This window comes from Candidatus Pantoea communis (assembly GCF_011752685.1).
Taxonomy (GTDB): Bacteria; Pseudomonadota; Gammaproteobacteria; order Enterobacterales; family Enterobacteriaceae; genus Pantoea; species Pantoea communis.
In genome coordinates this window covers 1-94,830 of the sequence record NZ_VWXC01000023.1, presented here as the reverse complement: position 1 = coordinate 94,830, position 94,830 = coordinate 1, and the positions used below count along the sequence as shown (strand labels likewise).

The window sequence follows — 94,830 nt, the reverse complement described above, 5'->3', positions numbered from 1 at the left end:
TCGTAACGAGAGACGATATCAAGGGCCTGACTGAGCTGCATAAAAAAATCCGGAAACGAAGCGTTTCCGGATTCTTACACAGCCACTGGATCGTTCAACTGATCCTTAACTGATCGGCATTAGGCCACCCTGGCCGCCATTTTCATGTGCATCCGCGAATCAGAAATTAATGTTCGCCGCGATGCCGCCAACAAACGCATCTTTCACTTCACTCACTGCACCCGGCGCCACCACATATTGCAGGTTCGGACGCAGCTGCAGCCATTTGGTCAGCTGAGCGTTGTAATAGATCTCGTAGTTGTATTCCGAGCCATCCTGAATCGGCAGATAGGTCGGGCTGTTGAAGTCAGTTTCGCCGTTAGCGTTGTTCTGCTCACGCAGCGAACGGGTATAGGCGCTGTTAACGTGGATGCGCGCCGCACCGACACCGATTTCATCCTGTGGACGCGCATCAAACGGCCCTTTCCAGGTGAAGCTGATGGACTGATAGTTGTCGGTTTTCGAGGTTTTGTGGTCGTTCATCACTGCCTGTACCGTCACGCCCAGACCACGGCTGGCGTCCCCGCCCTGCGCTGTCAGTTGCTGTTGCAACAGCACATAACCACCGTAGGCGTGATCCTGGCTTTGATAGGCCCCATCGCGCCAGCTGCCGTAATTATCGCTGTTGGCTGACGAGTAGTAATACCCGATACGGTAGTTACCCGGCAGTTTGTCGGCACCGAAAGTCGGTTTCCAGCCCAGTTCCACCGGCACCATATTGCCTTCAGAGTTGCTAGTGTCGAGACGGAAGCCATCACCGCGATCGTAGTTGGAACTGTTCTGGTTATAGAAGCCAACCTGGAAGAACACTTCCGGCGTGATGTTGAACTTCACACGGCCGCCCCACTGGGAAACCGGCCAGTTAAACCAGCGATCGCCACGCCAGTTACCCGCCTGACCACTACCAAAGGCCAGGTTCTGGAACTTACTGTCGAAGTTATCGAAGTCTTCACCGACAGTGACACGACCGGCTTTCAGGTTAACCGCGTCATCAAACAAACCTTTGCTCAGCCAGAACTGCGTCAGGCGCCAGGTTTGTCCACGGCCATACACTTCCTGCGTTGAAGAGAGCATGCCCGTGCGACGATCGGCGACCTGATCGGAGATGTTTTGCCCATTACGGTCAGTGATGGTCATCTGGAATTGCGCATCCTGCCAGTTCAGCAGTTTTTCCAGGTCAAAGTTGGCGCCAAACGCCCACTGATCGCTGTAACGCATGGAAGTGTTGGTATCCGCGCCGCCGCCGAGGTTAGAAGCGCTCTCCATGGTGTAGTTGACGTCGAATTTAATGCCGTCTTTTTCCAGCTGCGTTCGGGAACCACCCCAATCGCCGAACATGTAAGGTGAGTCATAGCTGAATGCATCAGCCGCCATTGCTGATGTACTCAACATCGCAAACATCAGGGTGCCCGCTGCCAGACGGGGCATATGCTGCACTGCTTTTTTTCTGTTCATGATCATTATTCTTTTGTGATGTAACGGGAAAGGATCGAACAGAGGATAGTGCTGGCGTTATGTCAATTTTTGCAAATATGTGCGCAGTGTTTGGCAGGGTGATAGTTAATTAACGCAATTGTGACAAGGGTCTATGAATGAATATATTTTTACAGAAATGGCATTTTTTGCATGGCAAAAAAATAAAATAAAGCGGGACGCCGTCGCGTCCCGTGAAGGTTACGCCTTACTGGCGCTCGCCAGTTCCTCGATCTCTTGCTTACTCAACTCTAACTCAGTGGCTTTCACCAGTTCGTTAATCTGCTCCAGCGAGGTGGCACTGACGATCGGTGCGGTGATGCTCGGGCGCGCAATCTGCCACGCCAGCGCGACCTGAGTCGCTGATGCATCGTGCGAAGCCGCCACATCCTCCAGCGCTTCGACAATGCGCTTGCCGCGCTCGTTAAGATACTTTTCGACGATGCCCTGCCCGCGTTTACTCTTGCTGGCATCTTCCGGCTTTTTGTATTTGCCGCTCAGGAAGCCACTGGCAAGTGAGTAGTAGTTAATCACGCCGAGGCCATTCTTAACCGCCACCTGCTCCAGGCCGCCTTCATACTCCTGGCGGTCATACAGGTTGTATTCTGGCTGTAGCGTTTCATAGCGCGCCAGCCCCTCTTTTTTACTGATATCCAGCGCTTCCTGCAGGCGTTTAGCATTGTAGTTGGAGGCGCCGATAGCACGCACTTTGCCTTCTTTAATCAGCGAATCAAAGGCTTTCAGTGTATCGACCAGCGGCGTATCCTGGTCGTCGCGGTGCGCCTGATAGAGATCGATCACATCGGTTTGCAAACGACGCAGCGAATCTTCCACCGCCTGACGGATGTAAACCGGTTTTAGCCCGGTTTTCTCCGGAGACAGCTCCATTCCCACTTTCGTCGCCAGCACAATACTGTCGCGCTTGCCGCTCTTTTTCAGCCATTTACCGATGATGGTTTCAGACTCGCCCCCTTCATTACCGGGAGCCCAGCGCGAATAAACGTCCGCGGTATCGATAAAGAACAGCCCTTTTTCCACCAGCGCGTCGAGCAGTGAGAACGAGGTTTTCTCGTCGACTGTCCAGCCGAAAACGTTGCCGCCAAAAGTGAGAAGCGGAACCTGAATACCACTGTCGCCAAGCTGACGGGTTTTCTGTTGACTCATTTTGTTCTCCTTATTGAAACGAGACATGACTGCCTTTGAGCTTAGCAAAGGAAATCGCTGCGCTTATGCGTTTTCCTGCCAAAATGTTTACGTAATATGAATACTTAGCGCCTCAGGGGCGATATTCTTAATTCCTTCAATTTTTGCCCGGCCCGGGCGTCTACAATCATTTCGTTTGCGAAACGGCCATTTTGCTTTCGCATTTGGGGAATACGAAACCGCTGGAGAGCACGCAAGCAGATGAACAGTCGACTGAAAACAAGCCTGATAACACTTGTCGCGATCGCCGCAGTCGCGGGCGGATATTACTGGTGGCAGCATCCTGCGGAACCGAGTAAGCAGCCGCAAGCCGAGGGCCAGCAGCATCATGGTCGCGGCGCAGGCGGCGCAAATCGCCGTCCTTTAGCACCGGTGCAGGCCGCTGCCGCAACAACCCAGAGCGTGCCCTACTATCTCAGCGGGCTTGGCACCGTCACCGCCGCCAATACCGTGACGGTTCGCAGTCGCGTTGATGGCCAGCTGATGGCATTGCATTTCCAGGAAGGTCAGCAGGTGGCAGCGGGTGCACTGCTTGCCGAAATCGATCCCCGCCCGTATCAGGTTGCGTTAATTCAGGCCCAGGGCCAGCTGGCAAAAGATCAGGCCACGCTCGCCAATGCACGTCGCGATCTTAGTCGCTATGAAAAACTGGCGAAAACCTCACTGGTGTCGCAGCAGGAACTGGACACGCAACGCTCGCTGGTGAGTGAAACGCTCGGCACAATTAAAGCCGATGAAGGTAACGTCGCCAGCGCGCAACTCAATCTCACTTACAGCCGCATTACCGCACCGATCGCCGGTCGGGTCGGTTTGAAGCAGGTCGATGTCGGTAACTACATTACTTCCGGCGATACAACCGGCCTGGTGGTGATCACCGAAACCCATCCGATTGACGTGGTGTTCAGCGTTGCCGAGAACAACATTAGCCAGATCCTCAAGGCACAGAAAAGTGGCCAGCCGTTGATTGTCGAAGCCTGGGATCGCAGTAACAAAACCCTGCTCACCAGCGGCACGCTGCTCAGCCTCGATAACCAGATTGATGCCACCACCGGCACCATCAAACTCAAAGCGCGCTTCGATAATCAGGATGATGCACTGTTCCCCAATCAATTCGTCAACGCGCGTCTGAAAGTAGATACGCTGCAGGATGCGGTGGTGATCCCAACGGCTGCGCTACAAATGAGCAACGACGGTCACTTTGTCTGGGTGGTCAACAGCGATAACAAAGTGAGCAAGAAGCGCGTAACGGCGGGCTTGCAGGACAGTCAGAAAGTGGTAATCAGCGCCGGGCTCGACGCCGGTGAGCGCGTGGTCACTGACGGATTGGATCGTCTGACCGAAGGTGCCACCGTTGAAGTGGTATCACCGCAAAGTACCGCCACACACAGCACGCGCGCCGCCCAGCCTGCCCGTGGAGAGCGTCAATAATGCAGGTGATGCCTCCTGACAGCAGCGGCGGTCCGTCACGCCTGTTTATTCTGCGCCCGGTGGCGACCACGCTGCTGATGATTGCCATTCTGCTGGCGGGCGTGCTCGGTTACCGCTTTCTGCCGGTATCGGCGCTGCCCGAAGTGGATTACCCGACGATTCAAGTGGTCACGCTCTATCCCGGCGCCAGCCCGGATGTGGTGACCTCCTCGATTACCGCCCCGCTTGAACGTCAGTTCGGCCAGATGTCAGGGCTGAAGCAGATGGCATCGCAGAGTTCCGGTGGTGCCTCGGTGGTGACCTTGCAATTCCAGCTTTCACTCTCTTTGGATGTCGCCGAGCAGGAAGTACAGGCGGCGATCAACTCCGCCACCAATCTGCTGCCCAGCGATCTGCCCAACCCGCCGGTCTACAGCAAGGTTAATCCTGCCGATCCACCGATCATGACGCTCGCCGTCACCACCACCAGCATGCCGCTGACGCAGGTGCAGGATATGGTGGAGACGCGCGTGGCGCAGAAAATTTCGCAGGTCACCGGCGTCGGTCTGGTGACGCTGTCCGGCGGGCAACGCCCAGCCGTACGCGTGAAAATGAACACCCAGGCACTGGCCGCGTTAGGCTTGACCAGCGAGACGGTGCGCACCGCGATTACCAACGCCAACGTCAACTCCGCCAAAGGTAGCCTGGATGGCCCAACGCGATCGATTACGCTGGCCGCCAACGATCAGATGACCTCCGCCGAGGATTACCGCAAGCTGATCATCAGCTATAACAACGGTGCGCCAGTGCGTCTTGGTGATGTCGCCTCCATTGAACAAGGTGCGGAAAACAGCTGGCTCGGGGCCTGGGCTAACCGTCAGCAGGCGATTGTGCTCAACGTACAGCGCCAGCCTGGTGCCAATATCATCGCCACTGCAGACAGCATCCGTGCGTTGCTGCCCTCCCTTACCGCCACACTGCCCAAATCGGTAGACGTGAAACTGCTCACCGATCGCACCACCAATATCCGTGCATCGGTGGCGGATACGCAGCACGAGCTGATGCTGGCGATTGGTCTGGTGGTGATGATCATCTATCTGTTTCTGCGTAACGTGCCTGCCACCATCATCCCGGCCGTGGCAGTACCGCTGTCGCTGGTCGGGACGTTTGCGGCCATGTATTTCCTCGGCTTCTCAATCAATAACCTGACGCTGATGGCGCTCACCATTGCCACCGGCTTTGTGGTCGACGATGCCATCGTGGTGATCGAGAACATCTCGCGCTATATCGAAAAAGGCGAGAAGCCGATGACGGCAGCGCTGAAGGGCGCGGGTGAAATCGGCTTTACCATTATCTCCCTCACCTTCTCGCTGATTGCGGTGCTGATCCCGCTGCTGTTTATGGGCGATGTGATTGGCCGCCTGTTCCGTGAGTTTGCTGTAACGCTGGCGGTGGCGATTCTGATCTCAGCCGTGGTGTCGCTCACGCTCACGCCGATGATGTGTGCACGCATGCTTAGCGCCGAATCGCTGCGCAAACAGAACCGCTTCTCGCGAGCCAGTGAAGCGATGTTTGATCGGGTGATTGCCGGGTACGGACGCTGGTTAACGCGCGTATTGCAGCATCCGTGGATCACATTGTCGGTGGCGCTCGGCACGCTGCTGCTGACGGTGGTGATGTGGATTGCTATACCGAAAGGCTTCTTCCCGCAGCAGGACAACGGCATTATTCAGGGCACCTTACAGGCGCCGCAGTCGGTGTCGTACAGCAGCATGGCGGAACGCACGCGCGATGTGGCGTCGATCATCATGAAAGATCCGGCGGTGCAGAGCATGACGTCGTTTGTCGGCGTTGATGGCACTAATGCGGCACTGAACAGCGCGCGTTTGCAGATCAACCTGAAACCGCTCAGCGAGCGTGATGACCGCATTCCCGCGGTGCAGAAACGCCTGCAGCAAGAGATTGATAAAGTGCCTGGCGTCTCACTGTGGCTGCAGCCGGTGCAGGATTTGACCATTGAAACCCAGGCCAGCCGCACGCCGTACCAGTTCACGCTGCAATCCGGCTCGCTGGAATCACTCAGCACCTGGGTACCGAAGCTGCTGGCACAACTCAATAGCTTGCCGCAGCTGCGTGACGTCAGCAGCGACTGGCAGGATCAGGGGCTGGAAGCCTTTATCCGCGTCGATCGCGACAGCGCCAGCCGTCTCGGTATCACCATGGCGGATGTCGATAACGCCCTGTACAACGCCTTCGGTCAACGATTGATCTCCACCATTTATACTCAGGCCAATCAGTATCGCGTGGTGCTGGAGCAGAACAATGAGCAAACGCCGGGCCTGGCCAGTCTCGACGGTATTCGACTGACCAGCACCGAGGGCGGCAGCGTACCGCTCAGTGCCATCGCGCAGATCGAAGAGCGTCATGCGGCGTTGAGCATTAACCACCTCGATCAATTCCCGTCAGCCACCTTCTCGTTTGATGTCGCCGAAGGCTATTCACTGGGCGAAGCGGTGAAAGCCATCAGCGCAGCCGAAGATCAGGTCGGCATGCCCGCCGAAATGATGACGCAGTTCCAGGGCAGCACGCTAGCGTTTGAAGCGGCGCTCACCAGTACCGTGTGGCTGATTATTGCGGCGGTGGTGGCAATGTATATCGTGCTCGGTGTGCTGTATGAGAGCTTTATCCATCCGATCACCATTCTCTCCACGCTGCCAACAGCGGGGGTGGGCGCGCTGCTGGCGCTGATGCTGAGCGGCAACGAGCTGGATATTATCGCCATCATCGGCATTATCTTGCTGATCGGTATCGTGAAGAAAAACGCCATCATGATGATCGATTTCGCGCTGGCCGCCGAGCGTGAGCAAGGTATGGCGCCACGTGAAGCGATCTATCAGGCCTGTTTACTGCGTTTCCGTCCGATTCTGATGACCACGATGGCGGCACTGCTCGGTGCCTTGCCATTGATGTTGAGCACCGGTGTTGGCGCAGAGCTGCGTCATCCGTTAGGTATTGCCATGGTCGGCGGCTTGATCCTCAGCCAAATCCTGACGTTATTTACCACGCCAGTGATCTATCTGCTGTTTGACCGACTGGCCCACGCCACGCGCCGTCGCTTCAAGCGTTCCGAGGCGCAGCCGTGAAGTTCTTCGCGCTGTTTATCCATCGGCCAGTGGCGACCACGCTGCTGACGCTGGCGATTGCGCTGGCCGGTATTCTCGGTTTCCGTCTGCTGCCGGTCGCCCCGCTGCCGCAGCTGGATTTCCCGGTAATCGTGATTACCGCTTCGCTGCCCGGTGCGTCGCCGGAAACCATGGCTGCTTCGGTGGCCACGCCGCTGGAACGTTCGCTGGGGCGCATTGCCGGTGTCAGTGAGATGACCTCCACCAGTTCACTCGGCAGCACGCGCGTGATTCTGGTGTTCGATTTTGACCGCGATATCAACGGTGCCGCGCGTGACGTGCAGGCCGCCATCAACGCCGCCCAAAGCCTGCTGCCGACCGGCATGCCAAGCCGTCCGACCTATCGCAAAGCCAACCCATCGGATGCACCGATCATGATCCTGACGCTGACCTCGGACATTTATAATCCCGGTCAGCTGTATGATTACGCCTCAACCCAACTGGCGCAGAAGCTTTCGCAAATTCAGGGCGTTGGTGATGTGACCGTGGGCGGCAGTTCGTTACCTGCGGTGCGCGTCGATCTCAACCCGCAGGCTTTATTCAATCAGGGCGTGTCGCTGGATGCGGTGCGCACCGCCATCAGCAATGCCAACCAGCGCCGTCCGCAAGGGGCGATTGATGATGTGCAGCAGCGCTGGCAGGTACGCACCAACGATGAGCTGCAAACCGCCAGCGAATATCAGCCGCTGGTGGTGCATTACAGCAACGGCGCGGCGGTCCGCCTGAGCGATGTGGCTAACGTGCAGGACTCGGTGCAGGACGTGCGTAACGCCGGGATGACCAATGGCAAACCGGCGGTGCTGCTGGTGGTGCGCAAATCGCCGGATGCCAATATTATTGAAACCGTGGATCGCATCCGCAGCGAGATGCCGCTGCTGCATGAGGTGATCCCCGCCGCCATCGATTTACAGATCGCTCAGGACCGCTCCCCCACCATTCGCGCCTCGCTGCAGGAAGTCGAGCAGTCATTGATGATTGCGGTGGCGCTGGTAATTCTGGTGGTGTTTGTCTTCCTGCGCGACGGCCGAGCCACCCTGATCCCGGCCGCCGCCGTACCGGTTTCGCTGATTGGCACCTTTGCCGCCATGTATCTGTGCGGATTCAGCCTCAACAACCTGTCGCTGATGGCGCTGACCATCGCCACCGGGTTCGTGGTCGATGATGCGATTGTGGTGCTGGAAAATATCGCGCGTCACGTTGAAGCGGGGATGAAACCGCTACAAGCGGCGCTAACCGGCGTGCGCGAAGTGGGCTTTACCGTGCTGTCGATGAGTCTGTCGCTGATTGCCGTGTTCCTGCCACTGCTGATGCTGGGCGGCATTATCGGGCGCTTCTTCTCGGAATTTGCCATCACGCTGTCGGTGGCGATCCTCATCTCGCTGTTTATCTCCATCACCCTGACGCCGATGATGTGCGCCTACCTGCTGAAGCCGCAGGAAAAGCGCAGCCAGCCGCGCACACGTGGTTTCGCCAAGGTAATGCTGAAGGTGCAAAACGGCTATGCGCGCTCGCTGGGTTGGGTACTCAATCACGCAATTTGGGTGCTGATGCTGCTGCTCGCCACCGTCGGGCTGACGGTGTATCTGTTTATCTCGATCCCGAAAACCTTTATGCCGGAACAAGACACCGGGCGCTTAAACGGTTTTATCTCGGCGGATCAAAGCATTTCTTTCCAGGCGATGCGCGGCAAGCTGCAGGATTTCATGAACATCATCAAGGCCGATCCGGCGGTGGATAACGTCACCGGCTTTACCGGCGGTTCGCGCACCAACAGCGGATCGATGTTCGTGTCACTTAAGCCGCTGTCGGAACGCAGTGAAAACGCGCAGGAGGTGATTGCCCGCCTGCGCACCAAGCTGGCGAAAGAGCCGGGCGCTAACCTGTACCTCAACGCAGTGCAGGATATTCGTATCGGCGGACGTGAATCTAACGCCAGCTACCAATACAGCCTGCTGTCGGATAATCTCGCCGACCTGCGCGAGTGGGAGCCCAAAATTCGTCAGGCGTTTGCCGCGTTGCCAGAACTGGTGGACGTGAACTCCGATCAGCAGGACAAAGGCAGCGAAATGGATCTGACCTACGATCGCGAAAGCATGGCGCGGCTGGGTATTGAAGTCTCGGCCGCCAATGCGCTGCTGAACAACGCCTTTGGTCAACGGCAAATCTCCACCATTTACCAGCCGCTGAATCAGTACAAAGTGGTGATGGAAGTCGATCCGCGCTACACCCAGGATATCAGCGCCCTCGATCAGATGTTCGTGATCAACAGCGATGGCAAAGCCATTCCGCTGAGCTGGTTCGCCAAATGGCAACCAGCTAACGCGCCGCTGTCGGTCAACCATGAAGGTCTGTCAGCCGCCTCAACGATTTCGTTCAACCTGCCGGAAGGCGTGTCGTTATCTCAGGCTTCGGCGGCGGTTGAACGCACCATGACGGCGCTCGGTGTGCCCTCCAGCGTACGCGGCAGCTTTGCCGGTACGGCGCAGGTGTTTGAGCAGTCACAATCCAACCAGCTGTATCTGATGCTGGCGGCGATTGCGGCGGTGTATATCGTGCTGGGGATTTTGTATGAGAGCTACGTGCATCCGCTGACCATTCTCTCCACCCTGCCCTCGGCCGGCGTGGGCGCGCTGCTGGCGCTGGAACTGTTTAATACGCCGTTCAGTTTAATTGCGCTGATAGGGATATTGCTGCTGATTGGCATCGTGAAAAAGAACGCCATCATGATGGTGGATTTCGCGCTGGAGGCCCAGCGCAATGGCAATCTCAGCGCGCGTGACGCCATTTTCCAGGCCTGCCAGATGCGTTTCCGCCCGATTCTGATGACCACGCTGGCAGCGCTGTTTGGCGCACTACCGCTGGTGCTGACCAGCGGCGACGGCGCAGAGCTGCGTCAACCGCTGGGGATCACCATTGCCGGCGGCCTGGTGATGAGTCAGCTACTCACGCTTTATACCACGCCGGTGGTGTTTCTGATGATGGATAAGCTGAGTCGGCGTAAAAAAGCGGCATTGATTACCGAATGACCATGCTATACACCTTTGCTACATAGCATAAAGCGAGTAAACTTTATCCAGTCACTATGAAGGAGGTTTATATGTCTCAAGGTACAGTGTTTACCAATAATCGTACGCAAAACGTGCGTATTCCTGCTGACGTGCGCTTTCCCGACAACGTGAAAAATGTCACGGTGCGTGCGATTGGCAAAGAGCGCATTCTCACACCAATAGAAAACGCCTGGGATAGCTTTTTCCTCGATGGCCCCAGCGTAAGCGATGATTTTATGAATGAGCGTGCGTCACAGGAGCAATCTGACAGGGAAGATTTTTAATGCATCGCTATATGCTGGATACCAACATCGTTATCTATGTCATCAAACGCCGCCCGATTGAGGTTTTGGAACGCTTTAATGCCAATGTCGGGCGCATGGTCATCTCATCGATTACGCTTGCTGAACTCGTTCATGGTGCGGAGAAAAGTGCTTTTCCTGAAAGGAATTTACGCACTGTTGAAGACTTTGTTTCCCGTCTGGACGTACTCAGTTACGACCAAAGGGCAGCATTTCAATACGGCTCGATTCGCGCTGACCTGGAAAAGAAAGGCACACCCATCGGTCTGAATGATTTACACATTGCTGCACACGCGCGGAGTGAAGCGCTAACACTCATTACCAACAACCTGCGCGAATTTTCACGGGTGAACGGGTTAATCAGCGAAAACTGGCTTTAATATAACGGTAATCTTCATGAACTCGCAAAACGCCACCGTGCGCTGGCAGCTGTGGATCGTCGCCTTCGGCTTTTTTATGCAGGCGCTGGATACCACTATCGTCAACACCGCCATCCCTTCAATGGCGCGTGACCTCAATGCCAGCCCACTCAACATGCACTCGGTGATCGTGTCGTATGTGCTGACGGTGGCCGTGACGTTGCCGATCAGCGGCTGGCTGGCGGATCGCTTTGGCGTGCGTAACATCTTCTTCTGCGCCATTGTGCTGTTCAGCATCGGTTCGCTGCTGTGCGCCTTCTCTACTTCGCTCGATCAGCTGGTGATGGCGCGTGTGGTGCAAGGCGTCGGCGGGGCGATGATGGTGCCGGTCGGGCGTTTGACGGTGATGAAAATTGTGCCACGCGAGCAGTACATGTCGGCGATGACCTTTGTGACCACGCCGGGGCAAATCGGTCCGCTGCTGGGTCCGGCGCTGGGCGGGATTTTAGTGCAGTACGCCAGCTGGCACTGGATCTTCCTGATTAATATTCCGGTCGGCATCATCGGCGCGATTGCTACGCTGATGCTGATGCCGAATTACACCATGCAAACCAAACGTTTTGATTTTCTCGGCTTCGTGCTGCTGGCAGTGGGCATGGCGACCCTGACGCTGGCGCTCGACGGCCAGCGCAGCACCGGCGGCTCCCCGCTGCTGCTCGGTGCACTGATTCTGGTCGGCGTGTTCTCCCTGCTGTTTTACCTGATGCACGGCCGCAACAACGACAACGCGCTGTTTAGCCTGAAGCTGTTCGACAGCCGCATCTACTCGATTGGCCTGCTCGGCAGCTTCACCGGACGCATCGGTAGCGGCATGCTGCCCTTTATGACACCGATCTTTTTGCAGGTGGGCCTCGGCTACAGCCCGTTCCACGCCGGTTTAATGATGATTCCGATGGTGCTGGGCAATATGGGCACCAAACGCGTGGTGGTGCGCATCGTTAACCTGTTTGGCTATCGCAATGCGCTGGTCGGAGCGACTATCGCACTGGCGCTGGTGGTGTTGCTGTTTCCGGCAGTGGCGCTGCTCGGATGGGTGTGGATGCTGCCGGTGGTTCTGCTGCTGCAAGGCATGGTGAATGCCATCCGCTTCTCCTCAATGAACACCTTAACCCTGAAAGAGTTGCCGGATGATCTGGCTTCGAGCGGCAATAGCCTGCTCTCAATGATCATGCAGCTGTCGATGAGTATTGGCGTCACGGTGGCAGGCTTGCTGCTGGGTGCGTTCGCCCACGGTGCCGTGAGCAACAGCGCCGCCGCACATCAAACCTTTATTTATACCTACCTGTGCATGGCGCTGGTGATTGTGTTGCCAGCACTGGTGTTTTGGCGCGTACCCAAAGATGTGAGTAAGAACGTGGATCTCAGAGGCAGGAGAAAAGCATGAAGCAGCCGTTGAAACTCGGCATTGGTGCCAAGTTGTTTGTGGCGATTTTTTCCACCTGCATGCTGGTGATCATCACCATGCACTGGGGCGTGCGCCTCAGCTTTGAGCACGGCTTTGTTGATTACATCAAGAAAGGCAATGAACAGCGTTTAACCCTGCTGAGCGATGCGCTGGCGGATCAGTACGAGCAGCACGGCAACTGGGATTTCCTGCGGAACAACGACCGCCTGATTTTCACCATTCTGCGGTCGATGGAGCAAAATCCCGGCAGCAGTACGCAGTTGCCGCCACACGGCTGGCGTACCCAATTCTGGATTATCGATCAGCAGTATAAGGTCTTGTCCGGGCCACACTCGCCGGTGCCGCCGGAAGGCACGCGGCGCAACATCACCACCAGCACCGGCAAAGTGGTAGGTTGGGTGATCGCCTCGCCCGCTGAACGACTGACGCGCAGCACCGATATCAACTTTGATCTGCAGCAGCGCCGCACCAGCTGGATGATCGTCACCCTCACCACGCTGCTGGCGGCACTGGTCACCTGGCTGCTGGCGCGCGGCTTATTGGCCCCGGTGAAGCGGCTGGTGGATGGCACCCATGAACTGGCGGCAGGCAAATTTTCCACACGCGTGGAAGTGGGCAGCAGTGATGAAATCGGTCAGCTGGCGCGTGACTTTAACCAGCTCGCCAGTTCGCTGGAGAAGAACGAAAGTAACCGCCGCGCCTTTATGGCCGATATCTCCCACGAGCTGCGCACACCGCTGGCAATCATGCGCGGTGAGCTGGAGGCGATGCAGGATGGTGTGCGCAAGCTGACGCCGGAAGCCATCACCTCACTGCAGAGTGAAGTGGTGGTGCTGACTAAACTGGTGGATGATTTGCATCAGCTGTCGCTGTCTGACGCGGGCGCCCTCGCCTATCGCAAACAGCCGGTGGATGTGGTGAATCTGCTGGAAGTGGTGGCAGGCAGCTTTGGCGAACGCTATCGCAGCCGGGATTTGACGCTCACCCTTGCGCTGCCGACCAAAGCGGAAAGTTTTGGCGATCCGGATCGTTTGATGCAGTTGTTCACCAATCTGCTGGAGAATAGCCTGCGTTATACCGATGCCGGTGGCGAAGTGCGGGTCAGCCTGCAACAACACGGCGACTACTGGCAATTACGCTTTGCCGACAGCGCGCCCGGCGTGGATGCTGAACATCAGGCACATCTTTTTGAGCGTTTTTTCCGGGCTGAAAGTTCACGCAATCGCGCCAGCGGCGGCTCTGGGTTGGGCCTGGCGATCTGTAAAAACATTGTTGAAGCACATAGCGGCAGCATTTCTGCGGAGCACTCTGATTTAGGTGGACTGCAAATCGCGCTAAACTTGCCGTATGTTCCTCACCAGAAATAGCTTATGAGCCCGGATAATCACGATCCCCTGATTCTTATTGTTGAAGACGAACCGAAACTGGCGCAGCTGATGATCGATTATCTGCAGGCGTCCAACTATCGCACCCACCATATTGCCGATGGCAATGAAGTGCTGAACTACGTGCAGCACTCACCGCCGGATTTGATGCTGCTGGATTTGATGCTACCAGGTCGCGATGGCTTAACGCTGTGTCGTGAAATCCGCCGTTTCTCTGAGCTGCCGATCATTATGGTGACAGCACGCACCGAGGAGATCGACCGCCTGCTGGGGCTGGAGATTGGAGCGGATGATTACATCTGCAAACCGTTCAGCCCGCGTGAGGTGGTGGCGCGCGTGAAAACCATTTTGCGCCGTGTAAAACGTTCGCCGGAAGAAGCGCAGCTCGCCTCGCATCTGCTGATTGATGAAGGACGTTTTCAGGCCAGCTGGCGCGAACAGCAGCTGGAACTGACGCCTGCTGAATTCCGCTTGCTGAAAACCCTGGCGCTGGAGCCGGGTAAAGTGTTCTCGCGTGAACAGTTACTGAATCATCTTTATGACGATTATCGCGTGGTCACTGACCGTACTATCGACAGCCATATCAAGAACCTGCGACGCAAGCTGGAAAACCTCGATGCGGAGCAGCCGTTTATTCGCGCGGTGTACGGCATGGGCTATCGCTGGGAAGCGGACGTCTGTCGCCTGATGTAGCGCTCGCTTGATGTAGATCAATTTACTTCAGCGGCGGCCCTGCCTACAATTCCCCACCTTTTGCAGGGCCGTTTGATGCGGCTCATGCACCTGCCATCGTCGATGGCATGCTGACCTGACATCAGTGAGAATTCCCTCCATGTTTAAACCCGAACTCCTTTCTCCAGCGGGATCGCTGAAGAATATGCGCTATGCCTTTGCCTATGGCGCAGACGCGGTGTATGCCGGTCAACCGCGCTACAGCCTGCGCGTGCGTAATAATGAATTCACCCACGAAGTGCTGGCTAAAGGCATTGAAGAAGCGCACCAGCTGGGCAAGAAATTTTACGTGGTGGTGAACATCGCGCCGCATAACGCCAAGCTGAAAACCTTTATCCGCGACCTGACGCCGGTGGTGGAGATGCAGCCCGATGCGCTGATTATGTCCGACCCCGGCCTGATTATGCTGGTGCGTGAAGCTTTTCCGGAGATGCCAATTCATCTGTCGGTGCAGGCCAATGCGGTGAACTGGGCGACGGTGAAGTTCTGGCAGCAGATGGGGCTGACCCGCGTGATTCTGTCGCGCGAGCTGTCGCTGGACGAGATTGCTGAGATTCGCCAGCAGGTGCCAGAAATGGAGATTGAGATCTTCGTGCACGGTGCACTGTGCATGGCCTACTCGGGGCGCTGTTTGCTTTCCGGTTATCTCAATAAGCGCGATCCAAATCAGGGAACCTGCACTAACGCCTGCCGCTGGGAATACAAAGTGGAAGAAGGCAAACAGGATGAGGTGGGCAATATTGTCGGCTTCCACCAGCCGGTTGAGGTGCAGGAGCCCACGCTGGGCGTTGGCGCGACGACCGACCGTGTATTCTTGTTAGAAGAGAAGATGAAGCCCGGTGAAGTGATGAGTGCCTTTGAAGATGAACACGGCACTTACATCATGAACTCAAAGGATTTACGCGCGGTGGCCCACGTCGAGCGCCTGAGCCAGATGGGCGTGCATTCACTGAAAATTGAAGGCCGTACCAAATCTTTCTATTACTGTGCTCGCACCGCGCAGGTGTATCGTCGTGCTATTGATGATGCGGCAGCGGGCAAGCCGTTCGATCCGGCGCTGCTGGAGACGCTGGAAGGTTTGGCGCATCGTGGCTATACCGAAGGTTTCCTGCGTCGTCATACGCATGACAGTTATCAGAACTATGAACAGGGTTTCTCGGTATCCGAGCGCCAGCAGTTTGTGGGAGAGTTTACCGGTGAACGTCGCGGCGACTGGGCGCAAATTGCCGTGAAGAATAAGTTTTTGCTCGGCGATTCTGTGGAGATCATGACGCCGCAGGGCAATCTGAACTGTACGCTGGAATCGATGCAGAATGATAAAGGTGCAGCGGTAAATGTCGCGCCAGGAGATGGACATAAGGTGTGGATCCCGGTACCGGAATCGGTGGATCTGGCCTTTGCTTTGCTAATGCGTAATTTCACTGACGGCAACAGCACCTACGATCCGCACGGAAAAAAGCGCACATAATGAAAAGAAAGGCGCGAAGTTAGAACAGGATCACAGACCGCCGCTGCGCCTCGCTTTAGAATCCCGCCTGCTGCTAACGAGTAACAATAAACAGCAGGTAGTACCAGGAACCACCTCATTCACCCGCCCGGCTCCCCCGTGCGGGTTTTCTTTTTTCATCGCCCGCCGATAAAGTTCCTCGCCCAGCTATGCTATAACCTCTGCATCGTATTTCGCCTCAAGGAACTGATTATGCAAAATAAACCACTGACGCTGCTGATCCTCAATGGGAAAGGCGCGGGCAATGAAGATTTGCGTGCGGCGGTGAATACGCTGCGCGATGAAGGTTTTAATCTGGCGGTACGCGTGACCTGGGAAAAGGGCGACGGTGACCGTTACGTGCAGGAAGCGGTGGAATTGCAGGCTGAAACCGTGGTAGCGGGCGGCGGCGATGGCACCATCAATGAAATCGCCACAGCGCTGGCGGCAGTGCCTGCAGAGCAGCGTCCAGCACTGGGTATTCTGCCGCTTGGCACGGCCAATGATTTCGCCACCAGCGTGGGGATTCCAGAGGAGATGGAACCGGCACTGCGTCTGGCGGTGTTGGGTAAAGCCAGCGCGATTGATTTGGCGCGCGTGAATGGCGATCGCTACTTTATCAATATGGCGACCGGCGGCTTTGGCACGCGTATTACCACGGAGACGCCGGAGAAATTGAAATCGGCTTTAGGCGGCGTGTCCTATTTTATTCATGGTTTGATGCGAGTGGATGCGCTGAAGCCGGATAGCTGTGAGATCAGCGGTCCGGGCTTTGAGTGGCAAGGTGATGCACTGGTGATCGGCATTGGTAATGGTCGTCAGGCAGGTGGCGGACAGAAGCTGTGTCCGGATGCGTTGATCAATGATGGGCAGCTGAATCTGAGCATCGTCACCGCGCAGGAGTTGTTGCCGACGTTGCTGCATTCGCTGACGCGTAATGATGAGAATCCGAATATTGTCTCGGCGCAGCTGCAGTCGCTGAGCATTCGCTCACCGCACGAGATGACGTTTAACCTGGACGGCGAACCGCTGACCGGCAGCGAATTTGAAATTGAGGTGATGCCAGGCGCGCTGAGCTGCCGCCTGCCGCCGCAGTGCCCGCTGCTGGCGTGATGTTTGTTGGTTAGAGGCGGGTGAAATGCAGTCTGGATTGCTGGTGGTGATGCAGCCTGGGTTGCTGGTGGTAACGCAGTCTGGGTTGCTGGTGATAACGCAGCCTGGGTTGCTGGTGATAACGCAGCCTGGGTTGCTGGTGATAACGCAGTCTGGGTTGCTGGTGATAACGCAGTCTGGGTTGCTGGTGATAACGCAGTCTGGGTTGCTGGTGATAACGCAGTCTGGGGTCGCTTTGGGGCTGGCGGTCCTCGCGCCGCTGACGCGGTGCCTTCACTTCACTCGTCAGCCGGACGGACCGGCGCAGACGGAACATCCCTGTTCCGGCTGCGCCTTTCGCCAGCATCCATGCTGGCTCTCCTGGCTTCCTCATTCCGTTCAGCGCTGCGAAATGCCATCCCCAAACCGACCCCAGCCTGCTCATTAACTTGAGTGCATGCCGTCAGAGGTGCTGCCTGTTAGACATTGCGCTCATTGGCTAACTTTGGCTGCCGCCAGAATCACTCTTTAGCAATATTCACTACCGGCTCAGAAGCTGCCCTAGCCTGCCCAACAGCTTGAATGCGTACTGTAAGAAGGGCGTTACACCTTCATCCAGCGACGCTCGACGGCGGACACCGCCACCGCTTCCAGTACTTTCTGTACCTGCAAGCCTTCGGCAAAATCTGGCCACATACGATCGCCGGCTGCGATACCGTTGATCAAGTCACGGATCTCCACGGTTTTCTGATCGTTAAAACCAATACCGTGACCCGCTGATACGCAGAAGTTAGCGTAATCCGGATGGGCCGGGCCAGTCAAAATGGTTTTGAAGCCCTGACGTCCGGCAGGTTCATCATGGATATACAGCTCCAGCTCGGCCATGCGCTCCTGGGTGTAGCGCAGCGTGCCTTTGGTGCCGGTGACCACGTAGGTGAGGCCCATTTTGCTGCCACAGGCGATGCGTGAAGTCTCGAACACACCGTGTGCACCGTTTTTAAAGCGCAGCAGCGCGCTGGCCTGATCTTCGTTCTCTACCGGCAGCAGACGTGAAGGGTCTTTCGGATCGGGACGCTGTTTAATCACCGTCATCATATCGCCGCTGACTTCTTCGATGTCGCCCACCAGATAGTGCGCCATATTGACGATATGCGCCGCCAGATCGCCCAGCGCACCTAAACCGGCCAGCGCTTTCTGACAGTGCCAGTCGAGCGGGGTTTCCGGATGTGCCAGATAATCTTCGTTGTGGGTGCCGTAAAAATGAATCACTTCACCAATTTCACCACGCGCAATGATTTCACGCGCCAGTTGGCTGGTCGGGTTTTTCATGTAGTTGAAGCCAACCAGCGTTTTCACGCCTGCCTGCTGTGCGGCCTGCACCATCTCTTCTGCATCGGCTACAGACAACGAGAGCGGCTTCTCGGAATAAACGTGTTTGCCGTTGCGGATCGCTTCCAGCGCCATCTCTTTGTGCAGGAAGTTCGGGGCGCAGATGTCGACCACATCAATATTGGGATCGCGCACCAGCTCGTGCCAGTCGCCGGTTGATCGGGCAAAGCCAAAGGTTGCCGCCTGTTTCGCGGCCAGTTCAGGATTCACCTCTGCCAGCATTTCACGCACGATTTCGCCTTTCAGCGCAAAAACAGTGGGAGCCTGCGCGTAAGCTATGGCGTGACAACGACCAATGTAACCACTGCCGATCATTCCGATTCTGACTTTGTTCATGCTGCACCTGGAGTTGTGGGTGGGAATTGATCTGGAATATATGTTTCGCTTTTGGCCGCCACAACGGCGAAATGAAATATCTGTGATCATACATGCGAGGTATCTGACAAAATCGACAAATCAGAATGTAATTTTGCATAACATTAGTGACTTGCATCACAAACCATCCCGTTATGGAGGGTGATTCAGCGCGCTAAGGCGGAGAAAATCGCAAAATTGACGCTTTATTCAGCAGTCAGTAAAAAATGTAGAAAAGGCCTTTGACAACCCAGAGCCTGCTCGTTACTATGCGCCCCGTTCCAAACGATTCCTCTGTAGTTCAGTCGGTAGAACGGCGGACTGTTAATCCGTATGTCACTGGTTCGAGTCCAGTCAGAGGAGCCAAATTTGAAAAGCCTGCTTTTGAAGCAGGCTTTTTGCTTTTCTGGGTCCTGCCGTTAACTCAAAATAGCATCCAGCCTGGCAAGCACTTCATTCACCACAGCGTCTGGTATGCGTTCCAGCCGCTTGCCGTTCCGGGCAGCCATATCAATGGTTCTGGGCTGGTCGCAGCGAATAACGCCCATCGTTTTTGTTCCTGCCCATTCCAGTGAAACAGTGAAACCTGCCGTGCGAGCAAAGTTTCCGCCGCTGGTAATGGGAACAACAACGGGTAACCGGGTCAGCTTGTTAAACGATGCCTTCGATACGATAAGCACCGGACGTTTTCCGCTTTGCTCGTGGCCTGCAATCGGGTCCAGTGAAACGAGCCAGATTTCCCCTCTGTCCATCTACAGGATCTCCTTGCCCACCGCAGGAGTATCAATCCATTCCCGATCTTCTTCGCTGATTTCGGCGTGCGGATCGCACTGCGCCAGCAGCTCCTCAAGAGAATAATGAGGCCGTTTCTGGGGTTCAATAATCAGGCAGCCATTATTAATGGTCATGCCGACTTCACTGTCCGTCGACAGCTCCAGCGTTTTGAGCACGGCGGGAGGAACCGCCAACATGATGGATCCGCCGACCTTTTTCAGGCGAGTGGTATACATAGAGCACCTCCTAATATTATATTTTAATATAACATCCATGACAGGCTGTGCACAATTATTCATCAGATTCATGGTGATTTCCTTTTCATCATAAAGCGTGAAAAAAGCGGTAATCCATCAAAGGACAGACCCAGCAGTTTTCAAAGGCGGCATTGCCGGTAAAACGGCGACCGTCCTGATACATCAGGCGCTTCTTTCAGGTCATGAAGCATTTCGCACAGGTGGGAACTCAGCGCGTAACAAAGAAGGCCGATAATAGAAAACTGTTTTTGCGGTTTAAAGGATTCTGGCGGTTCAGGTAAACGAAATGCGAGGCGGCTTCCGGATCGGAGCTGTTTCGCAGGAGCATCAGCGGCAGCGTGAAGGCCAGATTTTCCAGGCTCGAAGTCGAACGCTTCAGCAATCAATCGTTCGCATTTGGGCAGCTGAAACAGATGTCTTGCTGAAAATCTCAAATCTTTGCATGCGTTGAAGATTTAAGAACCACACCAAATTCCCCTGTCCATCTCCCAAACTGCCACTGTTCTTCGCTCCCTCTCCCTGCACTCTGTGACTCTCTTCACAACTCTTTAACGCCGACTTGTATGGTAGTATTGGCAAGCGTATTTTTCATTCATTGCATTCCCGTTGCTGCCAAATCCACCAATTGAGTGTGTATCTGGCAAGGAGTAGATGATGAAAAGTGTCGTAATTGAACAACCGGGTGAATTGGTAGTGGCAGAACGCGCATTGCCTGAACCAGCCGCAGGCGAAGTGCGCGTCAAAGTGCAGTTTGCCAGTATCTGCGGTTCAGATGTGCACATCTGGCACGGCCACAACCCATTCGCCAAATACCCGCGCGTGATTGGCCACGAATTCTTTGGCTTGATCGATGCGGTGGGTGAAGGCGTGGATGCCGCGCGTATCGGCGAGCGTGTGGCGGTGGATCCGGTCGTCAGCTGCGGACACTGCTACCCCTGCTCCATCGGTCGCCCAAACGTCTGTAAAGAACTGCAGGTAATCGGTGTGCACCGTGACGGTGGTTTCAGCGAATTTGCGGTGGCACCGGCGAAAAACGCTTTTACTCTGCCCGCTTCTATTCCGGACAAACTCGCCAGCCTGGTGGAACCCTTCACCATCGCGGCGAACATCACCGCCTTCCTCAAACCGCAGGCCAATGACGTGGCGCTGATTTACGGCGCAGGCCCGATGGGCTTAACCGCCATTCAGGTGCTGAAAGGCGTCTACGGCGTGGAAAAAGTGCTGGTGGTGGATCGTCTGCCGGAACGTCTGGCGCTGGCGCAGGAAAATGGCGCTGATCAGGTGTTCAACAACAGTGAGATTCCGCTGGCCGCACAGCTGGAAGGCGTGCAGCCAACCTTGATCATCGATGCCGCCTGCCATCCGACCATTCTGGCAGAAGCCGCTGCTCTCGCCTCTCCGGCGGCGCGTATTGGCCTGCTCGGCTTCTCCGGTGAGCCTTGCAGCATCACGCAGCAGGCGTTAACCAGCAAAGAGTTATCACTGTTTACCTCGCGCCTGAACAGCAATCGCTTCCCGCAGGTGATTGAGTGGATGGAGAAAGGTCAGATTCAGCCAGAGAAATTAGTCACCCACTATTTCCCGCTGGCCGAGATTGAAAAAGCGATGACGCTGTTCGAAAAAGATCCGCGCACCTGCTGCAAAGTGATTCTGCACATGGGTTAAGTTAATCTTCACACCAGGTGTCCTTAATCCGGTGCGTACCCGCCGGCCAATATAATAATCCTCTCAATGCTTCAGGCTGTATCCAGCGGCAAGTGATTAAATCCTCGAAGGGGATGCGATTAAACAGGCCAAACAGAAACAGATTGAAGCATGACGAGGAAACGGAGTTTCTATGTTAAAGAATCTACGCTGGACCCTCGTACTGCTGTTGTTCCTGGTTTATATGATCAACTACCTCGATCGTATTGCCCTTTCTCTGACTGTACCGCTGGTAGAAAAAGACCTGATGATCAACGCCGAACAGTTCGGCATGATTTTCGGTAGCTTCTTCTTTGGCTACGCGCTGTTTAACTTTATCGGTGGCCTGGCGACCGATAAATTTGGCCCGACTATCGTGCTCGGCACCGCCGTCGGTATGTGGTCGCTGTTCTGCGGCATGACCGCACTGGCGACCGGGTTCTGGTCGATGATGATTCTGCGCGTGCTGTTTGGCATGGCGGAAGGCCCAATCTGCGCCTCGGCAAACAAGGCCATCAACGGCTGGTTCCCGAAAAAACAAGCCGCTACCGCAATGGGCTTGCTGAGTGCCGGTTCGCCGCTGGGTGGGGCCGTCGCTGGTCCGATTGTGGGCTATCTGGCGTTATCATTTGGCTGGCGTCCGGCGTTCGTGGTGATCTGCGTGATTGGCCTGGTGTGGATGGGTCTGTGGTTCTTCTTCGCCGCTGATAACCCGGCGCGCAGCAAAAAAGTCTCTGCAGAAGAGCGCGCGCTGGTCGAGAAACTGAAAGCGGAAGAACCGGCTGATGTCATCGATTTATCAGGCAAAGCACACGGCATGGGTTACTACCTGCGTCAGCCGATTATCCTGGTCACCGCTTTCGCCTTCTTCTGCTACAACTATATTCTGTTCTTCTTCCTGAGCTGGTTCCCGGCTTATCTGGTGCAGGCGCACGGCCTGGATATTAAATCCATGAGTATCACCACCATGATCCCGTGGATTGTCGGCTTCGTCGGCCTGGCATTGGGCGGCTGGATTTCGGATAAGATTTTCAACATCACCGGCAAGCTGCTGCTGTCGCGCAAAATTGTCCTGGTGGTCTCGCTGCTGGCTGCCGCCATCTGTGTAGCACTGGCGGGAACGATTAAAGAGGTGAATTCGGCGGTGATCATGATGTCGATCTCCATCTTCTTCCTCTACATCACCGGTGCGATTTACTGGGCGATTATTCAGGATGTGGTGCACAAAAGCCGTGTCGGCAGCATCAGTGGCTTTATCCATCTGATTGGTAGCCTGTCCGGGATTGTTGGACCGATTGTCACGGGCTATATCGTGCAGCACACCGGTAAATTCGACAGCGCCTTTATTCTGGCGGGCTGTGTCGCCGGGATTGGTGCGATGCTGGTGCTGTTTGTGATTCGCAGCCCAAAGACCATCGATAAACCGGTGTCCGCATAACAGATTGACCATAATGGGGCGCTCAGCGCCCCGTTTGCTAAAAGGAAAACGCATGTTAGAGCTTGATCGCCTCCCCGCCGACGTCCAACGTCCCGCTTATGACCGCAGCCAGTTAAAAACCCGCATGGTACATATCGGCTTTGGTGCTTTTCACCGCGCCCATCAGGCGCTCGCGACCGATAAACTGGCTACGGAAGGCAGCGACTGGGGCTACTGCGAAGTGAACCTCAACAGCGGCGCACTGATTCAGGCGCTGCGTCAGCAAGACCTGCTTTATACCCTCACCGAGATGGCCGATAGCAGCCTTAACACCCGCGTGATTGGCGTGGTGACGCAAGCGCTGCATGGCAAAGGCGACGGCATTGATGCGGTGATTGAGGCGATGAGCCAGCCAGATGTGGCGATTGTCTCGATGACGGTGACCGAGAAAGGCTATTGCTACATGCCTTCCAGCGGCAAGCTCAATCCGGATCATCCTGATATCGTGCATGACCTGGAAAACCCCACGCAGCCGCGTTCGCTGCCGGGCCTGATTCTGGCGGCGATTATCCGTCGTCGCGAGCGGAGATTAACACCATTCAGCGTGATGTCCTGCGACAACATGCCGGAGAACGGTCACGTCACGCGCAACGTCGTCACCCAACTGGCAGAACGCCATAGCCACGAACTGGCAGAGTACATTCAAACGCACATCACCTTCCCTTCCACCATGGTGGATCGCATCGTTCCCGCCATGACCGATGCGGCATTTGATGCGCTGGAAGCGCGCTTAGGCAGCAGCGATCCGGTGGCGGTAGAAGCCGAGCCTTTCTTCCAATGGGTCATCGAAGATAACTTCGTTAACGGTCGCCCGGTGTGGGAAAATGCCGGTGCTGAGCTGGTCAGTGATGTATTGCCGTTTGAAGAGATGAAGTTGCGCATGCTGAACGGCAGCCACTCGTTCCTCGCCTATCTCGGCTTCCTCGCCGGATACGAACACATCAGCGATTGCATGGCTGATAACCACTTCCGCACGGCGGCACGCGCGCTGATGTTACAGGATCAGGCCCCGACGCTGCGTACTCAGGGCGTGGATCTCACCGCCTATGCCGACTCGCTGATCGCTCGCTACGAAAACCGCGCCATCAAGCATCGCACTTATCAAATTGCCACCGATGGTACCCAGAAGCTGCCGCAGCGTTTGCTGGACAGCGTGCGCTGGCATCTGCGTAACGGCACATCTTGTGACTATCTGCTGCTGGGTGTGGCGGGCTGGATGCGTTACGTGAGCGGTGTCGATGAGCAAGGTCATGCGATTGAGATTCGCGACCCAATGAAAGAACAATTGGCGAGCATCGTTGCGCACAGTGATGAGGGTGCACAGCGCGTCGAAGCCTTACTGCGGATACAAGCGGTATTTGGCGATGATTTACGTTATCAGACCGCCTTTGTCTCGCGCGTCACCGAGTTGTATAACCAGCTTAATACCCAAGGTGCACGCGCCACGGTACAAGCCCTTGTGACACAGGCATAAGTGCCTTCACAAATGTGTAGCGCAGATGCAGCGTGCTGATTAGACTGAACCTTTCTCATCGGGCTGGCGTAGGCCAGCCGTAATACGGATATTGCTGCATGTCGATTGCCTATACCATTACCACCAGCGAACCCGTAAATCAGCAGATCTATCGTTATCTGCGCAAAGATATCGTGACCTGCGCCATTCATCCCGGCTCGTTGCTGTCGGAAAAAGAAGTGTCCGCGCGCTTTAATGTGTCGCGCCAGCCAGTCCGCGAAGCCTTTATCAAACTGGCGGAAGCGGGCCTGGTGCAGGTGCTGCCGCAGCGCGGCACTTTCGTGCGTAAAATTTCCGCCCAGCGTGTGGCCGACGGCCGTTTTATCCGTGAAGCGGTGGAGATCGCCGTGGTGCGACGTGCTGCACAGGAGATCACTCCCGAAGGCTTGATGGCGCTGGAGCACAATCTTCAGTTGCAGCGTCTGGCGGCAGAACGTCACGACAGCCAGGCATTCTTAGCGCTGGACGATGAGTTTCACCGCCTGATTGCCGAAGGGATTAACTGCCTGCTGGCATGGGAAACGGTGGAGAACATTAAAGCCACCATGGACCGCGTGCGCTTCCTGACCCTGAGTGAAGTGTCGCCACCGGAAAGCCTGATTCAGCAGCATGAAAACATCTACCAGGCGTTAAAAGCGCAAGATGTTGAAGCGGCAGAAGCGGCGATGCGACGTCATCTGCAGGAAATGATTTTGACCATTACGCCGATTGCTGAGCGTAATAGCGAATGGTTTGAAGCGCCTTAGATGATTGACACCCAGCGGATTGATCCGTTGGCGGCGGAGGCAGTGCGCGGACGGCCAGCGCACAGGCCCTGGGAGCATACATTTGTATGTGACCAGGGACGCGCACTGCCCGCCCGCGAAATGGCAAGTCAGCCAGGTTTAATCAGGCAATCGTGACATCTTTCGCCAGATAAACATCCTGCACCGCATTAATCAGCTGTACGCCCTCTTTCAGCGACTTCTTAAACGCCTTACGGCCCAGTATCAGCCCCATCCCGCCCGCGCGTTTGTTGATCACCGCAGTACGCACCGATTCGGCAATGTCAGTGTCTCCGGCTGATGCGCCACCGGAGTTGATCAAGCCCGCACGGCCCATATAGCAGTTCGCCAGCTGGTATCGCACCAGATCGATCGGGTTCTCTGTGGTCAGCTTGCTGTAAACGCGCTCGTCGGTATGGCCGAATTTCACCGCCTTGTAGCCGCCGTTGTTCTCGGCCATTTTCTGCTTGACGATATCTGCGCCAATGGTCGCCGCCAGATGGTTGGCCTGGCCGGTCAAATCGGCGCTGGCATGGTAATCCACGCCGTCTTTCTTGAAGCCATCATTACGCAGATAGGCCCACAGTACGGTCACCATACCCAGCTCATGCGCGCGCTCAAAGGCGGCCGAGATCTCTTCAATCTGACGGCGTGACTGCTCAGAACCAAAATAGATGGTCGCGCCTACCGCGATAGCACCCAAATTGAATGCCTGCTCAACGCTGGCGTACAACGTTTGATCGTACTGGGTGGGATAGCTCAGGGTTTCGTTGTGGTTCAGTTTCACCATAAACGGAATGCGGTGTGCATAGCGGCGTGATACCGAGGCCAGCACACCATAGGTAGAGGCGACACAGTTACAGCCGGCTTCAATCGCCAGCTCAACAATGTTCTTCGGATCGAAGTAAGCCGGGTTGGCGGCAAAAGAGGCACCCGCTGAGTGCTCAACGCCCTGATCGACCGGCAAAATCGACAGATAGCCGGTGCCCGCCAGGCGACCAGTGTTATACAGGCTTTGCATATTGCGTAATACGGCAGGAGAACGATTGTTGTCGATCATCACACGATCGACGAAATCCGCGCCCGGTAAATAAAGGCTGTCCGCTGGAATGGTCATGCAGCGATGTTGAAGAAGTGAATCCGCTTCTTTGCCCAATAACTGTACGATGTCCGTCATGTTGGCTCCTGAAATAAATGGCTGGAATGGAACCGGCAATGGCCGATTCGCCCCCAACAGCCTGGACCGAAAAGCGCCAGGCTGGCAAATTGCTGACTCCATTTTTCAGACGGATACGCAGTAAAAAAAATTCTGCCACCTTGCGATGGGCGGCCTTCAGATTGAATCCTGCAACGCAGAGGCACGCCTTAATCGCCGTTCTGCTGCCCTACCACCACTGATGGAAATGGTGCACCGGACCAATGCCCTTGCCGACTTCCAGCGAGTCCGCTTGCAGCAAGGCCCGCTGCAGCCAGGCTTTGGCTTCGGTGACTGTATCCGCCCAGTTATCGTGACGTGGACGCAGTGCCGCTAAAGCGGCGGACAGCGAACAACCGGTGCCGTGGGTATGGCGCGTATTGACGCGCGGTGCGGTAAAGCGCTGACGCCCTGCGCGGGTGATCAGCCAATCCGGGCTTTCGGCATCACTGAGATGTCCGCCTTTCATCAGTACCGCTTCACAACCGAGATCCAGCAGCGCATCGCCCTGCATTAGCATGGTTTTCTCATCCTGCGCCATATCACGTCCCAGTAGCGCAGCCGCTTCCGGCAAATTGGGCGTGATCAACGACACCTGCGGCAGCAGCAGTTCACGCACGCTGGCCACTGCATCGGGCGACAGCAGCGGATCGCCGCTTTTGGCAATCATCACCGTATCCAGCACCACAAACGGCAGGCTGGCGCGTTTCAGCCGCTCGGCCACCACTTCAACAATCGCGGTTTCCGACAGCATGCCGATTTTGGCGGCATCGATACGCACATCGTCCAGCACCGAATCCAATTGCGCCCCAACGAAATCGGGTTCAATGCGATACACCGACTGCACGCCGCAGGTGTTCTGCGCCACCAGCGCGGTAATCACACTGGTGCCATACGCACCCAGCGCGGAGAAGGCTTTGAGATCGGCCTGAATGCCCGCGCCGCCGCTCGGGTCAGTGCCTGCAATGGTTAACGCGTTGATGCGTTTCATACAGCAACCTCCAGCGTCCAGAGGTTATCGAGGAAAGCCGCGACAAAGCTGCCTGGCCCCTGAACAGCACGCGCCGCCTGCTCGCCCGCCAGCGACATCACGCGACATGCCGCCGCCACATGCTGCAAGCGGTCGCCTGGTAAGCTGCTGAAGGCCGCGACCACGGCGGAAAGCGCGCAGCCGGTGCCGACCACGCGCGTCATCAGCGGGCTGCCGCCTGGAATCGCCAGCGTGCGTTTGCCATCAGTGACGTAATCGACTTCGCCGGTGACCGCCACCAGCGTGTGGTAATCCTGTGCCAACTGTTGTGCCGCGCTCAGTGCGGCATCTGCCTGATGCACGCTGTCCACGCCGCTCCCGCCCGCAGCCTGGTGAGCCAGCGCGAGGATTTCCGAGGCGTTGCCACGAATTGCGGCGGGATGCAGGCTCAGCAGCTGCTGGCAGAATTCGGTGCGGAATGAGAGTGCGCCAGCGGCAACCGGATCGAGCGTCCAGGGCGTACCGACTTTAGAAGCGGACTGCACCGCCGCCAGCATCGCATCGCGACGGTCGCGGGTTAAGGTCCCGACGTTGATCAGCAGCGCATCGGCAAAACTCACGAACTGCGCGGCTTCTTCGGCATCGATCACCATCGCGGGAGAGGCTTGCAAAGCCAGCAGCACATTGGCGGTAAAGGTTTGCACCACATCATTGGTCATGCAGTGCACCAGCGGTGCCTGCTGACGTAGCAGCTGCAGGGACTGCGCGAGTTGCGCGGAGGTAAGAAGGTCAGGCTGTGTCATAAAACTCCCAACCGGCGATCAAGAAGGCGAATGCAGTCAGGCATCTGACTTCCCTACGCTGGCATTATCCAGATCAGGTCAGCGGGTGTATCTCAGCCCTGTTGAACAGGGGCACCCCGAGTCATGGCATGGTAAACATGCCGCACACAGGATAAGGGCTGTCCGGGAGGTTGTAAATCGTGGGAAGTGCGACTGGTGAAGAGAATGTGGAAAAATGACATAGCCGCACTTTTCTCATCACGTTCTGCATTGGCAGAAAACCGTGCAGATCAATTTTATTAAGACACTAAATTTGATGAATAAAGCACTTATTAATCTAAACAGGCAAAATCGCGTTAATTAACTCATGCGTTGTAGTTGTTTGATTAATATCAATCTAATGACGTACAGAAAAAGGCCTAATCCCCTTCCGGACATGCACCGCACGATATTCACCCATTTCCGGACGCGAGAATGAAATTCGACTTTTTCAGCTTTATCCCGCACGCACACAAATGGCATAACATTATCGTCAGCCGCAAAGGGGCGGTCGCGCCAACAGGACGCGCGCACTATTCCACGCATATTCAGGCACAGTGCCAACGCTGCGGAGAGCGCATTCATAAAGTTTATTATCGCGATATCAGCGATAAACAGGCGCGCCGCTGGCTGGGTTAAATCTCACTTAAATTTAACTGGAAGATTTCCCGGTTCTGCGTAATACCCAATTTGCGCATCGCAGTACGTTTCTGCGTGCTGACGGTTTTTACGCTGCGATTAACCCGTTGGGCCACCTGAGACACGGTTAAACCGGCGTGAAGGTATTCGATAATAAATTTTTCGCGCGCGGATAGGGGTGAGCCAGCACTAAATTTGGTCACACCTTCAGGCTCATTAGGGATGCTATGCTCTGTACCATTGAACTGCTGAACATGACGTAATCCTGACAAAATATTTTCTGCAGACAGACTTTTACAGAAATAGCTTTTAATTCTCGGTCTTAAGGCCATGCTTAACAGCTGATGACGCCGACTTTCCCCCAACGCCACTAGCGACATCTGAGGATAATCCTGATGTAACTGTTCAACCACCTCTTTAATATCACTTTCGCCCTCAGGCTGGGAGAAATCAAGGATGGCAATATCCGCCTTGACGATGCTGAGCGAAAGCATCAGTTCTGCGGAATTACGACAGCAGTCCAGCACGCTGAATGCCGGGTTATCGTTAATAATGTGCTTCAGCCCATGCAGGTAGAGCGGGTGATCATCCATAATGATGATCTTCTTTTCACTCATGTTTTTCATCTGGTGTGTTGATAAATTTTGTAGTGGCGGTCTGTTATTTTTATATGAACGCCGGTTAAAATTATAAATAGACTTACACATCCCAATTTCAAATTATCGTAACCGTTTAAGGCAGGCATATATAACCAGACCACTCTCAATTCAGCGGTTAGCGGGCACACTGACCCGCCATGTTTATTCCACTTCACTATCAAATATCAGGGTCACCGCCCCTTTCCAGTTTGAACCGGGTGCTTTCACCATTTTCTCGACTTCAGGTCGGTTGACAACGAAATCAAGCTTCGAACGTAAATCCACCACAAACTGGCCGGGCAGATCGATGGTGTGTCCGGCTGCGTCAGTGTTGAGCAGCATATTACGCACGGGCTGACGATTGGAGGTAAAACCTGGGATCGTCATTTTAACATCCAGCGGCACAGTTTCAGCTGTCGCCTGGTTTTTAAGTCCACAACCAGCACCTGCATTATGTTCACATTGCATCCAGATTTTAAATCCGCTGGAGCTGCTGAGGGTAAAGAGTACCTCTTTTGAAAGCTTTTGCGGAATCATTCCGCCGTTAATCCAGGAGCTCCACCCGTTAGGCGGTGAAAGCTGAACGTTTTCACTACCGGATGGGAATTGGTAGAAAAATGCATGTTCCACTGTTGCTTCGATAGTGATTCTAACTTCGTTATCATTATAACTTAACGCATGAAAGTCTATATCCATCTCATCGCCAACAGTGTATACAACCACACCAACATATTTTCCAGCAGGCAAAGATAGGGGTTTAGGAGTAGTTAATATATAAGCAAAACTCAGCTCAAAGATGGTCCCAACTCCAGAGAAATCGCTTCCGTTCTTTAGCCGCTGATAGCAATTTATTTTTGAATCAGGTAATGACCACGCGAAGCTAAACTGAGATCCATTGCCAGAACCAGCTATCCCAGTACATCCCCCAGAGGGAGAATATCCAGTTTGAACATTTCCTGGTACTCCGGCCGTTCTAACAGAGAAAACGCTTAACCGAAAACTTGCCTCAGTTTCAAATCCTGTTTTAGTGTTAATAAGTTTTACTATTCTGGTTGAACCATCAACATCAAAATTCTGGTGATTATTTACTATATTATCTGATAAATTATCAAAATGCTTTTGAGCGCTTAAACCTGGTACTGCAACTGCAAAAATATCGCCCCGACAATTACCAGGGAAGCGCGTACAATACCCCCCTTTTATGGTTGTGTTAGTAAAAGAATTATTTTCAGGTTTAGTTATATCAGGTTCAAACACCGCAGTTATTTTTACATCTGCAGATTGGGATGAGAATACAAAAGCATTTAGCAAAACAAACACCACTATATTGAACCTTCCCATCAGAAATGAAGGAATGTTATTTATTCTTTTGCAGATCATAATTTAAACATCTCAACTTAATTCTTTAGTAATCGTTGCTTTATTTCTAACCAACGTCGTTGCTGAACAAGTAACATTGCCCGCAAATATCAATTCATCGCGTTTTTCAGTTTCCGGGTTAAGGCGAATCTCGCACTGCATACCGGAATGATGTTCAATACTCACCACCGGATTCTTCTCATGAAGCTCCAGGGTAAACATGCCGTCAGATTCGGTGACGGTGCGTCCTGCATGGTTAATCACTTTGGCACCACCCAGCGGCGTACCCTGGTTATCCACCAGGCGTCCCATCACGGTGACAGTCTTCATCACCCGCACTTCATGGCTGCTGACGCCGCCGCGCACATGGTGATAATCGAGATACTGCGGCCAGGCTTTCAGCGCTGGCGCATCCTTACCCGGGAAATCGATCTGCACCGTACCCGGTTTCCAGGCTTTGACCGGAATAAAGTTACGCCCGGCTTTCAACGGCGTAGTACCCGCTTCGTGGTAGGCCATCAAATCCACGCTTTCATCATCGGACACCACATCGACGATCATGCCGCCGCCCTGATGTTGCTGCGCGTCACGGCTGATCACCGCTTTGCCCTGCCCCAGGGCCAGCGTACTACCGACGTTGAGGCCACCGTTTAACTGGCGATCGGCGCTGGAGCGCTGGCCCCAGAAACTGCCATTAGCCAGTGGCGCATCAAACTGGTTGTAACTGCTCAGTCCCGCGCCGTAACGGTCGGCGGTGGCCGTCACGCTGCTCTGTTTCATAAAACTGTTTTCCCACTCCTGATTCAGGGTAGCGGAAGCATACAAATCACGACCGCCCTGGGCATCGGTACGGCTACCAATACTGGCACTGGCGCTGCGCCCCTGGCTACCGAGCGAGAAGCTGGCGGTTAACGCCATCCCCCGGTTACGCGTGTTGCCGTTGTCGCGGTAAGGCCTATCAAACGCCGAAAGCTGTAAGTTCACCGGCGTGCTGCCGATAGCAACACGGGTGTTGTAGCCGGCATCAATACCGACACCATTGTTACTGCTGCGATGCGTCAGACGGGCGTTCACGCCATGGTTGCTGTTCAAACGATAGCTGGATGACAGCGAAGTGCTCTGCTCGGTGCGTGGACGTGAGGAATAACTCAAGCGTCCCAGTGCATCTTCCGGCGTGTACCAGCTGCGGCTGTGGTTCAGCGCCACGTTGCCTTTTTCATGCATCCACATCGCCTGTGAGTCAAAACCGTAACCGGTAACGCTGCTGTGCCACAGGTTGCTATACAGCTGCACCTGCTGGCTGGCCTGCCAGTCCAGAGAAACACCTGCCTGCTTCTCTTTACCCACCTTTTGTACCGCCACCCCGCCCGTCATATTGGGCTTGATCAGATAGTTAAGGCTGGTGCCTGCCGCCATCTCGCCATGCTGCTGGTTACGCTTATTGCTCATCAGCGCCGTTTGTTGACCGGCAAACAGGTTGTAACGCAGACGTTGCTCAGGATTACGCCAGCCTGCGGGTTTATTAACAGTTTCAACGTTACGGCTGGTCTCCTGACCATCCTCCAGAATGCGCACTTCCACTTCATAAATACCGCCCGGTAACGGAGCGGTATCCAGTGCCTGTAAGCCAGGCTGCACCGGCTGCGAGTTAATCAACACGCCATTGCGATAAATCTCGGCAATCCCTTCACGGTTCGCCGTGACCCAAATCGGGTAAAGCGCAGGCGTGTTGCCGTCTTTCATCAGGGTATCGCTGCTGCCCATCATCACACCCGCCAGCGTGGTCACACCGCTGCCGCGCGAATAGGGTTGGCGTAATACGCCCTGACTGTCGGGTGAAAAAAGTCCACCGCGATAAAAAGTGTGCTGGCTCTCGCGCATCAAATAGAGCGAGGTCACCGCATGCTGGGTTTCTGCATCTTTCGCGCCGCTGCGATCCAGCTGATATTGACCAATGGCGCTCCAGTTGCCGATGGCGGCTTCAAGCCCACCCAGCCAACCCATTGCTGCGCTTTGTTGCTGCCCACCGGAAAGATTGAGCTGGTTGGATAACAGCATGCCCGCACTGCTCTGTTCCGGCAGTGCATGCCACAACTGCTGCCCCGCGCTTTCCGGCAATGCGGAAGTGATCAGCGTTAACTGCGCATTGGCAAGGTTGTAATCCGCCGCCACTAAATTCGCCGGGCAACTGCTGTTGCATTGTCCAAGAGCCAGGGGCTGAGAAAACGCCGTTAACCAACGCTGACGCTCAGTTTCCGTCCATTCACTACTGCTGACATCGGTAAAATTCACGATCTGTACGCGCTCATCTTCACTCAACACAATGCTGGCATCACCCAGCAGTTTGCCATCCAGCATCACGCGCGCTGAGATCGGCGCATTGAAAAAATGCGAACGAAAATCCGCTGGCATCGCCGCCGCCTGCTGCGCCAGTGATGGTGCGCGCTGTGGCGCGACGGCATCGGCCTGCGCCGCTCCAGCAGAGCACAGCAACAGAGTGATACCGGTGAGTGAACGGGACAGAGTCATGGCTAAAGTCCAAAATCTAAGTAAAAAAAGGAGGAAGTCGCCCTCCTCCTTTTGGTCAGTGTTAAAAATCTCTGACGCTTAATCCATGCGTAGAAAGAGCTGGTAATCAGCGGCTGCCTTCGTCGTCTGGTACGCTGTCAAACATCATGGTGATAGCACCGCTGTATTCGCCTGCCGCTGGGCGGTTAGCTGAAGTGAACGCTGTGGTCTGTGCAACGCTCATCACACGCGTTTTTTCCGTGCTGGCTTCGGTCGCATTCACAACTTCAACACCCTGAGCTGCGCCGACTGGCAATACCTGGTTGTAGACCTTCACAGTCAACGGAATCGGATCCGGGTTGCTGGAAGAGGTCAGCACCGCTGCATCCTGCAGATAGGCCTTGATGCCGCCATTGGCGTTCTTCATCTTCAAATCCTTGTTAAAAGCATTCAAAGACAGGTTGTTTTCATTCCAGGCCATACGCTGAGTTTCTGCTTCCCAACCGGTGCCAATCACGTAGAAGGTGTTGTCTGGAATTGAAGCTGCCACGTTGAACTGAACCTGTGCGGCCTGTGCAGCAAAGGAGGAAGCCATAATGATCGCCGCAGCGCTGATGATTTTTACTGACATGTTTAATTCTCCAAAAAATCGTTGATTAATAAGTGCTACCTGAAGACAGGGATTTCTTTTGCGTACCCTCATATAAGGTGTACTGCCAAACTTTTCCGGTATTAACCGGTTTTTCGAGCTTCATGCCCGGACGTAACTGATGGTTAGTTACGCTACTGCAATTTTTTAAACCTTTATCGCACTCTTTAAGCGAGTGGATAACAATACTGGCATTGCCATTATTACTGATTTGTAAACTGCGGTTGTTTTCCGTTATTTGGGTATCGAATCGCGCAGAGGCGGGCAGCACCGTAACAATGGTGCCAAACCCGGTTAATACCGTGACGCCTGCGCTGATTTCATTCTGATATTTCTTTGCTTCGTCTTTACTTAAACCAAATTCCTGCGCATCCTCTGGAATCACCGGAATATAACGCACGCGGTAATAGCGTTCTTTATCACGGCTACCGGTAAATACTAAACGGTTGCTCTGCATGCCCTTCGCCGGAATGATCAGGCGTGCCGGGCTGGAGATCAATCCTGTGCCGCTGCCTTTAATCAGCGCATTGGCATCGAGCTTATTTTCTGTATAACCGCTGCCGGTAAAAATCATTTCATCGACACTCACGCGCACAAATGCGGTGGCATCACCGGTATTATTAATTCTTTTCGCCAATGTGTTTTGCTTTGGCTGAATATATTCATTTAACTCACCGACGTTAATCATCGGTCCGGCAATCGCAGGCATCACCGCTAATGAAATAGCGGCAGCAAGAATAGCTTTTAACATGTGAACCTCATAAGCTTTAATTAAAAATCTCATGCTGCGCATCTGAATAAAGCATTCAGCCCTGGAGCGCCTGACTCAATCGGGATATGAACCTTAGTCATACTAAGTTGGTGGACTCCGCCACAGCGAGTAGGTGTACTTTACGGTTATGACGTCTTTTGATCCGCAAGAGCACTCTCAAAAAGGTTTTCCAAAAATATTCCTATCCGAGCTGATAACTGGCTCACAAAAAATGCAGTACACTCTTATTCATCCCGTTTATTAACATGAGTGTTAACGATGACAACCTTCTCCCGACATCACACTTCTATTGCGTTGCTGGACGATCATGCGCTGGTATTACGCGGCCTGAGTCTGGTCTTGGGTGAAAACCCGGACTTTCGTGTGGTAGGCAGTTTCACGCAGAGTAAAGATTTGCTGCAGTGCCTGAAGAGTGAAGAGGTCGATGTGGTGATCGTTGATTACGAACTGGAACCTTCTGACACCGATGGCCTAAACCTGATTAAAACCCTGACCCGCCTGCATCCGAAAACCGCGATTCTGGTGATTTCAGCACACTACAACCCCGCTACAGTGGCGCTGGCGATCCGCGGTGGTGCCAAAGGGTTTATCGGTAAAAATCGTCCGTTTGAGGAGATTCAAACCGCCGCGCTGGAAGTGAGCCGTGGCCGTACCTTCCTCGAACCGCAAATGGCACAGGAGCTGGCGCAACAGCAGCGTCACGGCGAAGTGTTACTCAGCGGCAATTACAGTGAAGAGAATATGCAGCGTGCCGTCAGCCTCAGCGCCCTTTCCCCGAAAGAGCAGGAAGTGATTCGCTGTTTTCTCACTGGCATGACGGTCACCGATATTGCAGAGAAATTCAATCGCAGTCTGAAGACCATCAGCGGGCAGAAGCAGAGTGCCATGCGCAAGCTGGGTCTCAAGGCCGACCATGAGCTGTTTATTATCAAAGATGAGCTTCTGAAGTCACTGCAGTTTTAAGTTCGGATAACCAGATCTCAGCCTGCAGCGGCGTCACAGGCTGCGCCGCTCGTAAATGGTTTTCAATCTGTTCCGCTGCGCTGGCCAATTGCAATAATTGATACATCTGCGCCGCACCGCGTAAACGATGCGCGTGATGCTGCATCTGCTGGTGCTCAAGGTGCTGGCAAGCATGAGCAAATTGCTCAACATCCTCAATCAGCCACTGTTTCACCTGCTCATCCAGAACTGGCATCGTGGGCGCTTGCGTTGCCACGCTATCGCGTGAACACCAGCGAGCCAGGCAATCCGCCAGCGCGGACAACACAATAGGTTTACTCAACACGCCATCAATACCGCTTAACTGGCACTGCTGATGATGCGCGGCATCATTCATCGCTGAAATCGCCACCAGCGGCATCGGCGGATTGCCGCGCTGTTTCTCTGTCATGCGCCAGCGGCGAGCCACATCGTAGCCGCTGATATCGGGCAAATTGATATCCAGCAACATCAGATCGTAATAGTTCTCCTCTTCCAGCAGGTTAAGCGCCTGCTGACCGTTCTCCGCCCAATCCACGTCACAGCCCAGAGTCTGAAGTTGTGCACTGAGCATGCGCTGTGCTGCTGGGTGATCTTCCACCAGCAAAATTGAGGTTCCCACGCTGAACTGCGGCAGTGGCGGCTCCGCTGGCTGGGTCTGTGCCTGGCAGATAAGGAGCGGTAATTTCAAGGTAAAGGTGCTACCTGCACCGGGTGCACTGTGGCACAGCAGGCTACCCCGCATCAGTTGGGTCAGTTGCCAGCAGATCCACAGCCCAAGGCCACTGCCATCATAGTGGCGTTCTGCGCCGGTATCGGCCTGGGTCCAGGCGTCAAACACGCTGCATTGATCCTCAGGTGCAATACCGATGCCGGTGTCCGTCACCGCCAGTGAGATCATGCAGGTTTGGTCCGAAAAATCTTCGGCTTCCAGCGTTAAGGTGACGTGGCCTTTTTCCGTGAATTTGATGGCATTGGACAGTAAGTTATTGATGATTTGTCGCAGTCGATGCGCATCGCCCTGCACCCAGCGCGATTGCAAATGCGGTTCGATAATGGTGTTCAGCATCAGCTTTTTTTGCTGTGCCAGCGGCCGATAGCTGTCACACACCGCATCAATCATTTCGCTTAGAGCAAAGGGATAGTGCTCCAGCACAATGCTTTTGTGCGACAGTTTGCTGTGATCGAGAATGTCATTCAGCAAGCCCAGCAAACTCTTAGCCGAGGAATTCGCCAGCGCCAGATATTGCGCATGTTGCATCGCCGTCACCGGACGATTGAGCAACTCCAGTGAAGCAATCATAGCATTCATCGGCGTGCGAATTTCATGGCTCATCATGGCGAGAAATTGCGTTTTGCGCTGCTCACTGGCCGTGGCCTGACGCTGAAGATAAAGCGCACGACGCAGCAAGAAGCCCAGCAAAAGCAGCAAAACCACGAAGGCCATTATCTCCCATTGATAGAGCGAGAAGATCACCCCCACTGTGGGATAACCCAGCTTTAAGTCACCCGCCCAGCGCTCATAAAGTGTATTCGCCTTCTCAGCCGGTATCGCCGCCAGGGCTTTGTTGATGATGCTGAGCAACTGTGGATCCTGCGCTCTCACACCCATGCTGATGCCGGCCATCAGCTCCGGAATCTGTCCGGCAATCGCCAGTTTATGCGAGAAGAAGCGATACAGCAGTGGACGCATCACCAGGTCTGAACCGAGTCCGAACTCCGCTCGATCATCATACACCGCTTCAAATACTTCACGGGTGTGATCGAGCGGCAGCAACAGGATGTCGGGACGATGATGACGTAGCCAGCTTTCATAGAAGGTATCGCGCCGCACCGCCACACGTTTACCGCTGAGCTGATCGAGCGATTGCACCGCGCCCGCACTGTTATGGCTGATCACCAGCGCTCCGGTGGAGAGCCAGCGCTGGCTGAAGCGCCAATCCGTAAGCTGGTCTTGTTCCAGTAACGCCGGGGCAAGCGCGGAGATCAGGCGAGGTTCAAACGAGTTCCGCGTAGCGAGTACAAAGCGCAGCCCGGTCAGGCGACTGATTTCATCGAGATAATCCCGGCTCAGGCCAATGTGTTCCCCATCCTGCGCATAATCCAACGGCCAGCTGGCAATGAAGCTGTAAGGGATCTCAGGGTTATCCGCGATCCAACGCTGCTCGTCCACGCTGAGCGGCAGCTTATTCGCCAGCAATAGTGAGGAATAACAGAGCCCTGCGAATAACAGCTGCAGGCTGAACAGACGAGCAAACATGATAGATAACCTGGCCGTTAGGGCGTTGGATGGCCGAAGCCACGCGCGAAAAAGTCCGGGTATTTGATGAAAATATCGTCTAATTCACTACAAGAGCACTCTCAATACGTTTCGCTGAGCGGGCTATGCTGTTGAAGTTGCTGGCGCCAGTGCGCCATGAGTTCGACATCAATCGCGCATTGCTGCCGCAGGTGGGTTTCGATCTCATCGCTGATGTTTGCCAATGTATCAAGTTGATACATTAGCGCCACACCCCTGACACGATGAATAAAGTAGATCATGTTTTGCTGATTTTGCTCGTCGCAGGCTTGGGCGAAATGGTCAAGATCCTGTTTCAGCCACATCTGCATTTCGCTGTTAACCGCCGGTGCCGTTGCCTTGCCTGGATAAAAGACTCCCAGCTTGCTGGCAAGATCGTTAAGTCGAATCGGTTTCACCAGCACATCATCCATGCCGCTCTGCTGACAACGCTGGAGATGCTCTGCGCCACTGATTGCTGAGATGGCGATTAATGGGGTGCGATCGCGCTGCTGTGCGCGTTCAAACTGCCGGATTTGTGTGGCGAGCCAGTAACCGTCTTTGCCGGGCAGGTTGCAGTCCAGCAGCATCAGATCGTAATAGTTTTCTTCTTTCAGCAAGCGCATCGCTTGCTCGGCGCTTTCTGCCAACTCGTAATGGCAGCCCAGCTGTATGAGCTGGGCGGCGAGCACCTGCTGGTTAGCCGGATGATCTTCCACCACCAGCACGGAAATATCGGCGGCAATCGCCGTTAAAGCATTGGCTGAGGAATCGGGAGCGCCTGCTTCGCAGGGTAATAACGGCAGCTCACAGCGAAAGGTACTGCCCACGCCAGGCTCGCTATTCAGGGTTAATTCCCCGCCCATTTGACGTGTTAGCTGACGGCACAGATACAAGCCGAGACCGCTGCCGCCGCGCAGACGCGCACCGCTGTTCTCTGCCTGTTGCCAGACTTGAAACAGACGCTGCTGATCGCCGGGTGCGATACCAATGCCGGTATCGCGCACCGACAACATCACTTTGTCATCATGCCAATGAGCTAATAGCGTAATTTCGCCGCTGTCGGTAAATTTCACCGCGTTTGACAGCAGATTGTTGACGATTTGCCTCAGACGATGCGCATCAGCCTCAAACCACTGCCCTTGCAACGCAGGCTCCAATTGCAGCGTGAGCGCCAGCCCTTTGCGCTCGGCCGCCGGGCGCTGGCTGTCGCACACGGCGGCCAGCAAGGCGCTCAAGTCACAGGGCGCGAGTTGCAGTGGCATTTGTTGTTGGCTGATTTTGCTGTGGTCCAGCACGTTGTTGAGCAGTTCTAACATGTCCTGGGAAGCCGAGAGCGCCAGCGCCTGATACTCCTGCTGTTTCGCTGGCGTCGAGGGCTTCTGCTGCAATTCCAGCGACGCAATAATGGCGTTCATCGGCGTACGGATTTCATGGCTCATCACCGCGAGAAATTCACTTTTAGCCTGTTCGCTCTGCTGAGCACGCTTTTTCGAACGCCGGGCGCTGGCAAGAGCTAACAGAATCACAATCAGCATGATGGTGCCGATGGCTATCTGGAACGGGTAAAGATAAAGGAGCACGCCCAGCCGTGGCGTACCCACTTCGACTATCGGAATCCAGCGCAGATAGATGCGCTGCACATCGTAACTGCTGATGTTCTCCATGGCTTTATCGAGAATCTCATGCAATCTCGGTGCATCAGGCGTTACAGCCATATGGATACCGCTGGCCATCTCCGGCACCTGCGCAGCAATGGCTAGTCGATCAATGTAGTGACGTTGCAGTACAGGCAGCATCACAATGCTGGAGGCAATCACCGCAGGCAGTTTGCCCTGCTCCACCTGCTCAAGCGCCTCGGGTAACGAGTCAAACGTCACTAACTGAATAGCGGGATAGTGCTGACGCAGCCAGGGCGCGTAACCGCTGTTACGCAGAATGCCCAATCTTTGCCCTTCCATCCTCGTCAGCGAACGAATGCGCACGGTATCAAACTTGCCGACAATCACCGGCAAAGTGTTGGTCCAGGATTGGGTCCACAGCCAGCGCTGGCGCTCTTCAGGCGTGAGCAGCTTTTCCAGCACCGAGGGCAGCAGCATCGGCGGATCGATCAGCGCCTGTTCAGGCGGCACGAACACGAAGCGTAAACCGGTGCGCTGCTCCAGTTCATCCAGCACCGTGCGAGTTAAACCGGTGTGTTGCCCATCCCGGATAATCTCTTCAGGCCAGCGCTGTTCAATAGTGTAGGTGACAACCGGATGCGCCTTGATCCAGGCACGATCGGCATCCGTAAGTGCCTCATGATGCGGCAACTGCTGATAAACCTGCGCTGCGGCCGGCACCATGGCGCAAAAGGCCAGCACCAGCCCCGTCAGAAATCCATATAAAAGTGCCTTCATCCCAATTCCGCAGTGAGTAGGGTTTAACCAATATCGAATGTTTTCAGTCTACAACCAAACCACAAATTTAATGTACTCGCCTCTTCCGCTAAATCGCAGGCAAAAAAAAAGCCCCGTAACATCCGTTACGGGGCTGCTGCGTGGCTATCGCAATAAAACTTATTCAGCCGGTTGGGTGCGGATCAGGTAATCGAAAGCGCTGAGTGAGGCTTTCGCGCCTTCACCGCTGGCGATGATGATCTGCTTGTATGGCACCGTGGTGCAGTCACCCGCCGCGAACACGCCTTTCAGGCTGGTTTCGCATTTGGCGTCGATGATGATCTCGCCCATCTTGTTACGTTCTACCGCGCCTTCCAGGAAGGTGGTGTTCGGCAACAGACCAATCTGCACGAAGATGCCGCTCAGCGCGATCTCGTGGCTGGTCTGGTTGTTACGGTCGATGTAGCTCAAGCCGGTGACTTTGCTGCCGTCGCCTTTCACTTCGGTGGTCTGCGCATTCAAAATCACATCGACGTTTTTCAGGCTGCGCAGTTTGTCCTGCAGCACTTTGTCGGCGCGCATTTCGCTGGCGAATTCCAGCAGCGTCACGTGCTCAACCAGACCCGCGAGGTCGATAGCCGCTTCAACGCCGGAGTTACCGCCGCCGATAACTGCAGTGCGCTTGCCTTTGAACAGCGGGCCATCGCAGTGTGGGCAGTAGGTCACGCCTTTGGTGCGATACTGTTCTTCGCCCGGCACACCCATGTTGCGCCAGCGTGCGCCGGTGGCAATGATGATGCTGCGTGATTTCAGCACTGCGCCAGACGCGGTTTCAATCGCGTGCAGACCGCCCTCTTTCGCCGCAGGAATCAGCTTGATGGCGCTCTGGGTGTCGATGACGTCAACATCGTAATCATCGACGTGGGCACGCAGTGAACCGGCCAGCTTGGCGCCTTCGGTTTTCTGTACGGAGATGTAGTTTTCGATGTCCACGGTGTCGAGCACCTGACCACCAAAACGCTCGCCCATCAGGCCAGTGCGGATACCTTTACGTGCCGAGTAAATCGCTGCCGCTGCGCCAGCCGGGCCGCTGCCGACGATCAGCACTTCATAGGCGTCACGCTTGTTCAGCTCTTCTGCTGCACGTTTCTCAGCGTTGGTGTCCACTTTGCCAACGATTTCCGCCAGGCTCAGACGGCCCTGACCGAACTCTTTGCCGTTCAGGAATACCGCTGGAACGCCCATCACGTTACGTTCGGTGATTTCGTTCTGGAACATGCCGCCATCAATCGCGGTGTGGCTGATGCGTGGGTTCAGCACCGCCATCAGGTTCAGCGCCTGTACCACGTCAGGACAGTTGTGGCATGACAGCGAGTAATAGGTTTCGAAATGCAGGTCGGTGTCCAGAGCAATCACTTGCTCCAGCAGGCTCTGCGACTCTTTCGAAGGGTGTCCACCGGTCTGCAGCAGGGCCAGCACCAGTGAAGTAAATTCGTGACCCATTGGCGAACCGGCGAAGCGTGGGCCGCTCTGGCTGCCTGGGTTAGTGATCAGGAAAGAGGGTTTACGAACCGGACGATCATTCTCTTCACGGAAGCTGACTTTTTCTGACAAGCTCGCGATATCGGCTAACAGAGAACGGATCTCCGCAGATTTAGCGCCATCATCCAGTGTGGCAATCAACTCAACCGGTTTCGTTAATTTCTCAAGGTAAGCCTTGAGCTGTGTTTTTAAATTGGTATCGAGCATAGTGAGTTCCTGTCAAGAAAATCGGGTGCCGTAGCACCCGATTGAGAAAGATCGAATCGCTGGGTGTGACTTAGATTTTGCCAACCAGGTCCAGAGATGGAGCCAGTGTTGCTTCGCCTTCTTTCCATTTAGCTGGGCAAACTTCACCTGGGTGAGAAGCCACATACTGAGCCGCTTTGATTTTGCGGATCAGGTCAGATGCGTCACGGCCAATGCCTTCAGCGGTGATTTCGATAGCCTGGATGATGCCCTGTGGGTCAACAATGAAGGTACCGCGATCTGCCAGACCTTCGTCTTCGCGCATGATTTCGAAGTTACGGGTCAGTGCGCCAGTTGGGTCGCCGATCATCGCGTATTTGATTTTTGCGATGGTTTCGGAAGAACCGTGCCAGGCTTTGTGGGTAAAGTGCGTGTCAGTAGAAACAGAGTAGATGTCTACGCCCAGTTTCTGCAGTTCTTCGTGATGGTCTGCCACGTCACCCAGCTCAGTTGGGCAAACGAAGGTGAAGTCAGCCGGGTAGAAGAAGAATACACTCCATTTACCTTCAACGTCTTTCTCGGTTACGTCGATGAATTCGCCGTTTTTGAACGCTGCGTTTTTGAATGGTTTGATTTTGGTATTAATGATGGACATGGTGACCTCCGTTAAAAGATGTGATGCAAGTTACAGTTTTTCCGGGCCAACTTCTAATATGCAGTCGTTATCAATCAGATAATCAAAAGCTATCAAAGTGCTGATGCCAGATTCCATGCGGCTTGCCGCGGCATTCTACACAGAAAGCCTGATGATTTGACAGGCTTTATCTTTTTTCGTCGGCTAGTGTTACCTGGGGTCGCAAGTTGTGACGACCGCCATTCATGGCAAAACTACGCATTAATTTGCACCCCACGAAAATCCTGCTTTGCTGTAGGGGTTGCCATTTAAAGCGACCGCCACGCTACATACCCTTGTTTATGATGGAGCCCGTGCTTGGACATTCGATTATTTGAGGAAGCCGACCGCCCTTTTCTGCGCACACTGTTTCTTGCAGCACGTCGTCACAACTGGACCTGGCTGGATGGCGATGATTGGGCACTGGAAGATCTGGATGGCGTGATTTTGGGGGAGACGGTGTTAGTCGCGTTGGTAGATGGGCATCGTGCCGGGTTCGCGGGCATCCTTCCTAATGACAACTTCCTGCACAGCCTGTATGTCGATCCTGCATTTCAAGGTCGCGGCGTCGGTAGCGCCTTGCTGGAGGCGGTGCAGAAGCGCTTTACCTCAACCGGCGTGCTGAAATGTCTGATGCTGAACGAGTTAGCGCAGGCGTTTTACCTGAAACACGGCTGGCAGCGTGAAGCCACCGGTGAGAGCGAGCAAGGAAAATATGTGCTGATGCATTTTCCGCTGGCGGCGCGCGCCAGCGGAAAAGTGAAGCGTTAAACCGCGCGGAAGGCAATATCGGCCGGAATCACATCACCCTGCCAGTAAAGCTGTGCCGCCACACGTCCGGCTAACTGACGGTACAGTGCGGTGAATTCGCTGTCCGGACGACGGATCACCGTTGGTTCACCATCATCCAGATCCTCACGCAGATTGATATGCAGCGGCAGTTGCGCCAGCAGCTGCGTGTGGTAATCCGCCGCCAGTTTCTGCGCGCCGCCGGTGCCAAAAATCGGCTCATGATGGCCGCATTCGCTGCAAATATGAATGCTCATGTTCTCCACCACCCCCAACACCGGCACGCTGACCTTCTCAAACATCACAATGCCTTTTCGCGCATCAATCAGGGCGATGTCCTGTGGCGTGGTGACCACCAGCGCGCCCGTCACCGGGACGTTTTGCGCCAGCGTCAACTGGATATCCCCGGTGCCCGGTGGCATATCGAGAATCAGGTAATCGAGATCCGGCCACATCGTCTCGTTGAGCAACTGCATCAGCGCTTTACTGGCCATCGGGCCGCGCCATACCATGGCATTTTCATCGGTGACCAGGTAGCCGATCGAGTTGGTCGCCAGTCCGTGCGCCATGATCGGCGCCATATGCGTGCCATCCGGCGAGGTCGGACGCTGGCTTTCGGTGCCGAGCATATTGGGAATCGACGGGCCGTAAATATCGGCATCGAGAATACCGACCTTCGCACCTTCGGCGATCAATGCCAGCGCCATGTTCACCGCGGTGCTGGATTTGCCCACGCCGCCTTTACCGGAACTCACCGCAATGATGTTCTTCACGCCTGTTGCGCCAGGATGATTTTTCACGCGCTTCAGCGTGGCAATGTCGTGGCGCAAACGCCAGTCGATAGCGCTCGCATGGGTGAGACGCAGCAGTTCGGCGCTGACTTGTGCCTTCAGCTCTTCGAAGGCCGAGGCCCAGGCAAACGGCATCACCAGTTCGATGTGCAGCTTGCCGTCGAGCAGTGCCACATGGCGCAGGGCTTTCAAGGTCGTCAGATTGTGATGCAGCGTCGGATGTTCAAAGTCACTCAGCACGCCGATAACCACCGCGCGCAATGCTTCGGGTGAATGATGTTCCCGGGATTGTGAAGTCATCCCAACTCCTTGTGTTTTCATCACGCCAGATATCGGCGATGTGCTTTCAATAATATCAGATGCCGTCCAGTTGTGTTTACGCCAGAGGGTGCTTCGGGTAACATCTAAGCCCGATTTTTATTCACGGAACGCTACGCAAACTATGACTCAAGTCGCTAAAAAAATTCTGGTAACGTGCGCACTGCCGTACGCAAACGGTTCAATCCATCTCGGTCACATGCTTGAGCACATTCAGGCTGACATTTGGGTCCGTTACCAGCGAATGCGTGGCAACCAGGTTTACTTCATCTGCGCAGACGATGCCCACGGCACGCCGATCATGCTGAAAGCACAACAGCTCGGTATCCCACCTGAGCAGATGATTGCCGAGATGAAGCAGGAGCACGAAACTGACTTCGCTGGCTTCGACATCAGCTACGACAACTATCACTCCACGCACGGCGATGAAAACCGTCAGCTGTCAGAGTTGATCTACGGTCGTCTGAAAGAGAACGGTTTTATTAAGAACCGTACCATTTCACAGCTGTACGATCCGGAAAAAGGCATGTTCCTGCCCGATCGTTTTGTCAAAGGCACCTGCCCGAAATGTAAGTCACCGGATCAGTACGGCGATAACTGCGAAGTGTGCAGCGCGACCTACAGCCCGACAGAGTTGATCGATCCGAAATCCGTGGTTTCCGGCGCGACGCCGGTACTGCGTGATTCCGAGCACTTCTTCTTCGACCTGCCTTCATTCAGCGCGATGTTGCAGACCTGGACTCGTTCAGGTGCGTTGCAGGAGCAGGTGGCGAACAAAATGCAGGAATGGTTCGAATCGGGCTTGCAGCAGTGGGATATCTCCCGCGATGCGCCTTATTTCGGTTTCGAAATTCCAGGCGCGCCGGGCAAATACTTCTACGTGTGGCTGGATGCGCCAATCGGTTACATGGGTTCCTTCAAGAACCTGTGCGACAAGCGCGGTAACATCGATTTCGACGAGTTCTGGAAAAAAGATTCTTCTACCGAGCTGTATCACTTCATCGGTAAAGACATCGTTTACTTCCACAGCCTGTTCTGGCCTGCAATGCTGGAAGGCAGCAACTTCCGCAAGCCGACCAACCTGTTCGTGCACGGTTATGTGACGGTGAACGGCGCGAAGATGTCCAAATCACGCGGCACCTTCATTAAGGCCAGCACCTGGCTGCAGCATCTGGATGCGGACAGCCTGCGTTATTACTACGCAGCGAAACTCTCTTCACGCATCGACGACATCGACCTGAATCTGGAAGATTTCGTGCAGCGTGTGAATGCCGATATCGTCAACAAGGTGGTGAACCTCGCGTCCCGTAATGCTGGATTCATCACTAAGCGTTTTGGCGGCAAACTGGCGAGCGAACTGGCCGATCCGGCGCTGTATCAGACCTTTGTCGATGCCTCAGAGAAGATTGGCGAAGCCTGGGCGAGCCGCGAGTACAACCGCGCGATTCGTGAAATCATGGCGCTGGCGGATATCGCTAACCGCTATGTGGATGAGCAGGCACCGTGGGTGGTGGCGAAACAGGAAGGCCGAGATGCTGACCTGCAAGCGATCTGCTCAATGGGTATCAACCTGTTCCGCATTCTGATGACCTGGCTGAAGCCGGTGCTGCCTTCACTGAGCGCGCGTACCGAAGCCTTCCTTAACACGGAACTGAGCTGGGATGCGATTGCACAGCCGCTGGTGGATCACGATGTGGCGCCTTTCAAAGCCTTGTATGGCCGTATCGAAATGGCCAAAGTTGAAGGCCTGATTGAAGCATCTAAAGAAGATGCAGCTGCGGCGAACAAGCCAGCAGTAACCGGCCCTCTGGCGGATGCGCCGATTGGCGAAGCCATTACTATCGACGATTTCGCTAAAGTTGATATGCGTGTAGCACTGATCGAGAAAGCCGAGCTGGTTGAAGGTTCTGACAAGCTGCTGCGTCTGGAACTGGATCTTGGCGGCGAGAAGCGTCAGATCTTCTCGGGCATTCGCGCGGCCTATCCGGATCCGTCAGTATTGGTTGGCAAGATGACCATCATTGTTGCTAACCTGGCACCGCGTAAGATGCGTTTCGGCATCTCAGAAGGCATGGTGCTGTCAGCCGGTTCCGGCGGTTCAGACCTGTTTGTGTTGTCCGTTGATAGCGGTGCACAGCCTGGAATGCAGGTGAAGTAATTGAACAAGCCGCCTTCAGGGCGGCTTTTTTATCGACCCTCTGTTGTGGAGCCTGTCGTGCTAACTGCTTGCTGGCACTATTTGCGTGCCTTTGTGATTATCTATGCCGCGCTCTATGCCGGAAACGGTATTGCAGCCCTGCTGCCGTTTACCATTCCGGGCAGCATTATCGGCATGCTGCTGCTGTTTACCTTGCTGGCGCTGCAAATTCTGCCGGTCGGTTGGGTGAAACCGGGCTGCCATTTACTAATCCGCTACATGGCGCTGCTGTTTGTCCCGATCAGCGTCGGCGTGATGGGTTACACCGATATCCTGAGCGCGCAGTTTGGACCGATTGTCGTCTCCTGCGTGGTAAGTACCTTTATGGTGCTGTTAATCGTTGGCCTGAGCGCCGAACGTTTGCAGCGCCCGAAGGAGCAGCCTCATGACTGACGCCTGGTGGTCACTGCCGCTCACCGTGGTGGCGTATCTGCTGGCGCGTAAGCTGGCAGCCAAAATCAATATATCGATCATTAACCCGCTGTTGGTGGCGATGGCGATTGTGATTCCGATCCTGCTGCTCACCCATATCCCTTATACCCGCTATTTTGCCGGCAGCACCTTCCTTAATCAGCTGCTGCAACCTGCGGTGGTCGCACTGGCCTTGCCGCTGTATGAACAGATGCATCAGATTCGCGCACGCTGGAAAACCATTATCAGCGTCTGTTTTATTGGCAGCATCACCGCGATGGTCTCCGGCACCGCTATTGCGCTGTGGATGGGGGCTACGCCAGAAATTGCCGCGACGATTATGCCGAAATCCGTCACCACGCCGATTGCCATGGCGGTATCTGGTTCGCTGCACGGCATTCCCGCCATTAGCGCCATCTGCGTGTTGATTGCCGGCGTGCTCGGCGCAGTGTTCGGCCATATGCTGCTAAATCTGTTTAGGGTACACAGCAAATCTTCACGCGGCCTGGCGATTGGTAACGCATCGCATGCCTTAGGCACGGCGCGCGCGGCAGAGATCGATTATCAGGAAGGGGCATTTAGCTCTTTGGCATTAGTGATTTGCGGCATTATCACATCGCTGCTGGCCCCCTTCCTTTTCCCGCTACTGATGCACTGGTTGGGCTAAAACTTGCGAGAGATCTCGCAAAGTTGAAACAACTCAATCTGCTTACATTGTCATAGCGACACAGATCACATATAACCCCATAGGCGGCGCATCGCCGCTAACGCGTTAATGAGGTCATCACATCATGCATCCACGATTTACTGCTGCTTTCTCCGCCCTGCCCGCTGACTTGCAAACTGCGATTCATCCCTTGCTGGATGCAGCTGATTTTGACGGCGTACTGCGCCCGCAAGACGTGGCGCGCCTGAAGCAGGAAACGGGGCTGGATGATGATGCCCTGGCGCTGGCACTGCTGCCGATTGCCGCCTGCTGTGCGGTGGCACCGGTGTCTCACTTCAATGTGGGTGCGATTTCACGCGGAGTGAGTGGTCACTGGTATTTCGGTGCCAACATGGAATTCGAACATGCGCCGCTGCAGCAAACCGTGCATGCGGAGCAGAGCGCCATTACTCATGCCTGGCTGCACGGCGAAGAGAAACTGGATGCCATCACCGTCAATTACACGCCTTGCGGTCACTGCCGTCAGTTTATGAACGAGCTAAACAGCGGCACGGCGATCCGCATCAGTCTGCCAGGTCGTGCAGTGAGTACTTTGGGCGATTATCTGCCGGATGCGTTTGGCCCCGCCGATCTGAATATCACGGAACGTCTGCTGACACCGATTCATCACGGTTTCGCTGCGCAAGGTGATGCCTTACAGCAGGCGGCGATTGAGGCGGCGAACAACAGTCATGCGCCCTACAGTCACAGCTACAGTGGTGTGGCCCTGCGCAGCCAGAGCGGTAACCTCTTCACCGGGCGCTATGCGGAAAACGCCGCTTTCAACCCAAGCCTGCCTCCGCTGCAGGCAGCGCTGATTATGATGAACATGCGTAATGAAGCACTGGATACGATTAAACAGGCAGTTTTAGTCGAATGTGAAGGCAGCACGTTAAGCCAGCGCGATGCCACGCGCGCTACGCTGGCGGCTCTGGGCTGTGAAGATTTCTCACTTACTTTAGTTTCGAAAACATCAGTTTAGTGATCCTTTCATCGCTTTTGTGACTTTCTATTAACAAAAGCTGTACATCTGCAAGAATCCTCATAGGATCGGGCGCCAGAACTACTTCACAAGAAACAGGTCTGGCGTTACCTTTTCCCGGTGACACGTCAGAAAACACTGCAACCGGAGCAAAGACTGCATGGAACTCGACTACGAAAGTAAACGTCCGCTGTATATTCCTTACGCGGGTCCGATTCTGCTGGAATTTCCGCTGCTGAACAAAGGCAGCGCCTTCACCCTGGAAGAACGCAACGAATTTAACCTCAATGGCCTGTTACCCGAAGCCGTTGAAACCATCGAAGAGCAGGCAGAGCGTGCCTGGCGTCAGTTCCTGGATTTCAAAAATAATAACGACAAGCACGTCTATCTGCGCAACATCCAGGACACCAACGAAACGCTGTTCTACCGCCTGCTGGATAATCATCTGGAAGAGATGATGCCGATTATTTATACCCCAACCGTCGGCGCGGCCTGTGAACACTTCTCTGAAATTTATCGTCGTGCGCGCGGTGTGTTCATCTCGTATAACAATCGCGATCGCATTGAAGACATGCTGCAAAACGCCACTAAGCAGAACGTGAAAGTGATCGTGGTGACCGATGGCGAGCGTATTCTCGGCCTCGGTGACCTCGGCATCGGCGGTATGGGTATCCCAATCGGTAAGCTGTCGCTGTATACCGCGTGTGGCGGGATCAGCCCGGCGTATACCCTGCCCGTGGTGCTGGATGTCGGTACCAACAATCAGCAGTTGCTGAATGACCCGCTGTATATGGGCTGGCGTCATCCGCGTATCACCGGCGAAGAGTACGAAGCCTTCGTTGATGAATTTATCCAGGCAGTGAAACGCCGCTGGCCGAACGTGCTGCTGCAGTTTGAGGACTTTGCACAGAAGAACGCTATGCCCCTGCTGGAGCGTTATCGCGATGAGGTGTGCTGCTTTAACGATGACATTCAGGGCACTGCCGCCGTTACCGTTGGCACGCTAATCGCCGCCAGCCGTGCCGCAGGCAGCCGTCTGTGCGAGCAGAAAGTGGTGTTCCTCGGCGCCGGTTCCGCTGGTTGCGGTATTGCGGAGCAGATCATCGCGCAGATGAAATCTGAAGGTCTGAGCGACGACGAAGCACGTTCCCGCGTGATGATGGTCGATCGCTTTGGTCTGTTGACCGACAAACTGCCTAATTTGCTCGATTTCCAGGGCAAACTGGTGCAGAAGAGTGAAAACCTGAAGGACTGGGATGTGACCAGCGATTCTATTTCACTGCTGGATGTGGTGCGCAACGCGAAGCCAGACATTCTGATTGGTGTGTCAGGTCAGCCGGGTCTGTTCACCGAAGAGATCATCCGCGAGATGCACAAGCACACCAAGCGTCCGATCGTGATGCCGCTGTCAAACCCAACCTCACGCGTTGAAGCCACCCCAGCAGATATCATCTCCTGGACCGACGGTGAAGCGCTGGTCGCGACTGGCAGCCCATTTGCACCGGTAACCTGGAAGGGTAAAACCTACCCGATTGCCCAGTGCAACAACTCCTATATCTTCCCAGGTATTGGTTTGGGTGTGATTGCCGCCGGTGCTACCCGCATCACCGATTCGATGCTGATGACCGCCAGCCGCGCCCTGGCTGACTGCTCACCGCTGGTGAACGATGGCGAAGGCCCGGTGCTGCCAGAATTGAAACACATTCAGGGCGTTTCGAAGCTGATCGCTATGGAAGTGGGTAAAGCAGCGCAGTTGGCTGGCGTGGCCGTGGTGACCTCAGAAGACGTGCTGTCAAAAGCCGTGAACAACAACTTCTGGCTGCCGCAGTATCGTCATTATCGTCGTACGTCTATCTAAGCAGACAGCGCAGCCGGTGAATTCAGTACCGGCTGCGCTTAAAATATCGCCAGCCAACCGGCGTAAACTTGCTTAGCGCCCCCACCTCAAGTAGCCTTTAGCCATCCTTTTTTCCGCCAACCGAGTGCTTACGCGCATGATTAAACGCGTTTTCTTTGGTCTGTTTTTCATCATCTTATTGATGGTGGCGACCGCGCTCGGCCTGGATCGCTGGATCAGCTGGAAAACTGCCCCGTTTATTTATGAAGATGTCACCTCGCTGCCGCATCGTCAGGTCGGGGTGGTCTTAGGCACCGCCAAGTATTACCGCACCGGCGTGATCAATCAGTATTACCTCTATCGCATTCAGGGTGCGCTCAACGCTTACAACAGCGGCAAGGTGAATTATCTGCTGTTGAGCGGTGACAACGCGCTGCAAAGTTATAATGAACCGATGACCATGCGCCGGGATTTGATCAAAGCCGGTATCGATCCTGCCGATATCGTGCTCGACTATGCCGGATTCCGTACGCTGGACTCGATTGTACGCACCCGCAAAGTGTTCGATACCAATGATTTCATCATCATTACACAACGCTTCCACTGTGAGCGCGCGCTGTATATCGCCCAACATCTGGGGATTCAGGCGCAGTGTTATGCGGTGCCGTCTCCGAAAAATATGCTGTCGGTGCGTTTCCGCGAGGTTGGTGCTCGTTTAGGCGCATTAGCCGATTTGTATCTGATGAAACGTGAACCTCGTTTCCTCGGCCCGCTGGTGCCGATTCCGGCGGTGCATGAAGTGCCAGAAGATGCACAGAGTTATCCGGCGGTGACGCCAGAGCAGTTGCTGGACCTGGAAGAGAAGTTGCAGAAGTAACGCCGCCTGAAGATATTGCGTTGATGCCATCTGGTGTCGCTTGGGTTGTTGTGGTGACGGTATCTGCTGCTTCAGGGTGCTGTGATAATGCTGTCTGGTGTCGCTTCAGGTTGCTGTTATAACGCTGTCTGGTGTCGCTTCAGAGTGCTGTGATAACGCTGTCTGGTGTCGCTTTGGGGTGCTGTGATAACGCTGTCTGGTGTCGCTTTGGGGGCTGGCGGTCCTCGCGCCGCTGACGCGGTGCCTTCACGCCGTTCGTCTGCCTTACGGAACGGCGGGGATGGCACATCCATGTGCCGCCCCGCCTTCCGCCCGCATCCCTGCGGGCTATCCTGGCATCCTCACTCTGTTCAGCACTGCGAATTGCCTGCCCCCAAAGCGACACCAGCCTGCTCCTAAACTTTATTGCGTGCTGTTAAAAAAGGCACGCAGCTTCAAGCCTTAGCCGATTGGCTGCAAGAGCTATGCTTGGATGCCGTGTGTTTGGCCTAATGGCAGAGACAATGCCATTACTTTCTCTCAGCCACTGCAAGAGCCATCTGCAAAAAGTAAAGTATCTGTTCAAAAAGCGGGCGCTATGTTTGAAGCCATGTCCCCTATGCCGCTGAAAGGACAATTCGCAGAAGCCGCATATTTAAAAAAAACGGGCACAACGTTTGAGGCCATATCCCTATGCCGCTGAAAGAACTATTCGCAGAAGCCGCATATTTAAAAAAAACGGGCACAACATTTGAGGCCATATCCCTATGCCGCTGAAAGAACTATTCGCAGAAGCCGCATATTTAAAAAAACGGGCACAACATTTGAGGCCAAAGCACCTCTGCTGATGCAAGGGCGATCCGCAGCGCTGAGGCTTTTACGTTGGGCCAGGAGCCAGTCGCATGGATGCGACTGGCAGTTCGGGTTGGCCAGGACGGCCTTACCCGAACGGTCCGTAGGCACGACGTGGAAGCCGAGGGCACCGCGTCAGCGGCGCGAGGACTGCCCGGCAGCAGCAGAGGTGCTTTGAGCCCACACCGCACCCGCCCTTAGCCCTTAGCCCTTAGCCCTTAGCCCTTAGCCCTTCGCAGTTTGCACAAATAAAAAAGGCCACCATTCATAAAATGGCAGCCTTTTGCAGTGATGTGTTGCTGTGTGTCAGTCTTATTTTTTACGTGCGTACTTCAGTGAATCCAGGGCTACAGCGAAGATGATAATGCCGCCCTTGATAATGTACTGCCAGTAAGGGTTCACGCCGATGTAGGTCAAACCGTAGTTGATAACGGTGAAGATGATCACACCGGTCACCACGCCCGCAACTGTACCCACACCACCCGCAAATGACACGCCGCCGACCACGCAGGCCGCAATCGCATCCAGCTCATACATAAAGCCGAGGTTGTTGGTGGCACTGCCGATGCGGCCCGCTTCCAGCATCCCGCCGAAGGCGTAGAACACGCCTGACAGCGCATACACCAGAATCAGGTTCAGCGGCACGTTAACGCCTGAAACACGAGCGGCTTCCGGGTTACCGCCGATGGCAAAGATGTTCTTACCGAAGCGCGTTTTATTCCACAGAATCCAGACAAAAATAATGGCAATGAACGCGTAGAAGGTAATGAACGACAGCTTGAAATCACCGAAACGGAAGAAGCCCTGAGCAAAGGTCGAGAAGCCCGCGTCAAAACCGGCCACCGGTGATGCGCCAACAAAGTCGTAATACAGCGAGTTAATGCCGTAAACGATAATCATGGTGCCCAACGTGGTGATAAATGGCGTCACTTTCAGATAAGCGATGATCACGCCGTTCACCAGGCCAATCACACCACCGATAATGCACACGGTCAGGATAACCAGTGGAATCGGTACGGTATCCAGGTGTGGGAACACCTTATTGGCGTTATCCATGGATTGCAGCAAGGTCGCCGCAACCACCGCGGCCAGACCGACCTGGCGCCCGGCTGACAGGTCAGTACCCTGCGTCACGATCAATCCCGCCACGCCCAGTGCAATAATAATACGCACCGAAGACTGGGTCAGAATGTTACTCAGGTTCATCAAACTTAAAAACGTCGGATCCTGGAAAATAATAATTGCCAGCAGTACCAACAGGACAACGTAAATGCCGCCCTCTTTTAACCAGGTTAGCGCATTCTTTTTAGTAGTCGCTTTCATGTTAAAGCCCTTGCTTCATTAAAGGTGTAATGACGCTAAACGCAGGATTTCATTCTGCGAGGTCGTTTTGGTCTCGACAATGCCCGCTACCAGGCCATTACTCATCACTAAAATACGGTCGGTAATTCCCAGCAATTCTGGCATTTCAGAAGAGATAATAATGATGCCCTTCTCTTTCTTCGCCAACTCAGAAATTAACTGATAAATTTCGAACTTAGCACCAACGTCAATACCGCGCGTCGGTTCATCCAGCATCAGAATTTCCGGCTGGGTTAATAACCAGCGACCGATAATAACCTTCTGCTGGTTACCACCGGAAAGCGAACCAATTTGCGTATGATGACCTGGCGTTTTCACGCGCATTGAATCAATCACCCACTGGGTATCACTCTTCATGCGCTTATTATCAAGCAAGCCCATGCTGGATTTGTATTTTTTAATATTGGAAATAAGCGAGTTAAAACCAATATCCAGATAAGCATAAATCCCGGTTGAACGACGCTCTTCCGTCACCAGCGCAAAACCGTGGTTAATCGCTTCATTGGCACTGTGGTTATTAATCGCTTTACCGTGCAGCTTTATGGTGCCGCCTGACTTTTCGCGAATACCAAATAAAGTCTCGACGATGTCAGTACGTTTAGCGCCCACCAATCCGGCAATGCCTAAAATCTCACCTTTGCGCAGGTCGAAGGAAATATCGCGAATCGACGGCTGACGCAGCGAGGTTAAATGGCGCACCTCAAGAATGGTTTCGCCCGGCACGTTGGTCTTATCCGGGAAACGCTGGTTCAGTGAACGACCGACCATCATGGCGATGATCTTATCCATATCCAGCCCTTCCAGCGGCTGAGTAGCAATCCACTGTCCATCGCGAAGAATTGTGATTTCATCACACAGCTGGAAGATCTCTTCCATCTTGTGTGAGATATACACGATGCCGCAGCCACGATCTTTCAGCTTACGGATAATCGTGAACAAGTGATTCACTTCTTTTTCGGTCAGCGACGATGTTGGCTCATCCATGATGACGATTTTCGCGTCATAGGAAAATGCCTTGGCAATTTCAATCATCTGCATTTGCGAAACAGACAGATTAGCCACTTTATCGCGTGGATCGATATCAATATCTAATTCGTCAAAGATCGCTTTGGTATCGCGATACATTTTATCCTGATCAACAAACACGCCTTTACGTGGATAGCGGCCAAGCCACATGTTATCCATCACGTTGCGTTGTAAAACCAGGTTTAATTCCTGATGCACCATTGAAACGCCATTTTCCAGCGCTTCTTTGGAACTTTTATAATCAATTTCTTCACCCTGAAACAGGATGCTCCCCGTATCCTTTTTATAAATACCAAACAGGCATTTTAATAATGTGGATTTTCCGGCGCCGTTTTCGCCCATTAAGGCATGGACGGAGTGCGGCCGCACTTTCAAATTCACATTATCTAAGGCTTTCACCCCTGGAAATGATTTCGAGACATTCGTCATCTCCAGCAGATATTCACGCTGTGCGGTCGGATTCTCACTGGCCATAATTTACCCGGCTAAATAAAACGTGGGTCAGATGCAATAAGGCGCGGCGTGCTGCCGCGCCCGGTACGTATTACTTCACAAACTGAGACAGGTTTTCTTTATCTACTGGTACGTAAGGAACACGTACGATTTTGTTTTCCATCTTGAAGTTAGTACCGGCGGTTGGCTCTTTGCCATCGGCCAGGTTCTTCGCGATATCAATGGTGGCTTTCGCCTGGTTTTCCGCATCGTTCAGCACGGTACCGGCCATCGCACCGGATTTCACCAGTGCCAGCGCTTCTGGCAGCGCATCCACACCAAACACCGGAATGCTGGTTTTGTTGTGCGCTTTCAGGGCTTCTACTGCGCCCATTGCCATCGCATCGTTGTTCGCGATGATCACTTCAATTTTGTTGCCGTTCGGGCCAGACAGCCAGGCGTCAACTTTGTCTTTTGCCTGTGCGGTGTCCCACATCGCGGTATCCATCGCCAGCTGCTGAGTTTTGAAACCATCGGTGTTCAGGGTTTCGATCACGTATTTGGTACGTGCTTCAGCATCCGGGTGGCCCGGCTCACCTTTCAGCAGAGCAAACTGAATCTGACCATCTTTGTTCAGATCCCAGGCTGGGGTGGCTTTCCAGTGCTTCTCAATCAGTTTGGCCTGGATGATGCCTGACTCTTTAGAGTCGGTACCCACGTAGTAGGCTTTCGGGTAGCTCGCCAGCACTTTGGCGTTCGGTTCTTTGTTGAAGAACACTACTGGCACGTCGTTGGCTTTGGCTTTGTCGATCACCACTGCCGCAGCAGCAGGATCCACCAGGTTGATCGCCAGCGCTTTCACGCCTTTGGCCATCAATACGTCAATCTGGTCGTTCTGGGTGGACTGGCTGTTCTGCGAGTCATTCATCAGCAGTTGGATGCCGCCCAGTTTTTTGGCTTCGCTGTCGATATCCTTGCGAACCATAGACATAAAGTTGTCGTCGTATTTATAAATTGTCACGCCAATGCGGGTATCGGCGGCGTGCGCAGTTGCACCAAACATCATGCTGGCAACCAGTGCTGTGAGCGTGAAAACCTTCTTATTCATGGTATCTCCGGTTTTTTATGTAGGGCATATCATCGCGCTGTGCTGCCTGCGGGCAACCAGCGCAGTCGGTTCAAACTCATTTATGGGGCGGACGCGTAACGCAAAGCCGGGCCACCATCGCTATCCTGACTTCCCTGTACGTAAACGCTTCCTGAAGAGTGTTGTGAACTATTTCAATCGGCTACTGAAACCTGACCGGAGAAGGAGAACCCGGCGTTACATGATGTTTCAGTCCGGTAAGACGCTGCCATCATAGTGAGCGCCATGTTAATTAACTGTGAATGTAATCACAGATTGGAAACGGTTACACAGCGCTATCGCCCGAATTAGTGACCGACTCCACAATTTGCCGCTGAGCGACCGAATGGCGGCGTACCAGAGTCGGCATAAAGCAGTGTGTGGCGTCGGGATCGAGTTCGCCCGCTGCGCCTTTCAAGGCCAACTCCGTGGCTAATTTAGCCATAGAAACAATAGGATAACGTACAGTCGTTAATTGCGGATCGGTGTAACGCGAGATGGGAATATCATCAAAGCCGATGACGGAGAAGTGCTGTGGCACCTGAATGCCATTATCTTTCAATGCGGTCAGCGCACCGGCGGCCATACCGTCACAGTAGGAGAATATGGCGGTTAAATGCAGGTTACGGCCCAATAACTCCACCATCGCCGCTTCCCCGCCCTGCATGTCCGGTTCGCCATGGGCAATCCAGGACTCCTGCGGGCGAATCCCCTGCTCTGACAAGGCTTGCAGCCAGCCTTCACGCCGTTGCGTCACATCTTCAATCGGGTGGCTGGAACTGAGATAACCAATGCGTTGATGGCCCTGTTGTAACAACATGCGCGTAGCCATCAGTGAACCCGTTACATTATCCAGGCAGACGCAACGATGTTCGTACCCGGGAATAGTCCGATTAATCAGCACCATACCGGGAACCTGATCCATAAACTGAGTTAGTTCAGCGTCTGAAAGCGTTTTCGCGTGTACCACCAGCGCGTTACATCGTTGGCGGATCAGCACTTCAATCGCATGACGTTCTTTCTCTTCCTGATGCCAGGAATTGCTGATCAACACGTGTTTGTGCACGCGCTGCGCCACGGTATCTACCGCTTTCACTAATGCGCCAAAGAAGGGATCGGATACGTCCATCACCACCACGCCAATGGTGTCACTGACCTGGGTGGCCAGTGCCTGCGCGTTGGCGTTCGGGCGATAACCCAGTGATTCCGCCGCCTGGAGTACGGCTTCACGGGTATCAGGGGTGACTGCACTGCTGTTATTGAGCACACGCGACACGGTGGCTACTGATACACCGGCCTGACGGGCGACATCTCGAATCGTTATCATGCAGCTGTTCCACAGAGGAGAAAATGCGCGACAAGCGCGTAACGGCGCTATTTTGTCAGGGCATTTTGCTCAACTGCGTGAATCACGTCACACGAATGAAAACGGTTACATACAAATCTGCAACCTTTGTGATGAACATCATTATCTGATGCGGGAGGAAGGTTCCGCTTTGCCGGCGGCGAGACGTGTCAGTTTGCGCCAAATCCACTCCATCGGGCCCTGCGGGAAAAAGCGCAGCCAGAGTACTGAAAACAGGATATTGACCAACCAGATAGCCGGGACCAGTGCCAGCAGATGCAGGCGATCAAACTTGAGGAACAGATTGAAGCGATAGAACAGCGTGGTGCAGATCAGCGTCTGTAACAGGTAGTTGCTGAGTGCCATGCGGCCAACGCATTGCAGCGCATAACTGATACGCGTGGCACCGATTTGCGGCCAGAAGCCAAAACAGAGCGCCGCATAGCCGAGGCTGATAAACGGGCTGGCGAGATCGCGAGGCACCTGCAGTAAGAAGCCGCTCCAGCGGAACTCCCAGTCCAGTAACCATTGCGCCACTATGCCGGGAATGGCTATCACCCAGCCGATCGTCAGCAGCAGCGCGGCCGAGCGACGATAGTGCTGCACGCTGAACTCGCCTTTCAGCCAGCCGCTGCGCATCAACGCCGCGCCAATCAGCATCAATCCCGCCAGCTGCCAGCCGTACTGCGCGGCCAGCGCCATCAAGCCGGATGAGAGATGGTCGAGGCGGTTCTGAATCGCTTCCCAGCCACCGACCAGTTTCCAGTAGCTTTCATACTCGATATCGGCGGCACCCGGCAGCCACGAACGGCCCGGTTCCGGGCTGGAAATGCCCCAAAACACCAGCAGTACGCCGCAACCGATCAGGTAAAGCAACACGCCAGTTTGCAGCAGAGCTTTGTCCGAAGGCACTTCACGCAGCATCCGCCAGATAATCAGCCCGGTCAGACCGTAATCCAGCAGGATATCCCCTTCCCAGAAGAAGATGCTGTGAATAAAACCCAGCAGCACCAGCAACGTCAGGCGCGCCGACATCCAGCGACTGCCACGCGGGATCTGCAGATAAAGGCCACCGCCAAACAACAGCGCAAACAGCGTGAGGAATTTCAGTTGCGCCAGGCCATCCATGATCGCCCAGGTCCAGGCATCGGAAAGCGAGATAGTGCCCTGCCACGCCGGATTGAGATAGGCAGCAGATGGCAAGCCAAAACCCACGATATTGAGCAGCAGAATGCCGAGAATGGCGCAACCACGAATGAAATCCAGCGCAAGATAGCGTTGCATCGAGTGACCTGACGGAGAGAGAAAACGGGCGGCAATAAGCCGCCCAAAGGATTAGCTGTGACGCACCGCGCGTAAGAACTCCTGGCGCGTATTCTGGCTGGACTTGAACAGGCCACCCAGTGATGTGGTGGTGGTGGCGCTGGTGGCATCTTTCACGCCACGCGCTTTCACGCAGTAGTGCACCGCATCAATCGACACCGCCACGTTGTTGGTGCCAAGCAAAGTTTGCAGCGCCACCAGCACTTGCTGGGTTAAGCGCTCTTGCACCTGTGGACGCTGGGCAAAGAACTGCACGATGCGGTTGATCTTCGACAGACCAATCACCTTCTCTTTCGGGATATAAGCGACGGTGGCTTTACCGTCGATAATCACGAAGTGGTGCTCACAGGTGCTGGTCAGGGTGATATCACGCACGGTGACCATCTCATCCACCTTCATCTTGTTTTCGATGACGGTGATTTTCGGGAAGTTGGCGTAATCGAGGCCTGAGAAGATCTCGTCCACGTACATCTTGGCGATGCGATGTGGCGTCTCCATCAGACTGTCATCTTCCAGATCCAGATTCAGCAGCTGCATGATTTGGGTCATATGACCGGCGATTTCACGCTTGCGGGTTTCGTCATCCATCTCGCGCACCGGGGCGCGTAACGGCGTTTCCAGGCCACGCGCCAGCAGCGCTTCGTGAACCAGGGCGGCTTCCTGACTTAAGGTGCTCATCGTACTCTTTCTCCGGCAGGTGATGCGCCCGCAGATCGTCGCCTGCGGGGGAAATTCTGAGCGCGTATTGTGAAACACAACGCGCGCGTAATCCAGCAATCAATCCAATCGGAGATGAAAGCTTTTCATGGTGCCGAACGGCGTAACACCAGTAAGCCCGCCAGAATCAGTGCGCCACCCGCTACCCACAAGGCAGGATCGAGGCGTTGCCACAGCAAACTGGAGATCCATGACAGCAGCGGCCCGCCCAACTGACCGACCGCGTAGCCGGTGGTCAGCAGACCGGCCAGATAGCGCGCGTGATGCGGCGCCAGCTCGCGACCGTATTGCAGCGTCAGCTGCACCACACATAAGAACCCGCCGCCGACTAACAGCGCGCTAATCAACAGCCCATCCAGCCCCGGCAGGACAATTGCGGAGATCACGCCCAAAGCCTGCGCCCAGAGCACGATCGCCAGCCGCAGATGGCTGCTGCCCCAGCGCCGCGTCAAAATGCCGAGCACGATGCCGATCACCGCCGCACCGCCAAACACCGGCCAGACAAACTGCGCCAGCGCACTGTCCGGGAAACGCGCGGCGGTCATCTGCGATAAGAAGGTTGCGGGCAGAATGTAACCAAAACCGGCGAGACTGTAGCTCAGCACCAGGCGTTTCAGGTTACCGTTGAGCACCAGCGGCGCAGGCGCCTGATCGGGCCGATGTAACTGTCCCGTGCGCGGTAAAAAACGCGCAATGGCGGCGATGAACAGTAGCGCCAGCAAACCATAAGCCGCCCAGCCCAGTGCCGCGCTGGCACCGCTGGCATGCAGCGCCACCGCCAGCATTCCGCTGATGAAAATCCCGGTGCCGGGTCCGGCAAACACCGCCGCCGACAAGCCTGGCCGTCCATGATGCAGCAGTTGCTCATTACTCCAAGCAGCGATCAGCACCATGGCCCAACCGCTGGCACCGCCAATCACAAAGCGGATCAAACCGTGCAGCCACGGCCCGCTGACGCAGGCAGAGAGCAGCGTCAGGATCACCGCGCCCCACACACCAGCCTGCAGCCGCCATTCGACACGCTTATGCGCGCGCATGGCATCAAAGGAGCCACACAGATAACCAAGATAGTTGAGCGCCGCCACCAGACTGGCGCTGGTCAGCGTTAACTGATGGTCCTGAATCATCAATGGCACCTGCGGGGTGAAAGCAAATCGCCCAATCCCCATCGCAACCACTAAACTTAAAAACGCGCTCAGCGCGACACGAAACGCCATTCCCACTCCCGTTCAGATTCTTTTAGCACTTGTTATTAGCATGCATGACGATTACACTCACAAAAAGTGAATAATATTAACCAAGTTGTTTACGGAAAGAGAATATGGATTTAGTACAACTCCGCATGTTCTGTTCTGTGGCTGAAACCGGTTCGCTGGCGCGCGCCGCGGAGCTATTGCATCGCGTGCCCTCTAATCTCACCACTCGTCTGCGCCAGCTGGAAGAAGAGATTGGCGTCGACCTGTTTATCCGTGAGAAGCAGCGTATTCGATTGTCGCCAATGGGCCACAATTTCCTGAATTATGCTCAGCGCATCCTTAGCCTGAGCGATGAGGCGCTGAATATGGCCCGTGCCGGAGAACCGGGTGGGAACTTTGCCTTTGGTTCGATGGAGAGCACCGCCGCGACCCGTCTTCCTGGCCTGCTGGCGGCTTATCATCAACGATTTCCCAACGTGGCGCTATCGCTGGTGACCGGCACCTCGGGCGATATCATCGATAAAGTGCGCGCCGGTACGCTGGCGGCCGCGCTGGTGGATGGCCCAGCCACCCATGACGATCTCAACGGCTGCATCGCCTTTCGCGAAGAGATGGTGCTGATCACCAGTCTCGATCACGACCCGATTACCAGCGCCCGCGACACGCAGCATGACACGCTGTTTGCCTTTGGTAACAGCTGTTCGTATCGCACCAAACTGGAGTCCTGGTATCGCGAAAGCCAGACCTCACCGAAAAGCGTGATGGAGATTCAGTCTTACCACGCGATGGTGGCGTGTGTGGCAGGCGGTGCGGGCGTGGCTATGATTCCGGCGTCGGTCCTGACGCAGATGCCCGGCCGCGCGCGCGTGCAGGAGCATGCATTGCCACCCGCTTATCGCGATACCGCCACCTGGCTGATGTGGCGCCGCGATGCCTTCACGCCCAACGTGGAAGCGCTGAAGTATTTGATTATTGAAATGTTTGATGACCGCCCACTTAACGATGAGTTGCTGCATCCGCTGCAAACCGCTGAGTGAGTTTTTAATTTTAAGTAAATCACGACATCTGAAGAAGAGGGATTGCATGAACATGATTAAAACCCGCGCTGCCGTTGCCTGGGCAGCGGGCGAACCGCTGAAAATCGAAGAAGTGGATCTGATGCCACCGCAGAAAGGTGAAGTGTTAGTGCGCATCGTCGCCACCGGCGTGTGCCACACCGATGCTTACACCCTGTCCGGTAAAGATCCGGAAGGCGTGTTCCCGGCGATCCTCGGTCACGAAGGCGGCGGCGTGGTGGAAGCGGTGGGCGAAGGCGTCACCAGCGTGGCGGTTGGCGACCACGTGATCCCGCTTTATACCCCAGAGTGCGGCAAATGTAAGTTCTGTCTGTCAGGCAAAACTAACCTGTGTCAGGCGATCCGCTCCACCCAGGGTAAAGGCCTGATGCCAGATGGCACCACCCGCTTCTTTAAAGACGGCAAGCCCATCTTCCACTACATGGGGACTTCAACGTTCTCTGAGTACACCGTGGTGCCGGAAATTTCACTGGCGGTGATCAGCAAAGAAGCGCCACTGGAAGAAGTGTGCCTGCTGGGCTGCGGCGTGACCACCGGCATGGGCGCCGTGATGAATACCGCCAAAGTGAAAGAAGGCGATACCGTGGCGATCTTCGGCCTCGGCGGCATTGGTTTGTCAGCGATCATTGGCGCGAAAATGGCGAAAGCCGGTCGCATCATCGGTATCGACCTGAACACCAGCAAATTCGATCTGGCGCGCAAACTGGGTGCCACCGATCTGATCAACCCGAAAGATTACGATAAGCCGATTCAGGATGTGATCGTTGAGCTGACCGACGGCGGTGTGGACTTCTCCTTTGAGTGCATCGGTAATGTGAACGTGATGCGTTCCGCGCTGGAGTGCTGCCACAAGGGCTGGGGCGAGTCAGTGATTATCGGCGTAGCCGGTGCCGGTGAAGAGATCTCCACGCGTCCGTTCCAGTTAGTGACCGGTCGCGTATGGCGCGGTTCGGCGTTTGGTGGCGTGAAAGGCCGTACCCAGCTGCCGGGCATCGTGCAGGATTATCTGGACGGTAAGTTCGCGCTGAACGATTTCATCACGCACACCATGCCGCTGGAAGAGATTAACGAAGCCTTTGATCTGATGCACGAAGGGAAATCCATTCGTTCGGTTGTGCATTTTAACAAGTAAAAAGGAGGCGTTATGGCATCCACTCTGGAACTGCTGGAAGAACATCGTATCTTCGGCGGCTGGCAGCAGCGCTGGCGTCATCAGTCGGCGGTGCTGAACTGCCCGATGACCTTCAGCATTTTCCTGCCGCCACCGCAGGATGACACGCCGCCGCCGGTGGTATGGTTTCTCGCCGGACTAACCTGTACCGACGAGAACTTCACCACCAAAGCCGGTGCGCAGCGTGTTGCCGCTGAGCTGGGGCTGGTGCTGATTATGCCGGACACCAGCCCACGCGGTGACGCAGTGGCCAACGACAGCGGTTACGATCTCGGTCAGGGCGCAGGTTTTTACCTCAACGCCACGCAGCAGCCCTGGGCGGCGCACTATCGTATGTTCGATTATCTCAGTGAGGAGTTGCCGGCCCTGGTGGCGGACAACTTCAAAGTGAGCGATCGTCAGTCGGTAATGGGTCATTCGATGGGCGGCCATGGCGCGCTGGTATTGGCGTTGCGTCAGGGTGGACGTTTTGCTTCGGCATCTGCGTTCGCTCCAATCGTCAATCCAACCGAAGTGCCGTGGGGACAAAAAGCGTTCACCGCTTATCTGGGAGAAGATCGCCAGACCTGGCGCGAGTGGGACAGTTGCCTGCTGATGCGTGAAGTGGAACAGCGCTTACCGATTCTGATCGATCAGGGTGATAGCGATCAGTTCCTCGCCGATCAGCTGCGTCCGGATCGCCTCGAAGCGGTAGCGCGTGAGCAAGGTTTCCCGCTGGAGCTGCGCGTGCAGCCGGGCTATGACCACAGCTACTTCTTTATCGCCAGCTTTGTCGAGGACCATCTGCGGTTCCACGCGAAGCATTTGTTGGTGTAGTTCACGTCAGTTGATGTGGAGACAGTAAGGGCGCACCAGGTGCGCCCTTTTTTAGCTGTGGCAGACTGCGATTGGCTAAAAAGCCGCATCGACATTCACCCTCGGCCTTTCTTGATGTTGAGCCTGAGCTTCTTTTCCGGCGTTTAAGCCAGCGATTCCGCCACCAGCCCATCGATCATCACCTGCGGCATGCCCTGCGAGCAGTGTTCAATACGCCCGCGTACGCCATACACCTGCGCCAGCGTGTCCGGCGTGATTACCTGTGACGGCTCGCCGTCAGCCAGCAAGGTGCCCTCTTTCAGCATCAACGCGTGATCGGCATGACGCAGTGCAATGTTGATATCATGCACCACGACCACAGTCACAATATTGCGCAGACGGGTTTCGCGACGTACTAAATCCATCACGTGGAACTGGTAATTAAGATCGAGCGCACTCAGCGGTTCATCCAGCAGCAGCAGTTCCGGACGGCGAATCAGCGATTGCGCCAGACCCACCAGCTGTTTCTGCCCACCCGACAACTGGTCCAGATAACGCATCGCTAAGTGGGCAATGCCCAGCTGTTCCAGCAGATGCATAATCTCGGCTTCACTTGATGCGCTGTGTAAGCCACCGGACGCACGTTGCGCCACGATGATTGACTCCAGCACATGCAGATGCACGCCTGCCGGCAAACTTTGCGGCAAATACACCACGCGCTGGGCACGACGGGCAAACGGCTGTGACATCAGCTCTTCGCCATTCAACCACAGTTCGCCCTGCCCTTTGCTCAGGCCCGCCAGTGCGCGCAGCAAGGTAGACTTACCGCAGCCGTTAGGTCCAAGTAGTACGGTGATTTTGCCGCGTGGCAGCATCGGCACGTTAAGATCTTCAATGACTTTACGCTTCGGATAACCGGCGTAGAAATGGCTGAGACCTAATCCCTGTTCCATTACACCGTCCCCCGATGACGCAGAATAATACTCAGGAAGAATGGCACGCCAACCAGTGAAGTGACGATACCCACTGGAATGATCACGCCTGGAATCAGGTTCTTCGACGCTACCGAGGCCAGTGACAGCACCAGTGCACCGACCAACGCACTGGCCGGCAGATAGTAGCGATGATCTTCACCAAACATCATACGAGCGATGTGCGGTGCCACCAGGCCAATAAAGCCAATCGGCCCGACAAAAGCCACCGCCAGCGCGGAGAGAATACTGATGCGCAGTAGCGTGGCGAGGCGCAAGCGGCGCACATCAATGCCGAAACTCACGGCACGATCTTCACCCAGGCGCAGCGCGGTCAGTTTCCAGCTGCTGAGCATCGAGAACGGGATCAGGATGGCGAAAGCCGCCGTGAGCACGCCGAGTTTTTCCCACGAAGCGCGCGCCAGGCTGCCCATGGTCCAGAACACCAGACCCTGCAAGGTATCTTCACTGGCGATAAACTGCATCATCGAGACCAGCGCGTTGAAGGTAAACACCAGCGCGATGCCAAACAGCACCACGCCCGACGTTGACACTTTGGTCCAGCGCGTCACGCCATCCAGCATCAGTGCGGCAAACAGCGCAAACACAAAGGCGTTCGCCGAGATAAACCACTGGTCTGGCACACCGGGAATACCGATGCCGAGAATAATTGCCAGCGCCGCGCCGAAAGCGGCCGCTGAAGAGACGCCGAGCGTAAACGGACTCGCCAACGGGTTATTGAGGATAGTTTGCATCTCAGCACCCGCCAGACCCAGCGAAAAGCCGACGACGACAGCCATCAACGCATAAGGTAAGCGGATATCCCAGACGATCACGCGCGTGCCCGCATCCACTGCATCAGGATGGGTGAGCGTTTGCCACAGGGTGTCGAGGGAGAGGCCCGCCGGGCCAAGCGTGAAATCAAGAATCACTGACGCCAGTATTGCCAGCACCAGTACGCCAATCAGCATCAGGCGCTGACGTAACACCTGACGATAACGCGTCATGGTATCGGCTTCGCGGTTATTTTCCGCCAGCAGCGCGGAATCCGTGGTCTGCATTGTTCTACCTGTTTCTTATCGAAATCATAACGGCAGCCACAATAGTGCAGGTGATAATAATTATCAATTATATCTGTATGACAAAGCCCAAAACGTTGTAACACGGTTCATCTTTGCCAAAAAAAAACGCCGCTAGCCAAAGGTAGCGGCGTTATGTCACCCACGTTTAACGCATTACTCTTTAAACGTCGGGAATTCCATTTCGCTGTACTTCACGAAGCGCGATCCGCGTGCCAGCTTGTAACCGAGCCAAATCAGCAGGAACAGCGGAATGCCGATGTAGGTCGCCGCCACGCCATACCAGTCAATACGATCCGCCAGAAACGCCTGGTAGTTCTGACCCAGTGTAATAATCAGGCACAGCACGAAGGCGAAAATCGGACCGAGCGGGAAGAAGCCGGAACGGTATGGCAGAGCCGCTAAATCATGCCCTTGCGCCACGTAGCCGCGACGGAAGCGGTAGTGGCTAATCGCAATACCCAGCCAGGCGATAAAGCCGGTCATGCCTGAGGTATTCAGCAGCCACAGATAGACTTCCTGGTTGCCGAACTTCGAGCTCAGGAAGCACAAACCCGCCACCACGGTGGTGGCAATCAGGGCATTACGCGGCACACCGCCTTTCGACAGTTTGGCAAAAATACGTGGAGCTTTGCCTTCCTGCGCCAGGTTGAACAACATGCGCGTTGAAGCGTACATGCCTGAGTTACCCGCTGACAGCACCGCCGTCAGGATCACCGCGTTCATTACCGCCGCTGCCGACAGTAATCCGGCATTCTGGAACACCAGTGTGAACGGGCTGATGGCGATATCAGTGACATCGTTATGCAGCAGTTTCGGATCGGTGTACGGCAAAATCAGGCTGATAATCAGAATCGCAAAGATATAGAACAGCAGAATACGCCAGAACACCTGACGCACGGCGCGTGGAATATTTTTCGCGGGATCCTGTGATTCACCGGCTGCGATGCCGATCAACTCTGTACCCTGGAACGAGAAGCCGACAATCATCGCCACGCCAATCATCGCGGCAAAACCGCCGGCAAAAGGTGCGTCGCCCACGGTCCAGTTATGCCAGCCGGCGTTTTCTGCACCGCGCATAATGCCGACGATCATCAGCACACCCACCACGATAAAGATGATGACGGTGGCAACTTTGATCAGCGAGAACCAGTATTCCGCTTCGCCGAAGCCTTTGACGGAAATGTAGTTAAGCAGGAACATCAGACCAAGGAACAGCGCGCTCCAGATCCAGCCCGGCGTATCCGGGAACCAGTAGTTCATCACCAGTTGCGAGGCGACGAGATCAACGGCGATGGTGACCGCCCAGTTGTACCAGTAGTTCCAGCCGAGCGCGAAGCCGAAGCCTTCTTCAACGTATTTAGAGCCGTAGGTGGCGAAGGAGCCAGAAACCGGCATAAACGCCGCCAGTTCGCCGAGGCTGGTCATCAGGAAGTAAACCATCAGGCCAATCAGCGCGTAAGAGAGTAATGCGCCACCGGGACCTGCCTGAGAAATGGTGGCACCCGAGGCGACAAACAGGCCGGTACCGATGGAACCGCCAATGGCGATCATGGTGAGATGGCGCGCTTTTAATTCACGGCGCAGCCCAGGTTGTTGTGTTGTTTTTGAGTCATTATGCATGTGTAAACGCTATGCTGGATAAAAATAAGGCGCGATTGTAGCAGCTAACCCCAGGCTGTATAGCATTCACGTCGGGTTATTAGTTACCTTCATAATCGGCGCGAAATTATTAGCCGTTTACGTAATGACAGCCGCGATTACTCGCGGCAATAGGAGAGAAATCGACTTAGCGCTTTCGACAAATGCTTCTGCCGATGATGAATGCGATACAGCGTGCGCGTCAGGCGTGGTAAGGGTACAGCCACTTCCACCAGCGTGCCCGCCTCCAGCAGATCGCTGATCACCCGGCGCGATAAACAGCTGATGCCCATGCCGTGACGCACCGCATGTTTGATTGCCTCAGAATTGCCCAGCTCCATGCCGAGTTGAAACTGCGGCAGGTGAGACAACAGCAGGTAATCAACAATTTCACGCGTGCCCGAACCGCGCTCACGCAGGATCCAGGGGGCGGCCGCCAGTGATGCCAGCGTAATCGGCTGTTGCAGGATCTCAGCATCAGGCGCGGCAAACACCACTAGTTCATCTTCCAGCCATGCTTCGCTAACGATATCCGGCTCGTGACACGGCCCTTCAATCAGGCCGATATCCACACGGAAATCCGCCACTGCGTTAATCGCATCCTGGCTGTTGCCGACGCTCAGTTCGAGCGGCAGCGTGGGGAAGTCACGACGATAGGCGGCGATCATCCCTGGCAGTAAGTAGTTGCCGATGGTGCTACTGGCAAACAGACGAATGGCGCCATTATCCTCTTTAAACAGCTGTTCGATCTCGCCGGCCTGTTCCAGCAATCCGACTGCGCGTGGATAGAGCAAACGACCATGCTCGTTCAGGGCCAGTCGTTTGCCGACACGATCGAACAGTTGCACCCCGAGCTGGTTTTCCAAATCGGCCAGCGCCGCACTGACCGCAGACTGCGACAGTGCCAGTACCTGCGAGGCCTGGGTGGTTGAACCGCTTTTCAACACTTCGGTAAAGACTTCAATCTGACGCAGCGTGATATGCATGCGCCCTCCTCACATTGCGTAACGCTTCACAAGATAAGCCACCACCGCTAACCAGACGATCACCGTCAGGAAGAATCCTGCCCAGCTGACAATCTTTTTGCCGCGTGCCCGCTGGACATCAGCCCGTTCTGCGCTGCTGATGCGAATTTCACGAGGAAGCAAACGCAGCAGGATGATCACACCCAGCGGGACGATAATGGCGTCGTCGAGTAAGCCGATAATGGGAATGAAATCAGGAATGAGATCGATGGGGCTGAGTGCATAGGCGACAATGCCAAATGCCAACAGCTTAAACCACCAGGGGGTACGCGGATCGCGGCAGGCAAACCACAGCGTGAGCACATCGCGTTTAATTAAGCGTGCCCAGCGGCGCAAGCGCTTCAACATCCCGACTCTTCCTTATTAGTTATACTGGTCAATGGACAATATATTACCAATTTAACTTTTAAACCAGTCAGGTTTAGGCGCAGGCAAGCAGCCGCCAGGAGATTGTCGGCGGAGTGTGTGTCAGGCTTTCATACCGATCAGTTCTTCCAGTTCTGTGTCACAGGCCGTGAACTCATCGGTAATGGTGCGAATCAGCCAGTCCTGATAGCCAAAGTTTTCCCGGCGGGAATAAAGGCATTCAGAGCGGTACAACTTTTTCGGATCGCTGGTATTGACTCCATAACGATAAAAATGGACCAGCGAGTTGTCGGTATCAGGCACAGCAAGCGTGAATCCGACTGCGCCGTTTCCATTATAAAAAAGGGTGACTGAGTCGGTTTTACCTAAAGTTAATTTATGGATTACGTTGAATTTTTCATGCTGTAAAGCGGTATCCAAAGTACTTCTATAAGCTGTTTTCATGGTTATAGTTAAAATTTTCTAATTTGTTAAACTATAGTTAACCAGAAAAAAAGCGCACCTGCTAACTTTGGTAGGTGTGTTCATCTTTTGGATAAGTGTTTACCCGTGCCGTTTTTCTCCCCACGAGCGATGCAACATTTCATGGCGGTAGCGCATCCGCTATGATGTGCCCTTTGCAGCAGCAATCGCCAACCAGGAGAGCGGCATGAAATATATCGGCGCACACGTCAGTGCATCAGGCGGCGTAGACCAGGCAGTTATCCGTGCCCACGAACTCGAAGCCACAGCCTTTGCGCTGTTCACCAAAAATCAGCGCCAGTGGAAAGCCGCCCCGCTTTCAGGTGAAGTGATTGATGCCTTCAAAACCGCCTGTGAGAAATACAACTTCACTTCCGCGCAGATTTTGCCGCATGACAGCTACCTGATTAACCTCGGCCATCCGGTGATGGATGCGCTGGAGAAATCCCGAGAGGCGTTTCTTGATGAGATGCAGCGCGCCGAGCAATTGGGGCTGACATTGCTGAATTTCCACCCTGGCAGCCATTTGAAGCAGATTGAAGAAGAGGCGTGCCTGAAGCGCATCGCCGAATCGATCAATATCGCGCTGGATAAGACCCAGAACGTGGTGGCAGTGATTGAGAATACCGCCGGTCAGGGCAGCAACCTTGGCTTCCGTTTCGAACACCTCGCCACCATTATTGAGCACGTCGAAGATAAATCTCGCGTCGGCGTGTGTATCGATACCTGCCATGCATTTGCTGGCGGCTACGATCTGCGGACAGAAGAAGCCTGCGTGGAGACCTTTGCCGAATTCGAACGCATCGTTGGTTTCCAGTTCCTGCGCGGCATGCACCTGAATGACGCCAAAAGCACGCTCGGCAGCCGCGTGGATCGCCATCACAGCTTAGGTGAAGGCAACATTGGCAAGACGGTGTTTAGCTGGCTGATGAAGGATAAGCGCTTTGATGGCATCCCGATGATTCTGGAAACCATCAATCCGGATATCTGGAAAGATGAGATTGCGTGGCTGAAGTCGGAACAACAGGCGTAAAACAGACAGCAAAAAGGGAGCCGCAGCTCCCTTTTTCTTATCCCGTGAAAATTACGCGGCTTTCGCCAGCTCTTCTTCCGGACGTTTCAGAATCGCGTAACCGAGGCCAGCCACTGCGGTACCAATCACAATCGACATCAGATAACCCAGCACCGGGGTGATTGCACCCGGGATCAGCAGTACAAACAGACCACCGTGAGGTGCCATCAGTTTCGCGCCAACCAACATGGATACCGCGCCAGTGATTGCACCGCCGACGATGCAGCAAGGCAGCACACGCATAGGGTCACGCGCCGCAAACGGAATTGCACCTTCAGAGATGAAGCACAAGCCGAGCACCAGTGCCGCTTTGCCCCCTTCCTGCTGACCTTTGTTGAACTTACGACGTGCAACAATTGTTGCCAGGCCCATCGCTAACGGTGGCACCATACCGGCGGCCATGATCGCGGCCATCGGCGCATAGGTTTGCGAACTCAGCAGGCCAACACCGAAGGCGTACGCCACTTTGTTCACCGGGCCACCCATGTCGGTACACATCATGCCACCGAGGATCGCGCCCAGCAGTACCGCATTGGCGGTGCCCATGTTCGCCAGCCAGTGCGTCAGACCGCTCATGATGCCCGCAACAGGTTTACCCACCACGTAAATCATCAGCAGGCCGGTAATTAAACTCGCTACCAGCGGAATGATCAGGATCGGTTTTAACGCTTCCATACTTTGCGGCAGTTTAACTTTGCTGCTCAGCATCTTCGCGGCGTAACCGGCAATGAAGCCAGCGATGATACCGCCAAGGAAACCGGCGTTAATGCTGGTGGCGATCATACCGCCAATCAGACCCGGAGTCAGACCCGGACGGTCGGCAATCGAGAAAGCAATAAAGCCGGCCAGCACCGGTACCATCAGCGCGAAGGCACTGCCGCCACCAATCTGCATCAGCGCAGCCGCTAAGGTGCCCTGCTCTTTAAATGCGGTGATACCAAAGGCAAAGGAGAGCGCGATGCTCAAACCACCCGCTACCACCATCGGCAGCATGTAGGACACGCCGGTCAGCAGGTGACGATAAGCACCGGCTTTCTCTTTGCTGTCGCTTTGCGTGCTGGCTGACGCGTTGCCGCTCGGTTGATAGGTTTTGGCTTCAACCTGCGCTTTATCCAGTTCCTGCGCGGTTTTCTTCAGCGCAAGGCTGGTTGAGGTGCGGTACATCGGCTTGCCAGCGAACTTCGCCAGGTCCACATCGATATCTGCTGCCACGATCACCAGATCGGCCGCCGCCACCTCTTCAGGGGTGATGGCGTTGCCGGCCCCCACGGAACCACGGGTTTCGACTTTCACCCACCAGCCGCGTTTGGTCGCTTCTGCCTGAATCGCCTCAGCCGCCATAAAGGTGTGCGCTACGCCGGTTGGGCAAGCGGTGACCGCAACAATGCGTTTCTGACCGGTGCTCTGAGCGGCAGCAGGAGCAGTAACCGCCGCAGCGCCATGCCAGACCTTGGCACTGGCTTTAGCCTGATTAATGGCCGCCAGCGGATCGCGCAGCGCCTGCTGCACATCGACCAGCGCCACGGATTTGCCTGCCAGTTGTGCATCGTTCGGCACAGCATGGCCAGCAACCAATACCAGTTCAGCATCGGCCGCGTTGTCAGTCAGCGTCAGGCCAGCCTGTGCTGCGGTTGCGCGCAGACGTTCTAAAGCCAGATGTCCTGATGCCAGTCCCAGTGAAGAATCTTTTATCAGCAGCGTTTTCATTATCGCTCTCCTGCTGTTAGTTAACGGGTTGTAAGTCGACGCGCGCCATCATCGCGGCCAACTGGGTACGATCGGTCACACCAACGTTGCTCTGGCTCACCGCCATCGCAGCCACTGCGGTAGCCAGACGCAAGGTATGCTCGCTGGATTCACGCATCAGCAGCCCGTAAATCAGGCCGCCGACCATTGAATCTCCCGCGCCTACGGTGCTGACCACTTCACAGGCTGGTGGTTTGGCGATCCATTCGCCAGAGGCGTTGACCCACAGTGCGCCTTCCGCACCAAGGGAAATCACCACATGGGCAATGCCCTGCTCACGCAGTTCATGCGCGGCTTCGATCACATCCTGCAAGGTTGGCAGTTTGCGGTCGGCCCAGATTTCCAGTTCACGACGGTTCGGCTTCACCAGCCACGGCGCGGCTTTCAGCCCCGCCACCAGCGCTTCACGACTGCTGTCGAAAATGATGCACGGACACAGGGTGCGCAGATCGCTCATCCATTTGGTGAACGCTTCCGGCGCTACGCCTGCTGGCAGGCTGCCGCTGACGCACACCATGTCAAATTGTCCCAGCCAGGTCAGCGAATCGGCAGTGAAGCGATCCCAGTCCTGCGCGGTGACGTTAAAGCCGGAGAAATTCAGGTCGGTAACTTCACCGTCTTTCTCCGTCAGCTTGACGTTGATGCGGGTACGGCCCTGCACCACCTGAAAACGGTTGGCGATACCCAGCTCGCTGAACAGCTGCTGGAAACCATCCTGATTCTCTTTGCCGAGGAATCCACCGACGGTGACGTCGATACCCAGGTCTTTCAGCACTTTGGCAACGTTGATGCCTTTACCCGCCGCGTGCAGACCGGTGGTTTTCACCAGGTTAACTTCACCACGTTCGATTTCTGGCGTATAGCCCACCAGATCGTAAGCGGGATTCAATGTGATTGTGGCAACGCGGCGGCTCATGCGACCCCCTCGCCCAGGCCAGAATTGATGGCCTCTTCGATGGCATTCAGCGCCTGCTGTGCATCTTCACCGCTGGCGGTAAAGCGCAGGCGATGGCCTTTTTTCACGCCCAGCGCGACAACTTTCATCAGGCTGCGTCCGTTGGCCGGTTTGCCGCTGCCGTCAAGGTTGGTGACGGTGATGTCACTGTTGAACTGTTTAATGACCGTAACCAGCGCAGTACCCGGACGTGCGTGCAGTCCGTGCTCGTTGCGGATAGTAAATTCAGCCACCAGTTGATCCGCGCTTTCGTCCACTTCACTGGTCAGCAGCGCGAGGATGCCTGCCGCGTCGGCTTTCAGCAGACGTTCAGCTTTGTTGCTCAACAGCAGATTGCTCAGATAACCCAGCACTTCCAGCGGACGATCGTCAGTGGCGGCCACGGTCAACAGCAGCGCCACATTTTCGCCCTGATGCACGAATGGCGTGGCGGTACGGCTGACTGCGATGGCGCTACCAAGGTTGCCATTGGCGCTGTCACTCAGCCAGATGCCCTGTCCGAGGCTCAGCGGCGTTCGCGAAACCGCATCCGCCACAAACGCCGCTTCAACAGCTCCTGCAGCCTGTAAACGTCCAGCGTTCAGCGCCTGCAAGGTGATGAGATCGCTGGCTGCAACGTCAACCGCAATCAGCGAGGTATCGAATTTGAACTCAGCCGCCTGCTTTTCACCCATCAGGATGGCACGGAGATCATCGGCTGAAGCGGTTTTCAACTGCTCTGCGATACTGTCATCGCTCAATACGTGAGTCAGCTGGCGCAGCAGCGCAAGATGTTCATCTGATTTTGCCGCGATACCGATGGCGACATAAGCCGTTTGCCCGTCACCCCACTCCACGCCCTGCGGGAACTGATAAACCTGTACGCCGGTCTTCAGCACCATATCGCGCGTATCGGTGGTGCCATGCGGAATGGCAATACCATTCCCCAGGAAAGTGGTGGTCTGCTGTTCGCGCGCCAGCATGCCGTTAACGTAGCCTTCCGACACATTACCGGCTGCGGTTAACGCAGCGGCAACCTGACGGATAGCCTCTTCTTTATTTTGTGCACTGGCACAGGTATGGATGGCCTGAACGTCGAGCTGGAACATATTTCTCCTCGCTTGCTGAAATTGAATCGTTTCAGCTTAATGGCGAAAAATTACGCTGTACTTCTCGGGGGTTACCGAGAAGACAACGCTGAAACGTTTCAGGGAATATGGTACAGCATGAGAAAGCAGGCAAGAAAATGCGCGATCGGCGTAGCAGATTTTTGATGTTCCGCACACTTCAGATCGGATTTAAGATTTTTCAGGCCTGTACGGCTGACGTCATTGCTGTAACGCATTGGTCACATAAGGCAAATTCTTCAGCACCGCGTCAGCAATTTAAGGCGCGGTATCTGCTTCGAGTTGTAACAGGAAGGTCATCGCGGCTTCGCGACTGTTGCCGCACATCTCTGCGCTGGGCTGTAAACCCGCACAGACTGCGGGACGCAGCGGAGAACCAAAAATTTTGCAGCGCTGATGGTCATCCAGCTGAACGCAGCGGGTATTGGCCGGTTTGCCCTGGGGCATGCCGGGAATCGGGGAAGAGATTGAGGGGGCTGTGCAACAGGCACCGCACTGGTCACGACAATACATCATGCGCTCCTGAGGATTTCGTCGCGACAATAGCAGGCTGATGACGGGAATACCATGCGCGGGCAACAATTTTACACTGCCTCCCTTGCCTGTTTTTCACGGCGCGAGTAACGTGGCGCGCATTAACCTTTTCACAGCGAGTTATCCCCATGCCAAAGGCAAATGAAATCAAAAAAGGAATGGCTGTTACCTGGAACGGCAAACTATTGCTGGTAAAGGACATTGATGTCCAGAGCCCAAGCGCACGCGGTGCTGCCACCCTCTATAAGATGCGTTTTACCGACGTGCGCACTGGCCTGAAAGTGGAAGAGCGCTTCAAGGGTGACGATATTATCGATGCCATTCAGCTTAGCCGTCGCGCCGTGACCTTCTCTTATATAGACGGTGACGAGTACGTGTTTATGGATGATGAAGATTACACGCCCTATAGCTTCAAGAAAGATCAGATTGAAGAAGAACTGCTGTTCATCCCTGAAGGCGGTATTCCTGGCATCCAGGTGTTAACGATGGAAGGTCAGGTGCTGGCGCTGGAGCTGCCACAGACGGTGGATATGGAAATTGTCGATACTTCACCGGGCATTAAAGGCGCTTCCGCCAGCGCACGCACCAAACCCGCGGGCATGAGCACCGGCTTGTCGATCCAGGTACCGGAATACCTGAGCAATGGCGATCGCATCCGTATTCACGTGGCTGAACGCCGCTATATGAGTCGCGCGGACTAACCGCACGATTTTATCCGGCCGCTGAAGGTTGTTATAGTATAACAACGTCGTGCGCGCCGGGTATGTTGTCCGCGCGCCTGAAAATGGAGCCTGTAATGACGCGCGTTAATGTAATCACCGGATTTCTCGGCAGCGGTAAAACCACCACCCTGCTGCATCTGTTAGCCCACAAACCCGCCAATGAGAATTGGGCGATTCTGGTTAACGAGTTTGGCGAAGTGGGTATTGACGGCGCACTGCTCGCCGATCGTGGTGCCACGCTGAAGGAAATTCCTGGCGGTTGCATGTGTTGTGTGAACGGCCTGCCGCTGCAAGTCGGACTCAATATGCTGCTCAAGCAAAATAAGCCCGACCGTCTGATTATCGAACCCACCGGCCTTGGCCACCCTAAACAACTGCTGGATATGCTGCGTGCCGCCGTGTATCAACCCTGGATTCAGGTTGATGCCACCATCACGCTGCTCGATCCCCGTCAGTTAGCCGATGCGCGTGTTGTCGAGAATGAAAACTTCCGCGATCAACTCACCGCAGCCGATATTATCGTCGCCAATAAAAGCGATCGCTGGAGCGAGGAAGATCGTCAGCGTTTGCAGCAATGGCAGCAGCATAATCTGGGCGATCGCCAACTGGTCGAATCCGCGTGGGGTAACGTTGATCCCGCGTTACTGTGCCAGTCCGCATTGGCGGATCGTGCGGTTCCTGAAGCGGCCCATCATCATCATACTTCACGGCCAAAAGGACTGGCGGCACTGAAACTTGAGGGTTCCGCACGCTGGCGCCGTGCATTGAACGAAGGCCAGGGCTACGCATCCTGTGGCTGGATTTTTGATGGCGATACGGTGTTCGATGCCATTCCGGCGCTAGAGTGGGCGCGGCTTGCACCGGTGGATCGCGTTAAAGGCGTACTGCGCACGCCAGACGGTCTGGTGAATATCAATCGTCAGGGTGACGACTTCTTTATGGAAACACGCACCACCACGCCACCGGACAGCCGCATTGAGTTAATCCACCACCAACCCGTTGACTGGAACGTTTTGCAAACAACCTTGTTGAGGATTCGTTTAAATTAGCTGCGTTAGGTTGCCCCGTTATCTTTCTTTTTGAGTCTATTTTTTATGCGCGCGTCTCGTTTAATCACCATCCTGCTGCTCAATGCACTGGGGATCATGCTGTTCTTTTCGTGGTACCTGCCGCCGGACCATGGCTTCTGGTTTGGTATCGACAAAGCCATCTTCTATAGCTTCAACGATCGGATGGTGGATCACCACGGCTTCGCTTTACTGGTGGCGATCACCAATTTCCGTGGTTTTGACGCGGTATCGCTGCTGGCGATGGGTCTGCTGTATCTCTGGTTCTGGCGTCGTGAAACGCCGCAAGGCCGCCGCCGTATGCTGGCCATTGGCATTACCATGCTGCTCACCGCCGTGGTGCTGAATCAACTGGGTCATTTAATCCCGGTGCAACACGCCAGCCCAACGCTGTTCTTTGATAACGTGCATCGCGTGAGTGAACTGACCGGGATTCCGGCGAAAGATGCTTCCAGCGATAGCTTCCCTGGCGATCACGGCATGATGTTGATTATTTTCGCCTGCTTTATGTGGCGTTATTTCGGCTTCCGCGCTTTCCTGATAGGTTTGGTGATTGTGGTGGTGTTCGCTCTGCCGCGCGTGATGGCCGGTGCGCACTGGTTTACGGATATTGCCGTGGGATCGATGTCGGTGATTCTGGTGGGATTGAGCTGGTGTTTATTAACTCCGCTCAGTGACAAACTGGTGAATTGGCTCAATCGCGCCCTGCCTGGGAAATATAAGCCACGCACATAATTGTTAAGCGCGGATGACAATAAGCAGAAAAGTCGATCATCCGCGCTTATCGAATTCAGAAATACATTATTAGCAGGCTAACGTTTTTCTATTAAAAGAAAACATTATGATGCAAAACGCGTAACAATCGCCTTTTTCCTGGCTTGTCCAGCCAGAAGCCTCTCAAAATCAGCCCTAGCGCCGGAATTAGCCCCTGAAAACCCGCCTTATTGGCTATTAAATCGCTACCAATCGTTGATAAAGTAACCATTGTGTTACGGATTGATTTCACATCAATAAAAGCTATAAAAATTTATATAAAAGCACTCGCCACGCGGTCTGTAATCGGTTAACCTCAAACGCGATTACTTAGAGTGCAGCATAAAATTCGGTGCCTTATGCAACAAAAATGTGTTCATTAACACATTTTAGTAATTAAGGAATTGTCTTAAGCCTTAGCTCTTATTAATCTCAAACCCGTTTTGTCATCTGGCTGGCGACATTGTGTCGTAAGGACTTCAAAGGAACACACGTATAATGGTCAAGTCTCAACCAATACTGAGATACCTCAGGCGGATCCTTCCCGCAGTAGCATTAGCAACACTCTTATCGGCATGTAGTAGTACGCATAACGGTCAGAACGCGAATAACGAGAATCATGAAGTTAACAACCAGAATGGTTTTTTACTTCAAGCGTCTCAGGACGAATTTGAACAAATGGTGCAGAATGTGGACGTTAAGTCCCGCATCATGGAACAGTACAGTGACTGGAAAGGTGTTCGTTATCGCTTAGGCGGCGACACCAAACGCGGTATTGATTGTTCTGCTTTTGTTCAGCGCACCTTTCGCGAGCAGTTCGGTTTAGATTTACCCCGTTCAACGTCAGAACAGCAGGATACGGGCAAAGAGATTTCTCGCGGCAAACTGCGCCCGGGTGATTTAGTCCTGTTCCGTGCCGGTTCTACCGGACGACACGTTGGCATCTATCTGGGTAACGATAACTTCGTTCACGCGTCCACCAGCAGTGGTGTGATGATCTCCAGTTTAAACGACAGTTACTGGAAAACGCGTTACCGTGAAGCCCGCAGGGTTTTAGCTAAAAACCCTAGCTAACGTATCCTTTTGAAGATCCTCTCAGCCAGAGAATCAGAAAACGCTGCCCAGGCAGCGTTTTTTTTCGCCTGCCGTTTCTTAACGCAAATCCGATAGATAAAAAGTAATTGAGAATCAGAAATATAACGAGACTTTTCGCGCTTCCTCGTTATATTCTCGTTTGCTTACTGGCAGCAAATTGTTGCGTCTTCGTCGGCTGAAAAAACCCGTCCTGATGCAATGTTTTACGCCAGATACCAGCGAGCAGTAGTGCACGATTTACATAATAATAATGGCGCCATAAAGGGGAATGCACTCCATGCCACTGTCGGGGACGTTAAAACGTCATGCAACCTATTCGCGCCGTATCGCCTGGAGTAGTGCGATCATCGGCGGTGTGTTCTTTCTGTTGTTTGTCATCGTACTGCTGACGCTCACCTGGCAAAAACGAGTACAACAACATGAACAGTTGCTGATCCATAGCCGCGACGATCTACAACAGGTGATGTCGACCCTGGTGGATACCCTTTATCCATTGCAACAATACACCCAGCTTGAATGCAGTAGCGTCAGCCGCGAACTCACTTCACGTGCCGCCTTTGCCGGCAATATCCGCGCGATTTTGCTGGTACGTAACAGTAATGCCTATTGTTCATCTGCTACCGGCGCCTTTCTGCTGCCTGCGAATGATATTTCGCCACAATCGGAGCTGGAGCGCGATCGCGATTTACGCTTACTGGAAGGCACGCCCCTCTTGCCAACCAAACCGGCGCTGGCGTTGTGGATGAAGAATCCAGGCTCAGCTGAGACCGGCATTCTCGCCACCATGAATATCAGCCTGACGCCTTATCAGCTGCTGGCTTCTTATCATCCCGAAATCACCGGTATGGCGTTGGTGATTGGCGATAAAGCCCTGCTGAGTGGCAAGAATCAGGTGGTGAACATCCACGATTTACCACCAGCCTTGAAAGAAATGAGTTTTAAAGATAATGGCATGCGCTTCGTGCTGTACGGTACGACGCTGGCGCAACGCGATTATCATCTGATCCTGCTGACCGGCCTCCTCTCAGCCCTGTTTATGAGTGCGGGCAGCTGGCTGCTGCTGACGCTGTATCAGCGTCCTGGCAAAGAGATTATGCAGGGCATTAAACGTGGTCAGTTTCATGTTGAATATCAGCCCCTGGTCACCGCCCACGATGGGCAACCGTATGGCGTTGAAGCACTACTGCGCTGGACACATCCCACCGAGGGAATGATTCCCCCGGATGCCTTTATTAGCAACGCCGAAGCGCAAAATCTGATTATTCCCCTGACTCAGCATTTGTTTAAGCTGGTGGCACGCGATGCGAAGTTCCTCTGCCAGCAACTGCCGCGCGGCACGCGTATGAGCCTGAACCTTTCCCCTCTGCATCTCGCATCAGAAAGTTTTCGTCAGCATGTGCAGGAGTGGATTGCCGACATGCCAAAAGACCACTTCAACTATGTTTTTGAAATCACCGAACGCACCATGGTGGGCGAAAGAAATGCTGGCGAGATTTTTGCCTGGCTGCATGAGCAGGATATTAAAATTGCCATTGATGACTTCGGCACTGGCCACAGCGCATTGATCTATCTTGAACGCTATCCGTTTGATTACCTCAAAATCGATCGCGGTTTTGTACAGAGTATTGGTACCGAAACGGTGACCTCACCGGTACTGGACGCGGTATTGCTGCTGGCGAAGAAGCTCAATCTCAAAACCGTGGCAGAAGGCGTTGAAACCGGCGATCAGGCAGCGTGGCTGGTGAACCGTGGGGTGACACATCTGCAGGGATATTTATTCAGCCGCCCGCTGCGTCCGGAAAACCTGATCAGTTATTACCAACGTCAGGCAGCACTCGGTTAACGTCACGCTATCGTCACGAAACTGCTACCATTCAGTGCGGATTATTTAAGGAGAGCGCCCCACTTATGCTGCTGCGTCTTGTCACCGCGTTGTTGGTTTGTAGCGCCATCGCGCCACTGCATGCGGAAACCATCAATGAGAGTTATGCCTTTGCCAAGCTGGGCGAACCGAAGTATGTGGTGAATTTCACCCATTATGATTACGCAAATCCCGCTGCGCCTAAAGGCGGCAAGATGACCATCGCGGTGGTTGGCACTTACGATAACTTCAATCGCTTTGCTTCACGCGGTAATCCTGGCGTCGGCACCGATACGCTGTATGACGGGCTGTTCACCACCTCCGATGATGAGCCTGGCAGCTACTATCCCTTGATTGCTGAATCCGCCCGTTATCCCAGCGATTATCACTGGATGGAAGTGTCCATCAATCCGCATGCGCGTTTTCAGGACGGCAGCCCGATCACCGCCAAAGATGTTGCCTTCACCTTCCAGAAATTTATGACCGAAGGGGTGCCACAATTTCGCGTGGCGTTTCGTGGGGTTGAAGTAAAAGCGCTCAACAATCTCACCGTGCGTATCGACATGCCGAAACCAGACAAGGACATGATTCTGAGCTGGCTAACGCTGCCGGTTTTGCCGCAAGCCTTCTGGCAGAATAAAAAATTTAATGAGCCTATTGGTTATCCCCCGCTTTCCAGCGGCCCCTATCGCATCACGTCTTATAAGCCAGGCCAGTTCATTCAATACAGTCGGGTGAAAAACTATTGGGCGGCAAATCTGCCGGTCAATCGGGGACGTTATAACTTTGATACGCTGCGCTACGATTACTATCTTGACGACAACGTCGCTTTTGAAGCCTTCAAAGCCGGCGCGTCCGATCTGCGCGAAGAGGGGTCGGCGAAGAAGTGGGCCACACAATACCGTGGGCGCAACTTTGATAGCCACGCCATCGTGAAATCGACCACGCCAAATACCGTCTCTACCGATACTCGCTGGCTGGCCTTTAACAATGAAAAACCGCTGTTTGCCGATCGTCGTGTGCGTGAGGCGCTGACGCTGGCATTTGATTTCGAGTGGATGAACAAAGCGCTGTTTTACGGGGCCTACAAACGCACTGACAGCTATTTCCAGAACACCGCTTATGCGGCCAAAGGCTATCCGAAAGCCGACCAGCTCATTCTGCTGGCACCGTATAAAGCACAGTTGCCTGCTGAAGTGTTCAACAACGAATACGCACCGCCGCGTTCAGAGGGCAGCGGCTTCGATCGCGGTAATCTGCTAAAAGCCATGACACTGCTGAAAGAAGCGGGCTGGCAGATTAAAAATCAGCAGCTGGTGAACGATAAAACCGGTCAGCCCTTCCGCTTTGAACTGCTGATGCGCAGCGGCACGCAGAACGATTGGGCACTGCCGTTCCAGCATAGCTTGCAGCGTCTGGGGATTCAGGTAGAGTTGCGGCAAATTGATAGCTCGCAGTATTTGCGCCGTTTGCGCGAAGGCGATTACGATATGATCCCCTCGCTTTACTACGCAATGCCTTCGCCTTCCACCAGCCTGCGTACCATTTGGCAGTCGCAATACATCGACTCCTCCTGGAACACCCCTCGGGTGAAAGATCCCATCGTGGACCATTTCGTGCAGGAGATTGTCGATCATCAGGGCGATGAAAAAGCGCTGCTGCCGCTGGGTCAGGCGCTGGATCGTATTCTGTTATGGAATGCCTATATGATCCCGATGTGGTACAACGCCGAACAGAGGCTGGCATACTGGGATAAATTTTCCCGCCCTGAAATCAAACCCGCGTATGCAACCGGGTTAGAGAACTGGTGGTATGACGTGAACAAAGCCGCACAATTGCCGGCCGACAGACGCTGAGGAGAGCGGTTTGGGTTCCTATTTCCTGCGCAGGTTGCTGCTGATTATTCCCACACTGTGGGCGATCATCACCCTGAACTTTTTTATCGTGCAGATTGCGCCCGGTGGACCGGTGGATCAGGCGCTGGCGAATGCGCAATTTGGTCATAGCTCCGGTTTTTCCTCGGGTAGTGCTGGAGATGTCGGCGGTCGCGGTGCGCTGGCGCATGATAATCCGGGCGACAGCCAATATCGCGGCGCGCGTGGCCTTGATCCTGAGGTGATCGCCGAGATCAAACACCGCTACGGTTTTGATAAACCGCTGCTGCAGCGCTATGGCGAAATGCTGTGGAACTATATTCGTTTTGATTTTGGCGACAGTCTGTTCCGCAGCGCCTCGGTGCTGCAGCTGATCAAAGAGAGCTTGCCGGTTTCCATCAGCCTGGGCTTGTGGAGTACGTTGATCATTTATCTGGTCTCGATTCCGTTAGGGATTAAAAAGGCAGTGCGCAACGGCAGCGCTTTCGATATCTGGAGCAGTACCTTTATCATTTTCGGTTACTCCATCCCGGCCTTTCTCTTCGGCATCATGCTGATTGTTCTGTTTGCCGGTGGCAGCTATTTCGATTGGTTCCCGCTGCGCGGGCTGACCTCGCCGCAGTTTGATACGCTGCCGTGGTACAGCAAGATTGGCGACTATCTCTGGCACATCACGCTGCCGGTTCTGGCCACGGTGATCGGCGGTTTTGCCACGCTCACTATGCTGACCAAAAACTCATTCCTAGATGAGATCCGCAAACAATATGTGGTCACCGCACGCGCCAAAGGACTGGATGAAAAACGTATTTTATACGGCCACGTGTTTCGCAACGCCATGCTGCTGGTGATCGCCGGTTTCCCTGCCACCTTTATCAGCATGTTCTTTACCAGTTCGGTCTTGATTGAAGTGATGTTCTCCCTCAACGGACTCGGCTTGCTGGGTTACGATGCCACTATTCAGCGCGACTATCCGGTGATGTTTGGCACGCTGTATATCTTTACGCTGATTGGCTTGCTGATGAATATTCTCAGCGATCTGACCTATACGCTGGTCGATCCACGCATCGATTTTGAGGGGCGCTAATGGGTTTATCGCTAATCAACCAGCAGCGCTGGCAACGCTTTCGCCATAACCGCCGTGGTTACTGGTCGCTGTGGATTTTTTTGCTCATTTTTGTGCTTTCACTCGGTGCGGAGTTACTGGCCAATGACAAGCCACTGCTGGTGCACTACCAGCAGCGCTGGTACATGCCGCTGCTGTTCAATTACAGCGAGAGTGATTTTGGCGGCGACTTTGCCACCCCGGCCGATTACCAGGACCCGTGGCTAAAACAGCGGATCGATCAGCAGGGATGGGCGCTGTGGGCACCGATTCGTTTCAGTGACAGCACCATTAATTTCGCCACGGATGTGCCCTTCCCTTCTCCGCCCTCGAAGCAGAACTGGCTGGGTACTGACGCTAATGGTGGTGATGTACTGGCGCGTTTACTGTACGGCACACGCATCTCGCTGCTGTTTGGTATCTTACTGACGCTGTTCTCCAGCGTGATCGGCATCGTGATCGGCGCCGTGCAGGGTTATTTTGGTGGTCGCGTCGATCTGGTTGGTCAGCGCCTGATTGAAGTGTGGTCTGGTATGCCGTCGCTGTTTTTATTGATTCTGCTCTCCAGTGTGATTCAACCCGGCTTCTGGTGGCTATTGCTGGTCACCGTGGTGTTTGGCTGGATGAGCCTGGTGAGCGTGGTGCGGGCCGAGTTTCTGCGCACGCGTAACTTTGATTATGTGCGTGCGGCGCGCGCGCTCGGCGTGAGTGACGGACGCATTATGCTGCGTCACATGCTGCCGAACGCCATGGTGGCCACGCTGACCTTCCTGCCCTTTATTTTATGCGGTTCGATTACCACCCTCACCTCACTGGATTTCCTTGGCTTCGGCTTGCCGGTGGGTTCTCCTTCGCTGGGTGAACTGCTGTTACAGGGCAAAAACAACTTACAGGCGCCGTGGCTGGGACTTTCCGGCTTCTTCGCCCTCGCGCTGATCCTCTCGCTGTTGATCTTTATCGGTGAAGCGGTACGTGATGCTTTTGATCCCAGCCGGGGGGTGAAATGAGCCTGTTAAGCGTCAATCATCTCGCCGTGGCCTTCAATCAGCGCCGCGTGGTGGAAGATATCTCTCTGCAGATTGAGGCCGGTGAAACTCTGGCGCTGGTCGGTGAATCCGGTTCAGGCAAAAGTGTCACCGCGCTCTCGATTATGCGCCTGCTGCCGCAACCACCTGTGACCTATCCGCAAGGTGAGATCCTATTCAATGGCCAAAGCATCTTGCAGGCCAGCGAACGCGAGATGCGCGGCCTGCGCGGCAACCAGATGGCGATGATTTTCCAGGAACCGATGGTGTCGCTCAACCCGCTGCACAACGTTGAGAAGCAGCTGTATGAAGTGCTGTCTCTGCATCGCGGGATGCGCAAAGAAGCGGCGCGCGGCGAAATTCTTAGCTGTCTCGATCGCGTTGGCATCCGCAATGCAGCATCACGCCTCGGCGATTTCCCGCATCAGCTGTCCGGTGGAGAGCGTCAGCGCGTGATGATTGCCATGGCGTTACTGACGCAACCAAAACTGCTGATTGCCGATGAGCCCACCACCGCGTTGGATGTCACAGTACAGGCACAGATTCTGCGCTTGCTGCGTGAACTGCAGCGTGAACTGAATATGGGCATGCTATTCATCACCCACAACCTCAATATCGTCCGCCAGCTGGCGCATCGCGTTACGGTGATGCGCAATGGTCAGGAAGTGGAACACGACCTTTGCAAGCCACTGTTTAGCCAGCCACAGCATCCCTATACACGCGAATTACTCGCCGCAGAGCCGGATGGCCAACCGGTGCCGCTTATCGATACCCAACCGCTGCTGCAGGTCAAAAACCTGCACGTGGGCTTTCCGATTAAACGCGGATTGTTCAAACGCAGCGTGGCGGAAAAAACCGTGCTCAGCGATCTCAACTTCACACTGCGTCGGGTTGAAAGCCTTGGTTTGGTGGGGGAATCCGGTTCAGGCAAAAGCACCACCGGATTGGCGCTGCTGCGTTTGATTGCCGCGCGCGGTGAGATTTGGTTTGACGGTCAGCCGCTGCATAGCCTATCGCGTAAACAGCTTTTGCCGCTGCGTCCGCATATTCAAGTCGTGTTTCAGGATCCCAACTCATCACTCAATCCGCGCATGACGGTACAACAGGTGATTGCAGAAGGGCTGGCAGTACATCGTCCTGAATTAAGTGCCGCCGAGCAGGAAGCGAAAGTGATCGCCGTGATGCAGGAAGTGGGGCTGGATGCGGAAAGCCGTTCACGCTACCCCGCAGAGTTTTCCGGTGGTCAACGTCAGCGCATCGCCATTGCCAGAGCGCTGATTCTGGAGCCGCAATTAATCGTGCTGGATGAACCGACCTCTTCGCTGGATCGCTCAGTGCAGAAGCAAATTCTCACCCTGCTGCGCCGTTTACAGCAGCAGCACCAGTTAGCGTATCTGTTTATTAGCCATGATTTGCAGGTGGTGCGCGCACTCTGCCATCAGCTGATTGTGCTGCGCCAGGGTGAAGTGGTGGAACAGGGAGAATGCGAAGCGTTGTTTAACGCACCAGCCAGCGATTATACGCGTCAGCTTTTAGCCTCCGCGCAGGGCGAATCGTTAACTCAGTGACCTTCAAAGGTTTCCGCGATGGCAACGCCCTGATTTTTCAGGCAGCAGTTGGTAGTGCTTTCGTCGCCACGCTGAATCAGTAAACAGGGCTGCCCTTCACACAGGGCAATTTTGCATTCGACCTGAATCTGCGCCAGCGTCTCTTGCAGCTGGTGCAGAATTTCCAGCGCGGGATGGCCATCGTGGCTTAACAGACGCAGTGCGACGAGATCTTCATCGTGCACACCGTTGACCGCTTCCTGACGTTCAATTTCACCGACATGGTCGGCTGACCAACGATAATGTTGCGGTAAGCGATGCATAACCGAAAGTTGCAGCATAATTACAGTCCCCAGAGACGTTAACGCTTATTCACGACGACGGCGATTACGCAGTGAATCCCTACCTGGTAAACTCAGAATACGGACGTCAAGGTTTGCCTTCTCGTTTTAAACACAAAGCATGTAGCAAAGTTATTATTTGCGAGCTTTCTCGCATTTATGCCTATGTGTACCTTGTTCGGCGGCAGTTAACAATCATTTTAGACGCAATATAGTTACTTTATTACACCTAAATTTTCACATTATGGAAACATTAAGCATAACGAATATGTGGGGATTCGCGAGTGAACGTGAAGAATTGATCGCATACGGCAAGAGGGAATGTGACAACGGCGCGGTTTTTTATTCGCGATTTCAATGGCTCTAAAAACCAGTGAACTCCGCGATCAACCGCGCCGTGAGAGGAAAGTGCAGGTTTACGCGTGGCGTGGACGTGCGGCGTAGCTAAACAACAAAATGGATACGGTTGCGCACAGGGCAATGGTCGCCACCATTGGCCAGGCGCTGTTGATACTGACCAGTGACAGCAATGCCCCCACCAGCGCACCCACGCCAAAGCGCAAAGTACCGGCCAGTGACGATGCGGTGCCCGCCATATGCGGAAACTCATCGAGAATCACCGCCATCGCGTTCGAAGAAACCGTCGAGACGCAGCCGATAAACATCGCCACGCCAAACACCAGCGACAGGAAACCTAAATCCAGCGCGCTGGCAATCAGCAGCCAGATGCCCATCGCAAACTGTATGATCAGTCCGATACGGAACATCGCCAAAGGCCCGAAGCGGCGTACCGCGCGGCTGTTGATCAGCGTCATGACAAACAGGAACACCACGTTAAGGCCAAAGTAGTAGCCAAAGTTTTGCGGTGAAACGTGATTCACTTCGATGTAAACAAAAGGCCCGGCGTTGAGGAAGGTAAACAATCCCGCAAAGGAGAAGCCGCTTGCCAGCATGTAGCTGAACGCACGTTTATGGCGCACCAGCGCGACGAAGTTACTCAGCGTGGTTCGCAAATGGAAGCGCTGCCGCTGTTCAGGCTTGAGCGTCTCGCGGATCTGCGTTACCACCAGTACGGTAGTGATCAATGCGGCCACAGCCAGCGTCCAGAAAATCGCGTGCCAGTTCCACAGCAGCAACAGCCAACCGCCGATAATGGGTGCCAGTAACGGTGCAATGGTAGTGACCAGCATGACAAACGACATCATGCGCGAGAAATCCTCTTTCGAGTAACTGTCTCGCATCAGCGCGTTAATCACCACGCTGGCCGCTGCCGCCGACAAGCCGTGCAGGAAGCGCATAAAGATCAGTTGATCAATGGACTGTGACAAGGCACATGCCGCCGCGGCGCAGGCAAAGATCAGCGTGCCCAGCACAATCACCGGTTTACGTCCGTAGCTGTCCGCCAGCGGGCCATACACCAACTGCCCGATAGCAAACCCCAGAATGTAAAGGTTAAGCGTCATCTGCACGCTGCCTGCCGAAACGGCAAATTCGCGTGCGATTTGCGGCATTGCCGGCAAATACATATCAATGGAGAGCGGCATCAGCATCGCCAGCAATCCCAGAATCACGACCAACCCTACCGGTGAATTCTTTTCCTTACGCACCGCTTTCTCCCGCTATTTGCGTTTTTTCAGCTCTTCTGGCAGGCCGATGCTGTCGACCTCTTCTTCCGTGAGTTCACGGTATTCACCTTCAGCCAGGTCGTCATCCAGCACGATCTCGCCAATGCTTTCGCGATGCAGCGCGGACACATGATTACCCATCGCGGCAAACATGCGTTTGACCTGATGATAGCGGCCTTCCGTGATAGTTAAACGAGCGGCCTTTTCGTCGAGGATTTCCAGCACCGCCGGTTTGGTCAGTTCTTTCTCATTGTGCAGTTGAATCCCCGTCGCAAACTTCTCCACCAACGCAGGGTCAATCGGCTCTTCTACCTCAACCAGATAGGTTTTTTCGAGGTGATGGCGCGGAGAGGTAATACGGTGTGACCATTGACCATCGTCCGTCAGCAGCACCAAACCGGTGGTATCGATATCCAGGCGGCCCGCCGCATGCAGCTTAAAGGCAGCCGGTTCTTCCATGAAGAACAACACGGTAGGATGATCGGGATCGTCAGTGGAGCAGACATAGCCCTGCGGCTTATTCAGCATGAAGTAGCGTGGACCGGTTTGCACCACCAGGGGGTTGCCGTCGTATTCGATTTCGTCATCTGGCAACACTTTGTAGCCCGCGTCGCGAACCACTTCGCCATTAATGGTGACTTTCCTGGCGCGGATTTCGCGGCCAGCGATAGCACGGCTGACTTCCAGCTGCTGAGATATGAATTTTTCGAGTCGCATGAATTCGCTTTTGCCTGTTACTACGGAGGGAACTGAAACGGCGTTTTTAAACCGTTAAAAAAGTGTGGGCAGTATAGCTTGATCCTTCGCCTGCTAACAGTACCGCGCCTGCGTTTCAGCTGTTTTCATGGCATAATGCGTGCCCGTTTGAAAAAAAAGTTTGCCCTGATGTCCTTCACCCTGCGCCCGTACCAGCAAGAGGCGGTTGACGCCACGCTCCAGCATTTTCGCCGCCATGATGCGCCCGCCGTGATCGTGTTACCAACGGGTGCCGGTAAAAGTCTGGTGATCGCTGAACTGGCGCGGGTTGCCAGAGGCCGCGTGCTGGTGCTGGCGCATGTGAAAGAGTTGGTCGAGCAGAACCACAGCAAATATCAGGCGTATGGTCTGGAAGCCGGTATTTTTGCTGCCGGTTTGCAGCGCAAACAGAGCGAAAGCAAAGTGGTATTTGGCAGCGTGCAATCCGTGGCGCGCAATCTGGATCGCTTCGACAGCGCCTTCTCTCTGGTGATCGTGGATGAGTGCCACCGCATCAGCGACAACGAGGAGAGCCAGTATCAGCAGCTGTTCGCCCATCTGCGGCAGCATAATCCTCAACTGCGCCTGCTGGGGCTCACCGCGACGCCCTTTCGCCTCGGTAAAGGCTGGATTTATCAGTTTCACTATCACGGCATGGTACGCGGCGATCAGCACGCGCTATTCCGCGACTGTATTTATGAATTGCCGCTGCGCTACATGATCAAGCACGGTTTCCTTGTGCCACCCGAACGGCTGGATATGCCGGTCGTACAGTACGATTTCAGCCGCCTGATCCCGCAAAATAACGGTTTATTCAGCGAAGCCGATCTCAATCGCGAATTAAAGCAGCAGAATCGCGTGACGCCGCACATCATCAGACAGATCGTGGAGTTCGCGGAGGATCGTCGTGGCGTGATGGTATTCGCCGCCACGGTAGAACATGCGCGTGAGATTTTATCTCTGTTGCCCGAGAACAGCGCGTTGGTGTCAGCGGAAACAGTGGTGAAAGAACGCGATCGTTTGATCAGCGAATTTAAAGCGCAACAGTTAAAGTTTTTAGTGAACGTCGCGGTGCTGACCACCGGCTTTGATGCGCCGCATGTGGATCTTATCGCCATATTGCGCCCCACTGAATCGGTCAGTTTGTATCAACAGATTGTCGGGCGCGGCCTGCGTTTGTCACCAGGCAAAACCGACTGCCTGATCCTCGATTATGCTGGCAATCCGCACGATCTCTTTACCCCTGAAGTCGGCACGCCAAAAGGCGCCAGTGACAATCAGCCGGTGCAAGTGTTCTGCCCAGCCTGTGGTTTCGCCAATACCTTCTGGGGAAAAACCACCGAAGATGGCCATATCATTGAACATTTTGGCCGTCGGTGTCAGGGCGTGATGGAGGATGATGAGGGCAATCGTGAACAGTGCGACTATCGCTTCCGCTTTAAAAGTTGTCCCGACTGCGGTGCAGAAAACGATATTGCGGCCCGCCGCTGTCATCAGTGCGATCGTATTATGGTCGACCCTGATGATATGTTGAAAGCCGCGCTAAAACTTAAAGATGCACGTGTGCTGCGCTGCGGCGGTATGACGCTGGAGCAAGGGCGCGACGAGAAAGGCGAATGGCTAAAAGCGACCTACTTTGATGAAGATGGCACCAGCGTCAGTGAACGTTTTCGTCTGCAAACGCCTGCTCAACGTAAAGCCTTCGAGCAGCTGTTTATGCGCCCACACCAGCGCGCACCCGGCGTGGAACTCGGTTGGCAAACGGCTGCGGATGTTATCGCTTTGCAGCCACTGCTGCGTCATCCCGATTTTGTGGTGGCACGCGCGAAAGGTCATTTCTGGCAAATTCGCGAGAAGATGTTCGATTATCAAGGACGTTATCGACGCGCGAATGAGCTGCGTTAAGCGACGGAATCATTTGCCCGCGTCTTCTATTGCGGCTATAATGCCGCCCGCTTTTGCATCCGTAAAAGCATATGAATAACCGTCTGTTGCTGGGTCGCCTGTAGCAGAAATGATTGAAGAGAAATCAAATGACCACTTTCAACGCTGAAGTACGTAAAGAGCAGGGTAAGGGTGCGAGCCGCCGTCTGCGTGTAGCAAATAAATTCCCAGCCATCATCTATGGCGGAAACGAAGCGCCAGTTGCTATCGAACTGGACCACGACGTTGTAATGAACCTGCAGGCTAAGCCTGAGTTCTACACCGACGTGCTGACCATCGTTGTTGATGGTAAAGAAGTTAAAGTTAAAGCTCAGGCGGTACAGCGTCATCCGTTCAAGCCAAAACTGCACCACATCGACTTCGTTCGCGCTTAATCGCCAACGAGTTGAAAAGAGAACGCCGCTTACGCGGCGTTTTTTTTGCCTGAAAATCAGTTACCGCCGGTTCGGCGCTGTAACTGATCGCGCAGATTAGGCGGTGTGCCTTTGATGGTCAGGGTATCGGTCGCGGGATCCCAAAAAATGCGCTCGCCCAGTAGCATGGCATCAAAATTCAGCGTCAGGCCGCCACCGCTGCCAGCAAACTTGGTCAACTGGCGTAATGTGCTACGGTCAGCCGGGAAATGCTCTTCCAACTCATAACCCTGCTCCTGGGTAAAGGCCTGGAAGGTTTTCTCTCCCAGCGGCGGCAGTTCACTGGAAAGATCTTCCAGCGCAATCTCCTCACCCGCCTGCAGTTGGTCGTTGCAGTAGCTGTAAACCTGCTGACGATAGTTCTGGCGCTCGTTCTTATCGAGATTCGATTCCGCGCAGTAATCATCTACCGCCTGCAGCAACCCCCGGTTCTGTGCTTTGGTATCGAGTCCAACGCTGGCACCGAGGAAATCCATAAAGAAATCGGCCACTTTGCGCCCGACGCGTCCACGCAGGAAGGTCAGATAACGGGTGGATTCTGGGTTGGTTTCCCATTCAGTAAGATCGATACGCGCCACAATATCCGCATGATTAATATCGAGATAATGAGTGCTGCTAATATCCAGTTGTTCATTGACGCGCATGCTTGACTGGCTGCTCAGCATCGCCACCAGCAAATACTCCACCGCCAGATAGCGATAGTGCAGGAACAGCACCACGCCACTTTCCGCAAACGGATATTTGCCCAGCTCATCACGCAGACGCCCGGTCGCGGCACGGCTAAAGGCCAGAAAGTCATCTTCCCCTTTGCGGCAATTGCGCAGCGCATCGGCCAGTTCACTCTCTTCATTAAACAGGCCATAGGCTTTGCTTTTGGCGCTGTACACCCGATGCAGCTCTTCTGCCATCTCTTCTACCGCACGGGTCGCGGGCAGCAAAGTGTCGCGCAGGACCACCTCAAGCTGGTTTTCATCACGTTTGACTAACTGATGCAGGGCAATCTGGTCGATATCCAGACTCATGGTAGACTCTCCTTTGGGCTCAGGCGCGTATTCAAACACCGCCCGCCGCTGCTTTCAACTCCACGCACAAACTGATCGCTCTGCTTGCGATTTAATTGCGGAAAAAAGCGCGTTGTTACGGTAATATACCGCCTTTTCACACTTGATTAGTCGACGATATGCCACAATCATCCCGTTATAGCGACGAGCGCGTAGAGAAGCTTCTCGCGCAGATGGCGCAGATTCTTGAAAAAGACAAAGCGCCAACCGACCTTTCCCTGATGGTGTTAGGGAACATGGTAACCAATTTGATTAACACCAGTGTCTCGCCGGCCCAGCGCCGCAGCCTGGCGAAATCTTTCGCGGAAGCGTTGCAGTCTTCCGTTCGCGATGACAACGCCCACTAAATTGCAGATCTGACCTCATAAATATGGTAACCAACCGGCAGCGCTACCGCGAAAAAGTCTCCCAGATGATCAGCTGGGGGCACTGGTTTGCCCTGTTTAACATCATCTTCGCGCTGATTTTAGGCAGCCGCTACCTGTTGGTCGCCGACTGGCCCGCCTCGCTTGCGGGCCGTATTTATGCCTATACCAGCTGGATTGGCCACTTTAGCTTTATTGTGTTTGCCGGTTATCTGCTGATTATCTTCCCACTCACCTTTGTGGTGATGTCACAGCGATTGCTTAGGGTGCTGTCGGCGATTATCGCCACTGCCGGGCTGACGCTGATTATGGTCGATAGCGCGGTATTCAACCGCTTCCACCTCCATCTGAATCCGGTGGTGTGGGAGTTGGTCATCAACCCCGACCAAAGCGAGATGGCGCGTGACTGGCAGCTGATGTTTATTAGCGTACCGGTCATCTTCCTCGTGGAGATGTTGTTTGCCACCTGGAGCTGGCAGAAGCTGCGCAGCCTGAATCGACGCTCATTTGGTAAGCCGCTGGCCGCGCTGTTTATCTGTGCTTTCTTTGCCAGCCATCTGCTGTATATCTGGGCCGACGCCAATTTCTATCGCCCGATTACCATGCAGCGCGCCAATCTGCCGCTCTCCTATCCGATGACCGCGCGACGCTTTCTTGAACGCCATGGCTTGCTGGATGCGCAGGAGTATCAGCGTCGTCTGGTGCAACAGGGTGATCCTGAGGCGCTGTCAGTGCAGTATCCGCTGAGTGATATCACCTTCCGCGATGGCGGCACACGCCACAACCTGCTGCTGCTAACCGTTGATGGTTTGAGTCATGACAATCTGGATAAGGCACTGCCATCGCTGAATCAGTTTGCCAGTGACAACGTACGCTTTACCCAACACTACAGTGCCGGGATTGCGCCGGAGAAAGGCATGTTCGGGCTGTTTTACGGCATCTCCTCCAGCTATATGGACGGCGTACTTGCCGCGCGCATGCCTTCGGCGTTACTCGGTGCGCTAAATTCGCAGGGGTATCAGTTTGGTCTGTTCTCCTCCGATGGTTTCAGCCAACCCTTGTATCGCCAGGCGCTGTTAGCGGATTACAGCCTGCCAGAGGCGGATGCTCAGCCAAACAGCACGACGGTGAACCAATGGCAAAACTGGCTCAACGGCCAGAAAGCCGAGGGTGCGCCCTGGTTCTCATGGATTTCACTTGATGGCGTCAACGTGACTGGCGAAAGCATTAAAGCGCGTCAGCGCAGCTATTTGCGCCAGGCTAACAGCGTTGATGAGCAAATTGCGGCCGTGCTACAGACGTTGCAGCAACGCGATTTGCTCAAAAATACCGTGGTGGTGATTACCGCCCAGCGTGCGGTTACGCCGGATAATGATGATAATCCGGGCAACCGTGCAACGTTACGGGTGCCTCTGGTGGTGCACTGGCCGAATACGCCGGCGCAGACCATCGATCGTCTGACCGACCAGCAGGATGTGATGACGACGTTAATGCAACGTCTGCTGCACGTGCGCACCAATCCGGCCAACTATTCACAGGGTGAAGACCTGTTTGCTGCTCAGCGCAGTCACAACTGGGTCGCCAGTAGTGAAGAGGGCAAACTGGTGGTGACTACGCCAACCGTGACGCTGGTGCTGAATAACAACGGCAGTTACAGCGCCTACGATGCACAGGGCAATAAGCTGAAGGATCATAAACCGCAGCTGGCGTTGCTGCTTCAGGTGTTGACAGAAGAGAAGCGCTTTACCGCAAACTGATTAATAATGAGGCAGTTAAAACCTGCGCATATTGCAATCGTGAGCGGAACCAGTAGACTACTTCTCCACGTTCGGCACGTAGCGCAGCCTGGTAGCGCACGGTCATGGGGTGTCCGGGGTCGGAGGTTCAAATCCTCTCGTGCCGACCAAAATCCTATAAAAAAGCAGCCCTTGTGGCTTAATGCCAGTCAGTTAAGCCTGACTGGCATTTTTTCTTCTTGCTGTCGGATATTTATAGGGTCTCTCTTTCACCACCCTTGGGAACGAGCGCTCCCGTCGTCCCGGCAGTCTGACCATCTCTGCTAT

82 protein-coding genes, 2 tRNA genes and 1 riboswitch are annotated in these 94,830 nt (G+C 54.6%); of the genes, 43 read left to right on the top strand and 41 right to left on the bottom strand.

Annotated elements, in window-relative coordinates:
* Positions 1-159 precede the first annotated feature (159 nt).
* Positions 160-1,500 carry a carbohydrate porin gene (locus tag F3J37_RS23520; RefSeq protein ID WP_034824836.1) on the bottom strand — a complete coding sequence of 447 codons (1,341 nt, stop codon included), beginning with the start codon at positions 1,498-1,500 and terminating at the stop codon, positions 160-162.
* A gap of 213 nt (positions 1,501-1,713) precedes the next feature.
* Positions 1,714-2,676 (bottom strand): aldo/keto reductase, encoded by a 963-nt coding sequence (locus tag F3J37_RS23515; protein WP_166936181.1) that lies wholly within the window; start codon positions 2,674-2,676, stop codon positions 1,714-1,716.
* Positions 2,677-2,916: 240 nt separating this feature from the next.
* On the opposite strand from F3J37_RS23515, the gene F3J37_RS23510 reads away from it, so the two are divergent.
* The 11 genes from F3J37_RS23510 (at position 2,917) to F3J37_RS23460 (ending at position 17,620) form a co-directional block, all read left to right on the top strand.
* Positions 2,917-4,143, top strand: a complete 1,227-nt coding sequence (locus tag F3J37_RS23510; protein ID WP_166936179.1) for an MdtA/MuxA family multidrug efflux RND transporter periplasmic adaptor subunit — start codon at positions 2,917-2,919, stop codon at positions 4,141-4,143.
* Entirely contained in the window at positions 4,143-7,265 is a 3,123-nt protein-coding gene (locus F3J37_RS23505) for an MdtB/MuxB family multidrug efflux RND transporter permease subunit (RefSeq protein ID WP_166936177.1), read from the top strand. Before F3J37_RS23510 ends, F3J37_RS23505 begins: the two co-directional genes overlap by 1 nt.
* Positions 7,262-10,330: a multidrug efflux RND transporter permease subunit MdtC gene (mdtC, locus tag F3J37_RS23500; protein WP_166936175.1), complete on the top strand. Its 3,069-nt coding sequence runs from the start codon at positions 7,262-7,264 to the stop codon at positions 10,328-10,330. Before F3J37_RS23505 ends, mdtC begins: the two co-directional genes overlap by 4 nt.
* A gap of 71 nt (positions 10,331-10,401) precedes the next feature.
* Positions 10,402-10,635 carry a type II toxin-antitoxin system VapB family antitoxin gene (gene vapB, locus F3J37_RS23495; protein WP_034824846.1) on the top strand — a complete coding sequence of 78 codons (234 nt, stop codon included), beginning with the start codon at positions 10,402-10,404 and terminating at the stop codon, positions 10,633-10,635.
* On the top strand, positions 10,635-11,033 hold the full coding sequence (gene vapC / locus F3J37_RS23490; protein WP_097116633.1) for a type II toxin-antitoxin system tRNA(fMet)-specific endonuclease VapC: 399 nt from the start codon (positions 10,635-10,637) through the stop codon (positions 11,031-11,033). The genes vapB and vapC overlap by 1 nt, the downstream gene beginning before the upstream one ends.
* Before the next feature lie 16 nt (positions 11,034-11,049).
* The gene (locus tag F3J37_RS23485; RefSeq protein WP_166936173.1) at positions 11,050-12,456 is read left to right on the top strand and encodes an MFS transporter; all 1,407 of its coding nucleotides are present in this window, start codon (positions 11,050-11,052) and stop codon (positions 12,454-12,456) included.
* On the top strand, positions 12,453-13,844 hold the full coding sequence (baeS, locus tag F3J37_RS23480; protein ID WP_097116632.1) for an envelope stress sensor histidine kinase BaeS: 1,392 nt from the start codon (positions 12,453-12,455) through the stop codon (positions 13,842-13,844). Before F3J37_RS23485 ends, baeS begins: the two co-directional genes overlap by 4 nt.
* 3 nt (positions 13,845-13,847) lie before the next feature.
* Positions 13,848-14,555, top strand: a complete 708-nt coding sequence (gene baeR / locus F3J37_RS23475) for an envelope stress response regulator BaeR (protein WP_097116631.1) — start codon at positions 13,848-13,850, stop codon at positions 14,553-14,555.
* 139 nt (positions 14,556-14,694) lie between these two features.
* Positions 14,695-16,062 carry a prephenate-dependent tRNA uridine(34) hydroxylase TrhP gene (trhP, locus tag F3J37_RS23470; RefSeq protein ID WP_166936171.1) on the top strand — a complete coding sequence of 456 codons (1,368 nt, stop codon included), beginning with the start codon at positions 14,695-14,697 and terminating at the stop codon, positions 16,060-16,062.
* Positions 16,063-16,293: 231 nt separating this feature from the next.
* Complete coding sequence (gene yegS / locus F3J37_RS23465; RefSeq protein ID WP_160833495.1) at positions 16,294-17,193, top strand: lipid kinase YegS; 900 nt, start codon at positions 16,294-16,296, stop codon at positions 17,191-17,193.
* 25 nt (positions 17,194-17,218) lie between these two features.
* Positions 17,219-17,620 carry a hypothetical protein gene (locus tag F3J37_RS23460; protein WP_166936169.1) on the top strand — a complete coding sequence of 134 codons (402 nt, stop codon included), beginning with the start codon at positions 17,219-17,221 and terminating at the stop codon, positions 17,618-17,620.
* A 155-nt stretch (positions 17,621-17,775) separates the two neighbouring features.
* Here F3J37_RS23460 and F3J37_RS23455 read toward each other — a convergent pair whose 3' ends face one another.
* Entirely contained in the window at positions 17,776-18,897 is a 1,122-nt protein-coding gene (locus F3J37_RS23455) for a Gfo/Idh/MocA family protein (RefSeq protein WP_166936167.1), read from the bottom strand.
* A 308-nt stretch (positions 18,898-19,205) separates the two neighbouring features.
* Between F3J37_RS23455 and F3J37_RS23450 the strand changes: the two genes are divergently transcribed.
* A tRNA-Asn gene (locus tag F3J37_RS23450) sits at positions 19,206-19,281 on the top strand.
* A 53-nt stretch (positions 19,282-19,334) separates the two neighbouring features.
* Here the strand turns inward: F3J37_RS23450 and F3J37_RS23445 are convergent.
* The 3 genes from F3J37_RS23445 to F3J37_RS23435 form a co-directional block, all read right to left on the bottom strand.
* Entirely contained in the window at positions 19,335-19,667 is a 333-nt protein-coding gene (locus tag F3J37_RS23445; protein ID WP_034824863.1) for a type II toxin-antitoxin system PemK/MazF family toxin, read from the bottom strand.
* Positions 19,668-19,925: an AbrB/MazE/SpoVT family DNA-binding domain-containing protein gene (locus F3J37_RS23440; protein ID WP_166936165.1), complete on the bottom strand. Its 258-nt coding sequence runs from the start codon at positions 19,923-19,925 to the stop codon at positions 19,668-19,670.
* 229 nt (positions 19,926-20,154) lie between these two features.
* Positions 20,155-20,328, bottom strand: coding sequence for a hypothetical protein (locus F3J37_RS23435; protein ID WP_166936163.1), 174 nt, complete (start codon positions 20,326-20,328; stop codon positions 20,155-20,157).
* Between the two features lie 272 nt (positions 20,329-20,600).
* Between F3J37_RS23435 and F3J37_RS23430 the strand changes: the two genes are divergently transcribed.
* The 4 genes from F3J37_RS23430 (at position 20,601) to F3J37_RS23415 (ending at position 25,365) form a co-directional block, all read left to right on the top strand.
* On the top strand, positions 20,601-21,611 hold the full coding sequence (locus F3J37_RS23430) for a Zn-dependent oxidoreductase (protein ID WP_160868019.1): 1,011 nt from the start codon (positions 20,601-20,603) through the stop codon (positions 21,609-21,611).
* 172 nt (positions 21,612-21,783) lie between these two features.
* Entirely contained in the window at positions 21,784-23,067 is a 1,284-nt protein-coding gene (locus F3J37_RS23425; protein ID WP_166936161.1) for an MFS transporter, read from the top strand.
* Between the two features lie 52 nt (positions 23,068-23,119).
* Positions 23,120-24,580: a mannitol dehydrogenase family protein gene (locus tag F3J37_RS23420; RefSeq protein WP_166936159.1), complete on the top strand. Its 1,461-nt coding sequence runs from the start codon at positions 23,120-23,122 to the stop codon at positions 24,578-24,580.
* A gap of 98 nt (positions 24,581-24,678) precedes the next feature.
* Complete coding sequence (locus F3J37_RS23415; RefSeq protein ID WP_034824871.1) at positions 24,679-25,365, top strand: GntR family transcriptional regulator; 687 nt, start codon at positions 24,679-24,681, stop codon at positions 25,363-25,365.
* A gap of 142 nt (positions 25,366-25,507) precedes the next feature.
* On the opposite strand, the gene fbaB is transcribed toward F3J37_RS23415, so the two are convergent.
* The 3 genes from fbaB to thiM all read right to left on the bottom strand — a co-directional run bounded on the left by fbaB (position 25,508) and on the right by thiM (position 28,351).
* Positions 25,508-26,560, bottom strand: coding sequence for a class I fructose-bisphosphate aldolase (gene fbaB / locus F3J37_RS23410; RefSeq protein WP_166936157.1), 1,053 nt, complete (start codon positions 26,558-26,560; stop codon positions 25,508-25,510).
* 208 nt (positions 26,561-26,768) lie between these two features.
* The gene (gene thiD / locus F3J37_RS23405) at positions 26,769-27,569 is read right to left on the bottom strand and encodes a bifunctional hydroxymethylpyrimidine kinase/phosphomethylpyrimidine kinase (protein WP_166936155.1); all 801 of its coding nucleotides are present in this window, start codon (positions 27,567-27,569) and stop codon (positions 26,769-26,771) included.
* Positions 27,566-28,351 (bottom strand): hydroxyethylthiazole kinase, encoded by a 786-nt coding sequence (gene thiM / locus F3J37_RS23400; RefSeq protein WP_166936153.1) that lies wholly within the window; start codon positions 28,349-28,351, stop codon positions 27,566-27,568. Before thiM ends, thiD begins: the two co-directional genes overlap by 4 nt.
* Before the next feature lie 33 nt (positions 28,352-28,384).
* A riboswitch (TPP riboswitch) is annotated at positions 28,385-28,480 on the bottom strand.
* 324 nt (positions 28,481-28,804) lie between these two features.
* Here thiM and F3J37_RS23395 point away from each other — a divergent pair.
* Complete coding sequence (locus F3J37_RS23395) at positions 28,805-29,008, top strand: hypothetical protein (protein WP_166936151.1); 204 nt, start codon at positions 28,805-28,807, stop codon at positions 29,006-29,008.
* Here F3J37_RS23395 and F3J37_RS23390 read toward each other — a convergent pair.
* From F3J37_RS23390 to F3J37_RS23370, 5 genes are all read right to left on the bottom strand, one after another.
* Entirely contained in the window at positions 29,005-29,715 is a 711-nt protein-coding gene (locus F3J37_RS23390) for a LuxR C-terminal-related transcriptional regulator (protein ID WP_166936149.1), read from the bottom strand. The genes F3J37_RS23395 and F3J37_RS23390 overlap by 4 nt on opposite strands.
* Positions 29,716-29,808: 93 nt before the next feature.
* Positions 29,809-30,966: a hypothetical protein gene (locus tag F3J37_RS23385; RefSeq protein WP_166936148.1), complete on the bottom strand. Its 1,158-nt coding sequence runs from the start codon at positions 30,964-30,966 to the stop codon at positions 29,809-29,811.
* A 72-nt stretch (positions 30,967-31,038) separates the two neighbouring features.
* Positions 31,039-33,534, bottom strand: coding sequence for a CS1-pili formation C-terminal domain-containing protein (locus F3J37_RS23380; protein WP_166936146.1), 2,496 nt, complete (start codon positions 33,532-33,534; stop codon positions 31,039-31,041).
* A 106-nt stretch (positions 33,535-33,640) separates the two neighbouring features.
* Positions 33,641-34,144 (bottom strand): CS1 type fimbrial major subunit, encoded by a 504-nt coding sequence (locus tag F3J37_RS23375; RefSeq protein ID WP_166936144.1) that lies wholly within the window; start codon positions 34,142-34,144, stop codon positions 33,641-33,643.
* A 25-nt stretch (positions 34,145-34,169) separates the two neighbouring features.
* On the bottom strand, positions 34,170-34,913 hold the full coding sequence (locus tag F3J37_RS23370) for a hypothetical protein (protein WP_166936143.1): 744 nt from the start codon (positions 34,911-34,913) through the stop codon (positions 34,170-34,172).
* A 279-nt stretch (positions 34,914-35,192) separates the two neighbouring features.
* Between F3J37_RS23370 and F3J37_RS23365 the strand changes: the two genes are divergently transcribed.
* The gene (locus F3J37_RS23365) at positions 35,193-35,897 is read left to right on the top strand and encodes a response regulator (RefSeq protein ID WP_166936141.1); all 705 of its coding nucleotides are present in this window, start codon (positions 35,193-35,195) and stop codon (positions 35,895-35,897) included.
* Here F3J37_RS23365 and F3J37_RS23360 read toward each other — a convergent pair.
* The 4 genes from F3J37_RS23360 to ahpC form a co-directional block, all read right to left on the bottom strand.
* Positions 35,863-38,175, bottom strand: a complete 2,313-nt coding sequence (locus F3J37_RS23360) for an ATP-binding protein (protein WP_166936139.1) — start codon at positions 38,173-38,175, stop codon at positions 35,863-35,865. The two genes, F3J37_RS23365 and F3J37_RS23360, sit on opposite strands and share 35 nt — an antisense overlap.
* 101 nt (positions 38,176-38,276) lie before the next feature.
* Positions 38,277-40,592, bottom strand: a complete 2,316-nt coding sequence (locus F3J37_RS23355; RefSeq protein ID WP_166936137.1) for an ATP-binding protein — start codon at positions 40,590-40,592, stop codon at positions 38,277-38,279.
* A 159-nt stretch (positions 40,593-40,751) separates the two neighbouring features.
* On the bottom strand, positions 40,752-42,320 hold the full coding sequence (gene ahpF, locus F3J37_RS23350; RefSeq protein WP_034824881.1) for an alkyl hydroperoxide reductase subunit F: 1,569 nt from the start codon (positions 42,318-42,320) through the stop codon (positions 40,752-40,754).
* A gap of 70 nt (positions 42,321-42,390) precedes the next feature.
* Positions 42,391-42,954 (bottom strand): alkyl hydroperoxide reductase subunit C, encoded by a 564-nt coding sequence (ahpC, locus tag F3J37_RS23345; RefSeq protein ID WP_034824884.1) that lies wholly within the window; start codon positions 42,952-42,954, stop codon positions 42,391-42,393.
* A 336-nt stretch (positions 42,955-43,290) separates the two neighbouring features.
* Here ahpC and F3J37_RS23340 point away from each other — a divergent pair, with 336 nt between their 5' ends.
* Positions 43,291-43,743, top strand: a complete 453-nt coding sequence (locus F3J37_RS23340) for a GNAT family N-acetyltransferase (RefSeq protein WP_166936135.1) — start codon at positions 43,291-43,293, stop codon at positions 43,741-43,743.
* Here the strand turns inward: F3J37_RS23340 and apbC are convergent.
* A complete protein-coding gene (gene apbC, locus F3J37_RS23335) occupies positions 43,740-44,852 on the bottom strand; it encodes an iron-sulfur cluster carrier protein ApbC (protein WP_034824889.1) in 1,113 nt (370 codons plus the stop codon). The genes F3J37_RS23340 and apbC overlap by 4 nt on opposite strands.
* 88 nt (positions 44,853-44,940) lie before the next feature.
* On the opposite strand from apbC, the gene metG reads away from it, so the two are divergent.
* From metG to sanA, 6 genes are all read left to right on the top strand, one after another.
* Positions 44,941-47,028, top strand: coding sequence for a methionine--tRNA ligase (gene metG / locus F3J37_RS23330; RefSeq protein ID WP_369410694.1), 2,088 nt, complete (start codon positions 44,941-44,943; stop codon positions 47,026-47,028).
* Between the two features lie 57 nt (positions 47,029-47,085).
* Positions 47,086-47,460, top strand: coding sequence for a CidA/LrgA family protein (locus tag F3J37_RS23325; RefSeq protein ID WP_034824894.1), 375 nt, complete (start codon positions 47,086-47,088; stop codon positions 47,458-47,460).
* Entirely contained in the window at positions 47,453-48,145 is a 693-nt protein-coding gene (locus tag F3J37_RS23320; RefSeq protein WP_166936131.1) for a CidB/LrgB family autolysis modulator, read from the top strand. The genes F3J37_RS23325 and F3J37_RS23320 overlap by 8 nt, the downstream gene beginning before the upstream one ends.
* Positions 48,146-48,269: 124 nt before the next feature.
* Positions 48,270-49,166: a cytidine deaminase gene (gene cdd, locus F3J37_RS23315; RefSeq protein WP_166936129.1), complete on the top strand. Its 897-nt coding sequence runs from the start codon at positions 48,270-48,272 to the stop codon at positions 49,164-49,166.
* Positions 49,167-49,326: 160 nt separating this feature from the next.
* Positions 49,327-51,024 carry an NAD-dependent malic enzyme gene (locus F3J37_RS23310; protein WP_034824900.1) on the top strand — a complete coding sequence of 566 codons (1,698 nt, stop codon included), beginning with the start codon at positions 49,327-49,329 and terminating at the stop codon, positions 51,022-51,024.
* A gap of 136 nt (positions 51,025-51,160) precedes the next feature.
* Positions 51,161-51,880, top strand: coding sequence for an outer membrane permeability protein SanA (gene sanA, locus F3J37_RS23305; RefSeq protein ID WP_166936127.1), 720 nt, complete (start codon positions 51,161-51,163; stop codon positions 51,878-51,880).
* A 1,143-nt stretch (positions 51,881-53,023) separates the two neighbouring features.
* On the opposite strand, the gene mglC is transcribed toward sanA, so the two are convergent.
* From mglC to F3J37_RS23270, 7 genes are all read right to left on the bottom strand, one after another.
* Complete coding sequence (gene mglC / locus F3J37_RS23300) at positions 53,024-54,034, bottom strand: galactose/methyl galactoside ABC transporter permease MglC (protein ID WP_034824905.1); 1,011 nt, start codon at positions 54,032-54,034, stop codon at positions 53,024-53,026.
* 18 nt (positions 54,035-54,052) lie between these two features.
* Complete coding sequence (gene mglA / locus F3J37_RS23295; RefSeq protein WP_034824907.1) at positions 54,053-55,573, bottom strand: galactose/methyl galactoside ABC transporter ATP-binding protein MglA; 1,521 nt, start codon at positions 55,571-55,573, stop codon at positions 54,053-54,055.
* A 70-nt stretch (positions 55,574-55,643) separates the two neighbouring features.
* The gene (gene mglB / locus F3J37_RS23290) at positions 55,644-56,639 is read right to left on the bottom strand and encodes a galactose/glucose ABC transporter substrate-binding protein MglB (protein ID WP_034824919.1); all 996 of its coding nucleotides are present in this window, start codon (positions 56,637-56,639) and stop codon (positions 55,644-55,646) included.
* Positions 56,640-56,943: 304 nt separating this feature from the next.
* Positions 56,944-57,984, bottom strand: a complete 1,041-nt coding sequence (galS, locus tag F3J37_RS23285) for an HTH-type transcriptional regulator GalS (RefSeq protein WP_166936125.1) — start codon at positions 57,982-57,984, stop codon at positions 56,944-56,946.
* Between the two features lie 141 nt (positions 57,985-58,125).
* Complete coding sequence (gene yeiB, locus F3J37_RS23280; RefSeq protein ID WP_166936123.1) at positions 58,126-59,286, bottom strand: DUF418 domain-containing protein YeiB; 1,161 nt, start codon at positions 59,284-59,286, stop codon at positions 58,126-58,128.
* Between the two features lie 51 nt (positions 59,287-59,337).
* Positions 59,338-60,003: a GTP cyclohydrolase I FolE gene (folE, locus tag F3J37_RS23275; protein ID WP_034824925.1), complete on the bottom strand. Its 666-nt coding sequence runs from the start codon at positions 60,001-60,003 to the stop codon at positions 59,338-59,340.
* Positions 60,004-60,128: 125 nt separating this feature from the next.
* A complete protein-coding gene (locus tag F3J37_RS23270) occupies positions 60,129-61,259 on the bottom strand; it encodes a YbfB/YjiJ family MFS transporter (RefSeq protein WP_166936121.1) in 1,131 nt (376 codons plus the stop codon).
* 104 nt (positions 61,260-61,363) lie between these two features.
* Here F3J37_RS23270 and ptrR point away from each other — a divergent pair, with 104 nt between their 5' ends.
* Genes ptrR through fghA form a run of 3 tightly spaced genes read left to right on the top strand, consistent with a single transcriptional unit; the run spans position 61,364 to position 64,301 of the window.
* On the top strand, positions 61,364-62,275 hold the full coding sequence (gene ptrR, locus F3J37_RS23265; protein WP_038645851.1) for a putrescine utilization regulator PtrR: 912 nt from the start codon (positions 61,364-61,366) through the stop codon (positions 62,273-62,275).
* Between the two features lie 46 nt (positions 62,276-62,321).
* Entirely contained in the window at positions 62,322-63,446 is a 1,125-nt protein-coding gene (locus F3J37_RS23260) for an S-(hydroxymethyl)glutathione dehydrogenase/class III alcohol dehydrogenase (RefSeq protein ID WP_034824931.1), read from the top strand.
* 12 nt (positions 63,447-63,458) lie between these two features.
* Positions 63,459-64,301 carry an S-formylglutathione hydrolase gene (fghA, locus tag F3J37_RS23255; RefSeq protein ID WP_166936119.1) on the top strand — a complete coding sequence of 281 codons (843 nt, stop codon included), beginning with the start codon at positions 63,459-63,461 and terminating at the stop codon, positions 64,299-64,301.
* Between the two features lie 143 nt (positions 64,302-64,444).
* Here fghA and F3J37_RS23250 read toward each other — a convergent pair whose 3' ends face one another.
* From F3J37_RS23250 to F3J37_RS23225, 6 genes are all read right to left on the bottom strand, one after another.
* Positions 64,445-65,233, bottom strand: coding sequence for an ABC transporter ATP-binding protein (locus tag F3J37_RS23250; protein WP_034824935.1), 789 nt, complete (start codon positions 65,231-65,233; stop codon positions 64,445-64,447).
* Complete coding sequence (locus F3J37_RS23245; RefSeq protein WP_034824944.1) at positions 65,233-66,312, bottom strand: FecCD family ABC transporter permease; 1,080 nt, start codon at positions 66,310-66,312, stop codon at positions 65,233-65,235. Before F3J37_RS23245 ends, F3J37_RS23250 begins: the two co-directional genes overlap by 1 nt.
* Positions 66,313-66,486: 174 nt before the next feature.
* Positions 66,487-67,953 carry an amino acid permease gene (locus tag F3J37_RS23240; RefSeq protein ID WP_034824946.1) on the bottom strand — a complete coding sequence of 489 codons (1,467 nt, stop codon included), beginning with the start codon at positions 67,951-67,953 and terminating at the stop codon, positions 66,487-66,489.
* A gap of 137 nt (positions 67,954-68,090) precedes the next feature.
* Positions 68,091-68,957 carry a DNA-binding transcriptional regulator YeiE gene (yieE, locus tag F3J37_RS23235; protein WP_034824948.1) on the bottom strand — a complete coding sequence of 289 codons (867 nt, stop codon included), beginning with the start codon at positions 68,955-68,957 and terminating at the stop codon, positions 68,091-68,093.
* Between the two features lie 9 nt (positions 68,958-68,966).
* A complete protein-coding gene (locus tag F3J37_RS23230; RefSeq protein ID WP_034824950.1) occupies positions 68,967-69,344 on the bottom strand; it encodes a YkvA family protein in 378 nt (125 codons plus the stop codon).
* A gap of 120 nt (positions 69,345-69,464) precedes the next feature.
* Positions 69,465-69,782: a hypothetical protein gene (locus tag F3J37_RS23225; protein WP_034824952.1), complete on the bottom strand. Its 318-nt coding sequence runs from the start codon at positions 69,780-69,782 to the stop codon at positions 69,465-69,467.
* A gap of 229 nt (positions 69,783-70,011) precedes the next feature.
* Here F3J37_RS23225 and nfo point away from each other — a divergent pair, with 229 nt between their 5' ends.
* The gene (gene nfo / locus F3J37_RS23220; protein WP_034824954.1) at positions 70,012-70,857 is read left to right on the top strand and encodes a deoxyribonuclease IV; all 846 of its coding nucleotides are present in this window, start codon (positions 70,012-70,014) and stop codon (positions 70,855-70,857) included.
* Positions 70,858-70,908: 51 nt separating this feature from the next.
* Here nfo and fruA read toward each other — a convergent pair whose 3' ends face one another.
* The 4 genes from fruA to F3J37_RS23200 form a co-directional block, all read right to left on the bottom strand.
* Entirely contained in the window at positions 70,909-72,603 is a 1,695-nt protein-coding gene (gene fruA, locus F3J37_RS23215) for a PTS fructose transporter subunit IIBC (RefSeq protein ID WP_166936117.1), read from the bottom strand.
* Between the two features lie 16 nt (positions 72,604-72,619).
* Positions 72,620-73,558, bottom strand: coding sequence for a 1-phosphofructokinase (gene fruK, locus F3J37_RS23210; protein WP_038645831.1), 939 nt, complete (start codon positions 73,556-73,558; stop codon positions 72,620-72,622).
* Positions 73,555-74,685: a fused PTS fructose transporter subunit IIA/HPr protein gene (fruB, locus tag F3J37_RS23205; protein WP_166936115.1), complete on the bottom strand. Its 1,131-nt coding sequence runs from the start codon at positions 74,683-74,685 to the stop codon at positions 73,555-73,557. The genes fruK and fruB overlap by 4 nt, the downstream gene beginning before the upstream one ends.
* A gap of 276 nt (positions 74,686-74,961) precedes the next feature.
* Entirely contained in the window at positions 74,962-75,216 is a 255-nt protein-coding gene (locus tag F3J37_RS23200; RefSeq protein WP_166936113.1) for a YkgJ family cysteine cluster protein, read from the bottom strand.
* Positions 75,217-75,365: 149 nt separating this feature from the next.
* Between F3J37_RS23200 and yeiP the strand changes: the two genes are divergently transcribed.
* From yeiP to yejF, 9 genes are all read left to right on the top strand, one after another.
* Positions 75,366-75,938: an elongation factor P-like protein YeiP gene (gene yeiP, locus F3J37_RS23195; RefSeq protein WP_034824964.1), complete on the top strand. Its 573-nt coding sequence runs from the start codon at positions 75,366-75,368 to the stop codon at positions 75,936-75,938.
* Positions 75,939-76,033: 95 nt separating this feature from the next.
* The gene (locus F3J37_RS23190) at positions 76,034-77,008 is read left to right on the top strand and encodes a CobW family GTP-binding protein (RefSeq protein ID WP_166936111.1); all 975 of its coding nucleotides are present in this window, start codon (positions 76,034-76,036) and stop codon (positions 77,006-77,008) included.
* 45 nt (positions 77,009-77,053) lie between these two features.
* The gene (locus F3J37_RS23185; RefSeq protein ID WP_166936109.1) at positions 77,054-77,761 is read left to right on the top strand and encodes a phosphatase PAP2 family protein; all 708 of its coding nucleotides are present in this window, start codon (positions 77,054-77,056) and stop codon (positions 77,759-77,761) included.
* Positions 77,762-78,277: 516 nt separating this feature from the next.
* On the top strand, positions 78,278-78,853 hold the full coding sequence (gene mepS / locus F3J37_RS23180) for a bifunctional murein DD-endopeptidase/murein LD-carboxypeptidase (RefSeq protein ID WP_034824970.1): 576 nt from the start codon (positions 78,278-78,280) through the stop codon (positions 78,851-78,853).
* Positions 78,854-79,151: 298 nt separating this feature from the next.
* Positions 79,152-80,717, top strand: a complete 1,566-nt coding sequence (gene pdeN, locus F3J37_RS23175; RefSeq protein WP_034824972.1) for a cyclic di-3',5'-guanosine monophosphate phosphodiesterase PdeN — start codon at positions 79,152-79,154, stop codon at positions 80,715-80,717.
* 65 nt (positions 80,718-80,782) lie between these two features.
* On the top strand, positions 80,783-82,591 hold the full coding sequence (locus tag F3J37_RS23170; RefSeq protein WP_166936107.1) for an extracellular solute-binding protein: 1,809 nt from the start codon (positions 80,783-80,785) through the stop codon (positions 82,589-82,591).
* A 10-nt stretch (positions 82,592-82,601) separates the two neighbouring features.
* Entirely contained in the window at positions 82,602-83,693 is a 1,092-nt protein-coding gene (locus F3J37_RS23165) for a microcin C ABC transporter permease YejB (RefSeq protein WP_166936105.1), read from the top strand.
* Entirely contained in the window at positions 83,693-84,718 is a 1,026-nt protein-coding gene (locus tag F3J37_RS23160) for an ABC transporter permease (protein WP_166936103.1), read from the top strand. The genes F3J37_RS23165 and F3J37_RS23160 overlap by 1 nt, the downstream gene beginning before the upstream one ends.
* A complete protein-coding gene (gene yejF, locus F3J37_RS23155) occupies positions 84,715-86,304 on the top strand; it encodes a microcin C ABC transporter ATP-binding protein YejF (RefSeq protein WP_166936101.1) in 1,590 nt (529 codons plus the stop codon). Before F3J37_RS23160 ends, yejF begins: the two co-directional genes overlap by 4 nt.
* Here the strand turns inward: yejF and F3J37_RS23150 are convergent.
* The 3 genes from F3J37_RS23150 to rsuA form a co-directional block, all read right to left on the bottom strand.
* Positions 86,298-86,624: a YejG family protein gene (locus F3J37_RS23150; protein WP_034824977.1), complete on the bottom strand. Its 327-nt coding sequence runs from the start codon at positions 86,622-86,624 to the stop codon at positions 86,298-86,300. The two genes, yejF and F3J37_RS23150, sit on opposite strands and share 7 nt — an antisense overlap.
* 416 nt (positions 86,625-87,040) lie before the next feature.
* A complete protein-coding gene (locus tag F3J37_RS23145) occupies positions 87,041-88,231 on the bottom strand; it encodes a Bcr/CflA family multidrug efflux MFS transporter (RefSeq protein ID WP_166936099.1) in 1,191 nt (396 codons plus the stop codon).
* 12 nt (positions 88,232-88,243) lie between these two features.
* Complete coding sequence (gene rsuA, locus F3J37_RS23140; protein ID WP_058961320.1) at positions 88,244-88,966, bottom strand: 16S rRNA pseudouridine(516) synthase RsuA; 723 nt, start codon at positions 88,964-88,966, stop codon at positions 88,244-88,246.
* Between the two features lie 168 nt (positions 88,967-89,134).
* On the opposite strand from rsuA, the gene radD reads away from it, so the two are divergent.
* Positions 89,135-90,889, top strand: a complete 1,755-nt coding sequence (gene radD / locus F3J37_RS23135) for a DNA repair helicase RadD (RefSeq protein WP_166936183.1) — start codon at positions 89,135-89,137, stop codon at positions 90,887-90,889.
* A 128-nt stretch (positions 90,890-91,017) separates the two neighbouring features.
* Entirely contained in the window at positions 91,018-91,302 is a 285-nt protein-coding gene (rplY, locus tag F3J37_RS23130) for a 50S ribosomal protein L25 (protein ID WP_034824983.1), read from the top strand.
* A gap of 56 nt (positions 91,303-91,358) precedes the next feature.
* Here rplY and yejK read toward each other — a convergent pair whose 3' ends face one another.
* Positions 91,359-92,363 carry a nucleoid-associated protein YejK gene (gene yejK / locus F3J37_RS23125; protein WP_034824985.1) on the bottom strand — a complete coding sequence of 335 codons (1,005 nt, stop codon included), beginning with the start codon at positions 92,361-92,363 and terminating at the stop codon, positions 91,359-91,361.
* A gap of 158 nt (positions 92,364-92,521) precedes the next feature.
* Here yejK and F3J37_RS23120 point away from each other — a divergent pair, with 158 nt between their 5' ends.
* From F3J37_RS23120 to F3J37_RS23110, 3 genes are all read left to right on the top strand, one after another.
* On the top strand, positions 92,522-92,749 hold the full coding sequence (locus F3J37_RS23120) for a YejL family protein (RefSeq protein WP_034824987.1): 228 nt from the start codon (positions 92,522-92,524) through the stop codon (positions 92,747-92,749).
* 23 nt (positions 92,750-92,772) lie between these two features.
* A complete protein-coding gene (yejM, locus tag F3J37_RS23115) occupies positions 92,773-94,524 on the top strand; it encodes an LPS biosynthesis-modulating metalloenzyme YejM (RefSeq protein ID WP_166936097.1) in 1,752 nt (583 codons plus the stop codon).
* 72 nt (positions 94,525-94,596) lie between these two features.
* A tRNA-Pro gene (locus F3J37_RS23110) sits at positions 94,597-94,673 on the top strand.
* 43 nt (positions 94,674-94,716) lie between these two features.
* On the opposite strand, the gene F3J37_RS28195 is transcribed toward F3J37_RS23110, so the two are convergent.
* Positions 94,717-94,830: hypothetical protein (locus tag F3J37_RS28195; RefSeq protein WP_237449408.1), on the bottom strand; the 114-nt coding region annotated here is incomplete at its 5' end.

Bases quoted from the DNA above. Each gene is read 5' to 3' on its own strand.
- F3J37_RS23505 (WP_166936177.1), top strand. From the start codon at position 4,143: ATGCAGGTGATGCCTCCTGACAGCAGCGGCGGTCCGTCACGCCTGTTT.
- apbC (WP_034824889.1), bottom strand. From the start codon at position 44,852: ATGACTTCACAATCCCGGGAACATCATTCACCCGAAGCATTGCGCGCG.
- F3J37_RS23515 (WP_166936181.1), bottom strand. From the start codon at position 2,676: ATGAGTCAACAGAAAACCCGTCAGCTTGGCGACAGTGGTATTCAGGTT.
- F3J37_RS23120 (WP_034824987.1), top strand. From the start codon at position 92,522: ATGCCACAATCATCCCGTTATAGCGACGAGCGCGTAGAGAAGCTTCTC.
- vapB (WP_034824846.1), top strand. From the start codon at position 10,402: ATGTCTCAAGGTACAGTGTTTACCAATAATCGTACGCAAAACGTGCGT.
- vapC (WP_097116633.1), top strand. From the start codon at position 10,635: ATGCATCGCTATATGCTGGATACCAACATCGTTATCTATGTCATCAAA.
- ahpF (WP_034824881.1), bottom strand. From the start codon at position 42,320: ATGCTCGATACCAATTTAAAAACACAGCTCAAGGCTTACCTTGAGAAA.
- cdd (WP_166936129.1), top strand. From the start codon at position 48,270: ATGCATCCACGATTTACTGCTGCTTTCTCCGCCCTGCCCGCTGACTTG.
- F3J37_RS23355 (WP_166936137.1), bottom strand. From the start codon at position 40,592: ATGAAGGCACTTTTATATGGATTTCTGACGGGGCTGGTGCTGGCCTTT.
- mglB (WP_034824919.1), bottom strand. From the start codon at position 56,639: ATGAATAAGAAGGTTTTCACGCTCACAGCACTGGTTGCCAGCATGATG.
- baeR (WP_097116631.1), top strand. From the start codon at position 13,848: ATGAGCCCGGATAATCACGATCCCCTGATTCTTATTGTTGAAGACGAA.
- F3J37_RS23485 (WP_166936173.1), top strand. From the start codon at position 11,050: ATGAACTCGCAAAACGCCACCGTGCGCTGGCAGCTGTGGATCGTCGCC.
- mepS (WP_034824970.1), top strand. From the start codon at position 78,278: ATGGTCAAGTCTCAACCAATACTGAGATACCTCAGGCGGATCCTTCCC.
- fbaB (WP_166936157.1), bottom strand. From the start codon at position 26,560: ATGACGGACATCGTACAGTTATTGGGCAAAGAAGCGGATTCACTTCTT.
- yeiP (WP_034824964.1), top strand. From the start codon at position 75,366: ATGCCAAAGGCAAATGAAATCAAAAAAGGAATGGCTGTTACCTGGAAC.
- fghA (WP_166936119.1), top strand. From the start codon at position 63,459: ATGGCATCCACTCTGGAACTGCTGGAAGAACATCGTATCTTCGGCGGC.
- folE (WP_034824925.1), bottom strand. From the start codon at position 60,003: ATGAGCACCTTAAGTCAGGAAGCCGCCCTGGTTCACGAAGCGCTGCTG.
- yegS (WP_160833495.1), top strand. From the start codon at position 16,294: ATGCAAAATAAACCACTGACGCTGCTGATCCTCAATGGGAAAGGCGCG.
- ptrR (WP_038645851.1), top strand. From the start codon at position 61,364: ATGGATTTAGTACAACTCCGCATGTTCTGTTCTGTGGCTGAAACCGGT.
- F3J37_RS23430 (WP_160868019.1), top strand. From the start codon at position 20,601: ATGAAAAGTGTCGTAATTGAACAACCGGGTGAATTGGTAGTGGCAGAA.
- F3J37_RS23245 (WP_034824944.1), bottom strand. From the start codon at position 66,312: ATGCAGACCACGGATTCCGCGCTGCTGGCGGAAAATAACCGCGAAGCC.
- F3J37_RS23260 (WP_034824931.1), top strand. From the start codon at position 62,322: ATGAACATGATTAAAACCCGCGCTGCCGTTGCCTGGGCAGCGGGCGAA.
- yejF (WP_166936101.1), top strand. From the start codon at position 84,715: ATGAGCCTGTTAAGCGTCAATCATCTCGCCGTGGCCTTCAATCAGCGC.
- thiM (WP_166936153.1), bottom strand. From the start codon at position 28,351: ATGACACAGCCTGACCTTCTTACCTCCGCGCAACTCGCGCAGTCCCTG.
- F3J37_RS23510 (WP_166936179.1), top strand. From the start codon at position 2,917: ATGAACAGTCGACTGAAAACAAGCCTGATAACACTTGTCGCGATCGCC.
- pdeN (WP_034824972.1), top strand. From the start codon at position 79,152: ATGCCACTGTCGGGGACGTTAAAACGTCATGCAACCTATTCGCGCCGT.
- F3J37_RS23440 (WP_166936165.1), bottom strand. From the start codon at position 19,925: ATGTATACCACTCGCCTGAAAAAGGTCGGCGGATCCATCATGTTGGCG.
- F3J37_RS23415 (WP_034824871.1), top strand. From the start codon at position 24,679: ATGTCGATTGCCTATACCATTACCACCAGCGAACCCGTAAATCAGCAG.
- F3J37_RS23320 (WP_166936131.1), top strand. From the start codon at position 47,453: ATGACTGACGCCTGGTGGTCACTGCCGCTCACCGTGGTGGCGTATCTG.
- thiD (WP_166936155.1), bottom strand. From the start codon at position 27,569: ATGAAACGCATCAACGCGTTAACCATTGCAGGCACTGACCCGAGCGGC.
- F3J37_RS23420 (WP_166936159.1), top strand. From the start codon at position 23,120: ATGTTAGAGCTTGATCGCCTCCCCGCCGACGTCCAACGTCCCGCTTAT.
- F3J37_RS23240 (WP_034824946.1), bottom strand. From the start codon at position 67,953: ATGCATAATGACTCAAAAACAACACAACAACCTGGGCTGCGCCGTGAA.
- F3J37_RS23520 (WP_034824836.1), bottom strand. From the start codon at position 1,500: ATGATCATGAACAGAAAAAAAGCAGTGCAGCATATGCCCCGTCTGGCA.
- trhP (WP_166936171.1), top strand. From the start codon at position 14,695: ATGTTTAAACCCGAACTCCTTTCTCCAGCGGGATCGCTGAAGAATATG.
- fruB (WP_166936115.1), bottom strand. From the start codon at position 74,685: ATGTTCCAGCTCGACGTTCAGGCCATCCATACCTGTGCCAGTGCACAA.
- F3J37_RS23230 (WP_034824950.1), bottom strand. From the start codon at position 69,344: ATGTTGAAGCGCTTGCGCCGCTGGGCACGCTTAATTAAACGCGATGTG.
- rsuA (WP_058961320.1), bottom strand. From the start codon at position 88,966: ATGCGACTCGAAAAATTCATATCTCAGCAGCTGGAAGTCAGCCGTGCT.
- F3J37_RS23425 (WP_166936161.1), top strand. From the start codon at position 21,784: ATGTTAAAGAATCTACGCTGGACCCTCGTACTGCTGTTGTTCCTGGTT.
- F3J37_RS23150 (WP_034824977.1), bottom strand. From the start codon at position 86,624: ATGCTGCAACTTTCGGTTATGCATCGCTTACCGCAACATTATCGTTGG.
- rplY (WP_034824983.1), top strand. From the start codon at position 91,018: ATGACCACTTTCAACGCTGAAGTACGTAAAGAGCAGGGTAAGGGTGCG.
- F3J37_RS23170 (WP_166936107.1), top strand. From the start codon at position 80,783: ATGCTGCTGCGTCTTGTCACCGCGTTGTTGGTTTGTAGCGCCATCGCG.
- galS (WP_166936125.1), bottom strand. From the start codon at position 57,984: ATGATAACGATTCGAGATGTCGCCCGTCAGGCCGGTGTATCAGTAGCC.
- F3J37_RS23160 (WP_166936103.1), top strand. From the start codon at position 83,693: ATGGGTTTATCGCTAATCAACCAGCAGCGCTGGCAACGCTTTCGCCAT.
- yejM (WP_166936097.1), top strand. From the start codon at position 92,773: ATGGTAACCAACCGGCAGCGCTACCGCGAAAAAGTCTCCCAGATGATC.
- F3J37_RS23460 (WP_166936169.1), top strand. From the start codon at position 17,219: ATGCAGTCTGGATTGCTGGTGGTGATGCAGCCTGGGTTGCTGGTGGTA.
- yeiB (WP_166936123.1), bottom strand. From the start codon at position 59,286: ATGCAACGCTATCTTGCGCTGGATTTCATTCGTGGTTGCGCCATTCTC.
- F3J37_RS23310 (WP_034824900.1), top strand. From the start codon at position 49,327: ATGGAACTCGACTACGAAAGTAAACGTCCGCTGTATATTCCTTACGCG.
- mglA (WP_034824907.1), bottom strand. From the start codon at position 55,573: ATGGCCAGTGAGAATCCGACCGCACAGCGTGAATATCTGCTGGAGATG.
- nfo (WP_034824954.1), top strand. From the start codon at position 70,012: ATGAAATATATCGGCGCACACGTCAGTGCATCAGGCGGCGTAGACCAG.
- ahpC (WP_034824884.1), bottom strand. From the start codon at position 42,954: ATGTCCATCATTAATACCAAAATCAAACCATTCAAAAACGCAGCGTTC.
- F3J37_RS23375 (WP_166936144.1), bottom strand. From the start codon at position 34,144: ATGTCAGTAAAAATCATCAGCGCTGCGGCGATCATTATGGCTTCCTCC.
- mglC (WP_034824905.1), bottom strand. From the start codon at position 54,034: ATGAAAGCGACTACTAAAAAGAATGCGCTAACCTGGTTAAAAGAGGGC.
- F3J37_RS23200 (WP_166936113.1), bottom strand. From the start codon at position 75,216: ATGTATTGTCGTGACCAGTGCGGTGCCTGTTGCACAGCCCCCTCAATC.
- F3J37_RS23270 (WP_166936121.1), bottom strand. From the start codon at position 61,259: ATGGCGTTTCGTGTCGCGCTGAGCGCGTTTTTAAGTTTAGTGGTTGCG.
- F3J37_RS23185 (WP_166936109.1), top strand. From the start codon at position 77,054: ATGCGCGCGTCTCGTTTAATCACCATCCTGCTGCTCAATGCACTGGGG.
- F3J37_RS23250 (WP_034824935.1), bottom strand. From the start codon at position 65,233: ATGGAACAGGGATTAGGTCTCAGCCATTTCTACGCCGGTTATCCGAAG.
- sanA (WP_166936127.1), top strand. From the start codon at position 51,161: ATGATTAAACGCGTTTTCTTTGGTCTGTTTTTCATCATCTTATTGATG.
- yejK (WP_034824985.1), bottom strand. From the start codon at position 92,363: ATGAGTCTGGATATCGACCAGATTGCCCTGCATCAGTTAGTCAAACGT.
- F3J37_RS23365 (WP_166936141.1), top strand. From the start codon at position 35,193: ATGACAACCTTCTCCCGACATCACACTTCTATTGCGTTGCTGGACGAT.
- F3J37_RS23370 (WP_166936143.1), bottom strand. From the start codon at position 34,913: ATGTTAAAAGCTATTCTTGCTGCCGCTATTTCATTAGCGGTGATGCCT.
- baeS (WP_097116632.1), top strand. From the start codon at position 12,453: ATGAAGCAGCCGTTGAAACTCGGCATTGGTGCCAAGTTGTTTGTGGCG.
- fruK (WP_038645831.1), bottom strand. From the start codon at position 73,558: ATGAGCCGCCGCGTTGCCACAATCACATTGAATCCCGCTTACGATCTG.
- F3J37_RS23445 (WP_034824863.1), bottom strand. From the start codon at position 19,667: ATGGACAGAGGGGAAATCTGGCTCGTTTCACTGGACCCGATTGCAGGC.
- yieE (WP_034824948.1), bottom strand. From the start codon at position 68,957: ATGCATATCACGCTGCGTCAGATTGAAGTCTTTACCGAAGTGTTGAAA.
- F3J37_RS23455 (WP_166936167.1), bottom strand. From the start codon at position 18,897: ATGAACAAAGTCAGAATCGGAATGATCGGCAGTGGTTACATTGGTCGT.
- fruA (WP_166936117.1), bottom strand. From the start codon at position 72,603: ATGAAAACGCTGCTGATAAAAGATTCTTCACTGGGACTGGCATCAGGA.
- F3J37_RS23390 (WP_166936149.1), bottom strand. From the start codon at position 29,715: ATGTGTAAGTCTATTTATAATTTTAACCGGCGTTCATATAAAAATAAC.
- radD (WP_166936183.1), top strand. From the start codon at position 89,135: ATGTCCTTCACCCTGCGCCCGTACCAGCAAGAGGCGGTTGACGCCACG.
- F3J37_RS23360 (WP_166936139.1), bottom strand. From the start codon at position 38,175: ATGTTTGCTCGTCTGTTCAGCCTGCAGCTGTTATTCGCAGGGCTCTGT.
- F3J37_RS23395 (WP_166936151.1), top strand. From the start codon at position 28,805: ATGAAATTCGACTTTTTCAGCTTTATCCCGCACGCACACAAATGGCAT.
- F3J37_RS23380 (WP_166936146.1), bottom strand. From the start codon at position 33,534: ATGACTCTGTCCCGTTCACTCACCGGTATCACTCTGTTGCTGTGCTCT.
- F3J37_RS23190 (WP_166936111.1), top strand. From the start codon at position 76,034: ATGACGCGCGTTAATGTAATCACCGGATTTCTCGGCAGCGGTAAAACC.